The organism is Primorskyibacter sp. S187A (genome assembly GCF_049800955.1).
GTDB lineage: Bacteria > Pseudomonadota > Alphaproteobacteria > Rhodobacterales > Rhodobacteraceae > JAKVBH01.
Window position 1 is genome coordinate 1,044,879 of the sequence record NZ_JBNAGA010000002.1, and the last position, 111,879, is coordinate 1,156,757.

Genomic DNA, 111,879 nt, shown 5'->3' on the forward strand with positions numbered 1-111,879 from the left:
CCCTCCAAATCGCACAAAAGCCCTCGCCCGCGCGGCGCGGAGCGCACGCTGTATTGATGATATGTTGATGCCGGTTTTGTGAGGAGGGGCGCGCTGCGATCACCTGTAGGGTCATCGGGCAATGACACGGGAGAGATCAAGATGAAACGGATGATGGCGGCAGTAGGATTTGCCACGGCGATGGCTTTGGCCAACATGAGCGCAGCAGGCGACAATGGCATGATCACCAAACCAAGCGCGCTTGGTGTGACCGAGACGGTGGATGCGATGGAAGCGGCGATGCGGGAGGCGGGCCTCAAGATTTTTGCGCGCGTCGATCACGGGGCGGGGGCCGTCTCCATTGGGGAGGATATCGGCGCGTCGCAACTCCTGATCTTTGGCAATCCAAAGGTGGGCACGCCTGCGCTCAAGGACGATCCGATGGCCGGGCTCTTCCTGCCGCTCAAGGTTCTGGTGTTTGAGGATGGCATGGGCAAGACGACGATTGCCTATGAGGATCCGACAGCGATGCTGGGCAAGCTGGGCGGCGTCTCGGAGGATGCGGCTTATCTCAAGGTGATGACCGGGGCCTTGGGCAAGTTCACCGATATGGCGATGAACTGACCGGCGGGTCAGACCATGCCCGTCGCGTCCGACCTCCGGGCCGGTCGCGACAGCAGGCGGGTTCAGCTGGCCAGCGCTTTGAGCGCGGCGCGCAGGTCGATGGCCCCGTCATAGAGCGCGCGGCCCGAGATCGCGCCGTTAAGCTCCGCGCCGCAATCGCGCAGGGCGATCAGATCTTCCAGCGAGGAGACGCCGCCTGAGGCGATGACCGGGATCGAGACCGCGCGGGCCAGATCGGCCGTCGCTTCGATATTGGGTCCCTGCATGGCGCCATCGCGGTTGATGTCGGTGTAGATGATCGCGGCCACGCCGGCATCTTCAAAAGACTTGGCCAGATCGGTCACCATAACATCGGTTTCTTCCGCCCAGCCCTTCGTCGCCACCCGGCCATTGCGCGCATCGATCCCCACGGCCACCTGACCGGGGAAGGCGCGGGCGGCCTCGCGCACGAGGGTGGGGTTTTCGACCGCGACAGTGCCCAGAATGACCCGGGCCAGGCCCTTGGACAGCCAGCTCTCGATCGTGGCCATATCGCGGATGCCGCCACCCAGCTGCGCGGGCACGGCGGTCGCCGCGAGGATGGCCTCGACCGCGCCTGCGTTGACCGGTGCGCCTTCAAATGCGCCATTGAGATCGACCAGATGCAACCAAGCACACCCGGCCTCGACAAAATCGCGGGCCTGTGCGGCGGGATCGGTGTTGAAGACCGTCGCTTGCTCCATTTCGCCGCGCACGAGGCGCACGGCATTGCCGTCTTTGAGATCAATGGCGGGGTAGAGGATCATCGTCTTCTTCCATGATATGCGCTTTGCCGGGGCTTTGGCATGATACGCAGGTGATGGCAACGGACCTCACGTCATGCTTGATTGGATGTGACCCTTTGGCTCAGGATTGGCCTACTCAGGGAGGATGAGAGATGAAAACAATCGTTTTGGCAGCGGCCTTGGTCTTTGGCGCAGGCGCTGTGGCGGCGGATCCGGTGTTTGGGACGTGGAAGACCCAGCCGGGAGATGATGGGGCTTACGGCCTGGTCACGATCAAGGCCTGCGGGTCGGAGATTTGCGGGACGTTGGGCAAGGGCTTTGACAAATCCGGCAAGGAAGTCAAAAGCCCCAATATCGGCAAGCGCATGATCTGGGCGATGAAGTCCAACGGTGGCGGCAAGTATTCCGGTGGCAAGATCTGGGCGCCGGACCGCGACAAGACCTACAACTCGCGCATGACGCTTTCGGGCAATGCGCTCAAGGTTCAGGGCTGTGTGTTGGGGATTTGCCGCGGGCAGACCTGGACGCGGGTGAGGTGAGCTACTGTCTGTGTGATGGGCAGGCCTGCGCATGACATGATGTGATTGCGCCGCGCTGGCGCGCGTCGCCGGGGTGGGGGGCTTCGCCCCCCGGCGCTTGCGCGCCTCCCCCCAGAGTATTCTTGGCAAGGCGAAGGTGGGGCGTTGGTCCCGGACCGGGCGGGCGTTTTGATCAGGGTGTCCAGGTCAGGAAGTTGCCGATCATCTTGAGACCATCGCGGGCGCTTTTTTCGGGGTGGAATTGCAGGCCAACCATCGTGTCGCGGGCGACGATGGCGGTGATGTCGCCGCCGTAATCCACATGGGCGAGGCGCTCTTCCGGGCGTGTGACCGCCATGTGGTAGGAATGGACGAAATAGGCATGGGCACCGGTTTGCAGCCCATCGAGGATGGGGTGCGGCGTCTCAACGACCAGATCGTTCCAGCCCATATGCGGGACTTTGAGCGCGGGGTTGTCGGGCGTGATTTTGATCACCTCGCCGCCGATCCAGCCAAGTCCGGGCGTGTCTGTGTATTCCCGGCCCCATTCAGCCATCAGCTGCATGCCGACGCAGATGCCAAGGAACGGCCGGGCCTTGACCTCGACCGCTTCGCGGAGCGCCGCATAGAGGCCCGAGCGATCGGCCAGCGCGGCTTTGCAGGCGGGAAAGGCGCCGTCACCGGGCAGGACAAGCCGGTCTGCGCGCGCGACGACATCGGGGTCCGAGGTCACGACAACATCGCCCGCGTCGCGTTCCTGCGCCATGCGCTGGAAGGCTTTCTCAGCAGAGTGCAGATTGCCGCTCTCGTAGTCGATGATGGCCGTCAGCATGGCTCAGAGCATGCCCTTGGTGGAGGGGACCGCATCGCTTTTGCGCGGGTCTGTCTCCAATGCGTCGCGCAGGCTGCGGGCGACGGCCTTGAAGGCGGCCTCGGCAATATGGTGGCTGTTGAGGCCGTGCAGCTGGTCCACATGCAGGGTGATGCCGCCATGGGTCGCGAAGGCCTGAAAGAACTCGCGGACAAGCTCTGTATCAAAGGTCCCGATCTTGGCGGTGGGCATGTCGACATTCCACACAAGGAAGGGCCGCGCGGAGAGATCAAGCGCGGCGCGCACCAGCGCATCATCCATTGGCAGGAGGCAGGAGCCGTAGCGCACGATCCCGCGCTTGTCGCCCATGGCCTGGGTCAGCGCCTGACCCAGCGCGATGCCCACATCCTCGACCGTATGGTGATCGTCGATATGCAAATCGCCGGTGCAGCGCACCTGCATGTCGATCAGCGCATGGCGCGCCAGCTGGTCGAGCATATGGTCGAAGAAGCCGACGCCGGTCTGGTTGTCATACTGGCCCGTGCCATCCAGCGCGATGGTCACGGTGATGTCGGTCTCTGCCGTCTTGCGGCTGATCGTGGCGGAGCGCATGGCCTCGTCCCTTCTGAAAACTCGCCTGCTTATAGGCAAGGCGGGCCATCGGGTGCAATCGCTGCCGCTGTGGTTGGGCCATATCGCGGGTTACCTGTGGCGCGCGCCGCACGGGGGGGCTCTGTTTGACGGGCCTAGCGCTGGATCGGGCCGCGCTGCGCGCGGGTCTGTGGCAGGGCGCTGAAGAAGTTGCAGCCCAGCGTCTGGCGCAGGGCGGTGATCAACTCATCGAGCGATTCCGCTGAGACATACACGCCTTCCGTCGCATCCGCGAGGCAGCGCGCCACGGTGGGGACCCGGTCGATCTCGGGCGCAGCATCGCCGCCTTCCCAGTTGAAGAAATCCGCGCGCACCCTGAAGCCGATCACATGGACCGTGATCCCCGTTCCGGCCAGCTGTGCGGCCAGCTGACAGGGCGCGCCGCCGCAGGTCTCTTTGCCGTCGGTGATCAACACCACGGTTCCCGGCACCTGACCTCCGCCAAGCACTTCGGAGGCATCGCGAACGGCATCTGTCAGCGCCGTGTTGCCTGAGGGTTCGATGGTGTCCACAACCTGCAGGATCGGCCCGGCGGCATCCGCTTGCGGCGGCATGCGGAGTTTGACGTTTTCGCAATAGGAATTCTCGCCCGGGCCATAGGTCACCAGGCCCAACCGGCGCAGGGGTGCCACGTCCGGCAGGACGGTATGCATGGCAACACGGGCCTCGATAATGCGCGGCTCGTCAAGGCCATTGTAACCCATCTCCGCCATGGAGCCCGAGGCGTCAAACACGATCATGGCATCTTCCGTACAGCTGGCACCGGCCTGGCTGGCCAGGCTGAGACAGAGAAGAGAGGGGATCATACGCATGGGGCCACTATGCCTGATTCTGCCACAGCGCCCTATCACGAATTGAACAGAGCCTGCGGCGCTGGGCCATGCCCCTTGCCCTATGAGGCGCAGCTGTGCACAAAGCCCGGGCTGTGCAGCGGCACGCGGTGACATCCAACCAGCCGCAAAAAGGGGAGCGGGCCATGCCAAAATTCTCAGCCAACCTTGGGTTCCTGTGGACCGATCGGCCCTTGAGCGAGGCGATCCACGCGGCCCATGCCGCAGGCTTTGAGGCCGTGGAATGCCACTGGCCTTATGATCAGCCCGCCGCAGATGTGGCCCGCGCGCTGCAAGACACAGGGCTGCCAATGCTCGGGCTCAATACACGGCGCGGCGATGTGGCCGGGGGGGAGAATGGTCTGTCGGCCTTGCCCGGTCGTGAGGCAGAGGCGCGCGCGGCCATTGACGAAGCGCTGGACTATGCGGCCGTCGTGGGGGCAGGGGCCGTGCATGTCATGGCGGGGTTTGCCTCTGGCCCGGCGGCCCATGCGGCCTTCGTGCAAAACCTGCGCTATGCCTGCGAACAGGCCGCGCAAACGGGCCGTATGATCCTTATTGAGCCGCTCAACCGCCATGACGCGCCGGGCTATTTCCTGCAGACAACAGATCAGGCTCGCGCCCTCATCGCGGAGGTCGGCGCGGACAATCTCAGGCTGATGTTTGATTGCTACCATGTGGGCCGGATGGAGGGAGACCTGATCTCCCGCCTGCACGATCTGCGCGAGATCATCGGCCATATCCAGTTTGCCTCTGTCCCGGACCGCGGCGCGCCGGATCATGGCGAGATCAACTACCCGTGGCTCTTTTCCCAGATCGACGCCATGGGCTGGGCGCAGCCGCTGGGCGCGGAATACAAGCCCGGGCGCGCCACGGAGGACACACTGGATTGGCTGGCGGCGTATCGGTGAGCGCAGGATACGCACGCTACGGGATTTACTTTGTCCCTCAGGACACCGCGCTGGCGGCCTTTGGTGCGCGCTGGTTGGGGTGGGACATCACGTCCGGTGCGCCCGCGCGCCAGTATGACCTGCCTGAGCTTGCACAGATCACGACGCGCCCTCGCACATACGGCTTTCACGCCACGCTCAAAGCGCCTTTCCGTTTGGTGCCCGGCGCCGATGAAGCCGCGCTGCGCGATACGTTGGAGCATGTGGCCCGGCGCCATGGCCGCATCGTCACAGACGGTCTGGAACTCACGACACTTGGCCGGTTTCTGGCGCTGACCCTGCGGGGCGATGTCAGCGCGGTACAGGCGTTGGCGGCGGATTGCGTCCGCGCCTTTGATCCCTTTCGCGCGCCGCTCACGGAGGCAGAGCTGGACCGGCGACGGGGCAAGGGGCTGCCCCCGTATAAAGCGGCGATGCTGGAGCAATGGGGCTACCCCCATGTCATGGAGGCCTTCCGGTTTCACATGACGCTCACGGACCGTCTGCCCAAAGCGCAGTTGCCGCATTGGCGCGCGGTTTTGGAAAACCACCTGCCTCAGATCGGCACGGGCCTGACGATCGATGCGATTACCCTCGTGGGGGAGCGCGCCGATGGGCGCTTTGAAACTGTGCATCGCGCGCCGCTGGTTGGTTTAGAGCCCTGATAATCCGTAAGAATTATTTGACACTTTGGGCGCCGTGGTAGTTTATCGGGGTGTCTTGGGGGCTATGGCCAACGTGTTGAGCAATTCGAAAGTCTCACCAGATCCTTGCGCGGCGTGGTTTCGGCGCGGCGACATGCAGCACATGTGCGCCGCCTGCGCGCTTGTCTGCGGTACCTGCCACTTTTGCTCAGACGGCGCCGTCATGCGCCCCCAACTGCCTCAGTCCCACCTTTCAAGGAGATCTCTCGCATGACCAAATCCTTTTCCCTGTTGGCCCTTGGCGCGGCGCTTGTCGCAAGCTCTGCCAGCGCGCAGGAGACACTCACGATCTCCGTCTATTCCTTCGCGCAGGACGCCTACAAGGAGGCGCTTTATGACCCGTTCGAGGAGATTTGCGGCTGTGAGCTGGTCATCGAGACGGGCAATTCCGTCGAGCGCATGGCCAAAATCGAGGCCAATGCGGCAGATCCTGTGATCGATATGGCGGTGATCTCCTCCCATGATGCGCTGAGCCTTGCGCAGAAGGGGCTGTTGCAGCCGCTCGATACCTCCAAACTCTCCAGTTTTGACCGGCTCTACCCCGCCGCGCAGGACCCGATTGGGGGCAATATGGCCGTGGGCTACACGTTCTACGCAAGCTCCATCGTCTATCGCGAGGATCTGGTGAGCATCGAGAGTTGGGCGGATTTGCTGGGCGAGGGGCTCGCGGGCAATGTGGCCCTGCCCAATATCACGGGCACGCAAGGCCCGCTCACGCTGATGATGCTCAACAAGGCCGCGGGCGGCGATGGCGCGGATTTCTCCGGCACGATTTCGGAGATTGGCGCGAGCGCCGATGACATCGTGACCTTCTATTCCCGCTCCTCGGAACTGGCGCAGTTGATGAACCAGGAGGAGGTGATTGCCGCGCCTGTGGGCCGTTTTGCCTGGTCGCGCTTCAAGAGCTCGCCTTTGCCCTTTGCCTGGGCGGACCCCAAGGAGGGGCAAGCGGGCGGCATGAACGTGATGATCATGACCGCCAACAACGGCAATGAGGAGCTGGCCTACAAGCTGATGGATTACTGGCTCTCGACGGAAGTCCAGACCCGCGTGGCCGAAGCGCTGATCGACAGCCCCGCCAACATGGATGTCGTCGTCTCCGACGAGGTGGCCGACAACCTGACCTATGGCGCCGATCTCATCAATTCGCTCAACATCCTGCCGCCTGCGCAGATCATCGAGAACCGGGACGCTTGGGTCGATCAGTGGAACAACGAGGTGATCCGCTAAACGCGTCCGAGGCCCGCGCGCGCCGTGGGCCTCCCGCATTTTGCGGAGTAAATCCCTTATGTTCCTCAATCGCAAAGAAGGTCTGGCGCTGGCCCTGCCTGCCGCGTTGTTCACGACGCTGGTGTTCCTGATGCCCGTGGGCATCCTGCTCTCCGTGGCCTTCCAGACCGAGGGCGGGGCGTGGAGCCTGCAGGGCTATGTGGATTTCTTCTCCCAGCCGCTGAACCAGACGGTCTTTTTGCGCACGCTCAAACTCGGCGTGCTGGTGGCCGGGGCCTCGGCGGTGATCGGCTATGTGGCGGCGTTCTGCATTGTGAACCTGGAGCCCACGGCGCGGGGGCGGATCTTTGGCCTCGTGGTCCTGCCGCTGATGATCTCGCCCGTGGCGCGGACCTATGCCTGGATCGTGATCCTGGGCCGGACCGGCATCGTGAACGACACGATTGTGGGCCTTGGCCTGTCGGACACGCCCATCCGCCTGCTCTTTACCGAGACGGCGGTCTTTATCGGGCTGTTGCAGCTCTTCCTGCCGCTGATGATCATCTCGCTGGTCTCGGCCATGGAGAACATCCCGCGCGATGTGATCCCGGCGGCCCGCGTGCTGGGGGCCAGCTGGCTGCAGGTCTTCTTCCGGGTGATCCTGCCTTTGACCAAGGAGGGGCTGGTGATCGGCGGCACGCTCGTCTTCACCGGCGCGCTCACGGCCTACATCACGCCCGCGATCCTGGGCGGCTCAAAGGTCCTGATGCTGGAGACGTTGCTCTATCAAAAGGTCAATGTCTCCAATGATTTCGTCTCCGCCAGCGTGATTGCCATGATCCTCATCGTGATGTGTTTCTCGGCCAATCTCGTGCTCAAGCGCATTGCGTCGGTGAAGGGGTAGGGCGATGTCGAAACTCTCCATCTGGCTCATCCTCGGCGCGACGCTGACCTTCCTGATCGGGCCCTTCCTGATCGTGATCTTTGCAGGTCTATCGGCAGGCGAGGCGCTGGCCTTCCCGCCGCAGGGGCTCTCGCTCAAATGGTACGCCAAGGTCTTCACCGTCGAGAGCTTCCGGGCGAGCTTCGCGCTGTCGATGTTCCTCGCAATCTTCGGCACGCTGGCCGCGCTGGTCATCGGCATCCCCGCGGCTTACGCGCTCAACCGCTATGATTTGCCGGGTGCGGAAACTATCCGCACCATCGTCGCCGCGCCGATCATCGTGCCGGGCATCATCGTGGGCCTTGCGCTTCTGCGCTACTTCGTGGTGCCGCTCGACGTGACGATCACCATGGCGCTCTTCGTGACCCATACCGCGCTGGTGCTGCCCTACGCCGTGCGCGTGGTCTCCTCCAGCCTCAACAACCTGCGCAGCGATATGGAGGAGGCAGCAGTCATCCTTGGCTGCACGCGTTTTCAGGCCTTTACCAAGGTCGTCCTGCCCAACATCCGCGGCGGCATCCTCGCGGCCTTCATTCTGGGCTTCGTGACCTCGTTCAACGAGGTGCCTGCATCGCTTTTCCTCTCCGGCCCGGGCGTGCGCACGCTGCCCATTGATATGCTGAGCTACATGGAGATCACCTTTGATCCTTCCGTGGCGGCGCTGTCGGCGCTCTTGGCCTTCATGTCTGTCGCCATTGTGTTCCTCGCCGAACGGCTCCTTGGATTTTCCCGTTATGTCTGATGCTTTTGTGTCTCTCACCGATCTGACGCTCAGCTATGGGCAAACCGTGGCGGTGCCGCGCCTCAACCTCGATATTCGCGAGGGCGAGTTGATCGCGCTGCTGGGCCCCTCGGGTTGCGGCAAGACGACGACGATGCGCGCCATCGCAGGACTTCTCGCGCCCACAGCGGGGCGCATTGAGATTGACGGGGCCGACATGACCCGGGTGCCCGCGAACAAGCGCGGCATCGGGCTGGTCTTTCAATCCTATGCGCTCTTTCCCCATCTCAGCGCGTTTGAGAACGTGGCCTTTGGTCTGCGGCTGCGCAAGCTGCCTGATGCGCAGGTGCGCGCCAAGACGGAGGCCGGGATGGCGACCGTGGGCCTCACTGGCTTTGAGAGCCGCAAGCCCGCCGAGATGTCAGGCGGGCAGCAGCAGCGGCTGGCGCTGGCGCGCAGCCTCGTGATGGAGCCCAAGGTGCTCCTGCTCGATGAGCCTCTCTCCAATCTCGACGCGCGTCTGCGCCTTGAGATGCGCAACGAGTTGCAGCGAGTGCAGAAGGAGACGGGGATCACCATGGTCTTCGTGACCCATGATCAATCCGAAGCGCTGGCGCTGGCGGATCGGATCGTACTGATGAAAGACGGTGAGATCGAACAGCTGGGCACGGCCTCCGAGCTCTATGCCGAACCGGCCACGGCCTTTGCCGCCGAGTTCATGGGGTTTGAGAATATCTTTCGGCTGGAGGCGGGGGCGCTTGTCTCCGAGACGGGCCGATTGCCTGTGGCCTATCGCACTGATGCGCCCATTCTGGCGTGGCGTCCGGGCGCAGTGACCGTGGGGCAGGGGCCCTATGAGGGGCGCGTTCTGGCCAGCAGCTTTGCCGGTGCGCATCGCGAATATGTGCTGGAGACCGCGCTGGGCCCGCTCAAGGCGGAGGCGCCCATCGCGGTGCCCGAAGTGCCTCTGGGTGCGACGATGGGCTTCGACCTGCCGCTGGAGACGGCGCGGGAGTTGGGCCAATGAGCGGAATTTGGGTGGATACGGATTTCGGATTTGATGACCTGTGGGCCCTGCTGCTGCTGCGGCATCTGGGCTGCGCGGTCGACGGAGTCTCGCTGGTGGCGGGCAATGCGCCGCTTGATCAGGTCGTGGCCAATGCGCTGGGCGCGCGCGTGGCCTACGGGCTCGAGCAGCCGATGTGGCGCGGTGAGGCGCAGCCGCTGGTGCGCCATCCTGAAACGGCGGAACGTATTCTCAGCGTCAAGGGCATGCGCACCCGCGGGCTGTCGCTGCCCATCGTGGCAGAGGATACATTGCCCGTGCAGGCCATTGCCGCTTTGGCGCAATGGCTGGAGCAGCCGGGTCCGCGCGAGGTTCTTGCCATTGGCCCGCTGACGAATATCGCAAGGCTCATCGAACGCCACCGCGATGCGGCGTGTAGGATCACGCGGCTGGTCTGGATGGGCGGGAGCGCGGGGCCCGGCAATCACACGCCCATGGCCGAGTTCAATGCCGTCGCGGATGCCGAGGCGCTGGAGACGGTCCTGTCCATGGACCTGCCGCTTGATATCGTTGATCTGACCTTTTGCAGGCAGGTGGTCTACACTGGCGCGGACATGCCCGCGACGGATCCTCTGACGCAGGATTTGCTGGGCGGGTATCTCGATATCGCGCTGGAGCGGGGCCGGACAGGTATGGCGATCTACGATCCCCTGGCCGCGCTGGCGATTGCCGCGCCGGACCGGATTTCATTTGCGCCCTGTCATGTGAGCGTCTCCACGCGCGCCGATGAGACCTACGGCGCGACCCGGATTGATCCGGGGCCGGAAGGGGCCGGAGCACGCACGCGATTGGCCACCGCGCCCACAGCGGATCTGGCCCGGATCTGTCTGCAAGCGCTGGAGGGAGAGGTTTTGATGGCTCATGGAGTGTGATCTCAACGCAGCGGCGCTACGCGCGCGGGCTGTGCAGGCCGCACAGGGGCATGCGCCCTTCGATCTGTTGATCACGAACGCGCGCCTGTTGGACATGGTTACGGGGCGTGAGCGCGCGGCGGAGATTGGCTGTGTGGGCGGGTTGATTGCCAGCGTGCAACCGCCCGGTCGCGCGCAGGCAGCGCAGGTGACCATGGATGCGGCGCACCGCTGGGCCGTGCCGGGGTTGATCGATACGCATATGCATGTCGAAAGCTCCATGGTGACGCCTGCGACCTATGCGGACGCTGTTGTGCCGCGCGGGGTCACAACGGTGGTCTGGGACCCCCATGAATTCGCCAATGTCTGCGGTGTGGCGGGGGTGGATTTTGCGACGGATGCCGGGCGCGGTCTGCCGCTGCGTTGCCTGACGCTCGCGCCGACCTGCGTGCCCTCGGCTCCGGGATATGAGGCCAGCGGCGGGGATTTTGGCCCGGAGGTTCTGGCCGAGTTGTTGGCGCGGGACGATATCTATGGCGCTGCAGAGCTCATGACGATGCAGCCCCTGTTGCAGGGAGATGCCCGGGTAACAGGCATTGTGAACGCCGGTCTGACCCGCGGCAAACGTGTCTGCGGCCATGCGCGCGGGCTTCAGGGCGGCGCGCTGGCGGCTTATGCGGCGGCGGGGGTTGAGACGGATCACGAACTGACCTCGGCCGAGGATCTCATGGCGCGGCTGGAGGCGGGGATGACGGTCGAGCTGCGCGGCTCCCATGGCCATCTGTTGCCTGACTTTGCGCAGGCGCTGCTGGCGCTAGGGCATTTGCCGCAAACCGTGACCTTTTGCACCGACGATGTCTTTCCCGACGATCTGCACAGCTACGGCGGCCTCGATCACATGCTGCGCCGGATGATCGGCCACGGCCTGCCGCCAGCATGGGCCTACCGCGCGGCAACGCTGAATGCGGCGACGCGGATCGGGCGGCCTGATCTGGGACTTATCGCACCGGGCAAACGCGCCGATATCGTGCTGCTCGATGATCTGGAGGGCGTGCGCGCGGCCCGTGTCTTCGCCGACGGGCAGGAGGTGGCCCTGGACGGACGGCTCACCGTTTCCGCCCCCGAGGTGGCGCCCCCCGCCGCGCTGACTGGGTCCATGCAGATCAACGCGGTGGCGCCGCAGGATTTCGAGGTCGCCGCAGAGGGGCCACAGGCGGAGATCGCGACGCTCTGCAAACCCCGCTTTCCCGTCTGGGGGCGCAGAATTGTCGGCGTGCAGGACGGGCGTCTGGTCTTGCCCGAGGACATGATCCGCATGGCGATCCTGAACCGCTACGCCGCCGGCGCGCCGATGCGCGTGGCTTTTCTGGAAAACTGGGGCACCTGGCGCGGCGCATTTGCCACGACCGTCTCGCACGACAGCCATAACCTCACGCTCTTTGGCCGTGAGCCGCAGGACATGGCGCTGGCCGCCAATACGCTGCGCGAGAGCGGCGGGGGTCTCTGCGTGGTGGCCGATGGCGCGGTACAGGCGCATCTGCCCTTGCCGCTCGGTGGTCTGGTCAGCGCGAGACCGCTGGAGGACGTGGCATCCGCGCTCAGCCATCTGCGCGAGACGCTCGATGATTTGGTGGACTGGGAGCCGCCCTACCTCGTCTTCAAGGCGCTCTTTGGTGCCTCGCTCGTCTGCAATGCCGGGCCACGGCTCAGCGATGTGGGTCTTGTGGATGTGTTTGAACAGCGCATCCTGACCTCTCCCGTCCTCTAGTCTTGCGCGCCCAATCGATCCTTTGGTTGGTTGCATTGCGCGCGCCTTTCAGGCTTTTGTCTGCCCGCGTTGAAATGGCGCAGGCAGGCGCTACTGTCTGCATCAATTAAGGTAGGAGGATAACGTGGCTGATACGCTAAAAGGGTTTCTCGCGAGCCATCCCGATGCGGCGCTTGCAATTGGCGCACCGGACCGGGAGTGGTTGACTTACGCAGATCTGCGGGCCCTGGCGGGCAGCGTTTCAAGCGCTCTTCATGCCGCTGGTGTCGGGCGGTCTGATCGTGTGGCCATCGTCCTGCCCAATGGGCCGGAAATGGCCGCGGCCTTCGTGACAATTGCGCAAACCGCCACAACCGCGCCGCTCAACCCGGCCTACCGGGAAGATGAGTTTGCTTTCTATATCGAAGACCTCAAGGCCAAGGCCGTGGTCCTTATGGAGGGCGACGAAGGCCCGGCGTACGCGGCTGCGAAAAAGCTTGGTGTGAAGGTCCTGCGGGTCAGCGTGGAAGAGGGCGCGCCTGCGGGCCAGTTCAGCCTGACCGGCGCGCCGGGCGTTGCGGCGGATACCTCCGCACCCGAGGCAGGCGATGTCGCCCTGATCCTGCACACATCGGGCACCACCTCGCGGCCCAAGATCGTGCCGCTCCTGCAATCCAATGTGGCGGCATCGGCCCATAACATCGCGACATCGCTGGCGCTGACGGCGGAGGATCGCTGCATGAATGTCATGCCGCTCTTCCATATCCATGGCTTGTTGGCGGCCGTCTCCTCGACCCTGTCCACCGGTGGTCAGGTCTGGTGCGCGCCGGGCTTTGATGCGCTGCGCTTCTTTGGTTGGCTGCGCGATAGCGATCCCACGTGGTACACCGCCGTGCCTACGATGCATCAGGCGATCCTGTCGCGCGCCGGGCGCAATGCGGATGTGATCGAGAACGCGCGCCTGCGCTTCCTGCGATCGTCCTCTGCCTCCCTGCCGGGCCCTGTCATGGAGAAGCTCTACGAGACCTTCGGCGCGCCCGTGGTCGAGGGTTATGGCATGACCGAGGCCGCGCACCAGATGTGCTCCAACCCGCTGCGTGCGGGCTCGCAGAAACCCGGCGCTGTCGGCGTGCCTGCGGGGCCGGAAGTGCGCATCGCGCATGAGGAGGATGCCGTGCTCATCGACAGCGCGTCGATTGGCGAGGTGGTCATCTCCGGGCCCAATGTCACGCCCGGCTATGAGGGCAATCCGGAGGCCAATGAGAAAAACTTCTTTGAGGCCGATGGCAAGCGCTGGTTCCGTACCGGCGATCAGGGCACGTTCGACGCCGATGGCTACCTGACGCTGACCGGGCGGCTCAAGGAGATCATCAATCGGGGCGGCGAGAAGGTCAGCCCGCTGGAGGTTGATGGTGTGCTGTCTGCCCATCCCGCGATTGCGCAGATCGTGACCTTCGCGTTGCCGCATCCAAAGCTCGGCGAAGAGGTCGCGGCGGCGGTTGTCCTGCGCGAAGGCGAGGAAATCACCGACCGGGACGTGCGCGATTTCGCCTCCGAGCGGCTCGCGGATTTCAAGGTCCCGCGCAAGGTCATCATCCTGGATGAAATCCCCAAGGGGGCCACGGGCAAGTTGCAACGCATTGGTCTGGCTGAGAAGCTGGGTCTGGTGGAAGCCGCGTCATGAAGATCTGCATTTTTGGCGCCGGTGCCATCGGCGGATATATGGGCGCGAAGCTTGCGGAAGTGGGCGCGGATGTGAGCCTCGTGGCGCGCGGGCCGCATCTGGCCGCGATGCAGGCCAATGGGCTCACGCTCATCGAGGAAAGCGGAACGAAGACCCACAAGGTCACGGTCTCTGACAATCCCGAAGACATCGGGCCGCAGGACTATGTCATCGTGACGCTGAAAGCGCACTCCGTCCCGCCTGTGGTGGGAAAGATGGCGCCGCTCATCGGGCCGGAAACGACGATTGTCTCGGGCGTGAACGGTGTGCCGTGGTGGTATTTCCACAAGATCGGCGGCGATCTGGAAGGCACGCGGCTGGAAAGCGTCGATCCCGGCAATGCGCAATGGGAGGGCTTTGGCCCCGACAACGTGTTGGGCTGCGTGGTCTATCCGGCGGCGGAGGTCAGCGAGCCGGGGGTGATCCGCCACATCGAGGGCACGCGGTTTTCTCTGGGTGAGCCGGACGGGTCAAAATCGGAGCGGGCCATGGCGCTGTCCAAGGCGCTGGCGGCGGCGGGGCTCAAGGCGCCGGTGCGCCCCAAGATCCGCGATGAGATCTGGGTCAAGCTCTGGGGGAACCTCTCGTTCAACCCGATCTCGGCGCTCACCCATGCGACGCTCGATGTGCTCTGCACCGAGCCTGGCACGCGGGAGGTGGCGCGCAACATGATGCTGGAGGCGCAGGCCATTGCAGAGGCGCTGGGCGTCAAGTTCCCTATCGACGTGGATCGTCGCATTCAGGGCGGCGCGGATGTTGGCGCGCACAGGACGTCCATGCTGCAAGACCTCGACGCGGGCCGCCCAATGGAGATCGACGCGCTCGTTGGCTCCGTGCAGGAGTTGGGCCGGGTGACAGGCACGCCCACGCCCACGATCGACACGGTGCTGGCGCTGATCCAGCTGCGCGGCAAGGTTGCGGGGCTCTACGGCTGACGCCACCCTGCTTCAAACCCAAAACAGCCCGCGCACCTGCCGGGCTGTTTTCTTTTGGCATGGAGAGCATCCTCTGCTTTGAGCCGAAGCCTTGCCAGATGCCGCGCCGTGCGCGCAGAGCTGTGATGGGCAAAAAGCCGGCGTTGATCTGCGCAAGGACAGCCCAAAGGGGATGTTCAGCGCACAGTCTGGTTGCTGCGCCCTTGTGAGGCCTGCGCCCGACCACCCGTCCGATCCCGGGCACGCAAGGACGTTGCCGCATCGGGATCACACAGGCGCACCCGGCCTCATGCGTCAGCATCCAAAGCAAAGTCAGGTGCAGCTGAGGCCCGTATCGCCTCGGAAAACCGCCGCGACAGCACGCCATCGCGATAGCCTTTCCTTTTGAGCAATCCGATAGGGCGGGCGATTGCGGGCGCGGCCACGGGTTTGACCAGAAAAGGCGCGCGCTCCTGTGCAATGATGGCGGATTTTGGCAGTGGCGCGATGCCCAAACCGGCGCAGACACAGTCGAGAGCCGTGGTTGTTCTGCCAACTTCAATGGTCCAGACCAGTGGCACTCCGGTCCGCGCCAAGGCGTCGTCGATCAACATGCGGTTTCCAGTCCCGCGCCGTGGCAAGATCAGGTTTTCCTCCGACACATCCGCCCAGCTCACATTTGGTCTGGAGGCCAGCCGGTGCTCCGGCAACAGGGCAATGACCAGGGGATCATCGAATATGAACTCAAAGGTGGTTGTCGGTTCGAACGCGGGTACCGGACAGATGCCGATATCAGCTTCGCCTTCGGCCACTGCTTCGGCCACTTCGTTGGCGCCAATGTCCAGAACCCGGTAGCGCGCCGACGGAAACTCCTGCTGCAGGCATTTCAGAGCCGGTGCGAGCAGCCCTGCAATGACGGTCGGAACGGTCGCGATTGTCAGGGATTGAGACAGCTGATGCGCATAGGCTGAGCTTTCGTCCCGCAAGGCGCGGGCGGTTTCCCGCGTTTCGCCCAGGATATGCTCGGCGCGCACTTTCAATCGTTTTGCGGCGAGTGTGGGCCTGACATCGCGCGTCGTCCTGTTGAAAAGCGGAGTGTCCAGCGCGACTTCAAGCTTCCGGATGCGCCGGGTGACCGATGATTGCGACAATCCGAGATGCGCTGAGGCAAGATGAAACGAGCCTGTTTCAAGGACCGCGAGAAAGGCCTCCAGATCCGTGAAATCAAAATTAATCCGCATATTGCATCAATGGGGAGAAAAGCTGCATTAGTCAAATAAATAGGCGGATGGTAGAGCTTCGGGGGAAGCAGGGGATATCATGGCGCATACACCAGACATCGTGATTATCGGCGGCGGCAACGCAGCTCTTTGCGCAGCGATCACAGCGGCAGAAGCTGGTGCCAGCGTACTCATTCTGGAGGCGGCGCCCAAAGCCTACCGGGGCGGAAACTCCCGCCACACCCGCAATTTTCGCTGCATGCACAGCGGGCCGCTGGGGCCTTTGGTGGAGAGCTACAGCGAAGAAGAATACTTTGACGATCTGCTGAAGGTGACGAAAGGCAAGACCGACGAGCATCTGGCCCGCCTGGCCATCCGGACCTCCGAGGAATGCCTCCCCTGGATGCAGGACCACGGCGTCCGGTTTCAGCCGTCGCTGTCGGGCACGCTCTCTCTGGCGCGGACAAACGCCTTCTTTCTTGGGGGCGGCAAAGGGCTGGTGAACGCCTATTACCGCACGGCGGAAGCGCTGGGTGTGCAGGTCGCGTATGATGCCGAAGTCACCCATCTGGAGATGGAGGACGATCGGGTCATCTGGGTCGATTACACGCAAAACGGCGCCTCGGTCAGGCTCACGCCCAAATCCGTGGTGGTCGCCTCCGGCGGGTTTCAGGCCGATACCGATTGGCTGGCCCGCGCGTGGGGCCCTGCCGCGAGGAACTTTCTGATCCGCGGCACGCCCTACAACCGCGGCGTTGTTCTGGCGGATCTGCTGGAGCAAAAGGTCGAACAGGTCGGCGATCCGACGCAATGTCATGCCGTGGCGATCGACGGGCGGGCTCCGAAATTCGACGGCGGCATTGTGACCCGTCTGGACTGCGTGCCGTTTTCCATTGTCGTGAACAAAGACGCGGAGCGGTTCTACGACGAGGGCGAGGACATCTGGCCGAAACGCTATGCCATCTGGGGGCGGCTGGTCGCCGGGCAGCCGGATCAGGTGGCTTATGCCATCATCGATGCCAAATCGATTGATCTGTTCATGCCCTCCGTGTTTCCACCGCTGAAAGCAGACACCATTGAGGACCTTGCGGCTCAAATGGAGCTGCCTGCCGATGCGCTGCGGGCGACTGTCGATCATTTTAACGCGGCGTGCGGCGATACCTCCGGGTTCAAGCCGACGGAGTTGGACAATGTCGCGACCTCCGGCATCACGCCCGCGAAGACCAACTGGGCCCGGCCGGTCAACGCGCCGCCCTTTTATGGCTATGCGCTCAGAACTGGCGTGACCTTCACCTATCTGGGCCTGAAGGTGGACGAGAACGCGCAATGCTCGGTGGGCAACCGACCCGTGCGCAACCTGTGGGCTGCGGGCGAAACCATGGCGGGATCGATCCTGGGTCAGGGATATCTTGCGGGATTCGGCATGACCATCGGCACTGTTTTTGGACGCATCGCAGGGCGGGAGGCCGCAAAACATGCAAATTGATCTTTTTGCCGAGGCGCGCCGCCAGGCCGAAATCTGCAATGCGTGCCGGTATTGCGAGGGCTATTGCTCGGTCTTTCCCGCGCTGCACCGCGAACGCGCCTTTGCGGATGGCGATATCACGCAGCTTGCCAATCTGTGTCACAATTGCCGGGGCTGCTATTATGCCTGCCAATATACCGCGCCCCATGAATTCGATCTGAACCTGCCGAAGGCCTTGGCCGAAGTGCGGCAGGAGAGCTGGAAATCCCATGCGTGGCCCGCGGGATTTGCAGCCCTGTTCGATCGTTCGGGCGTCGCGATTGGGCTGGGCGTGTCCGTGGCCATTGCCTTGCTCTTTGCGCTCGCGCAGGGGCTGCGTCCGGCGGGAGGGGAGGGCTTTTATGCCTATATGTCCCACTCCCTGATGGTGGCGATTTTTGCGCCTGCCTTTCTTCTCCCGCTTCTCGCGATTGCGATGTCGCTTGGCTCATATTGGAAGAGCGTTGGCGGCGGGCGCTTCCATCTGGCCGATCTGATCGCGGCCGCGAAATCTGCGGGGCGGATGAAGAACCTCGAAGGCGGCCATGGGGAGGGGTGCAACTTCGAGGATGAAGACCGGTTCAGCCACGCGCGGCGATACTTCCACCAGGCGACGCTCTACGGCTTCTTGCTGTGCTTTGCCTCGACCTCCAGCGGCACCATTCTGCACTATGGGTTTGGCTTGCACGCGCCTTACGGGCTTTTCAGCCTGCCGAAACTGTTCGGAGTGCCCGGTGGCATCCTTCTGTGTATCGGGACCGCCGGTCTGGCCTATCTCAAAACCAAGGCTGACCGGAACCTTGGGGCGCCCAGGGTTTGGGGCGGCGAAATGGCCTTTGTGCTCTTGCTCTTCGCTGTCAGCGCGACAGGACTGCTCCTCTACGCGGCAACGGGCACAGGCCTGGTGGCCTGGTTGCTGCCGATCCATCTTGGCACGGTGCTGACGTTTTTCGTGCTGACGCCCTATTCGAAAATGGCGCATGGGTTTTACCGCATGGCGGCGCTGACACGTGAAGCTGAAAAGCAACGGACACAATAAGCGCGGATGCAATGAAGGAGACGGCGATCCCCCAGCGGCTTGAAAATCTGCCACGGGGCGGCGCGCTCAGAGCGGCCATCAACACCGGCAATCGCGCTCTCGTGCAGCAAGGCGAGAGCGGCTTGCACGGGATCAGCCCTGCCTTGGCGCGCCGTCTGGCCACTGAGCTTGGCGTGCAGCTTGAGCCGGTTGTTTATGATGGTGCAGGACAGGTGTTCGAGGATGCAGATCGCGACCGCTGGGATGTGGCGTTTTTGGCGGTAGACCCGAAGCGCGCAGAAAAGGTGGCCTTCACGCGGCCCTACATCACAATCGAGGCGACCTTCGCCGTGCGCGCGGGCTCAGCGATAGAAGACGTCCACCAGGTGGACCGCGACGGCCTGCGGCTTTTGACCTCCAAAGACTCGGCCTATGATCTGCATCTGAGCAAGATGCTCCAGCATGCCAAACACGACAGGTCGGGCACCCCGTCCGAAAGCTTTGAGCGTTTTCGAAGTGGGGGGTGGGACGCGGTTGCCGGGGTGCGCGCTTCGCTCGAACAGGCCTTTGGTGCCGACCCGGATTTTCGCATTCTGCCCGGCGTGTTGACCAAGGTGGAACAAGCGATGGTTTTGCCCGGCCATGATCACCCTTTGATCGATGTGCTCGATGCCTTCGTCGGGCGGTGCATCGCGGATGGATTTGTGGCCTCGGTCCCGAGTGGAGCGCATGTGTCCTAAGTCGCCACCTCCGGATTGATGACATGGATTGGCGCGCCATCGGCAAAGGCATTCACCTGATCGAAGATGTCGGAGAATTGCAGGTCGAATTCGTCCTCGGTCACATAGCCAATATGCGGCGTCGCCAGCACGTTGGGATGCGTCAGCAGCAAGTGATTTCTATCGGTCAGCGGCTCGCTGTCAAACACGTCCACCGCTGCGTGGATGCGCCCTTGGGCAATCTCGGCCTCCAGCGCCCCGGCGGCGACCAGACCTGAGCGCGAGGTGTTCACGAAAAGCGCGCGCGGTTGCATCGCGCCCAGATCGTCTGCGGTGATGATCCCGCGTGTTTCGGGCTTGAGCCGCACGTGCAGGCTGACAATGTCAGAACTCGCAAAGAACGCTTCGCGTGACGTGGCCACGGTTTCCCCGTCTCGCGCGGCGCGGGCGCGCCCGGCCTCAGACGACCACCATTGCACCTTCATCCCTATGGCCTTGGCATAGCCCGCCACGGCGCCCGCGATGCGGCCATAGCCATAAAGACCCAGCGTGCGCCCCCGCAAGGTCCGGCCCACGCCGCTTTGCCAGGTGCCCGCTTTGAGCGAGGCGGTTTGTTGCGGAATTTGCCGGTAGCTGGCCAGCATGAGGGCCAGCGTATGTTCTGCGGCTGCATAGGAGGGTGTGCCGCCATGCATGTTCGAGCACAGCATCACACCATGCGCCGTGCAGGCCTCCACATCGATATGCGGATAGACGCTGCGCTGCGAGATCAGCTTCAGTTTGGGCAAGCGCGATACCAGATCGGCCCCGATTTTGGTGCGTTCCCGAAAGAGGACAAGCGCTTCGGCGTCTTGGACCCGCTCCGCAAGCAATAATGGATCGGGCTGGTGGTCGGTCCAGACGGTTACGTCATGGCCCCCGAGTTTTGCATAGCATGGAAGACCGCGCAGCGTGTCGAACCAGTCGTCGAGAATATGTACTTTCATCGCCGTTCACTCCCCGCAAACCTTGTTGGCATCCGCGTCGCCGCGTCGAAGCGCGATGGCGCCTTGTGCCGCCCGGAGGCCCGGCCTCCCGCAGCGTGACGGATCCGGCCCGCCGTCATGTCCCATCCCAGACGTCACTGGGAACAAAGACCTGTCCAGCGGCCAGTTTGCGGGCTGTGCGGACCAGTCCGGCGGAATTCAGAACAAACCCATCGGACGTGTTGTCAAAATCGACCAACACGTCAATCGACCCTGAGGCATGTTCCAGAACGATCTTTGCAGGCGTCTCATTGGGCACATGTGCGAGGCCCTTCGCAACGGTCCCCGGTGTCAAGACGCAGGATGCCAGACACTGCGCCCCTGTGACGGCCATGCTCGGGTGACATTTCCACGGCATGAAATAGCGGGTTGTAATTGTCCCACCTTCGCGAGCCGGGGCGAGCAGGCCGAATTTCGGTGTCACGGAGGCCGAGACATCGCCCATCCCCATCAGCGCACCGGCCTTGCGGCGCAGAGGCTCCATCCGGTCATAAAAGGCTGTATTGGCGTCCAGCTCCGCCGCCGTTTCATACCCCGTGAGCCCGAAGCTCTCCGCACGCGCGATCACAATGGGCATGGCCACATCCATGCAGGTCACCTCGATGCCGTCAATCGTGTCCACGTGGTTCCCGGTTGGCAGAAAGGCCCCTGTGACGCCTCCGACGGTGTCTTTGAATTGCAGGGCCACGGGGGCGGCGGTGCCGGGCACGCCGTCAATCCGCGCTTCGCCGTCGTAGCTGACAGCTCCGTCCGGCGTCTGAACAACCGCCGTCACACGCGCGCCGGTGTTCACCGCCAGGATGTTTACGGTCGTTTCAGGCCCGGTGGGTTCAACCAGACCCATTTCGATTGCCGCGGGCCCGACGCCGGAGAGGATATTGCCGCAGGTGGGTTTGAAATCCACAAGTTCGTCTTCGACGCTGACCTGGGCAAAGAAGTAGTCAATATCGGCCCAAGGATCGGCGGAGGGCGCGAGCATGGCGACCTTGGTTGTCACAGCCGCGCCGCCGCCAATCCCGTCGATATTCAAGGGATGCCCCGCGCCCACCATGGCAATCAAAACGCGCGCGAGCGTCTCGCGGTCTTCGGGCAGATCAGCGCGTTTCATGTAGGGGCCGCGCGACGTGCCGCCGCGCATGAAGAGAAAGGGAATGGCCGTCTGCGTCATGCCGCGTTCCTTTTGAGGGCGGACACAAGGTGATCCGCGAAGGCTTGCGTGCCCAAGGCACCGCCGAGATCGGCCGTGCGCGTCGCAGGGTCAGCGAGCAGATGCGCCACGGCGGTCTCGATACGCCCGGCGGCGCCATCTTCGCAGAAGTGGCGCAAGAGCATGGCGAGCGACAATATCAGGGACACGGGGTTGGCACGGTCCTGTCCGGCAATATCGGGCGCTGACCCATGCTGAGCCTGTCCGGCGGCGTGGTTCGGGCCTGCGTTCAACGAGCCGGCAAGCCCCAGGCCGCCAGCCAGCTCCGAGGCCAGATCGGACAGGATGTCGCCAAACATGTTGGTGGTCACGAGAACATCAAACCGCTCCGGGCTGCGCACGAGATGCGCTGCGGCGGCGTCCACAAGAACCTCTTCATAGGCAATGCCGGGATAGCTCGCAGCCACGCTCCGCACCACATCGAGAAACAAACCGTCAGAGAGCCGCATGACATTGGCTTTGTGAATCGCCGCCACCTTTTTGGCGGGGCGCTCCGCGGCAATGGCAAAGGCCCGTTCGGCGATCCGCTGTGAGGCGTCATGGGTGATGCGCCGCATGGCAAGTGCCACGCCGGGCACCGGCATGAATTCTCCCGGTCCCTGATGCATGTTGCGATCGGCATAAAACCCTTCGTGGTTCTCGCGCACCACGATCAGATCCACAGGTTTGGCAATCGGATGCGGCAGCCCGGCCCAGGATTTTGCCGGTCGGATATTGGCATAAAGATCAAGCGCTTTGCGCAGCGCGCCGGAGGGGTTCACGCCACCGGCGCTGACGGGGGGATACTCATTGTGGGAGACCGGTCCCAGCAAAACGGCATCTGATGCCTTCGCCCGCGCGATCACATCCTCCGGCAAGGTCGTGCCATCGCGCTGCAAGGCCGCAAAGCCGATATCTGCCTGCGAGATCTCTACCGCGCGGTGCAGATCGGGCCGCACAGCCTCAAGGACCTTGAGCGTCGCGCGCATGATCTCCGGGCCGATCCCGTCGCCTTCCAGACACAAGAGCTTGAGTGAGGGCATCGGCATTATCCCAGCGGCCAGGGCAAGTCAGCGTAGTCTTGCAAGAGACCGGGCGGAAAGTCGCGGTTGAGCAGCCACGCCATGAAGCACATGAACGCCAGCCCTGCCGCCATATATGCGCCTGCAAGCGCGATCGAGAGACCGGCGCGGATCTTCATGAAACTGAACAGGAAAATGGCCAGGGCGAGTACGAAACCCAGCACCGAGGTCAGCACCAGCAGCCCTGCAAACCATGCAAGCGTGGGCCACAGGCCATAAGTGGCCTCGGCATCGTCTCCCTCCCGCTCGCGATCTGCAAACATCGTGTCCGTCTCCGGCTTGAGCATCGCGCGCACGATGAGTGCGAGGCACCCGACAAGGCAGACAGCGCCGACAAACATCGGGAAGACGCGGTCCCGGCTGTAGGACGGGATAGACGCCGCATCATAGAAGGCGTAGGCGATATAGCCCGTCACGGCGAGCAGGAAGATGAACGGCGCCCGTTTGCTCCCCGACTGCACATCGCCCTCCGCCATGATGTTCTTGGCCTGACGCAGGCCAATGACGACGGAGAGGATGGTGATGATCAACAACACGATGACGATGGGCGAGAAGATGTATTCAAGCCCTTCTTCAAAGCCCTTGCGGAACCGTGATGAGGCAATCTGAACGGCCTGGTTGGCGTAGTTCTCCGCCGGTGTCGACAGCACGAACCCGATCAGGAAGGCCGGACGCGACCAATCAAAGCGGCGCATCAGGATGCCCAGCAAACCAATGGCAAAGAGCGCGACCAGGTCCATCAGGTTCTGGCCCGACTGGAATGCCGCAAAGCTGATGATCATGAACAGGAAGGGCGCGAGCAGAACAAAGCGGATGGTGGTCAGCTTGGCGATGCCGCCGGATGCGGCGATGCAGATGACTGTCCCCACGACATTGGCCAGGGCCAGCAACCACACGATGGAATAGGTGATGTCGAGGTTGTTTTGCAGCATCGCCGGGCCGACCTCGATCTGCCCCGATCCCAGCAGGGCAATCGCGCCGATAAAGATCGCCATGGAGCCCGAGCCGGGAATGCCAAAGAGCAATGTCGGGACAAGCCCGCCGCCCTCCTTGGCATTGTTCGAGCTTTCCGGACCGATCACGCCACGCACTTCGCCTTTGCCGAAGTTGGACTTGTCCTTGGTGGTCTGCACCGCATGGCCATAGGCAATCCAATCCACCACAGAGCCGCCCAGACCGGGGATCACGCCGACGACGACACCGATGATTGAGCAGCGCACCGACAGCCAGATATTGGCGAACCAGTCCCGGACGCCTTCGAGCCACCCGCCGCCCAGTTGCGGCTCGGAGGAAATGGCGCGGTCGCGGCGCAGAAGCGAGATGATCTCGGGAATGGCGAAAATGCCCAAACCGACAATGACAAGCTTCAGCCCGTCCGTCAGGTAGGGAAAGTCGTAGGACGACATGCGCAGATCGCCCGACGAGGCGCCTTCGCCGATGGTGCCGACCAACATGCCGAGCCCCGCAGCGACGATCCCTTTGATCGCAACACGGCCTGCGAGGATGCCGACCATCGACAACCCGAAGATCGTGATCATCAGCAGCTCAGGCGTGCGGAATTCCAGCACGATCGGTCGCGCGATCAGGATGAAACCTGTCAGAAACGTAGCACCCACCAAGCCGCCAAAGAGCGACGAGGCAAAGGCCGCCGACAATGCGCGCGCCGCCTTGCCCTTTTTGGCCATGGGGAACCCGTCAAGCACTGTGGCCTGACTGGCCGAGGAACCCGGTATCCCCATAAGCACGGAGGCAAAGGTGTCAGACGTGGGCACCACGGCGACCATGCCAACCATCAGGGCAAGCCCCAGGATCGGGTCCATTCCAAACATGAACGGCAATAGCAGCGACAGGCCCGCAATGCCGCCCAGACCGGGAAAGACACCAATGCACAGCCCCATGACCACACCGAGCACCAGATAGCCCAACACAATGGGCTGCAAGATCAGTGCCCAGGCGTCTGATAAAGCCGGCAGAGCCTCCATGATAACGTCCATGGCTCCAATTCTCCCCTTGCTTGTAAAAACGCCCCGCGAGGGCGGGGCGCTCAAAAAACAAGGATCAGTTCAGCGAGACGCCGTATTTTTCCTGCAGCCAGTTGACGATGAACGCCTTGGCTTCAGGGGAGACAGAGGTTGCGCTGGCCTTGGCTGTTTCCGCCGCGGCCCCTGTCATCTGGGGATACTTGCCTAGGCGCTTGCTGGAAATCTCGGCGAAATCCGCACGCGCTTTGACGGCTTCAAAAGCGGCGGTGTAGGTCGCCATCGCGTCCGCCGAGGCGCCTGCGGGCAGGAACACCATCTTTTGGGCCGGGAAGCCTGCGATGAAGAAGGCTTTCCATGCATCCCACTTCTCGCCGGATGTCTCGCAGGCGGGCGTTGCGTCACAGACTTCCTTGAAGGTCGGGATGTCCGGGAAGGTCGGATCGCGCACAATGTTGCCCGCATCATCCAGTGCGCCCCATGTCATCATTGGCACAGCCGTGCCCGCTTCCACCAGCGGCGTGACGCCGGAGAGGTAGGACGAGGAGGTCTGATAGTCGATATTGGCTTCGCCGCGCTCAAACATCAGCCGGCCGTCGCCGCGGCCCTTGATGCCCATGACACTCTCGACATTCAGGCCCAGCATTTCCCATGCCAGCGTTGGCACGAGGTCAAGCCGCGTGGCGCCCTGGTTGCCGTAGATGAAATCCTCGCCTTGAAGGCCCGTGGCGTCCATCCCGTCCATTTTGGCCGCAAGCTCTGGCGGCAGATACGCGACACCGCCGGTACCGGACGCGAGGACGACATTCCAGTCGGCATAATCATATTTGACGCGCGGATCGCCCAGCAGGAAGGGGAATTGCGTCGAGCCCGAAGAGCCGAAGATCAGCGTGCCGTCGTCGTATTGCTGTTCCTGAAAGAAGTTGGCCCCTTTGGTCGAGCCAGCGCCGGGCATGAATTTGACAACAACCGTCGGCTGACCGGGCAGGGCCTCGGACAGAAGCGGCGCATAGAAATTCGCCCATTTCGCTGATCCGCCGGTTTCGGAGAATGGAATGATCCACTCAACGGTTTTGCCTTCAAGATCGATGCCATGGCCGCCAGCAACCGCGCCGGTTGCAAAGCTTGCCGCTGCTGCTGCCACGAGACTGCAGGCCACGCGGCGCGTGGTTTTTGTGATGGACATATGTTCCTCCCAATTTGCGCATTTGCTCAACGCGACTTTTCGAATCATCCCGGGGTGTCCGCCCCTGTTGATGGCGTTACAGTGACCTGCGAACCTTGCGTGAAACTTTCGACACGGGAGCAATTGCGATGCGCATCACTCTGGTTGAAGACAATACCAGCCTTGCCAAGGGCATAACCTACAGCCTTGAGGATGCCGGTCATGCCGTGGATCATCTCGACAATGGCGATCACGCACAGGAATTCCTGAAAGATGACCGCTCCGACCTCATTATTCTCGACATCAACCTGCCCGGGCTTGATGGGCTTTCGCTTCTCAAAGAGCTGCGCGAGCGGGGCGATGTGCGGCCTGTGATCCTGCTGACGGCACGGGCAGACACCAAAGACCGCGTCGTGGGGCTGGATGCGGGCGCGGACGATTATCTCATCAAACCTTTTGAAATGGCCGAGCTGGAAGCGCGCGTGCGTGCCCTGTTGCGGCGCAGACCCTCGCCACAGCAACAGGTCCTGACGGTCGGCCCGCTGCAATTTGACGTGTCATCGCGCCAGTTTCTGAACGCGGGACAGGAGATTGCCATTCCGCGCCGCGAACTGTCCGTCTTCGAATGCCTCGCGATGGCCAATGGCCGGTTGGTCTCGAAATCGGCCCTGATTGAGCATTGTTACGGGACAGGTGCGGATGTGGAAGACAGCGTTGTCGAAGTGCATGTGTCCAGGTTGCGGGGCAGGCTCAAACCCTTCGGCGTCCAGATCAAGTCTCAACGCGGCTTGGGATATCAACTGCGTGTGGACGACGTCGCATGATCTTTCCCTCTTTGCGCTCCAGATTGATTGCGATCATCCTGACGCCGCTTTTGATCATCGCGGCGGGCGTCGCCATCTGGCAATACTCGGCAGAGACCGCGCGCGCCAAGGACATGTTTGACCGGGGATTGCTATCCGCCGCACTGGCGATCTCACGAGATGTTGCGATATCTGACGGCGACGCGCTCAGCCCGAACACACGAAGTTTGATCAACAACACATCGGGCGGAGAGGTTTTCTATCACGTCTACGCCCCTGATGGTGTGTTTGTGACGGGATATTCAACACCGCCCGTGTCTTCCCTGGTAAGCGCGGCCAATCTCGCCGAACCCGTCTTTTATGATGCGAGATATCAGGGAGAGGACGTGCGCGTTCTCAGGTTTCAATATATCACGACTGTGGGCGACGTGTCGGGTGTCTTCAATGTGACGGTCTGGCAAGATGCGGATCTCAGGCAGGCTTTCGTGAACGAGTTGGTCATCCGCTCGATCACGGGCATCGCATTGCTGGTGGCGTCTGTGGGCCTCATCGTGTGGTTCGGTGTGGGCTTTGGCCTTCGCCCCTTGCTTGATCTGGAGAGCGCGATTGCAAAACGCTCCGCCACCGAGCTGGAGCCAATCCGCCGTCAGGTGCCCGTGGAAGCCCGTGGCATCGTCACCACGGTGAACACGCTGCTGGATCGCGTTTCACGGCGCATCAGTTCCAAGGATGAATTCATCTCGAACGCCGCGCATCAGCTGAGAAATCCCGTGGCCGGCGTCCTGGCCCTTGCAGAAGCCGTCGAGAACGCGCCCAATCCCGAAGCCGCCAGAACGCGCAGCGCAGAACTGGTAAAAGCGGCCCAGCAAACCAGCCGTTTGACTAATCAGCTCCTGTCGTTCGAGCGCGCGGCTGGCAGCGATTTTTCGGCCAGTTCCGAAGTGCTTTCCCTGAAAGCTCTGATCCATGACGTATCTGACAGCTTCCGACCGGACGCCGCGAAAAAGGGCGTTGTGCTTTCCTTGAGTTTCACCGAGCAGGATCCGCAGATCGTCGGTGACCGGGTCATGATTCAGGAAGCGCTCCTCAACGTACTCAACAACGCGATTGTCCATGGCGGACCGTCTGTAGACACTGTCCTGATCCGTCTGTCGCAGACCACGTCAGATGCGGTGGTTCAGATCAATGACAACGGCATCGGCATTCCTGCCGATCAAAGACAGGTGGCCATCAGCCGGTTTGGGCAGGCAGGCGCTGGCCCTGGCAGTGGATTGGGACTGGCGATTGCTCAACGGGTCATGTCTCAGCATGACGGACACTTGCACTTGCTGGACGACCCCGATGGCGCAGCCGTTCAAATGGTCTTTCCGCGTGTCGCCGCGTAGAACGCGCGTGGTCCATACATTTGGCCGTGGAAACAAATCCTAGCCGACATTTCCGATCTCAACTTGGCTTCGTTGGAAAGTTGCGGGCATATCGGCTTTCGTTGCGCCAAAGGCAGCGAGCAACACGTGTGAGAATGGCCCAGCTACTCAAAGTCGAGTGATTTTGGTGGCGGGATGTAAGCCTCCGGCCCCAACCGGACATTGACCAACTGGTTGCATGGGTCCGGTTGCAACCCGCTGAGCGAGTGAACGCGCCCGACGGTCGGATCTCTGCGCTGCCAGAGCCCGCCCCAAGAAACACCGCGTTTCCTGGGCGCCTTCACGACGTCCAGTGGCCCATAAGTCGGCGGAGAATAACCGTTTTCGTCCTGCCCCATGTTCTGTTTCATCGGCGGTCCAGTCCGTTGACGATCCATCAAGCAGTGTCGTCAAGGAAAGCCTCGGCAAAGGGATGATGCGCGCTGTTGCGCTTGTCCTTTGCGGCGTTGCTGCAAGAGACAATCATTGACGTCGGGTCCGGGTTCGGAAGAGCGGGTGAGGGCCAAGAAAGTGAGCCGCCAGCAAGGCGAAGACGTGCTCTTTCATGCCGACGGTATCGTTGCGTCGATCCAGAATGCCATGGCGCCCTGATTGCGTGCTTTGGGCGCTTCTCGGTCATTCCCCGCGTTGGAGCCTCATGGCAGGTCGGGCCGGGCCAGGACGGCCCGGCCGCCAGCGGTCAGGCGTCGGTTACATCTGCGATCCATGTGCCGGCGGCAACGGCGCGCGGCAGCCCCAGGGTGCCGATGGCCAGCAGAGCGACCTGATGCAGGTCCGCCTCGCTGATGCCCTGCTCCAGCCCGCGGCGGGTATGCGAATGCACCGCCCCTTCGGATCCGGCCCCGATGGCAAGCGCCAGCTTGACGAGCCGCCGCTCCCGCTCGGTCAGATCACCGGCATGTGCTGTGGCCTCTCCGAGGGCGGCATACGCCTCCCAGACTGTCGGGTGTTTTTCGGACAGCGCTCCGGCGGCCCCTGGTAAATCGCTAGACATGGTCTTCCTTTCGCTCAGCTTTGCGGACGCTCTGCGATGGCGTCCTCGAATTTTGCCTTGGCCCGCTTGGGCATCCTCACGTCGAGGAAATCCTCGGCAATCTCACCATCGCCGACATGGATCACCATGACCATCCCCATCCCGAGATGAGGTTTGCAGATCACGCCGATGGTGCCCTCGGCTGTCAGTTCGATCTCGATCTCCTGGTTCACCTTGCCCTTGAACGCCTTCTGGCCCTCGGGGACCATGCCCTTCATGGTCTCCGCGTTGTGGCCGCGGTCCACGGCCAGAAACTTCACGGTGTCACCGGGCTGGGCGGCAATGAAGCGCGGCTCGAACACCATGGCGCCGGCCTCACCTTTGTTCAGCATGCGCACCTCGTGGGTTTCGGCGAAGGCCAGCGAGGAGGTCAGGGCCAGTGCGAGTGCGGCCAGTGTGGGTGTCAGATTCATGTCGTTCATCCTTTTTTCTGTAGGTCTTATCCGCCCAGAGCCGACATATGCCGCTCCAGGTTGGGTGTTGAAATCGTGGCCGGATCGAAGCTGTGTCGTTCCGGCTTGTGCCAAAGCGCCTCGCGGATCGCCGCAATCACGGCGGCGTCAGAGCGTTGAGCCGCGTCGCGCAGATCAACCGACCCTTCCTCGCCGAGGCAGGTGAACAAACGTCCCGTACAACTCAGCCGGACGCGGTTGCACGCGGCACAGAAATTGCAGGACATGGGCGAGATGAACCCAAGCGTGCCGCCGGTCTCAGCGACCCGAAAGACCTGCGCGGGCCCTCCACTGGCGTTGCGGGCAGGTGTCATCGTCCACCGTTGGCTGAGGTCCTTGCGCAGGCTGGCGTTGGACAAGCAGGTTTGCCCCCGGTCGCAGCCAGTCTGCCCAAGCGGCATTTCCTCGATGATCGCAAGATCCATCCCGCGCCCGTGGGCGAAGCGGATCAGGTCATCGACCTCCGCCTCGAAGGCGCCCCGGCTGGCCACCGCATTCAGCCGGATATGCAGACCAGCGGCGCGCGCGGCGTCGATGCCGTCCAGCACACGCTGGATCGTGCCAATCCGCGTCAGCGCGCGGTAGCGGTCCGCATCAAGCGTATCGAGCGAGACATTGACCCTCCGCACGCCGCAGCGCACCAGATCCTCGGCATAGCGGGCGAGACGCGTGCCATTGGTTGTCAGCGTGATCTCATCGAGATTGCCGGACGCGCGCCAGGCAGCCAGCCCCTCGAAGAGCTCCATCACATCAGAACGCACCAGCGGCTCGCCCCCGGTGATGCGGATCTTGCGGGTGCCATGGGCCACGAAGACGCGCGCCAGCCTCAGCATCTCCCCCACGCTCAAAACCTCGCGGCGCGGCAGGAAAGTCATTTTTTCGGCCATGCAATAGGTGCAGCGCAGATCGCAACGATCCGTCACAGACAGGCGCAGATAGCGCACTGCGCGGCCAAAGCTGTCCACAAAGGGCGCAGAATTGGAGGCATCAAACGGCATGGCGCAATTCCTCGGTCGGGCAGACCCAGTCCAGCACTGCCGCGCGCTCCATCGGCAGATCGCAGGCAAGGCCCGCACCAAAATCCGCCCAGGCCTCCGCATAGGTTGGCCGCACGGCCGTGAGAACCGGCACGCCCAATGTCATGGCCTTGCCAATCAGATCCCGAAAGCCACGTCCCTCGCTTTCGCCCCGGCCAAAGCGGTTGAGGATAAGCAGATCGGCGCCTGCCTCCAGCTCCTGTTCCAGATACGACGCGCATTCTGCCAGCGCGCCGGGATGCAGTCGGCACCCACGCGAGCCGTTGCCCAGTGGTTGCGAGATGCGGAACGTCCGGTTCGAGCCGAGCGTCGTCAGGTCCATATCGGCGCAGTGGCACTCACCGCCCTCCGCGCCGCGGGTCTGAAGCGCGCCGCGCACGCGCATATCGCATTCCGACAAGCTCCGCGCGATGTCGGCAAGAAAGCCGTCGATGTCACCACTCTCAAAACGGATCGCAGCCAAGGGAAGGAAGGTCATTGTGCGCCTCCATCATAACAGAACGGGCGCCAGAGAAGCCGGTCGCCGGAGGTGATTTCAGATGTGGTTGCCGGAACAATTGCCAGCCCGTCCGCCCCGCTGAGCGGCAAAAGCGTCGCCGAGACGCTGCGGCCCAGCCGTTCGAGGATGGGTGTTCCGTGGCCGTCAAAGCCGCGCCGCCGCACGGGGAAAACCTCCGCGCGCCCTGCCTTGCGTGTCCAGTCAAACCCGGCAATCGCCGGCACGGGTGCAAAGGGGCGGGGGGTCTGACCGGACAGACGCTGGATTTGCGGCAGGACAAACAGGTGAAAGCCCACATGCACCGCAAAGGGGTTGCCCGGCAGGCCGGTCACGATTGACGGGCCAAGTTTGCCGAACATGGCGGGCTTGCCGGGTTTGATCGCCACGCGCCATCCCTCGATCTGACCGCCAGCGGCTTCGAACGCGGCGCGGATGTGATCCTTGCCGCCCATGGAGACGGCCCCGGAGGTCACGATCAGGTCATAGCGCCCGGCAACCTGCGCCAGCGCGCTTGCCGTCGCGTCCAGATCATCGGGCAGGATGCCCAGATCATCCACCTCCGCGCCCGCCTCGGCGGCCAGCGCCAGAAGCATCGGACGGTTGGCATCCGCGATCTGCCCCGGCCCCAAAGGACCGCTGCGCAGTTCATCCCCAGTGGAGAAGACCGCAACACGCGGGCGGCGCGTCACCGTGATCTGATCGACCCCATTGGCCGCTAGAAGACCGATGTGATGCGGTGCAATGCGCTGGCCTGCGGGCAGCAATGGGGCGCCCAAGGCCTGATCACTGCCTGCAAGACGCAGGTTTGCGCCGGGACCTGGCTTTCGCTCAACGTGAACCTTGTGGCCCTTGTCGATGCAATCCTCGATCATCACGACACTATCCGCGCCCTCGGGCATCATCGCGCCGGTAAAGATGCGCAGAGCGGCGCCATCCGGCAAAGGCCCGGGCACGTCACCGGCCGCAACAGTCCCGGCGATGGGCAGACAACACCGCCCTTCGAGATCAGCGGCGCGCAGCGCAAAGCCATCCATCGCGGCATTGTCGAAACGGGGCAGCGCGCAGGGGGCCGAAACATGTGCAGCGCTTGTGCGACCGCGTGTTTTGCCAAGCGGCAGGGTCTCGGTTTCTGCAAGGGGCGCGACCAGAGCCAGCGCCCGGTTCACCGCATCCTCAACGCGCATCAACGAGGCCGTATTTTGCAAACGGTCACAGCCGCAGCCCGATTCGATACGCTCCATATGCATTGCTGCCTCCTTGAGAAATGATGAGAAGAAAGATGAAAATCTCGCCTGTGTACGGAGGCCGGATGAACCGGCCTCCCACTGAGTTGGTGATCCGAGCTTAATTCGCCGCGTCGGAGGCATTCTCCATCAGGTATTCCATGACCAGCGTGGCTTCGGCCTCATCGAGACCCGCGCGGGGGAACATGGACGGCGTGATGCCTTTCCACTGCTGCTGCGAGAAGTGGGAGGGTTCGCGCGGGCCGTGACAGACGGTGCACCGCTCGTAGAAGATTTTCTCGCCCGGTCCCATATTCGCCATCAGCTTGTCGGTGATGTCGTAGATCCGATCGAGGCCGAGCTTGTCCTCGTCCAGGGCCGCGAGTTCGTAATCCTCGATGATCGCGGGTTTCTCATAGGCCATGTTCGGGCCCTCGGGGTCTTCACACTTGCGCATGTAGCACAGGGTTGTGTTGGCAGTGGTCGCCTGGGATAGACCCGAGGAGCGCTGTGTCGAGGTCAGGAAGTTCACCAGACCCGAGTTGCACCGCCCCTTGCTGTCAAGCTGTGGCCATGCGCCCTCATAGATCGAGATGACACCGGGCATGATCTCATCGCTGACAACGGCGCCTGCAATCACAGTCCCGCGGTCATTATACAGCTCGACCAGATCACCATCGGCAATCCCGCGATCCGCGGCATCCTGATTGTTGATCCGCACGGGCTCGCGGCCCTGCACCTTGTAAAGGTCGCGCAGGCTTTCGGATTGGTCCATCTGGCTGTGCAGACGGTGCCAGGGGTGCGGGCTGACCACGTGCAGCTGACCTTCCTTGGCCACACCGAGATATTCGTGCTTTTCAAGCCAGATCGGCATGGCGGGCATGTCGTCGATCTCGTATTTCTTGAAGTCTTCGCAATACATCTCGATCTTGCCCGAGGTTGTGTGCAGCGGATTGCCTTCGGGGTCTTCATAGAACGCGCCGTGGCGGGTCCATTTGCGCGCCTCCTCTGGCACGCCCATGAAGGCATAGCCCTTTTCCCAGAACTCCTCGAACGGGGTGTGTTCTGCCGCGCTGGATTTCGCGTAAGCTTGCTGGATGTGGTACATCTTGTCTTCACCATCGGTGAACTGCGCCCACAGACCCAGCTTGTCGGCCAGACCCTCGAAGATCTCGTAGTCCGGCAGGCTCTCGCCCACGGGTTCGATGACCTTTTTCATCGCGTAGACCTTGTCGTTCGAATAGGTCCCGCCGGAGGTGATGTCGTCCTGTTCCAGGCTTGAGGCGGCAGGGAACACAATATCGGCCCAGCGGACAGCAGCGGTCCACCACACATCGACCGAGATGATGGTCTCGACCTTCTCAAGCGCGCGGATCAGCCGGTTGGTATCCTGCTGGTGGCTCATGAAGTTGTTGCCCGCGTTGAAGACAACCTTGATGTCCGGGTAGGTGTGGGTGTTGCCGTTGTAGAAGACCTCCTTGCCGGGGTTTTCCAGCGCCTCGGTGATCCGGCTCGCAGGGACAACGCCCTTGACCCAGTTGCGACCCTGGCTCATGCCCGATGGCGTTGATTTGCCCGATTGGGGCATGCCGCCGTTGCCGTAGTGCCAGCTGAAGCCCACGCCGCAACCCGGCTTGCCGATCTTACCGGTCAGGGCTGCGAAGTTCACGATCGCCCAGTGGGTCAACTCGCCATGCTGCGCCCGTTGCAGCGCCCAGGCGCCGGCGATGTTGGTGTTGGAGGTCGCAAACAACTCGGCCAGTTCGCGGATCTTGTCGGCGTCAATGCCTGTGATGCCAGCGGCCCATTCCGGGGTCTTGGCCTCGCCGTCATCCTCGCCCTTCACATAGGCGATCCATTTGTCGGCGCCGACAGTGTAGCGGTCCATATAGGCCCGGTCTTCGAGACCCTTATCGAGCACGTGATGCGCCATGCCGAGGAACAGCGCCACATCGGTGTTGGGCACGATCTGCACCCAATCGGCATCGAGATATTCGTCAGACGCGGTGCGCTGCGGGTTGATGGAGATGAATTTAACGCCTGCATCGCGGATGTCTTTCCAATGCGCATACATCCCATGATCGGCCACACGATATTCGATGCGGTTGTTCTTGATCGGGTCACAGCCCACAAGGACGAACACTTCGCCCTCATCGCGAATAGTCTCCCACGCCGATTGCGCGGAATAGACCTCCATGTCCCCGATGATGTGGGGCAGAGAGATCTGCGAGGCACCGGCAGACCAGTCGCCTTGCGTGTTGGTGCAGCCGCCCATGAGGTTCAGCAAGCGGCCTTGCAACACGTTCGGACGGAAGCTGCCCGCGTTGGACCAGCCGCCATAAGACGAGCTGAAGATTGCCTCGTTGCCGTGATTGGTCGCGGTATCCAGCAGCGCCTTGGCCGCAAGACCCCAGGCAGTATCCCAATCGACGCGGACATATTCTTCCTTGCCGCGCAGCTCGGGCTTGATGTCGCCGCTCTCCCATCCCTCAAGATAGGATTTCCGTACCATCGGATAGTTGATCCGGCTCTTGTCATAGGTGCGGTCCTTGATGCCGTAGGCCAGCATCTCGGTCGGCTGGGCGTCAATCTCCGTCATGGACGAGATGTTGATCAGCTTGCCTTCGCGCACCACGGCCTCGAAGGGGCCAAAGTGGGTGGCGTGGAAAATGCGGTTGGCGTGGGAGTTGGGGTCAATCGATGCAAGTGCGGTCGATCCCATCAGATTGGCGACACCAAAAGCGGCGGCGCCACCTTGCAAAAACGCGCGACGGGTCGGTTGGGAAAAGGACATGCTGGCCTCCTGTGGCTGACGATCTGACGCCACATTAGAAGCTGTGTGCACCGGGCTCGTTGACCCGCAGCAAATGCAATTGTGCGAAGATGTAAAGAAGTGTAAAAAATCGCATGTCCCAGCATATTCTCATCATCGAGGACGACCGCACGACGCGCATGCGGCTTGCCGCCTATCTCCGCGAACAGGGATACCGGGTCTCGGAAGCGGAAGATGCGGAGGAAATGGAGCAAATCCTCACCGAAGACCCGGCCGAGCTTCTGCTTGTCGATATCAATCTGGACGGCAAGGACGGGCTGACCATCACGCGCGAACAGCGCGCGCGCTCCCGCGTGGGCATCATCCTGTTGACCGCGCGGGACGATCAGGTTGACAAGATCGTGGGTCTTGAGATGGGGGCTGATGACTATATCACCAAACCCTTTGACAAGCGCGAGCTATCGGCGCGGGTCAAGAACCTGCTGGCGCGGATTGCCGATATTGGACAGGCTCCGCAAGGTGCGCCCCCCGTTGAAGAATTCGGACCCTGGGCCTTTGATCGCATCCGCCGCAGGCTGGTCTCGGTCGCCCGGACCGAGGTGCTTACCAAACAGGAGTTCGACGTGATGGCCGCCCTGGCGGACCACCCCGGCCAGACGCTGAGCCGCGCCAAGCTGGCTGAATTGATGGGGCGGCGCGCGATGCGGTCAAACGACCGGATGATCGACGTGATTGTCGGGCGGTTGCGCAAGAAAATCGAGGCAGATCCGTCCAAGCCGGACTGGATCCTGACCGAACATGGCAAAGGGTATCACTTTGTCGATCCCGCCTCGATCTGAAGGCCGACCGTTTTGGCGGCTTCGGCCAGCTGATCGCTTGCCGCTCTTGCCGTCGTCCTGACGTCCTCCAAGGCGGCCTTTGCGGCATCGTCCTGCGCATGCTCAAAGCGTTTGAGCGCGTCACAGAGCGCTCCCAGCTGAAAGTTTGACGCAGCACCCTTGAGCTTGTGCGCAAGCTTCCCGCGTTCTGATGGGGCGGCATCTTCCATCTGCCGCACACTGCGCGGCAGATCCTCGAGAAATTCGGAAATGATCTGCGCCGTGATATCCGGCCCGAGATCCGTCATATCCGCGCGCACCGTCTGCAGGACCGGACTTTCTTTCACGGTCGGCGTCGATGCGGGGCTTTCAGCGCCCAAAATCTCGCTGAGCGCCCGGGGAGAAACAGGTTTCGTCAGCACGCGTGCCACACCAAGACGGGCGCGATCCCCGGGCGTGTCCGCGATCAGATGCGCGGTCAGCGCGACGACCTGGGCAGATGTATCAAACGCTGCGATCTGCGCGGCCACCTCCTGGCCGGGCATATCGGGCAGATCAAGATCCAACAACACGAGGTCAAAGACCGTGTCCCGCATCAGATCGAGCCCGTCCTGCCCTGTCTCCGCTTCGCGCACCAGACAGCCCAGACGTTCCAGATACCCCCGGGCGACCATGCGATTGACGGCGTGATCGTCGATCACCAGCACCGATTTCGACATGGCGGCATGGGTGTCGGCCCTGTCCTCTTGCGCAGCAAGGTCCGGATCGCCGGGCAGAAGCGGGACGGTCAAGGTAAACCGGCTGCCAATGCCGGGCTCACTTTCGACACTCAAGGCCCCGCCAAGCGCCTGGGTCAGGCTGCGGGAGATGGCCAGCCCCAGCCCCAGCCCCTCGATGCCGGCACGTTTTGCAGCATCCGCACGGGTATAGGCGTCAAACGCGTGGTCTATGGCCTCGCGCGTCATGCCAACGCCGGTATCCGCGACACTGAAGCTCACAACGGGTTGGCCCGTCTGGGCATCCCTTGCATGATCCACAATCAAGGCAACCCGCCCGCGATCCGTGTATTTCACTGCGTTCGATACAAGATTGGTCACAATCTGGCGGATCTTCACCACATCGCCAAAGAGCGCAGGCGGCGCGGTTGAGGCAAGGTCGATATCCGTCTTCAACGCCTTTGGCGCGGCAAGCGATTGCATTTGGTGGCCCAACTGCCCCACAAGATCGCGCAACATGAAATGAACGGGATTGCTGCGGTCCTCGGTGGCCTCAGTGCTGGCGAAGGCCAGAATGTCGTTGGTGATCTCGCGCAGATCCTGGGCCGACTGCAAGGCGGTGCGCAGGCGGGCCTTGCCGCCCGGGTCACCCATATCGGCCTCCAGCAGGTCGAGCATACCGATGATTCCGTTGAGCGGTGTTCGGATTTCGTGGCTCATGCGGGCGAGAAACTCGGTCTTGCTGCGGTTTGCGGCCTCGGCCTCGGCGCGCGCGGCATCGGAGGCCTGCATCCCGGCCACGGCATCTCCCGTGCGGGCGATGACGGCCTCTTCGAGGCTGTTGCGCAACCGGTCCGCATCCTGCGCCCGCCTGCGCAGGATGTTGAGGGCCTTCTCCATGCGTCCGATCTCGTCCTGCCCGCTGATGGGGATGCGCTGCGCATAGTCGCCGCCTGCAACCGACACGATCCGCTGCGAGATATTGGCCAGCCGCGCAATCAGCTGACGGCGGGCGTAAAGCCACATCATCGTGCCCGCTAGGACCGAGGCCGCGACCATGGCCAGAAGCCCCGCCAGAATGACCGAGGCGCGGCGCTCGGCCACCGCGATCGTTTCCAACCCCTGCGACTGGAGTGCATCCCGCGCAGCGCGGGCGCGGGTCGCAAGCGTCTCCAGCGTCTCTTGCAAAAATGCCGCGTCCCGCGCAAGGGTCTGCTCCAGCGCGATACGGTCGCTTTGCAAGTCCAACAGTCCCCCGTCTGCAAGGACAAGGCGATCGAGCGCATCCAAAAGCAGACGCGCCTCGCGGGTGGCGCCTTGCGAGGGAAAATAGATCAACCGGCGCAACATGATATCGAGGCTGGCAGATACCTCTGCCCGCGTGGCCTCAACTGTGGCTGGGGTCTCAAGAGCATTGGCCTGCTGTATCTGGCGCCGGGTGGCATCCAGCGTTCGGGTCAGCTCCGTCAAGCGCTCGAAGGCAAAGAACGACCGATCTGCCAGCGTATCCAACGCCGGGCGCGGGTCGTCCTGCGGGCGGGCATAGAGACTTGCAATGCCCGCGGTGATCCTCAGCCGGGCAAGGTCCGTCTCTGCTTCGAGAACCGATGCAAGCCGCGCGCCCGCCTGATCAATCGCCATGGATGCGTCAGCGCTGCGATCAAGCAGGGTAAGGCGGTCGCGCGCATTCAGAGTGATCCTGTCAACGATGCGGGCCGCATCCGATGCGTCTTCGCCCCCTTGCGCGGAACCTGTCGTCCCCTCAATGTCGCGCGTCGCACGCTCAATGGTCAGAACCGTGTCGCGGAGCGCGGCGGACGCCTCATCAAGGCTCCTGATCGTCGTCGCCTCGCCCAGCGTTGTTTGCAGCGTTGTGACCACATTGACGGACGCATCGATCCGGCTCGCCAATTGGGTCGCGGGAAAGTTCGCGCGCACGAGCGCATTATATGTATGGGCCATATTGCGATTGACGCCAATCGCAACGACGCCCACCATCACGGCCAATGCCGCCATGGCACTCAAAATCTGGATCAACCGTCTGTCAAAACTCATGCGTCGCATTTCCCAACCCTACGGAGCCATGATCCGCTGCACAATCTTGACCATCGGCATTGTCATCGCTCTGGTCGCGGCGGGGCTGGTCGGTGCTGCGCGGGCGCAGGAGGCGCGCCGGCTTTGCGTCCTCGTTCCCCATTTCAAGGACGATTACTGGCTCAGTGTCGGCTACGGGCTGGAACGCGAGGCGGCGCGCCGAAATGTGCAGCTCCGTTTCTTCGAGGCAGGGGGATACCGCGCTCTCGCCGCGCAACTCAAACAGCTTGAGGTTTGTGCCCAAGCGGATGTCGATGGGATCCTGATCGGTGCCGTGAGCTCGGATCATCCGGACATGACCGCCGCCGTTGCGCGGGCGGCGCGGCAGGTACCTGTCATCGCCCTTGTCAATGAGCTCCATGCCGAGCAGCTTGCCGGACGCATCGGTGTGGATTGGCGCGACATGGGGCACGAGATTGGCGCTTTCCTGTCGCGCCAGCACCCCGAGGGGGCCGCACCAAAGACAGCCATATTCCTGAACGGACCACGCGAGGCCGGATGGACAGGCCCGTTGGAGAGTGGGCTACGCGCCGGACTTGAAAACAGCTCGGTTGACATCGTTGATGTCTTGCGGGCTGATACGGGCGTTCGCGCGCAACTTGATCTCGTCGAAGCTGCAATGGCCCGTCATGCAGATGTGGATTACGTGATTGGCAACGCACCTGCGATAGAGGCCGCGCTCGGCGTGCTTGCGACGCAGGATGCGCGCGCGCAGCCGCTCCTCGTGTCCACCTACATGACCCCTTCCGTCCTGCGCGGATTGATCAACGGTCAGGTCAGGGCTGCGCCATTTGACGACCCGGTGCAGCAGGGTGTCATGGCAATCAGACACGCCGTCTCCGGAGGGGACGCCGACACGCCAGACGGCCTGATCGGGCCCGCATTGCAATTGCTGACCGCCGGAGGCGACAGTCTCCAGAGCATCACCTTTCCGCCTGCGACGTACTTTCCCTTGATTGAATAAATGCTAAGACAGCGCGGCCTCGCTGGCTTGATTTTGCTCAAATCGCCCTCGCGGGAAGCAGACCCGCCCAGACAAGCGCCGCCCACACAAGCGAGATAGGCAAAATCATGGACCGCACCGCACCAACAGCTGCGACCCACGACGCCGGTTCACGCGCTGCCTGCACGGCAAGTGCAGGCGACGCTTGAGGCCGCCATCGCAGCCCCGGTCCCGCTAGCCTGCAGGCCTGCCGCTGTTGTTGCTGGGCGTGGGCGCATTGGGCGCCACGCGGATCAAACGCCGCGCTGCGTGAGTGCACCTGTCTTGAAAATGCAAAAGCCCGGTAGGTCACCCTGCCGGGATTTTTGTTTCTGTGGGTCTTTGAGATGAGACTGCTTTGAGCCCGAAGTGACCGATGCTGCATTTCATTCCAAGAGCCGCGACGGGCCATATACCGGACATTGGCCCATTGAGAGCAGAGCCCAGACTCAGTAATTGCCGTTCGTTTTGAATTGCAATTACCCAAGGGCGGATTTCTGACGCACCGATGCAGGGATCAAAAACTCAGTGTTACCTGAAATTTCGCACCGCGCGGGACACTGCGGCGTGCAGCGCAATGGCCATTGCAGCGAGCGTAATCAGGCTGGCGAACATCAAATCGGTCTTTGCGCGCCCGTTTGCCAAGAGCATCAGATAGCCCAAGCCCCGCGAAGAACCGACCCATTCGCCAATAACAGCCCCGATCGGCGCATAGACTGCGGCAAGTTTGATGCCCGTGCCCAGTGTCGGCAAAGCATATGGCACGCGGATCAACCAAAGCGTGCGTGTCTTGCTCGCCCCCATTGTCTGCGCCAGATCCAGCATGCCCGAAGGCACCCGCGAGAGCCCGTCATAGAATGCACTGACGACCGGAAAATAGATGATCAGCACCGCCATGACGACCTTGGAGGCAAGCCCGTAGCCGAACCAGAGCGTCAGCACAGGGGCAAGCGCAAAGACAGGAATCGCCTGGGTAAATACCAGCATGGGCATCGTCAGGCGTTGCAACCCGTCGAACCGCGCCAGTGCAATGGCGGTTGACGCCCCTGATATGACCCCAACCGAGAGCCCCAGCAACACCGCGGTGAGTGTCGCGGCCGCATGCTCCATAAGCAAGGCGCGGTTTTCCCATCCGGTTTCGGCCACCAAAAACGGAGGAGGCAGGATGAATCGTGGTGCATCGGTGATCCAGATAAGCGACTGCCAGAGCGCAAGACCGCCACAAATCGCAGCAACAGCATAAGCGAGCCGGATCATGGCCTTGACCTCAGAAAATCAAGGAGGGCTGCCTGTGATGCCACCACATCTGCGGCCGCAAGGTCCCGCAATGGTGCCATGTCGGGCAATGGCCAGTCTTGCGTTCCCTTATTGGTGATCACAATGATCCGATGCCCCAACCGAATGGCCTCCGACGGATCATGGGTGACAAGCAGCACCGTTTTGCCGCGCAGCATTTCAGCCGCCAATTCCTGCATTTCCGCGCGCGTGCCTGCATCAAGGGCGGAGAAAGGCTCATCCAGAAACACGAACGGACGGCCCTCCATCAAGGTGCGCGCCAAGGCTACACGCTGCCGCATACCGCCCGAAAGGGCAGCAGGCCGTTTGCCAAGATGATCGCCCAATCCGATTTTACCGAGCAGGTCACGGGCGCGGTCTGCATCGGGTCGCTCCCCGCGCAGACGCGCCCCGAGAAGCGTATTGTCCAACACGCTCAGCCAAGGCATCAGCAGATCCGATTGGGCCATGAAGGCCGCACGCCCCTGAATGTCCCGCCCGTCGTTTGTGCGGATCGTGCCCTGGAACTCCCCTTCGCACGTCAGCCCCGCAATCAGGCGCAGCAAGGTCGTCTTGCCGACGCCCGACCGGCCGAGCAGACAGGTCCATTGCCCGGCGTCGATCCTCAGATCGATCTCGCCAAACAAGGGAGCACCTTCCAAACGATGGTGCCCCACGACGCTGATCCCCGGCGCGGTCACGCAGCCCCGCGCAGGCCCATGCCCCAAAAGGCAGCCTCAAGTTGCGTGGCGGTCGTGAACCGTTTCTGAAGCCCCGGCCAACGGGGCGAGGTTTCCGGCGACGGACCCAGACGGCGCAGGACAGCTGCGTCAATCATCTGACCCAATCGGGTCATCGCGTCCTGATAGTCCGCCCCATCGTAGGTGTCGATCCATGCCCGATAAGGCGTATCAGGTGCCGCGTCTTTTCCCAAACGCGTGCCAATCTCGGCATAGCCAAAGCAGCAGGGCGCGAGCGCGGCCATCAGATCGAGAAAGTCGCCCTGAAGCCCCGCATCCATCACATATCGCGTATAGGCGAGATTCTCGAATTCCTCCGCCGCGTTGAACAGTGTTTGCTCGTCGATCCCCTCGCCCGCACAGGTCTGCACATGCAGGGCCATCTCGTGATTGACGAACCCGTTGACCGACGCGGCGCAGGCTTTCATCTCATCCAGCGTTTCCGCCTTCACGACGCCCATGGACCATGCACGCGAAAAGTGGGTCAGGAACACATAGTCCTGAATGAGGTAATGCAGGAAGGATGCGCGCGGCAACGTGCCATCGCGCAGGCCTTCGACAAAGGCATGGTGGGTGTAGGTGTGCCAGTCGTCCTCGCATCCCGCGCGCCAGAGCGCAAAGCTGCGGCCATAGTCCCGCGCGCTCATTGGGCGCTCACGTCGATTGCGATTTCAGAAACCGGGTGGATCGCCGGGATCAGGCCAGCCTCCTGCAAAAAGGCCTCAAACGCAGCGTAGCGGCCCGTGTCGAGCGCGGCAGGGCGCAAGGCAAAGCGCGGCAGCGTGTCAGACCAGGCGCGGCGGTTGAGTTCATCGCGCAACTCGGGCGCGGTGCTTGCGAAGATCTCCCAGCTCTCTTCGGGGTGGTTGATGATGTATTGCGTGGCGCGTTCGGTCGCGGCCAGAAAGCGGCGCACCATATCGGCATCCATCGTATCGAGGTTGGCCACGTAAATCAGCTCATCATAGGTGGGCAGGCCTTCCTCCTCGACGTAGAAACAGCGGCCTGCAACGCCTTCGATATCCATCTGGTTCAACTCGAAATTGCGAAACGCGCCGATTACCGCATCGACCTGACCGGACATGATGGCAGGCGAGAGCGAGAAATTGACGTTGACGAGCTCTACCTGATCCAGCGTCACGCCATGCGTGCCCAGAACGGCGCTCAGAACCGCATCCTCGACCCCACCGACAGAGAAACCGATCTTGCGTCCTGCCAGATCAGCTGGCGTTTCTATGGGGCCGTCCTCCAACACCAAAAGGCAGTTGAGCGGCGTGGCGACCAGCGTACCAATGCGGCGAAGCGGCAGGCCTTCATGGCGTTGCAGGTGCAGTTGCGGTTGATACGAGATTGCCATTTCTGCCTGGCCTGCGGCGACAAGCCGGGGCGGGGCCGACGGATCAGCGGGGGCGATGATCTCGACCTCAAGGTTTTCATTGGCGAAATAGCCTTTCTCCTGTGCGATGATGACCGGGCCGTGATCGGGGTTTACGAACCAGTCCAGCAGCAGCGTCATTTGATCCTGCGCCAGAAGCGGTCCGGCCCAAAGGGACAGGGCAAGGGCAGAGAGGGTCTTTTTCATCGGGACAGTCCTTTAAGGTTTGCAAAGTGATGGGTGGGGCCGTGGCCCGACCCGACAGACAAGTCATCCGCATGGGCGATGGCATCGCTGACATAGGCCTTGGCGGCAGCGACTGCCTTGGGCAAAGATTGCTTGCGAGCAATCTGCGCGGCCAGCGCGGCCGACAGGGTGCAACCGGTGCCATGTGTGTTCCGCGTCGCCGTGCGCGCGCCCTCAAACCACGTTACATTGTCCGAGGTGACCAGACAGTCAGGGCTGTCTGCTCCGTCAAGGTGGCCACCTTTCATCACGATGGCGCTCGGCCCGAGGGCGATCAACGCACGGGCCTGCTGCGCCATCTCTTCGCGGGTTTGCGCAATCGGCCTGTCCAGAAGGTGCGCGGCCTCCGGCAGGTTGGGCGTCAACACAAAGGCCAAGGGCAGAAGTCGCGTCCGCAACGTGCCCACCGCGTCCGGTTGCAACAGAGGTGCGCCGCCTTTGGCAATCATAACCGGGTCCAGCACGATCGGTGCATCGCAACCTTGCAGCGCCTCGGCCACGGCGGCAGCGATCTCGGCGTTGGCGATCATGCCGATCTTCACGGCATCAACGCGGATATCTTCGAAAATGGCCTTGATTTGCGCTTGCACGAACTCCGGCGGGACAAGATGAATGCCGCTTACGCCTTGGGTATTCTGCGCGGTCAGCGCGGTGATGGCTGCCATGGCATAGGCCCCGTTTGCCGACATCGCCTTGAGGTCGGCCTGGATACCAGCCCCTCCCGATGGATCGGAGCCTGCGATACTGAGAACATTGGGAATCATTTGAACCGCTCCTCTTTTGCAAATGCTTGCGCCGCCGCGGTCACATCGGGCTGCCCGCAAATCGCGGAGACAACCGCAAGCCCATCCGCCCCGCTTTGCCGCACCGGCCTTGCGTGTTCCGCCTTGAGCCCGCCAATGGCGACAGTGGGCAGCGGCGTCAGCGCCACAAGCGATGCCAACCCGTCGAACCCAATGGGCGCTTCGTGGTCTGTCTTGGTGGCTGTGCCGAAGACAGGGCCGAGGCCGAGGTAATCCACCAAGGACGGATCGGCGGCCCTGACCGTGTCAGGCGTCTCGCAAGACAAGCCCAGCACCTTGCCCGGCCCAAGCTGCGCGCGCGCTTGCGCAGGTGTCATATCTCCCTGACCGATATGCGCGCCGTCCACGTCAGCAGCGACAGCAGCCTCCACATCGTCATTGATCACAAGCGGGACGCCACTGTCTGACAGCATGTCCTTCAATCCGCGCGCCAGTTCGACACGCTCCCGCGTTGTCGCCGTCTTGTCGCGCAGCTGAACAAAGCTGACACCCCCCGCCACGGCGCGGCGCACGGTCTCCACCACACCGAGCGGCGCGCAAAGCTGCGGATCGGTCACAAGATACAACCCAAGACTGTCGCGCAGCCCCGTCATCCCAGCACCGTTTGGGCCAGATCATCCGGCCCGACCGATGCCAGCGCATCAAGGAAGTGGACCTGAAAGCTGCCCGGCCCCGTGGCCTGCGAGGCGGCAACATTGCCGGCGGCCTTGAAATGCGCCAACGCACCGAGCGCGGCGTCAAACGCGGGCCCCGCGGCTGCATAAGCGCCCATGAGTGCTGTCTGAGAACACCCCAGTGCCGTGATTTGCGGCATGAGCGCCGAGCCGCCAGTGACTTCGGCGCTTTGCGTGCCGTCCGTGACGAAATCCACAGGGCCAGTGACAGCAACGGTTGCGCCATAATCCCGCGCCAAGGCCTCAGCCGCGCCTTTGGCCGCATCGACACTGTCACCGCTATCCGCGCCTTTGCCGCTGCCTGCCTCACCGGCAAGTGCCAGGATCTCTGACGCATTGCCGCGCAGGATCGTCGGGCGCTGCACAAGCAAGTCCTGTGCTACGCCTTTGCGATAGGCGCTTACGAAGTGCGCGACCGGGTCCAGCACCCAAGGCACATCGCTGGCGTTGGCCGTCTTGGCCGCAGCCATCATGGAGGCCGCCCAAGCGCCGTCCAATGTGCCGATATTGATTGTCAGTGCCCCGCAAATCGGCGTGAAATCCTCGATTTCTTCGACAGCATGCAGCATCGCAGGCGAGGCACCGGCCGCAAGAACGACATTCGCGGCTATATTCATGGCGACATAGTTTGTGATGCACTGCACAAGTGGGTTTTGCGCACGCAGTGGGGTCAGAATGTCATTGAACGACATATACGTCTCTTTCTCATCTTGGCGAAGAAAAAGAGCACCTGTCAGCTTGGTCAAAAGCGACTGTGACCTCCCTCCGCCAGCATTATCTGGTTCAGGTTCAAAGGGTACGTCTCAGCTTTTCAGCGCCCCTGGCGAATGAGACGCTAGGTCAAGTTGCGAGGATGGTCAAGCGTCCCCAATACCTGTGCGCGGACCGGCCAAGTCAAGTCTCGCTGGGTTCCGATGTGACCAAAGGGGGCCTTAGGTTGAGGAGATCTAATGACGGCTTCGTCCCGCATAGCTGACGGTGTTCTTCTTTTAGGCACCTCGCCGCAACGCTTTCTCTCTCGTGCGCATTTGCTTACGGCACCGCGCAAGGCGCTAGACGGATGGCCGCCCGCTTCAGGCCGCCGCCTTCCTGTTTGTGGCCCAGCGGCGGATCACTTTGACGGCGGGCAGGAAGATCAGGATGAGGGCGATGATCGTGATCGGACCCGCGATGGGGCGGGTGAAGAAGATCGAAGGATCACCCGAGGACAAGAGCAGCGACTGGCGCAGCGTGGGCTCCGCGATGGGGCCCAGAACGATGGCCAGCACGGCGGGGGCCAGCGGGTAGTCGAACTTGCGCAGGAAGAATGCGCCCAGGCCAAAGACCACCATCAGCCAGATGTCGAACATGTCCCGCGTCGCCGCATAGCCGCCCGCAATCGAGAGCACGAAGATCATCGGCGCGAGGATCGTGAACGGCATCCGCAGCATCCAGATGAAGAGCGGGATGAACGCCAGGTTGATCAGCAGCGCGGCCAGATTGGAGATGTAGAACGAGCCGATCAGGCCCCAGACAAATTCCTGCTCATCCACGAAGAGGCGCGGGCCGGGGACGAGGCCCCAGATCACCATACCGCCCAGCAGGATCGCTGTCGTGGGCGAGCCGGGAATGCCCAGTGTCAGCATCGGCAGCATTGAGCCTGTCGAGGCCGAATTGTTGGCCGCTTCCGGCGCCGCAACCCCGTCAGGAGAGCCTTTGCCGAATTCCTCGGGCTTGCGGGAGATCATCTTCGTGACACCGTAGGACATGAGCGAGCCGGGCGTCGCGCCCGCCGCAGGCAGGACGCCCACGAAAAAGCCCAGAAACGAGCCGATCATCGTCCCGCGCCAGCCGCGCTTCGTGGCTTCCTTGGTGTCTGCCGCCATGCCTTTCACGGTCATCTTGGGCGTGGTCGTCTCCACCTCGCCGCGGCTTTGCTCAATGGTCCAGATCATCTCGCCGATGCCGTAGACGCCAATGGCCAGAACCAGAAAGCCGATGCCCTGCAGGAAGCCGTTGTAATCAAAAAGCACAAGCCGGGGCGCGCCGGAGATCTGGTCAAAGCCAATGGCGCCCAGCACGAGGCCGAAGCAGATCGAAAAGATCGTCTTGGGGATATCGTCGCCGCCCAGACCCACGAACGTGGCAAAGGCCAACAGCATCAGCGCAAAGACCTCGGGCGGACCAAAAGACAGGGCAACGGAGGCCAGCACGGGGGCGAAGAGCGTGAAGAGAATGTTGGCCACGGTCCCGCCGATGAAAGAGGCCAGTGCAGCTGTGACGAGGGCGAGGCTCGCGCGGCCCTGCCGGGCCAGTGGCCTGCCATCAAAGGTGGTGGCCACCGCAGTTGACGCGCCGGGGATCCCCAGCGTCACAGAGGAGACCGCACCGCCATACATCGCGCCATAGTAAATCGCGGCCAGAAAGATGATCGCTGATCCCGGAGGGACAAGGAAGGTCACGGGCAGAAGGATGGCCACGCCGTTGACAGAGCCCAGCCCGGGCATCGCACCGATAAAGAGCCCGACCGTGACCCCGATCAGGATCATCATGAGGTTGAGCGGTTGGAGAGACAGGAGCATGCCGTCAGCCAGCAGGGCGAGAACTTCCATAGTCAGAGGCTTTCTTCAAAGTGGCCTGCCTTGGCGAGAGGGGCCTTAGGGGATCGGAGCGGGTCGTGTCAGTAGATGATGTCGTAGAGGATATCGAACACCGGATCGGTAAACGGCAGGCCCGAGGGCATCGTGATCTGCATCGCGCCTTCGAAGAAGAAAAACAGCGCGACAGGTGTGATCAGCGCGACCGCGAGTGTGAAGACCAACCCGTGCCGTCCGAGAAACCACATGTAGTAGAACAGGAAGACTGCAATCGCCCCGTACATGGAGATGATATTGACGAGGGCCACAAATCCGATGATGCCGCCGCCCACGAAGATGAGCGTCCGCCAGCCGTAGCTGTCGAGGACCGGTTCATCGGATTGGGAGGCGGGGGTCAGGCCACGGTACCAGTTGACCGCGGTCCAGCCGCAGCAGCCCAACATGATGGTCGCGAGCCAGAAGGGCCATGCACCGCCGCCGGGCCCCTGATCTGCAATATATCCGATGGGCAGCTCGGTGCTTTTCCACATCAGGTAAAGTGACAGGAGGGCCAGAATCCCCGCGGTCATAAGTTCACCAACGCGCATCTGGCCCTCCCTTTTGTCATTGCCCCCTTGCGGAGGTCTTCGCTAACTCGCAGTTAACCTTAGGTCAGCTCTGCTTTTCGCCAAGGGCGGCGAGCAGCTTCTTGTGATTTTCCACCTGAAGCGACCAGTAATCGCGCTGCTCATCGGCGTTCATCCACAGCGGCGAGAGGCTCTCGGATGCCAGGTAGCCCTGCCATTCTTCGCTCTCGTAAATCGTTGTGAAGACTTGCTGATAATAGGCTGCGGCTTCATCGGACATGCCCGGTGCGCCGACGACGGCACGCTGGTTGTAGTAGGAGAAGTCATGACCCTTTTCCTTGATCGTCGGCACGTCCGGATAGGCGGGCATACGCTCGTCGGAGAAGGCCAGAAGGGGCACGAAGTCACCGGCTTCATAGAAACCTTTGGCCTCGGCGGGGTTGTTCACGGTTGCCATGATCTGCTGGCCAGCGAGGTCCTTGGCCACGGCGCCGCCGCCATCGTAGGGGATATATTTCACGTCGAGACCGTAGGCTTCGGACATGTAGGCGATGACGATGCTGTCTTCCTGACCGGCACCTGTGCCGCCCATGACGTACTCGCCGCCCATGCTTTTAACCTTCTCGACATACTGCTCAAAGGTCGTGATGCCGCTGTCCTTGTGGACCCAGAGCACAAACGGGTCGACGCCCATCATCGCCACGGGCGTGAATGTCTGGATGTCGATCCCGAGGTTCGCCTGACGCAGCGGCGTCGTGAAGAAGGAGTTCAGCGTCACGAGGATCGTGTGATCGGGGTCAGACGCGTTGGAGACGTGGATCAGCGCTTCTGCGCCGGAGCCACCGCCCTTGTTGTTGGGCACGAGGGGACGGTTCGTGAGGTCTTTCGTTTCTGCGACGGACTGGATGAAACGTGCGATCTGGTCTGCGCCGCCACCGGGGCCTGCCATGATGACGAAATCAATCGGCTTGCGGGGCTTCCAGCCATCGGCCAGAGCGGCCACAGGGGCTGTTGTCAGCAGCGTTGCACCCATCATGCTGAGCAATGCGCGTTTAGTCACTTTCATCGAAAAGTCCTCCCATATGGTTTTCGGCAGCCACGGGTTTCGCGAAAACGCAAACCGTTCCTGCATCTCCGAAAGTAATTATCTTGCGGAAAATCTAATTCAAGCAAAACTTTATTGCTGGAGGAAAGAATACCTTAGTGTACCAAAACGACGGGTATTTTTGCTTTATCAACAACGACTTGAGTATTTCCACCAAAGAGCGTCTCGCGCTCATGGTTGTGCCCATAGGCGCCCATGACGAGCAAATTGGCGCCCACTTCGGTTGTTTTCGCCAGGAGCTCCGCCCCGGGGTTGCGGGTATCAAAACGGTTAATCTCGGCGGTGATTCCGCGCATCTGATAATACCCCACAAGCTCCTCGGCCGTCGCCCCGTGGGGTTCTCCCTTGCCGCCGGTGAGGATCGTGACTTTGCGTGCGGCAAGCGCGAGATCCAGCGTCGTGGCCACGGCGCGGGAGGCCTCCAGTGAGCCATTCCACGCTATGGCGATATGCGCGCCCAGATCGGGCACCACATGCACATCATGGGGGCACATCAGGACGGGTCGGCCGGTCTCGTAGAGCGCCGATTGCAGGGCGTTGGTGCCGATATTGAGATCTCGCCGGGGCTGGTTCACCACAACCAGATCGGCCAGCCGTCCGTTATGTTTGATCACATCGATCATCTGTCCGTATTCCTCGACAAAGGCGATGGAGGCCGTGCCCGCGACGGGCGTGTCCGTCTCGGGCATATCCACGGAGAGTGCGAATTGATGCAGCTTCTCGCGCACATCCTGTTCTTCCTGATCGGCCAGTGTCTCGGCCTGGGCCATCATCGTCTTGCGGGCAAAGCCGGGCAGGGCGCGGCTGTAGGGACGCAAATCCTTCGAGCTTTTGCGGCAATGGGCGACGACGAGATGCGCCCCGTGCTGGCGCGCCAGAGAAGTTGCATGTTCCAGAACGGTATCGATCATGACATCGCCGCGCACGGGCACAATGATTTTTCTGAGCATGAGATGGTCCTCCTCCGTGTTGGTCTGGCTCATCGGCGGCGGCGGGTGTGCGACGCTGTCCGAGTGACCTTTCGATTTACATGCGCGCGCGAACCACGCGGCACAGTTCGCAGAGATATAGCGCGAAATACCCAAGGTCGCGAAACTTTGCAAAACCCTGTGTGCTGCTGAGTGAATTGGCGCGGGTCTCAAAGGGGGCTTGCGACAGGCGCACACTAGCGCCCGTCATGGGCCGATCGACAGGGCTCAAACCGCCCCGTGCGGGGGCGTTTGGACGTCTGACTGAGGGATTTTGCACGACGATTTGGCGGCTTCAGCGTAAAATCGACGCGCTTTCAGGGCTGTGCCGAAACAGTGTCTCGTTTCACTGGGAAAACAGTTCGGTGGCACTGCCCAAGAACGCCATCGCAACCGGGGTCGGCAAGACAAGCGCGCCCAAGAGCATTGGGTCGGGTCGTCCCTGGGGGAGCGCCACAGCATGACGCGGGCGCGTACGGCGTTCGGCGGCACAGCTTTTGAGACGACCTACAAGGCGCTACAAATCGCGCTCCTGTCTGCGGCAGGCGTGCGTCATCGCTCGCGCCCATGATCGGCCACGATGCGCTGTGCGATGGGCGCCGCGAGCGGCAGTGTTGCGGCATGATAGTGCGACTGCGCAAACGGACCCGAAGGGGGCAGAGCGCGCGCAGCCCGTATGCCTCGGCCAGCGCGTCGAGATCCTTGCGGAACGCGGGCGTAAGCGCCAGACCATCCGCACGGCGGGACGTTGCAGCGGCGGTCTTGCCATCGCCGGGCAAACGCACCGGGTCGTGGCCGGGCAGGGGGTCGGAGGCGCGCATCTCTGCGAAGACACGAGCGGCCTCCCGGGCGAATGTGTCTCCCATGCCAAAGCCCGCGGGGTCGAGCGCCATCACAACTTGGCCTGTATTGGTCTTGGAGGTGGTGTCTGATGTGAAATCCACCACGTCAGAGCCAAAAGCTGCCCCGTTCAAGACGCCAGCCATCATCCCAACGGCCACGGAAAGGCCAAAGCCCTTCGGCCCGCCAATGGGCAGAAGAAAGTTCTCGGCTTTGCGCGCGGGATCCGTGAGCGGTTGCCCATCCAGCCTTCAGGCATGGGCGCGCCCTGCTGAAGAAGCGTTTTGATCTTGCCCATGGCGGCCACGGTGGTTGCCATGTCGAAGACAACGGGATCAGGGCCATCTGCGGGCGCGCAGAAAGCAACCGGGTTGGTGCCCAGCGGGAGATCAGACCCGCCAAAAGGAGGCACATGGTTTGCGCTGCCCACGGCGACTGCCATGCCAACCATGCCAGCCTCTGCCTGGGGGCGCACATAAAGCGCGAGGGGGCCTGCGTGATTGCCTCGCCTGATGCCAACCCAGCCGATCCCGGCTGTGCGCGCTGTCTCGATGGCGATGTCGCGTGCCTTGGCCATGGCCAGATGGCCCAGCCCGTTGTCGCCGTCAATGAGCGCCGTGGCAATGGTCTGGTGGGCGACACGGACATTGGGCATGGGGTTGCATCCGCCCCTGCCAGCCGCGCCATGTACTGGCGCAGGCGAAAGACACCGTGGGTGCCGCAGCCATAGATATCAGCCTCAACCATATGGCTTGAGACGCGGGTGGCATCAGCATCGGGAACGCCCATCTTGCCCAGCGCCTGCGCCACAAAGCGGCGCAGGTCATCCACAGCTGTCGTGCCGTCAGCCATCGTAGGAGCCAACGCGTTCCTTGTGCCAGAACACGACCTTTCGTCGGGTCCAGGTCACTATCATTTAGAGCGCGAGGCTCACGCAGAAGACGTTCTTGAGAGGTTTGGGGATGGGGCGAGAAATGGTGCGTCAGAGGGCAGCTGCGCATCGGCGTGATGCCCCGCCTGCATGCTGCCTGCGCGCAGCGCGTGACCACCGGCCCCGGTGACGTTCTGCGCCGCTTTGGCGATATCGAGAAACGCACCGTTCTCCATACCGGCCGCGCAGATCGCTTTGCCGTTGCTGGACACTGTCAACAATCGCATGATCCGTTCCTTCCGTCGCCGGACGGCCGTTGCCTACGCCGTCCAAACCCAACGTCTCTTCACACAAGCATGCGTCTGGCTTATGTTCGCAATCATTCAACCAATCTGGAAATTGGGTGGAACCATGGCTGACGCGACCGACATCGTGCAACGTTTGCGAGACTTCATCGAAGGCTCCGGCTTGCGCTACAACGCGCGCATACCGCCAGAGCGCGAATTGTGTGAAACGCTGGGCGCGAAGCGGTATCACCTGCGCAAGGCACTGGCCGAGCTTGAGGCGCAGGGGTTGATCTGGCGGCATGTCGGACGGGGGACGTTCGTGGGCAGCCGGCCGGTGCTCAACCTTCAGGATGTGACCTTTCTGGGCGACCTTGTCACGCCCGAGCAACTGGTGGCCGTCCGCTTTGCCATTGAGCCTGAATTGTGCCGATTGGCCGCGTCCAGTGCGACGCAATCCGACAGGGACCAAATGGCGCTTTGTGCTGAGAAATGCCGATCTTCCGAGGATTGGCGCACCTATGAGGCCTGGGACAACAACCTGCATCACGCCATTGCCCGCGCCACGCGAAATCACTTGTTCCTCTATTTCTTCGAGACGTTGAACTCCGTGCGCCGGTCCATCGTCTGGGGCCGCCCGCGCGAGACCCGCGGGCCTGATCCGGGCTATGTCTCCTTTGCGCAGCACGATGACATTCTGGCCGCGATTTTTGCAGGCGACGGGGCGCAGGCCGCCCGCGCCATGTCGGTGCATCTGCAATCGGTCTATGCGCGAATGATGGAGCGTCCATCCGTGGATTGGGCCTGACCCGGGTTCTTGCGGCGATATCAACCATTTTGAGAATTGGTTGGTTTGTTTGGTAAATGCGCTGGGCTACCACGGCGCTCGAGAACGTGACATACGCGGAGGGCACAATGGCCAATTACGTGATTGAACCACCGGAAATCGTGAGCTTGCCGATCCAGGGCTCGGATGCCGCCTTTCCGGTGCGCAGGGTCTATTGCATTGGCCGGAACTACGCGGCTCATGCGATTGAGATGGGCCATGATCCCGACCGGGAGCCGCCGTTTTTCTTTCAGAAAAACCCCAACAACCTCGATACCTCGGGCGATTTTCCCTATCCGCCGCACAGCTCGGACGTGCATCACGAAGCGGAGATGTTTGTGGCGCTGAAAACAGGCGGAACAAACATCGCCGTCGAAGACGCGCTGGATCACGTCTATGGCTATGGGCTTTCCCTCGACATGACCCGCCGGGATTTGCAGGGCGAAATGAAGAAAATGGGTCGTCCGTGGGAAATCGGTAAAGCCTTTGAACGCTCCGCGCCCTGCGGGCCGATCCACCCCGTTTCTGCCGTGGGCCACCCGTCTGAGGGCCACCTGAAGCTCACGGTGAACGGGGAGACGCGTCAGGAAGGCGATCTCAATCAGATGATCTGGAAGGTGCCGGAGATGATTTCCTATCTCAGCGCGTATTTCGAACTGGCGCCCGGAGATGTGATCCAATCGGGCACGCCTGCGGGCGTGGGGCCGGTTGTTAAGGGCGACGTCATGGTCATGTCGGTTGATGGTTTGGGCAGTCTGACGGTCAACGTGACCTGAGCGTCTTGGTCCTTGCGCGCCGCACCGCGCGCCGCCTTTTCCCGTATGAACTGCCTAAAATTCTTGTCGGCGCTGTCTGTGCCGATATCTCTTGGAGCAGGGCTTTCAAAGGGGGGAGACGCCATGGCCGACGCAAGCCGAACAGATCTAGAGGACCATTCCAATGCGCCGGGGGGCGCATTGACGGGGGCCAGCGCCGCGCTGCGCGGGCTCAAAGTGCTCGATCTCACGCGTGTGCGCTCCGGCCCCACCTGCGTCCGCCAGCTGGCCGATTGGGGGGCCGATGTCATCAAGGTGGAAACACCGCTTGATACCGAAGAGCTGGGCGGGCCTCGGGCCGGGTCTGATTTCCAGAACCTGCATCGCAACAAGCGCTCGCTGACACTCGACCTGAAAAAGCCGCAAGCCAAAGAGGCCTTCCTCAAGCTGGCCCGGACGGCCGATGTCATTGTCGAGAATTTCAGACCTGCCGTGAAAACACGGCTCGGGATCGACTACGAGACGCTCTCGCAAAGCAATCCGGGGCTGATCTACGCCTCGATCTCGGGTTTTGGACAGGATGGCCCCATGGCCGACCGTCCGGGTTTTGATCAGATCGCGCAGGGCATGGGCGGGCTGATGTCGATCACTGGTGAGCCGGGCGCGGGGCCCATGCGCGTGGGCATTCCCATCGCCGATCTCTGCGCGGGGCTCTTTGCGGCGCAAGGCATTCTGATTGCGCTCTTTGAGCGGCAAAGCTCCGGCAAGGGCCAGTGGGTCCAGACATCGCTGTTGCAGGCGCAGGTCTTCATGCTCGATTTTCAGGCCGCGCGCGTCTTGATGGATGGCCATGTGCCGGGGCAGGCGGGCAACAATCACCCGACTTGCATCCCGACCGGCGTTTTCCAGACAGCGGACGGGCATATGAACATCGCCGTGACGGGCAATGCCATCTGGGACAAGTTCTGCGATGCAATGGACAGACCTGACTGGCGCGAAGATGCGCGCTACGCCACGCAGGAGAGCCGTTTGGAGCACCGCGACGCGCTCAACGCTGAAATCGAAGCGCTGACGCGTGGCGCGCCGACGGGGACCTGGATCGCACGGTTGACGGAAGCAGGGGTGCCCGCCGGGGAAATCAATGACATCGCCCAGGTCTTCGAGACCCCGCAGGTCCGCCATCTGGACCTCGCGCAGCCGGTGCAGAGCCATGAGCGCGGCGCGACGGAAATGGTGGGCCAGCCGATCCTGATGAGCCGCACACCCAGCACGATTGCCGCGCCGCCGCCGCTGGCAGGCGAGCATTCGGCGCAAATTCTGGCGGAGCTTGGCTATTCCGAGACAGAGATCGCCGCGATGAAAGAGGCGGGCGCCACCTGACCCTGGCCTTTGGCTATGGTCTGAGAAGCGGTTGCATTCCGCGCAGGCCATGCCGGACATGGCTGGCCTTGCGGGTGCAGCTCGGTTTATGCCTGTGAGGACCAACCTCTGTCCGCCCACCGCGCGCGCGCCCATTTCTGGAGATGACAGCCATGTCCCATTTCGAACCCTCTCTCATGCAGGCCGTGCGGGATCGGTTTGCCCATGTTGACAGCTGTCCCTTTGAAGGGCCGCGGGTGTTTTTCGAGAATGCCGGCGGGGCGCTGACGCTCAACAAGGTGGTGGAGACATCTGCCAGATTTGCCGCGATCCCCGACAATCAGGGGCGCGACAATCCCGCCGCCCATGCGCTTGTGGCGCTGATCGACAAGGCCAAGGCGGATATGCGCGTGCTCTTCAATGCGCCCGAGGGTCAGTTCTTTGTGGGTGAAAGCGGCACGGAGTTGCTCTTTCGCCTGATCCGGACGGCCATCGTGGGCACTGCGGGGGGCCATGTTCTGGGCTCGACCGTTGAGCATCCCGCCACGCGCAGCGCCTGCGCGAAATGGGCCCAGACCATGGGCAAGGCACATGTGTTGATCGCGCATGACGATGCCACAGGCGCTGTCGAGGCTCAGGCCTATGCCGCACAGGTGACGCCTGAGACACGGGTGGCCACGATCCTGCATACCTCTCCTGTGACAGGCATGGGCATGGATGTGGCAGCGATCAGCCGGGCGATCCGGGCGGTTGCGCCGGAGAGCTTCATCATCGTTGACGGCATCCAGCACGCCGCACATGGCCGGCTCGATATCGCGAGCTATGACATCGATGGCTATGTCGTCTCACCCTACAAATGCTTCTCCCGCCATGGCTATGGCGTGGCCTGGGCGTCGGACAGGCTCCATGCCCTGCCGCATGAGCACCTGTTGGGCGCGCCCGGTAACCCCTGGGAATTCGGCACTCGGGATACCGGCGCCTACGTGACCTTTTCCGATGTGGTTGATTACTTTGACTGGCTGGGCGGCGAGGTCTCCGGGGAGACGGACCGCCGCGCGCGGATCGTAGCGGCCGGAGAGGCCATCCACGCCCATGAAGCGGCGCTGAGTGAGGCGATGATCCACGGCACGGGCAATCTTAAGGGCTTGGCCGATATGCCGGAAATCACGCTGATCGGCGGGGTGGACAACCCGCGCCGTGAAGGGCTCGTCTCGATTGCAGTTCAGGGCATGGATGCGCCAGACGTGGTCACGGCGCTGCGCGCGCGCGGCATTCGCACGCATACGCGCAAGGCCGATCACTACTCAGGCAATATTCTGGACCCGCTGGGCCTGCCCTCGGTGGTGCGGGTCTCCATGTGTCACTACAATTCGCAAGCGGAGGTGGCGCAATTTTTGCAGGCCATCCGTGAGATCGTGGACGGCTTGGCCTAGACCAATGATCCCGCGCACCTTAGCGCGCGCTTTGCCTCAGTGCACATGCGCCGCCCAGAAATGCCCGGCATTGGCAGCCAGTTTGTCGTGCAGTTCCGTGGCATCCATGGGCGCGCCGAAGAGAAACCCCTGCAGGTAATCACATCCCATGTCGGCCGCCGCGCGGGCCTGAGCCTCGGTCTTGATGCCTTCTGCGACGATGCGCAGCCCGAGGCTCTTGCCGATGCCAACCATGGAGGCGGCCAGCTTGCGGGAGGTTTCGCTTTCGAGGATGGGATCGATGAACTGCCGGTCAATCTTGAGCACGGAAGGCTGGATTTGCAGCAGGCCCTGCACCGAGGCGTGGCCCGTGCCGAAATCATCCACGGCGATGGTCACACCCAGCTCGTTCAGCTCACTGACGGCCCAACGCACCACATCGCTCATGCGCTCCAGAGAGACCGTTTCCAGTATTTCGACGATCAGCCGCTTTGGATCGATGCCCGAGCTTTTGATGTCATGAATGAACGTGGGATCGGCGAGACGGGCCGTGGACACATTGATCCCGATCCGGGGCAGATCCACGCCTGAGGCATCAAAGACATCCAGTGTATCGCGCAGATGCCCAAAGACGATCTCGTCAATGGTTTTGACAAAGCCGAGATTGGCGGCTGTGGCCAGAAACGTGTCAGGCGCCAGAAGCCCCAGCTCCGGATGCGGCCAGCGCACAAGCACTTCGGCGCTGTACATCTTGCCGGTTTCCACGTCGATCAAAGGCTGGAAGTAGGGCACGAAGGCGCGCGTCTCGCAGGCGTTGCGCAGATCACCGGCCAGGCGCCTCGTCGCGAGGGATGCGGCGTGCATGTCCTCGGTGAAATAGGACCAGCGCTTCTTGCCCTGCGACTTGGCGTGATAAAGCGCAGAATCCGCATCCGCGACGACGCGTTCGGGATGTTCTGTGCTGCGTGTGGCCATGGCGACGCCTACGCTTGTCGAGCACATGACGTTGCGATCTCCCAGAAGGTAGGGGCCCTGGGTCTTGCGGACGATGTCATCGGCGAGTTTGCTCACATCCAGCGCGCTTTCGCTGAGCCGTTTGAAAATGACGAATTCATCACCGCCCAACCGCGCCACAAAATCCTCCGGCTCCGCCAGATCGCGCAGGGCTTGGGCGAATTGCGTCAGCAGCTGATCACCCGCCTGATGGCCCAGCGTGTCATTGATGAGTTTGAAATCATCCAGATCAATGTAGAAAACAGCAAATTCCTTGCCGTTCTGGCGCAGCCGCGCTGTCCAGCTTTGCAATTCCACCTCGAAATGGCGGCGGTTGGAGATCCCTGTCAGGTAGTCCTCCTGGGATTCCCGCGACACGACACGCGCCAGATCGCGCAACCGTTTGTTTTCCTTCTCCAGATGCCGGATCTTCTGGGCAAAAACGTCCCACCGGCTGTGGTCCTGGCCATCGCTCGCGTCCGGTCTGGCGGTGGGATCCTTTGGCGCCTTTTGCTGCACGTCCGTCACTTCGATGAGCGAGCACAGCCACCAACGGTCGCCCGTCTCGGTATCGGTCAGCGGCGTCCACGTGATCTGCTGCCACATCAGATCGCCGTTCTTGCGGTTGTTCAGAACGGTGACCGAGAAATGTTCCCAGTTCATGAGCTTTTCGATCATGATCAGATGCTGGCCCTGCGCCATCTGCTCTCCGATGAGGAGCGAGCCGCGCTCTCCGATTATGTCGCTGGCGTCATACCCTGTGACCTTGGTGAAAGCGGCGTTGCACCATTGAAAAATGAAGATCGCGCCATCGTCAGGGTCCGCGCGCCCCAGCGCGAGCCCTTCGATGCTCTTGTCTTTGATCTGCTCAATGATATTGGCCGGTACCATAATGCCTCCGCAGAACCATACAACGGCCTCTGCCACAACACTTTTTTTGAGACAATCTGATGCGGTTTAGCGGCGTTTGCAGGGCGTCATTTCCGCGGGTCGAACGGCAGGATATCGCAATTGTCCGGCTGGATTCCCGTCAGGGCGCGGATGAAATTGCCGTGGGTGACAATCGCGGTGGACCGTGTGCCGCTTTCCTGCAGGAACTGCGCATAGGCGTCGGCGCGCGCTTGCAGGATAGCGTCTGATTCAACCGATATCCCCCGGTGGTCCTTCTCTTCATCATGCCACCAGCAGGTCTCCAGATGATCAAAATCGTGATGGGGATACTCCCGCGCCAGCTCTTGTGGCGTGCGCCCGACATCACAGCTGTTGGTCAGCTGTTCGCGGACACGTGCATCGATGCGCACAGGCAGGCGTTGGCCGAAAATCAGATGAGCGGTTTGCAGCGTCCGGGTCAATGGTGAGACGATAACCTGTTCGATATCAAGCGCTTGGACAGCCTCGCGCGCCCTGAGCGCCTGCGTCTCGCCAAGGTCCGTGATGGGGGCGTCAAAGATCATGGGGTCGGGCTTGGTGCGGTCATAGACGGCGTTGAAGGCCGATTGCGCATGGCGGATCAGGTAAATGGTCACGGGGGCATCAACTCATCTGTTGTGATGGCGCCACCATCGCAAACCTCAGCGCAGCGTCAAGGTGGTGCGGGTCAGCATGCCTTCCGCGGTCGAATACGAGCGGGAGAAGGTCGCCAGTTCCGCAGCAGACAGGGAGCTCTCGATGGCCAGCGCAGTCCGGGCGGGCATCGTGGTGTATTCGGCAAAGCCGCCATCGCGCTCTGAGCCGAACGACCCGGTCTTGTCGAGGTTAGTTGGATCCTTTGCATCACGGAGCCAGCAATCGGAGATGATCCGCTGCCCCACGCGCGCCGCGTCTACGCCTGCGCCCAAGGAGAATGTGTCTCATGGAGGTCATCGGCAGGGTCCGGTCGGACCTTTCGCCTATCCCACCATTGGCTTTGTCGACATGGTCACATGAAATCGTGCTTTGTTCAGTCTCGACGTCCCACGACCCGGAGACGCGCTTTGACATTGATCCCGAGGTCTTCAAGTTTGAGCCCAACGGCGTGCTTGCGCGGACGTGGCAATTCGGATGGCGCCTGTCCGATGTCTCTGCGCGCATCAACTGGTGGCCGGGCGCGGGTCGTATTATGACATTGGGTAAGACGCTGAAAAGAGCGGCCGTGCGGTGCAGGACAGGGAGACACATGTGCAAGAGGACATCCAACGCATAGCATCGGTGCAACGCCGAGTGTCATCCCGGGGCGGCTGGCCGGAACCGCTGTCCGTTGATCCTCAGCGGGGCGTGACTTCGCAACATCCTGTCTTGCATTGGCAGCGCAGGATGCGGGAGGCGATCTATGGCGGGCTTTGATGGGCGCTGTGCCTGTGGCGCCTTGCGCTATCGCACCAAGGGCTCGCCCTTCTGGTCCATGCATTGCCATTGCGAGAGCTGCCGCCGCGCGACGGGATCGCCCGTGACCAGCTTTTTCGGCATGGGCCGCGGGCAGGTCACATGGGAGGGCACACGCAGCTTCTTCAACTCCTCGCCAGGTGTGACGCGCGGGTTTTGCGCCCAGTGCGGCACGCCCATGCTTTATATGAGCACCCGGTGGCCCGGGGAGGTGCATCTCTATGCCGCCACTCTCGATGATCCCGCGCGCTTTCAGCCGACCGCGCATGTGCATTGGGCGGAACGGCTGGACTGGCTGACTGTGCAGGATGACCTGCCCAAACACGCGGGCGCGGCCCCATAATCAGCCCCGTGATCATCCCTGTGATCTACCCGATAAAGAACCCTGCGATCAAAGGCTGCGCCCGCACGGCCCCATGCGTTACAGATTTCAAAGACAGACAACCAAAAAGGACAGAGCCATGAGCACATTTGACGAGGATCTCTTCCTCAAGGGGTTGGAGCAGCGAAAGGCCACGCTCGGCGCGGCCTATGTCGAGAAGAACCTTGCCGCCGCCGATGAATTCACGCGACCCTTTCAGGAAGCCATGACAGCGTGGTGCTGGGGCTTTGGCTGGGGCGACGATGTGATCGATCCCAAGACGCGCTCCATGATGAACCTCTCCATGATTGGTGCGCTGGGCAAGATGCATGAGTGGGAAATCCACTGCCGGGGCGCGATCAATAACGGGGTCTCGCCCGAGGAGATCCGGGCGATCATCCATGTGGTGGGCATTTATTGCGGTGTGCCGCAAGCGCTGGAATGTTTCCGGGTGGCGCGCAAGGTGCTGGAAGAGGGCTGAGCCGCGCCCCTCGGTCTCTGGGACTCTGGGCTTGTGGCCCCGCGCCTGCGCGCCCAAGATATGCAACACCACCCACGGGAGCCGAAAGCATGGAAATGAATTTCACCATCGGGGACGAGCGTCTTGCGCTCACGCTGGACCGTCTTGTCGTGGCAGGCTGGACCGGGCGCAACATGGAGGCCGTGCAACATCACATCGATGAGCTGGCCGCCATTGGCATTGCGCCGCCCAGTGCCGTGCCGCTTTATTATCGTGTCTCCAATGGCCTCATGACGCAGGCGTCGGGCATCGACGTGTTGGGGCCGGGCACGTCGGGCGAGGTGGAGCCCCTGCTTTTGCGCGCGGGCGGGGTGACCTATCTCGGGCTGGCCTCTGACCATACGGACCGCGATCTGGAGCGCCATTCCGTGGCGGCCTCCAAACAGGCCTGCGCCAAGCCTGTGGCCGCCGAGCTCTGGGCGTTTGAGGAGGTTGAGGGCCATCTCGAGGACATCATCCTGCGCTGTTTCATCGAGGAAGACGGGCGCGAGGTGCTCTATCAGGAGGGCACAATCGCGGGCATCCGGCCGTTTGCCGAGCTCTGCGCCGGGGCGGGGTTTGAGGACAGGACAGCCATGCTCTGCGGGACCTTTGCGGCCCTTGGCGGGGTGCGCCCGGCCAGCCGCTACCGGATGGAGATGGTCGATCCGGTGACGGGCAAGACAATCACGCTGAGCTATGAGGTAACCACGTTGCCCATCATCGCGTGAGCCGCGCTCACTCGTAGAGGCATCCGTGGATCAGGTTCTCGCGCATGAGCCGCTGCTCCAGTGAGCCGCGTGCGACGGCAATTTGCGCAAGATACGCGGCGCTTTGCGCGTGATGCGCCCGCGCGGCGGTGATGGCCTCTGCGCTGGTCACAGCGGCGAAGCGCAGGCTCTGGCCCGCGCGGTGCTGCGCCAGCCGGTCGGTGTCGCACGACAGGATTGTGGCGATCTTGGGGTAGCCGCCCGTCGTTTGGTGATCGGCCAGAAGCACAGTCGGCACACCATCACCCGAGACCTGCACCGAGCCCCGCACAATGGGCTCGGACGGGATCGACAACGCGCCGTCGAGCGCCAGCGTGGGCCCTGTGAGGCGCATGCCCATCCGGTCATAGGCATCGCTGACCTTGTAGGTGCTGGTGGTGAAGCTGGCCACGGCATCATCGGCGAAGTGCTGATCCTGCGGGCCTGCAACCACGCGAATGGGCCCGGACGAGAGATGCTCTGGCTGCGCGATGTCGCCCAGCCTGTCGTCCCTGACATCGGCCTGCGACAGGGTGATCCGCGTGCCGCTCTGCACAGCGCCGCCGCCAAAGCCCGAGGTCGAATGGGTGGCCCTTGCGCCCAACCAGGGCGCCACATCGATCTGACCGGCGAAGGCCAGATAGGCCCAGCTCCCGGCCTTGCCCGCTGTGATTGAGAGGCGTTCGCCCTTCTGGATCGTCAGCACGCTCCAGGAGCGCAGCTTCCGGGTGCCTAGCTGGACCACGAAATCACCGCCCGTGATCGCCAGCGTTACGGGCCCTTCGGTGCATTGCACCACAAGCCCGCCCAGCGAAATCTCAATGGCGGTCTGCCCGGGGGGGTTGCCCAGAGCCGCATGGGCGGCCTCAAAGGACAGGCGGTCCATCGGGCCGGAAGCGGCCACACCGTAGCGCATATTCCCCGGTCGGCCTGCATCCTGAAAGGTCACGAGCGGCCCGGCGAACGAGACGGTGAAGGCGGCGTCAGACATCCCGGGCCTCCTTGCTCAAGGCCTCAAAACGCGCCTGATCGATCCGCTCAAAGACCACCCGGTCACCCACATCGAAAAGGAAAGGACGGTCGGGATCGCCGGTGAGCACCGAGGTGGGCGAACGCCCGATAATGGACCAGCCCGTGGGCATCACAAGCGTGGTTACAAGGCATTGCGGCCCCGCGATAATGACGGACCCGGCGGCCACATCGCGCAACGGTTGCAATTTGCGCGGCACCTGGATCGCCTTTGGGACGCCTGAGAGATAGGCATAGCCCGGCGCGAAGCCATACATCAGAACCTGAAAATTACCCGTCAGATGCGCGTTGATCACGGCCTCTTCCGTCAGCCCCGTGGCCTGCGCGACAGCACCCAGATCAGGGGCAAACGGGGCCTCGTAGCAGACATGCACCTTGCGCTCGATACCGCTCGCGCTTTGCGCCTCCAGGCCCTTCAGGCAATCGCGCACCCCGGCCTCAAGCGCGGTGTGGTCGGTGGCCATCGGATCAAAGGAAATCAACAGATTAACAAGCGCGGGCACCGTCTCGATCACACCGGGCAGGGCGGCGTCCGCCAGTCGCCCGTCCAGTGCCAGCACATGCGCATGGGCCGCCTCGGAGATCTCGTCCGCGAAAGTGACCAAAAGGGCATGATCCGCGATGGCCTTGAACTGCGCGTCCATTTCGCGTCTCAGCCCTCGTCGAACCGGGCAATGCGAACGCCCTGCGCGCTCAGCCGGGCGTGGATCTCGCGCGCCATGGCCACCGCGCCGGGGCTGTCGCCATGCACGCAGATCGATTGCGCCGCAAGCGGGATTGGATCGCCGTCGATTACCGGCATCAGCCCGCTTTCAAGAAAGGCCAGCAAGCGCTTGGCGGCCTCGCCCGCATCATGGATCATCGCGCCCTCCTGTCCGCGCGGAACAAGCTGGCCGGAGGAGAGATAGCCGCGATCGGCGAAGATCTCGGAATAAACGGGCGCGCCTGCCTCGCGCGCGGCCTGTTCGCTCTGGGTGCCGGAGATGGCGAGGATGGCGAGCGTGGGGTCGATCTTCTGCACGGCGGCGATGATGGCATCGGCCACATCTCGGTCCCGCGCCGCGAGATTGCCCAAGGCGCCATGGGGTTTGACGTAGGTCACAGGGATGCCCACCTGCGCGGCAATCCCTTGAAGCGCGCCGATCTGGGCGGCACACATGCGCCCGATCTCCCCGGGCGACATGGGGATTACCCGGCGGCCAAAGCCCTCGCGATCATTGTAGCCGGGATGCGCGCCCACATTCACGCCGCGGGCCTTCGCGAGGCTCAAAGTCTCAAACATCGTCTCGGGATCGCTCGCATGGCCGCCACAGGCCACATTGGCGGAGGTCACGATGGAGAGCATCTCCGCATCGTCGCCCATGGACCATGGCCCAAAGCCTTCGCCCAGATCGGAATTGAGATCGATACGCATGGCCGTCCCCCTATTGCAGCGCGTTGGGCAGGAAGAGCGCGATGCTCGGGAAGGCGATCAGCAGGAACGCCATGGCCAGCATCGTCAGGCAATAGGGCAGCGCCCCCAGCATGACTTCGTTCAGGCTGCCCGATTTGCGCGCGCCCTGCACCACATAGAGGTTGAGGCCAACAGGCGGGGTGATCAAGGCCATTTCGATGAGCACGATCATCAAAATGCCGAACCAGATCACGTCATAGCCTTGCGCCACCACAAGCGGCACGATGATCGGGATCGTGACGACCATGAGCGAGAGCGTTTCAATGAAAAAGCCCAGCACGATGTAGAGCACGACCACGACGAGGATCGTCTTGAGCGGCGTGAGGCCCAGCCCGGTCATGAATTCCGTGAGCTCGCGGCCAAGGCCTGCCGAGGCCAGCGTGAAGTTGAGGAACGACGCGCCGATCACGATCAGCATGATCATTGAGGTGATCTTGACCGTGCCCGTGAGGCTCTGGACCAGCATCGACCACGAGACCCCGCCAAAGACCAGAGCAATGACCAGCGCACCCGCGACGCCCACGGCGGCCGCCTCCGTGGGCGTGGCCCAGCCGCGATAGATCGAGCCCACGATCAGGCCAAAGAGGATCAGGATCGGGATCAGGTCAATCAGCGCGCGCAGCATCTGCGGGAAGGGGAAGGTCCGCCGCTGCCCGCCAAGGTCCGGCTTGATCAGGCAGATGAGCGCCGTGATGACCATGAACGCCAGCGCCAGAGCGATGCCGGGAACAAGCCCCGCCAGAAAGAGCTGCGGGATCGAGGATTGTGTGAGGAAACCGTAGACAATGAGGTTGATCGAGGGCGGGATCATGATGCCCAGCGTGCCGCCCGCCGCGATGGCCCCTGAAAAGAGCTTGGGGTCATAGCCCAGCTTTTCGGCCTGTGGCATGGCGACAGTGGCCACGGTCGCAGCCGTCGCCACGGATGAGCCGGAGGTGGCCGAAAACATCGTGGCCGTCGCCACATTGGCATGCACGAGGCCTCCCGGAAGCCAGGAGACCCAACGATCCAGCGCCGCATAGGTCCGCGCGGCCACACCGCTGCGCACGAGGATCTCGCCCAGGAGAACGAAGAAGGGGATCGCGATCAGCGTCGCCGAATTGGAGGAGGACCAGACCATGTTGCCAAGCCCGCGCGTGAGCGGGAAGCTGGAGAAAAAGGTATCGACGCCAAATCCCAGCAGGAAGAGCACAATCCCCACCGGGATCGAGAGCGACAGCAGGCCCAAAAGCCCGACAGAGACATAGCCGATCATTGCAGGCTCTCCTGTTCGGCAAAAGCGCCTACGATGGCCTCGGTCTCCGCATGGCGGCGCTTGAGCAGGAGGCTCAACGCGGCCAGCGTCGTCAGGCTCGACATAACGGCAAACCAGACCCAGCCCGCAAACCACGGCAGCTGCACCAGCGCCAGCGGCGTCTCCAGCGGCGTATTGGCGCGCGAGCCATTGGTGAGCGAGCGCTCGACCACGGGCCAGGCCTTGATCGCGATGGTGATGATCACGCCCGACATCACGATCATTGAGAAGACATCAAAGAGCGCGCGGCCAAAGCTCTGAAACCGGGTGCGCACCAGATCGATGCGCACATGGCCCAGCTCCAGCAGCGTGTAGGACATGCCCCAGGAGGTCGCGAGCGCCATGGCGTAGCCCGCGATCTCCTCGGTGCCGCCCAGCGACGTCCCGGTCTGGCGCAAGATGATATCGGTCAGAACGAAGCCCGCGCAGAGCAGCAGGCCAAAGCCCACGATCAGCGCGACGCCCCTGTTGAGCGCCCGGAGGCTGTCGATCATCTTGCGTTCCATGACGGGCGCTCCATTGCCTGCAGGCGTTTACTTGATGCTCACGCCGACAACTTTGCCGACACTGTCATTCCAGCGCGCCGCCCAATCGCCGCCCGCGCGCTCGGCCCATTCGGGCAGCACTTCGCCGGTCAGGATATCGCGGGCGCGGTCAAAGTCCGCATCGCTCACTTCAACAAGCGTCATGTCGCGCGCCTCGCCTGCGGGGCAGTCGCCATTGCCCGTGAGGCAGGCGATGTCATTGACCAGTGCGTTCTGTGCGCTGGCCCATGCGGGGTCTTCGAAACCGCTGGCGATCTCGCTTTGGATCAGCGTCTGCTTGTCCGCGCCGAGGCTGTTCCACTTGTCGAGGTTCATCGCGGTGACGACGGAATCCCAGCCGCCCAGCGGGATCGGCAGCAGATGGGTCGAGACTTCCCACCAGCCCGCGCTGTAGCCCGAGCCTGCGCCTGTCACGGCGCAATCCACAACGCCGTTTTGCAGGGCTCCGGGCACTTCGGAGAAGGAGACGTTCACGCCCTCCGCGCCAAGCGCTTCGAGCAGTTTCGCCGTCATCCGGCCTGAGGCCCGCACCTTGAGGCCTTCCAGATCGCCCAGATTGGCAATCTCATGGTTGCAGAAAACGACCTGCGGCGGATAGGGCGCGATGGCCAGAACGTGGGAGTTGAAGCGGTCGCGGTAGATGTCTGCGACCATCGGGCGGGCCGCATCGACCATGGCGCGGGCCTCATCTGCACTCAGCGCCAGAAGCGGCACGTCGAGCCCTTCGAGCTCCGGCGCATCGGCCACGGCGTAATCGGCCACCGTCATGGCCACGTCATAGACGCCCTGACCCAGCAGCGGGTAAATGTCGCCCAGCCCGAGGCTCATCTGGTTGTGCGTCGTGAGCTCGACCGTCAGATCACCGCCCGAGGCCTCCGGCAGAGCCGTGCCCCAGAAGGGCGCTTCATATTGCTTGTGCAGCGGCAGGCTGGACCAGCTGCCCACGACCGAGAGGGTCTCTGCAAACGCGGGCGCGGCCAGTGCGGTGCTTGCGGCGAGAATGGCAAGTGTCTGTTTCATTTGGGTAAACTCCTTGTTGGCTCGTTTTATGAATGGGTCAGGATCGGGGTTTCGGCATCTTCGGCCACATCCGCGATCAGCATGTGACCGGGCGAATGGGTGATGCAGAGCGGCAGCTTTGCGGCAAGCAATACGTTCTGGGGTGTCACCCCGCAGGCCCAGAAGACCGGAACCTCGCCGGGATGGATATCAACGGCGTCGCCCCAGTCAGGTTGTGAGAGATCGGCTATGCCAATGGCCGCGGGATCTCCCACCGCAATGGGCGCGCCATGGGCCTGGGGAAACCGGCGGCTGATCTCGCGCGCCGCCTCGACCTGGCCCTCGGGAATGGGCCGCATCGTGACAACCATCTGCCCGCCAAAGCGCCCGGCGGGCACAAGATCGATAGTGGAGCGATACATCGGCACATTCCGCCCGGTCTCCACATGGCGCACCGGAATGCCCGCCCGCTGCAAGGCGTTCTCAAAGGTAAATGAGCACCCCAGTGCCACGGTCACGAGATCATCGCGCCACACATCGGAAATGTCGGTCAGTTCCTCGCTCAGCGCCCCATCCCGGAAGACGCGGTATTTTGGAACATCGGTGCGGATATCGATATCGTAGCCCAGCGTCGGCAAGCTTGGATCGCCGCTATCGCTGACCCCCACGATGGGGCAGGGCTTGGGGTTGCGCTGGCAAAAGCGCAGGAAATCCAGCGCATGGGCCTCAGGCAAAATGGCGAGATTGCATTGCAACTTGCCCGCGGCCAGACCCGCCGTATGCCCCGCGTATTGCGCGCCGCGCACGGCCGCGCGGACCTCGGAGGCCGAGGCAGACACCAGATCGGAATGTAGACGTGCTGACATCGTGGCATGGCCCCCCAAACCTTCGCCCTCAAGACCTTTGAGAGGGAGCATCACATGGGAAAAGCACATCAATCAAATTATCAATTTGTATCAAGAGTGATAGATAAATTTGATGTCACCGATTGTGCTGCGCGTCCCAGGCCTCGGCCACGTCGCGGGCCATCGCCGCACTGTTTTCTACGAGAAAGCTCCGCGGCTCCGACAGGTACGAGGCCGTGAAGGCCAGGGGCTGTGGCTGAAATCCGGGTTCAAATTCAACGATTTGTCCGGCATCCAGATAGGCCTGCGCCAAGGCACGCGGATAAGCGCCCACGGCGATTCCCGCCGCAATCATCTTGAGGCTCGCGGAGAGCGACGCAGAGGCATAGACCCGCAATTTTGGCCCCACGCGGCGCGACAGCGCCGACATCAACTCGCGGTAGGGGCGGGTCTGGCTCGAATAGGAGATCACCGGGATCTCGGCCAGGTCTGTCTGCGGATTGGCGCTCGCGCGATACCAATGCAGATCAAAGGACGGCAGCTCGACGTTTTCCACAGTGAACTCCGAAACCGGCCCCATCAGGAGCGCCAGATCGAGCTTCCGCTCGAGGAGCGCGGCGCGCAGGTTGAGCGAGATATCCACAGTCAAATCCACATTCACACGCGGGTAGTGCTCATTGAAAGCCTTGAGAAAATCCGGCAACCAGGCTTGCGCGATGGTCTCGGACGCGCCCACGCGAAAGAGCCCTTCGGCCTCGGAAGGATTGGCCACACGGGCTTTGATCTCTTCTTCCACAAAGAGCATCTGCTCGGCATATGAGAGAAGCAACGTGCCCTGTTTGGTCAACACAAGCGCGCCGGGGCCGCGCTCGAAAAGCGGCACACGCAGCTCGTCTTCAAGATTGGCAATGCGTGTCGAGACGGCGGGCTGCGAGAGGTTGAGCCGCTCCGCCGCGCGGCGAAACCCGCCGAGCCGGGCCACCCAGAGGAAGGTCTTGAGTTGGTCAAAGGTCATGGGTGATCCATAAAAGCGATCAGCTTTCAGGGAAACCTATAACCTCAAGCTTGAGAGCATGGGGTCAAAAATTCACCCGATCCGCCCCCTTGAGCGCCAGCCGCGCGCGGGCCTCTGCGGGCGTGGCCACATCGAGGCCCAGGTTTTCGATGATCGTCCTGATTTTCGCCACCTGTTGGGCGTTGGACGTGGCCAGCTCGCCCTTGCCGATGAACAGGCTGTCCTCCAACCCGACGCGCAAATTGCCGCCGCGCATGGCGGCCTGTGTTGCAAAACGCATCTGATGGCGGCCCGCCGCCAGAACGGACCATTCGTAATTCTCCGGGCCAAAAAGCTTGTCGGCTGTATTGTGCAGATGGGTCAGGTGATCGGCATCGGCGCCCATGCCGCCCAGAATGCCAAAGACCATCTGGATGAAGAACGGCGGCTTGATGATCCCCTGATCGACAAACCATTTCACGTTATACAGATGGCCCAGATCGTAACATTCGAACTCGAATTGCGTGCCATGCTCACCGCCCAGCTTTTCAATGGCGTAGCGGATCGTCTTGAACGTATTGGGGAAAATGAAATCCTCGGTCATCTCCAGGAACTCACGCTCCCAGTCAAATTCAAACTCGGTGTAGCGCTGGAGCATCGGGAAAATGCCGAAATTCATCGACCCCATGTTGAGCGAGGCCATCTCGGGGCTCGTTGACGTGGCGGCGCGCAACCGGTCATCCATGCTCATGCCAAGCCCGGCGCCCGTCGAGATGTTGATGACGGCATCGCTCGCCTGTTTGATCACAGGCAGGAATTGCTGAAAGAGCTCTGGCCGCGGATCGGGCTTGCCGGTCTCGGGGTGGCGGGCATGCAGGTGAATGATCGAGGCGCCAGCGTCTGCCGCTTCAATGCTGGCGGTGGCAATTTCGGCCGGCGTCACGGGCAGGTGGGGCGACATGCTGGGCGTGTGGATGCCGCCGGTGGGCGCGCAGGTGATGATCACGGATTTCGGCATGGGCATTCCTTGTGCAGATGGGCTTGATCCCGCGCGGGCGGGCGCAAGAAAGTGCCACGTGTGACAACACAAGCGTGGTATCCCGGACCGGTCTGGTCAATACTTGGTTAACCCCGAATGGAGACCCAGCATGACCAAGAGACCCCTTTTTGCCGCCGCAGCCACTGCCGCAACCCTCGCCGCCGCAGGCGCGGCACAGGCCGAGTGTGGCGCTGTATCGATCAGCGAGATGGACTGGGCGTCCTCTGCCGTGGTGACCCATGTGGCGGATTTCATCCTGACCAACGGCTATGGCTGTGAGGTCAGCCGCGTGCCCACGACGACCGTCCCGGCCATGACATCGCTGGCCGAGACAGGCGCGCCCGACGTCGTGACGGAATTGTGGACGATCTACACGCCGATTTACTTTGAGCTGCGCGATGCAGGCAAAGTCGTCGAGTTGGCCAAAGTGCTCTCTGACGGTGGCGTTGAAGCGTGGTGGATCCCGCAGTACCTGGCGGAGAAACATCCCGAGTTGACAACGCTTGAGGGCGTTTTGGCGAACCCTGAGCTTGTGGGCGGCCGGTTTCACGACTGTCCGGTGGGCTGGGGCTGTGATGTCACCAACCTCAGCAATTTGACGGCGGCAGATGCCTTGGGCTCGGGGCTTGAGCGTTTCCAGCACGGCTCGGGCGAGACGCTGGCGACGTCAATTGCTTCGGCTTTTGAGGCTCAGGAGCCGTGGTTCGGCTATTACTGGGCGCCGACCTCCGTGTTGGGCCGCTACCCGATGGTCGAGGTCAAGACGGCGGGGTATGACGAGGCGCTGCACACCTGCAATTCGACGCCGGGTTGCGAGGAGATTGGCCTGTCCGCCTATCCGCCCGCCGATGTCGTGACAACCGCGAGCGCGGCCTTTGTCGAGCGGGAGCCGGAGGTGGCCGAGTTCTTCCGTCAGATGAGCTACACCAATGCGCAGATGAACGAGGTTCTGGCCTGGCAGGACGACAATGGCGCGTCTTACGAGGAGGCGGCGGTCTATTTCCTGACGTCTTACAAGGATGTTTGGTCAAACTGGCTCAACGATGCCGCGCGCGAAAACCTCTCGGCGCTGTTGAAGTAAATCCCCGCGCCCAATTGGACAAAAAAGCCGGCCTCACGGGGCCGGCTTTGGTTTTTGTTGCAGGCGGATTGAGCCTTAGCTCACTGTCTCCGGCAGCACCCAATCGGCGCGCGGGAAGTGGCAGGTGTAGCCATTGGGGAAGCGCTCGAGGTAGTCCTGATGCTCGGGCTCGGCCTCCCAGAAATCGCCCACGGGCTCCACTTCTGTGACCACCTTGCCCGGCCAGAGGCCCGAGGCATTCACATCGGCAATCGTGCGCAGGGCCTCGGCCTTCTGGTCCTCATCCACGTAGTAGATCGCGGAGCGATAGGACATGCCCACATCATTGCCCTGCCGGTTCAGCGTTGTCGGATCGTGGATCTGGAAGAAGACCTCCAGCAGCCGCCGGTACGTGATCACTGCCGGATCGTAGATGATCTCGATCCCCTCCGCATGGGTGCCATGGTTGCGATAGGTCGCATTGGGCACATCGCCCCCGGTATAGCCCACACGGGTGGAGATGACGCCCGGAAGCTTGCGGATCAGATCCTGCATCCCCCAGAAACATCCCCCCGCCAGAACAGCGCGTGCATCGCTCATGTCACATCCTCCACTTGATCGAGATACGCCCCATAGCCTTCCGCCTCCATATCATCGCGGTGCACAAAGCGCAGCGAGGCGGAGTTGATGCAATAGCGCAGGCCGCCGCGATCCGTCGGCCCATCAGGGAAGACATGGCCCAGATGGCTGTCGCCATGTTTGGAGCGCACTTCGGTGCGGATCATTCCGTGGCTCAGGTCGCGGTGCTCGGTCACATTGTCGATGGGCTTGGTAAAGCTGGGCCACCCGCAGCCGCTCTCGTATTTGTCGGCGCTCGCAAACAGCGGCTCACCGGAGACGATATCGACGTAGATCCCCGGCTCCTTGTTGCCGAGATACTTGCCCGTCCCGGGCCGCTCCGTCCCGCTCTCCTGCGTCACGTGATACTCGACAGGGTCCAGCGTCGCGATCACATCGGGGTTCTTTTCATATTGGGTCATGGGAGCCCTCCGTCTTGGTTCTCAGAGTAAATGGGCCGCGCGCGCCAAAATCAAAGCGTTGTTTCACACTGGTGTCACTGTCGTGATCCATCTTTCATGCCCCTTTTGCAGGCCACAGCGCGCTCATATATTCATGTGAGCGGCCGATGCCACGCCCTGCGGGCCGTCTGATAAGGGGAATCGCTCTGCTCTGGTTCGTAATCTTGCTGTGTCTGGCAGCCGCTCTGGCGCTCTTGTGGATCACGCAACTACCCAATCTGCGCTGGATCATGGCCGCACATCTTATCGTGGCCGGGCTCACCTTGCCCGTGGAACTTTATGGCCAGAATGTGCTTGATGCAGCAGGCTGTACTGGCAATGCCCTGAAGGGCCTCTCTTGCCCGGAATGGTCTTGGCTCATTCGCGTGGCCGTGTTCCAGCAATTCGCGAGCCTGTTGGTCTTCGCCTATTTCACGGCGGTGTTCCCGCTTGTCTGGGCCGTCTGTGCTGTGATCGAATGCGTGGCGCGCGTCTGGCGCAGGCGTGCTTCGTGAGCCGTTGAAATAAATCTGCGCCCTTCCCAAGGATCGCCGCGCCGCATACGTCTAAAGGAATGATGCGGGACAAGGTTTCAGAAGATGCGCTGGCGCAGGCCGCTGCGGGAGGCGACGCGGCGGCCTTTGGCGCGCTCGCGGCCCGCTGCTATGACCGGACCTTCGCGTTGGCCTTCCGCCTGACGGGCAGCCGCGCGGAGGCCGAAGACCTCGCGCAGGACATCTTCGAGAGCCTGCCCGGCAAATTGCCCCGCTATGACGCGCGCGCGCGGTTCTCCACCTGGCTCTACCGGGTCACGGTCAATGCCGCCCAGGATCGCCGCCGCCGCGCGCAGAGCTATGCGCGGGCATCAGAAGGCTGGGGAGACGTCGAACTGTCCCGGCGCGCGGAGGCAGAGGAAAGCGCCGCCGCGCTGGATTGGCTAACCCGCGCCATGGCCGCGCTCCCGGATGATCTGCGCGAGACGGCGGTGCTGGTGCTGGAGCCGCTGACACAAGGAGAGGTGGCCGAGATCCTGGGCGTCTCCGAGGGGACGGTCGCGTGGCGCATGTCAGAAGTGAAAAAACGTCTGCGGGCGTTGAAGGAGGCTGAGCAATGAGTGACGACCTTGATGATCTCGCCAAAGCGCTGCGCGCCGCCACGCCCGCGCCCGATGCCGCGCGCAAGGCTGATGTTCTGGCCCGCGCGCAGGAAAATTTTGAAAAATCTCCAGTCGCCGCCCAAGGATCGGCGGATGGCCCGCGTCTAACCTCTGATCGCCCCAAAACGGGGCTTCTCAGAGGAGTGTTTTCCATGTTGTCCACCTTGTCCCCCAAAGCCGCGTCCCACAAAGCCGCACTGGCCGGGTCCACTGCCGTCGCGCTGATCGCTGCCGTGCTCTTCGTGCCCGTGCTGGATCTGGGTGCCTTGCGCCCCGGCGGCGGCCCGCTGCCGCAAGCGCCTGTTGCTGCCAAGAGCGAGGCTGTGGCCGTCGAGACGCAGGGTACGCCGGTGATGGCGGAACCGATCATCGCGGAAGACATGGCCGTGGCACCCGCAATCGCGTCTGACAGCCTGAGCGCCGCGCCCATGGCCGCCCAAAGCCGCGCGCGGACCGGGTTGGCGCAACATGGCGGCGGCTACCTCGCGGAGCGTCCCGTCCCCCTGCCTATGCCGATGCTGGAGGCGCCGGTTCCGCAAGCCGACACAGAGGCCTTCCCGGAGGCCGACACTAACCCGGTCAAGGTCACCGCGGAAGACCCCGTCTCGACCTTCTCCATCGACGTGGACACCGCGAGCTATGCCGTGATCCGCAATATGCTCAGCCGGGGTCAACTGCCCCAGCCCGACACCGTGCGGATCGAGGAGATGGTCAATTACTTCTCCTACGATTACCCCGCCCCCATGGGCGAGAACATGTTCACCGTCTCTCTGGGCGCGATGCAGACGCCGTGGAACGCGGGAACACAGCTCGTGCGCATCGGCCTGCAAGGCACCTTGCCTGCTATCGAACAACGCCCGCCGCTCAATCTGGTCTTCCTGATCGACACCTCTGGGTCCATGAACCAACCCAATAAACTGCCGCTCCTGAAGCAATCGCTCTCGCTCATGCTCTCGGAATTGCGCCCGCAGGATGAGGTCGCCATCGTGACCTATGCGGGTTCTGCGGGAGAAGTGCTGGCCCCCACACCCGCCGCTGAGCGCGACACGATCCTCGCCGCGCTGGACCGGCTGGAGGCGGGCGGCAGCACCGCCGGGCAGGCGGGTCTGCAACAGGCCTATGCCACTGCCGCCGCCATGGCCGCAGAGGGCGAGGTCTCCCGCGTGCTGCTGGCCACCGACGGGGATTTCAATGTGGGTCTGTCAGACCCCGAGGCGCTGGAGGATTTCATCGCCGACAAACGCGACAGCGGCACTTATCTCTCTGTGCTGGGCTTCGGGCGCGGCAATCTCGATGACGCGACGATGCAGGCGCTGGCCCAGACCGGCAACGGCACCGCGGCCTATATCGACACGCTGAGCGAGGCGCAAAAGGTGCTCGTCGATCAGCTTACTGGCGCGCTCTTCCCGATTGCCGATGACGTGAAAATTCAGGTGGAGTGGAACCCCGGCACCGTCGCGGAATATCGTCTGATTGGCTACGAGACCCGCGCCCTGCGCCGCGAGGATTTCAACAATGACGCCGTGGATGCGGGCGAGATTGGAGCGGGCCATCAGGTGACCGCGCTCTACGAGATCACGCCGGTCGGGTCCGAGGCGCGTCTGACCGATCCGTTGCGCTACGCGGCCCCTGCGGTCGAGAGCGGGAGCGATGAGCTGGGCTTCTTCCGTCTGCGCTACAAAGCGCCGGGAGCGCAGGACAGCACCTTGATCGAACAGCCGATCGGTGCGGAGCTGAGCGCCGATGACGACCTGCGCTTCGCCGCCGCCATCGCGGGCTTCGGCCAGCTGTTGCGCGATGCACCCTATCTCGGCGTTTGGGGTTGGGATCAGGCGATTGATCTCGGCACATCCGCGCGCGGCGAGGACCGCTTCGGCTACCGCGCCGAGGCGCTGCGGCTGATGCGTCTGGGTGAGACGTTGGACAGGTAACGCGCTGATTTGAGGGTGTTGCGCACCCACCGCGCGCGCCGCGGTGCAGCGCAACACCCATCTTGTACGATTTGGGGGGTGTTTCGTACAAAAGCCCCCCTCATTCTGTCGAGGTCAGCACCGCTTCCACCCGTCTGTTCTGCGCGCGGCCCTCTTCGGTGAGGTTCGTGGCGCGGGGCGAGAGATAGCCCATCCCACCCGCTTCCATCTGCGCTCTGGGGATGTCGTAGCTCTCGGCGAGGCGGGTCTGCACCGCTTCCGCCCGGCGCCGCGACAACCCGATATTGCCCTCCAGCGAGCCCACGGAATCCGTATGCCCCACCAGCGCAATCCGCCGTCCCGGGTTGGCCCTGAGATAGGTCGCGAGCGCATCGAGGCTGGCATAGGGCCCATCGCTGAGCGTTGCGGAGCCGGTCTCGAAATTGAGATCTTCGAGAGTGATATGCCCATTTCTTTCAATGGTTTGAGCGAGATCGCCCGTCACGACCGGTGCCGTGGTGACAGGGCCTGTGTTCTGCACGGGAGCTGCCGCAGCGCTGCCCACGCGGATGATCTGAATGAAGCGCGCCGTGCCGTTGCCTGACACGAGGATCGCAACCGCCGCGGTGTCCTTGCGGGCGGACAGAAAGCGGAAGTCAGCCAGATTGACGAACATATCCGGCGGGGGCAGCACATCGGTGGCGAAGCGGAAATCAAACCCGCCGCAGGTGACGTCTGCGCAATCGAGCTTCGTCTCATACCCCGCCGCCAGAAGCGCATCGCGCAAAGGCGTCGTGATCTGCAGATTGGTCACGCTCTGACTGTCCAGCCGCCACGCTTCCCGCCGCACAGACCCTTCCAGACGTTCCGTGGGCAGGTCCGTGCCGTTGAACGGGGCCACGGGCAGGGCGTAAGAGGCGGGAGATTGCTCTTCTTCCAGCATCAAACGCGCGCCCTGAGGCAGCGCCAGATCCAGCGCGGCAACAGGCGTAGCTGTCAGACAGCTCAGTAAAATCAGAAGCTTAGCGCGCTTGTCCATGGTATTCAGCGTTGGGGCGCATATCCGTTGCGCTGGCCACCCGGTTGGACATGTTGAAAAAGCCCGTGACGTTGGCGATGTCCCAGATGTCCGCATCCTTGAAGCCGACATCACGCAGGCGTTTCCGGTCGGCCTCCGTGACCTCGCACGATATTTTCGTGACCTTCTCGGCAAAGCCCAGCATGGCGTGCTGGCGGGCTGTCAGATCGGCGGTGCGCCAGTTCATGACCATCCGTTCGCCCAGAACCGGATCACCCGAGAGCGCCCGCACCGCCGCGCCATGGGCGACCTGACAGTAAAAGCAGCGGTTGATGGACGACACGACCACGGCGATCATTTCGCGCTCCAGCTTTGACAGCCCGCTCTGGCCCAACATCAACGTGTTGTAGAGCGCCGTGAACCCGTTGAGCTGCTCGATATTCCAGGCATAGGCGCGCAGCACGTTGGGGATCATGCCCAGCTTCTCGGCGCAGATGTCGAAGTATTTCTGCGTCTCTGGCGGGAGCGGGTCCAACTCAGGCAGGTTGAGCGCGGTTGGCATATCGGTCATGGGTGGTCCTCCTGCAAGACACGGTAGTGATACCCCGGCTGCGCCAGAAAGCCCATCGCTTGATAAAGCGCATTTGCGGGTGCGTTGGCGTCTGTGACCAAGAGGCAAAGCGTTCGGGCGCCTTGGGTTGCGGCCCATTGCGCGGCGGCGACAACCATCCAGCGGCCTAGCCCGCGTCTGCGAAACCGCGCGCGCACTTCGAGCGCGTGCAGCATGGCAACATCGCCGTGCAGGGCGACAAACGCCGCGCCCGCAGGCGTATCATCGCGCCGCCCGAGAATGCCGGTCTTTGCGCCCTTGGCCCTGTGCATGATGGCGACGCGGGCCGGGCCAATGCCGCCTTCGGCCCAGATGTCTTCCATGATTGCAAGAGGTTCCCAGACTGCAAAGGCCGTCACGCGCGGGACCTGTTGACCGGCGAAGCCCTCGACGGGCAAGTGATACACGCGGGTTGGATCGACCACCTGGTAGCCCCGCGCGGCCAGCGCTGCGTCAAATTCCTGTTGATCGGGCGCGAGGGAAAACATCGGCGTTTGCCCCATCTCCCGCATCTTCGCTTCGGCCTTTGCCAGCTCGGCGTCCGTGGGCAGGCGGGTGTCTGTCAGCGACGCGGCAGAGACACGTTTGCCACCCCCCGCGCCATCGCGCAGCACGAAGGGGCCGTCCGAAAAACGGCGCCGCGCGGGCCATGTGGGCTCGATCGCGTCCAGCAGGGTCATGCCGGGAACAGCGATCTGAGTTCGGCCATCGCCGCGTCCACCTGAGCGCCATCATGGCCACGAATAACGATTTGCGCGCCGAAAACGCCGTCCTTCTGAAAGGGGTAGGAGCCGATGGACAGGGCGGGATTGCGCTCCGCCAATTGACCCAAAGGGCCTGCAATATCGCCCTCCCCGCGCATGATGCGCAGGCTTTGCGACAGAAGCGGCGCGCCGCCTGTCAGCGTTGGCAGGACAGACGCGACCATGGCTTGAAACACGCTCGGGACGCCTGCCATCACATGGACGTTGCCCAGCGTGAAGCCCGGTGCAACGGAGACGGGATTGTCGACCAAGGTTGCGCCGTCGGGGATTCGCGCCATGCGCAGCCGCGCTTCGTTCAGCTCGGACCCGGTCCGGGCGTAGTGCGCCGCCAGCAGCGCGCGGGCATCCTCCCGCACATCAATCGACACACCGAAGGCATCCGCGATGCAATCGGCTGTGATGTCGTCATGGGTCGGGCCGATGCCGCCTGAGGTGAATACATGGGCATAGCTTGTCCGCAGCGCATCCAGAGCGGCGATGATCGCATCGCGATTGTCCGACACGATCCGAACCTCGCTGAGGTTGATGCCATGTTTCGTCAGTTCGCCCGCGAGAAAATGCATATTGGCATCGCGAGTGCGGCCCGAGAGGATTTCATCCCCGATGACAAGCATGGCGGCGGTTGGGTTGGACATAGGGGCGGCTCCTTGGCATTTGGGCAGCAGGCGTTGTCGCGCCGCTCTGCGCACGGTATAGGCCCCGCCATGCGCTTTCAAACCCCTCTTGTGCCTGCGCGTCTCATCCGGCGCTACAAACGGTTCCTGTCCGATGCGGTTCTGGAACAGGACGGTCGTGAGATCACGGCCCATGCGCCCAATCCCGGCGCCATGATGGGTTTGGCGGAGCCGGGTATGCGTATCTGGCTTGAGCCGAATGACGACCCTCGCAAAAAGTTGAAGTTTGGGTGGCGGCTCGTTGAGCTGGAGGGCGGCCATATGGCGGGCATCGATACCGGCGTGCCCAATCGCGTCGTCGGTGAGGCGCTGCGTGCAGGCCAGATCGCGCCGCTGGCGTCGTATGGCAACGTGCGTGCGGAGGTCAAATACGGCGCTGAGCGCAGCCGGATCGACTTTTTGCTGACCGGTGAGGGCCAGCCTGACGCCTATGTCGAGGTCAAGAATGTTCATCTGCGGCGGGATGGGGATTGGGCGGAATTTCCCGATTGTGTGACCGAGCGCGGGGCCAAGCATTTGCGGGAATTATCCGCCATGGTCGCCCAGGGGCACCGGGCTGTTTTGGTCTATCTTGTGCAGCGCACCGATTGCGCGCGCATGCGTATCGCGGCTGATTTGGATCCCGGCTATGACGCGGCCGTGCGCGCAGCGCTCGAGGCCGGGGTTGAGATGTTGTGTTACGACACACATATCACCACCGAGGCTGTGACACTGCGCGACGCTTTGCCCTTTGTTTCGGCCTAGTTAGCTCAGGTAGTAGCCAGTTGCATGGGGTGGTCATGAGAGGCCTTTTCCCTTATTTGTTGCGGAAGACAGGATTGGAGTTTCCGGTGGACACCCGTGGACGCGTCACAAGAGATGGCATTCGCATTTATGAGCCCGGCGATTTCGCGGGCATGCATGCCGCTGGCAAGCTTGCAGCGACCATTCTCGATGATGTCGCAGAGCATGTGTTTGTCGGCCAGACGACGGCGGCGATTGACGATTTCATTCGCTTCAGCGTCGAGGAGGCGGGCGCCACTTCGGCCACGATTGGCTACAAAGGTTATCAGCATGCGTCGTGTATTTCGGTCAATCACGTCGTTTGCCACGGGATCCCGGGCGAGAAGAAGCTCAAGGACGGCGACATTCTCAACATTGATGTCACGGTTATCGTGGATGGCTGGTTCGGAGACACGAGCCGGATGTATGTGGCGGGAAAGCTGAGCCGCAAGTCCGAGCGCCTGGTGCAGGTGACCCATGATGCGCTGATGCGCGGGATTGAAGCGGTTCGACCCGGCAACACGTTTGGCGATATTGGCCATGCGATCCAGTCTTTTGTCGAGGCGCAGCGCATGTCTGTGGTCCGCGATTTCTGTGGTCATGGGCTGGGGCAGGTCTTTCATGCGCCGCCGAACGTTCTGCACTATGGCCGTGCGGGCACGGGGCCGGTGCTGGAAGAAGGGATGTTCTTCACCATCGAGCCGATGGTCAATCTCGGGCGACCGGAGACCAAGGTTCTGTCTGACGAGTGGACGGCTGTGACGCGGGACAAGAGCCTGTCTGCGCAGTTTGAGCATTCCGTCGGTGTGACGGCTGAAGGCGTCGAGATTTTCACGCTATCCCCGGCAGGCAGATTTCATCCGACCTACGGTTAAGTCCGGGCGGCTGCCCGCGGGATTTTGCGTATTTTGGGCCAGAAGAAGCCCGGGGGTGTTTTTCTTGCGGCGTTCGCGCGCTAGGGAGACCGAGACGTAATCGAGGGCAGATTTATGAGCGTAGCGAAACCTGTCGTGTTGTGCATTCTGGATGGCTGGGGCCTGCGGGATGAGCGCGACGCCAATGCGCCCGTTTTGGCGCAGACACCGCATTTCGATGACCTGATGGCCACGTGCCCCAATGCAACTTTGGTCACCTTCGGGCCTGATGTCGGCTTGCCTACAGGGCAGATGGGCAATTCGGAAGTCGGTCATACCAACATCGGTGCGGGTCGCGTGGTTGCCATGGATCTCGGTCAGATCGATCTGGCGATTGAAGATGGCAGCTTTGCGCAGAACACGGCTTTATTGGCGTTCATTGACACGCTCAAATCCACTGGCGGCACTGCACAGCTCATGGGTTTGTCCTCGCCCGGAGGTGTGCATGCGCATCAGGATCACATTGCGGAGGCGGCGCGGGTGATTGCCGGGGCAGGTGTGCCGGTGCAGATCCATGCCATCACGGATGGGCGTGATGTGGCTCCGCAATCAGCTGAGGCGCAATTGGCAGAGCTCGATGCCGCCTTGCCTGTGGGCGCGCATATCGGAACGGTGATCGGGCGATATTTCGCGATGGACCGTGACAATCGTTGGGAGCGGGTTCAAAAGGCTTTTGAACTTTTTGTGAGTGGGCAGGGGAGCACGGCGGCGGATGCCGTGAGTGCTGTGCGCGCCGCCTATGCCTCCGGGCAGAATGATGAGTTCATCGAGCCGGTGGTTCTGGACGCCTACACGGCACCCTCATCGGGCGATGGCGTTTTGTTTCTCAACTTTCGGGCAGACCGGGCGCGCGAAATTCTCTCGGCCCTCGCGGATCCTGCGTTTGAGGCCTTTGACGCCTCGGCCCGGCCGGACTGGGGGCAGGCCACGGGGATGGTGTCTTACTCGGATGCGCATGACCAGTTCATGCAAACGCTCTTTCCCAAGCGCGAACTGGTGAACACGTTGGGCGAATGGGTGGCGAAGCAGGGCAAAACGCAGTTTCGCCTCGCGGAAACGGAGAAGTACCCCCATGTGACCTTTTTCCTGAACGGGGGCGAAGAAACGCCTTCGGAGGGAGAGGATCGCTTCATGCCGAAGAGCCCCAAAGTTGCGACGTATGATCTGCAGCCCGAGATGAGTGCGCCCGAGGTCACCGAGCGCTTTGTTGCGGCCATCCGCGAAGGCTATGATCTGATCGTGGTGAACTACGCGAACCCCGACATGGTCGGCCACACGGGCGATTTGCAAGCGGCGATGGCCGCGTGTGAAGCGGTCGACGCCGGACTGGGCGCGGCTTTGGCGGCTCTGAAGGACGTCGGTGGCGCGATGATCGTCACAGCAGATCACGGCAATTGCGAAACGATGGTTGATCCCGAAACCGGCGGGCCACATACGGCGCATACGCTCAATCTCGTTCCCGTGATCCTGTTTGGCGGGCCAGAGGGCGCGGGGTTGCGCGAAGGTCGCCTCGCTGATCTCGCGCCAACCGTGCTCGAATTGATGGGATTGCCTCAGCCGGACGAAATGACCGGCGAGAGCCTGTTGACATGACACGCCTGTTCGCAGCGGTTTGGGCCATCTGCCTGGCTGGAACAGCGCTGGCAGAAACACCCGCGCAGACCGCAGAGCGCGCACTTTCGCTTCTGAACGAGGCGTCGCGCCAGCTTGAGGAGGCGGGATCTGGCCGCGAGCGGGTGCGCGCGTTGACCGCGACCGTGCAGGGGTATGAAAAGGGGCTTTCCGCGTTGCGTGAGGGCTTGCGGGCGGCGGCTCAGAGAGAGGCGCAGCTATCAGTGGATTTGACAGCACAGGAGGCGGAGATTGGCCAGCTTCTGGGCGCACTCCAAGTGATCAGCCGGGTGCCTGAACCTTTGGGTCTGGTGCATCCGGCGGGCCCATCCGGCACGGCGCGGGCCGGCATGTTGCTCGCGGATGTGACGCCGGGGTTGCAAGCGGAAGTGGAACAATTGCGCGCGCAGGTCCAGGAGATGCAGGATTTGCGCGTGTTGCAGGAGCAGGCGGCCACACGTCTGGCCGATGGCCTTGCCGGGGCTCAGACCGCCCGGACCGCTCTGAGCCAGGCCATGGCGGATCGGACGGATTTGCCCAAACGCTTTACCGAAGATCCCATTCAGACAGCTGTCATGATTGCGTCAACCGAGACGCTGGAGGGCTTTGCCTCCGCCCTGACCCTGATCGAGGACGATCCGGCGGCACCCCAACCCGCACCGATTGCGGCCCTCAAGGGCACGCTGCCCTTGCCTGTGGCGGGTCAGGTCCTGCGGCGTGCAGGGCAGGCAGATTCGGCGGGAGTTGTGCGCCCGGGTTTGCTTGTGGCCACAGGATCGGAGGCCCTCGTTACGACACCCGTGCCTGCGACGATCCGCTACCGGGGGCCTTTGTTGAACTTCGGCCTCGTCTCCATCCTTGAGCCTGAGGGCGGTATGCTCTTTGTTTTCGCGGGGATGGCGCAGGTTTTTGGCGAGGCGGGGCAGGTGATCCCGGCGGGTGATCCGGTGGGCCTGATGGGTGGCACCTCACAATCAAGCGAAGGGGGTGGAAACACACGCCCGGAAACGCTCTATATAGAGGTAAGGGAAAACAATCGGACTGTTGATCCGGAAACCTGGTTCCGAACCGGAAGGGAATAAGCTGAGATGAAGAAATTTGTCATGGCCGCGCTCGGCGGCACACTGGCCGGAGTGCTGGCGACGACACAACTGGCCGCGCCGCTTCTGGCGCAAGAGAGCGCGCGAGGAACGAATGTCTATGAGCAGCTGGATCTCTTCGGAGATATCTTCGAACGTATTCGTGGCCAATATGTGGAAGAAGTTGACGAGAGTGAGCTGATCGAAGCTGCAATCAACGGCATGCTGACATCGCTTGATCCGCATTCGGGGTATCTCTCGCCCAATGACGCGGCGGACATGCGCGTACAGACGCGCGGCGAATTCGGTGGCCTTGGTATCGAGGTGACGCAGGAAGAAGGTTTCGTGAAGGTGGTCTCGCCCATTGACGGGACACCCGCTGATGCGGCGGGGATCGAGGCGGGCGATTTCATTACTCATGTCGATGGTGAGAGCGTCCTCGGGCTTAATCTTGACGAAGCGGTTGAGATGATGCGCGGGCCCGTGGGGTCGGAGATCATCATCACGGTTGTGCGCGAAGGGGAGGGGGAGCCGTTTGACGTCTCCATCATCCGCGATACGATCAAGCTCACGGCGGTACGGTCGCGTTTGCAAGGCGAAACCGTTGTCTTGCGGGTGACGACGTTTAATGATCAGACGACGCCGAACCTCGAAGAAGGGTTCCGCAAGCAAGTCGAAGATGCCGGCGGGATCGAGAACATCAATGGGATCGTCCTTGATCTGCGCAACAACCCGGGCGGTCTTTTGACCCAGGCGATCCGCGTATCGGATGCGTTCCTTGAAAAGGGTGAGATCGTGTCGACACGCGGGCGCAACCCGGAAGATGGCGACCGGTTCAATGCAACGCCGGGTGATCTGGCGGAAGGCAAGCCGATTGTTGTTCTGATCAATGGCGGCTCGGCTTCGGCCTCCGAGATTGTGGCAGGCGCGCTGCAGGATCATCGCCGGGCCATCGTCGTGGGGACAAAGAGCTTCGGCAAAGGCTCGGTCCAGACTGTCATGCCGCTGCGGGGCAATGGCGCAATGCGTCTGACAACCGCGCGGTACTACACGCCATCGGGGCGTTCGATCCAGGCCTTGGGCGTGTCGCCGGACATTGTCGTCGAACAACCGCGCCGCGCGCCGGAAACCGAGGAAGAGGACGAAACGAACCAACGCTCGCGCTCCGAGGCGGATCTGCGCGGCTCGCTCAACAATGACAGCCTGAGTGAGGATGAGATAGAACAGATCGAAGCGGATCGTGAAAAGGCCGAGGCTGCTGCTGCTCTGCGCGAAGAGGATTATCAATTGGCCTATGCCATTGATATCCTCAAGGGTCTGACAGCGCTCGGCCCGAATGACTAGTGCCTTCTGGCGCAGCCTTAGGTAAACCCGATCCGGCAGCCTGGGGGCTGCCGGCTATGGACTTCTCCCCGCTCGAAGGCGGGCAACGGCATCAAGTCCTGCGCGGAACCGGTGACGGCTCTGCCTACGTATTCAAGACAACAAACCGCTCCGAAGCGCAATTGGCGTGGCTCGCAACACTGGAGCCGCGTTTGAAATCTGTCGGTCTCGCGCGGGCTTTGCCGATCCCGACGCTAGAGGGGGCTTGCAGTTTTGCGGGCTGGACGGTTGAGCGCTATATCCCCGGTCGCGTCCTCACGCCGGCAGACAGGGTGCGCTTGCGGCAGACCTTGCGGCGGATGCAGCGGGTCTGTTTTGGTTTGCCGCAGCGCCCGGGCTTTCTTAAGGCGCGCGACTTCCTTGTGCAGTCAAAGGGGGGCGACATTGATTTGAGCCGCATGCCGGAAGATGTCGTGAAGCGGTGTCGCAAAGCGCTGAGCCTTGTGCCCAGCGTGCCAGTGACCCTGTGTCATGGCGATCTACATCCGGGCAATATCGCAGTGACGCCTTGGGGGCAGTTCGTCTTTTATGACTGGGACGAGGCGCGCATCGACAATCCACTCTTTGATATGGTCGCCGTTGGCGCGCTTGATCATCCGACACCGCGCCGCGCCGCGCTGGCCTATGAGATTGCTGCCTGCTGGCACATCGAACCGGAACGTGCAAAGTCGCTCCTGCTGCATTTGTGAACAAGCGAAAGGCGTGTGCGATGACACCGGATGAAATTGCCAAACTACCTTACCGGCCTTGTGTGGGGGTCATGCTGGTCAATGCAGCGGGCCATGTCTTCGTGGGGCAGCGGATCGACAACAATACCCAGGCCTGGCAGATGCCGCAGGGCGGTGTCGATCCCGGGGAGGCGCCGCGTGAGGCTGTGCTGCGCGAGCTTTGGGAAGAGACCGGCGTGACGTCGGACAAAGTGACAGTCGAGGCGGAGACCGACGACTGGCTTCCCTATGAGTTGCCCTTTGATCTGGTGCCCAAACTTTGGAAAGGGCGCTACCGCGGGCAAGAGCAGAAATGGTTCCTCCTGCGCTTTCACGGGACCGATGCCGACATCAACATTGTGACGGAGCATCAGGAGTTTTCCCACTGGAGATGGATGGCACCGGATGAACTTCTGGCGGCGATCGTGCCCTTCAAGCGCGATGTCTATTCCGCAGTGCTGGAGGCATTTGGGCCCCGGCTGTGAGGGAGGCTGCCATGCGTCTTGCCATTGTGTCACTGGTCTTGGGGCTCGCAGGCCCGGCCCATGCGCTGAGCTGCCTGCCACCCGATTTTGCGCGCAGCTACGCCGACGTCGCGCAGGCGGAGGCGCGCTTTACCATGGTTGTGGGGGTGTTGGATTTTGATCCGGAACAACTCCCGCGCGTCGATTGGCAGCGGCAGCAGGACACGCCACCGGAAACGCATATTCCGGCGCGCCTGACGGGACGGTCATTCCAGGCGGATGGGTTTACGGGGCGTTTTGCCCTGGATGTGACCTTGAGGGTCCTGTGTTTTGGTCCGTGGTGCGGCGGTGCGACGTCTGGGGCGGAAGTGTTGGCGTTTGTCAATCTGGACGACAAGCCTCCATCGGTTGAGGTGACGCCTTGCGGCGGACATGTCTTTGGCGCGGATCCCGCCACTTTGGCGCGTGCCTTGGCCTGCTATCGGGGCGAGGATTGCGCAGCGGAAGACTTCTAGCGCCTTGCGCGCGGCGTCTGAGCGTTCGCTAGTCAACCGGGAACGATCAGCCGTGTCTGAAGCGTGATACGTTGCACGATCTGGCGCAGATGGTCCGGTCGAAACGCGATGCAGCCCTCCGTCGGATATCCGGGGCGCCGCCACCGATGCAGAAAGATGGCCGATCCACGACCACGCTCGGCCCGCGGCCAGTTCCAATCGGTCAGTAGGACAAGGTCATATAGGGGATCGCCTCGGCGCAGCGCCTCATGGCTATGAGGATAGGGCGCGCGGACCATCAGGTTGTAATCCTCGTGCCCCGGATCATCGGACCATAAATCCCCGGGCCGGATTGGCTGAGCCCAATCACACGGGCGCGCCAGCCGGTCGGGCCGGTAGAGCAGGCCGATGATGCGATGCGTGCCCACGGGCGTCGCGCCGTCGCCTTCGCGCTTGTCCGCGCGGATGCCGCCTTTGCCGATGGTGCAGGGCCAGTATCGCCCCGCAAAGCGCAGGCCGCGTGGGGTCAGAACCATGTCATGGGGTGTCATGGCAAATGCCCGGATTTCGCAATCTTGGTGGCAAGATATGCAGCATTCTCGTCTGTCTCCCCCACCCGCAGGGCAACCCGTTCTGTCACCTCCACGCCTTGCGCGCGCATCATGTCGATCTTGGCGGGATTGTTTGTCAGCAGCCGCACGGCGTTGAAACCCATGGATTTCAGAATGTCGGAGCCGATGCGAAAATCGCGTTCGTCATCTTCAAAGCCGAGGCGGTGATTGGCCTCGACCGTGTCAAAGCCCTGATCCTGAAGGGAATAGGCGCGCATCTTGTTGGCAAGACCGATGCCGCGCCCTTCCTGATTGAGGTAGAGCAAAACACCTGCACCCTCACGGCCCATCTGGGCCAGGGCTGCTTGCAATTGGGGACCGCAATCGCATTTGAGCGACCCAAGGACATCCCCCGTGAAACAGGCCGAATGCAGACGCGCCAGGACCGGCGCGGCGCGATCCGGGCGGCCCACCTCAAAGGCGTAGTGCTCCACACCGCCCGCATTGGGACGAAAGACATGCAAACGCCCATGCGCGCTCGTGCGAACCGGCAGGCGGGCTGACACCAATGGCGCGAAGTGCTGCGCATCTGTGAGCAAAGGACCTGCTGTGTTGGCTTGAAGCTCGGTGAGCTCTGGTGTCACCGCGGGGGCGGGCACCACAAGCACCGAGGGCAGCAATTCGGCGGACTTTGCCAACGCGATGCCCAAACGCGAGAGCGCCGCATCTCCCTCACGCCGCGCAAACAAAGGCCCCTTCATGGGATTGCGCAGATCGCCTTCGGGATCGGCAATGGCATGAACCCAAGCCGCATCACACCCCTCCGGCAGGGGCAAGCGGGCAAGATCGTGGTCATAGGCGCGGGCCTTGAGCGTCTCGGCGCGGCGGGCCGTAATGGCGAGATGGACCGCACCCAGATCGGCAAGCGCGCCAAGACGATCCGGCGTCAACGTCTCGGCCGCGGCAATCAGAACGCGTTCTCCATGGCCCGCCAGCACGACGGGCAGGCCCACACGCAGATCGCTGCGCGCGCGGGCCAGGAGCTCGGAGGGTCGGGGGCGCAAATCCATTTGGAGTGCCATTTCTGATCAATGTTACGTCCGTCTCTACGCGGCTCTACGGGAAATTTGAAACATTTCCTCGCAAAAATCGCGCGTTGGACACGAGGGCGTGAGAGCAATGTTGCAAATCTTGCTGTTGGTGGCCTGCGCACTCACTTTGATCTCAACAGGACACGGAGAGACATTATGGCTCAGCTGAAAAACATTCTACTCGTCGATGACGACGAAGACCTGCGCGAGGCCTTGGCCGAACAATTGATCATGACCGAGGATTTCGAAGTGTTCGAAGGCGCCAATGGCGTTGAAGCCATGGAGCGGGTCAAAGCCTCGCATTTTGATCTCATCGTGCTGGATGTTGGACTGCCGGACACCGACGGGCGCGAGCTGTGCCGCTTGATGCGCAAACAAGGCGTCAAAGCGCCTGTCTTGATGCTCACCGGCCATGATAGCGATGCTGATACGATCCTTGGGCTCGACGCGGGCGCCAATGACTACGTGACCAAGCCCTTCAAATTCCCCGTCCTTCTGGCGCGTATCCGTGCGCAGCTGCGCCAACACGAGCAGAGCGAAGATGCCGTGTTCACGCTTGGGCCATATACTTTCAAACCGGCCATGAAGACGCTGCTCACCGAAGACGAGCGCAAGATCCGTCTGACGGAGAAAGAGACCAATATCCTGAAATACCTCTACCGCGCCACCGAAGGTGTCGTGCCGCGTGATGTGCTCTTGCACGAGGTCTGGGGGTACAACGCTGGCGTGACGACCCATACGCTGGAGACGCATATCTACCGGCTGCGACAAAAGATTGAACCAGAGCCCTCAAATGCGCGTATCTTGGTCACTGAGTCCGGTGGATACCGCCTGAATGCCTAAATTTTGACAAAGGTGCCTGCGACATGTGCTTTTGATTTAGGTCAAGGTTAGACGACTCGGAGCCTGATAGATTTTTGGAATACCGTCGCATATGCGGTCTCTCATATGCACCTCCCTGTTGGACTTGGCCCGGGCTTTGCCCGGGTCTTTTTTTGTCCAATACCGAGATCGGTGGCAGCCTCGGGTTTTTGGGGGCGCTGCCCCCGCGCGCGCTGCGCGCTCCCCCGAGGTATTTTCAGACAAAAGAAGGCGGGTGATCGCTCGCGTCTCAGTCCACGGATTTCAGGGGCAGGACCTTTTGCTCCGGGGCGTCGGGGGCCAATTCTTCAAAGTCGAAATTGTCGAGACGGCGGGCGCGTTTGCCTGCTTTGTCGGCGCTGATCTTGATCTCTTCGATATCTTTGGAGGCTTGAGCGAAGTGCCGGTCCAGATTGCCCACGCGGGTGCCCAGGCGGTCCACGTCTTTGAAGAGGGCTGCGAGTTCCTTACGGATGGCGCCGGCCTGCGCGCGCATGCGGGCATCCTTGAGGATCGCGCGCATGGTATTGAGGGTGGCCATGCAGGTTGTGGGAGAGACGATCCAGACACGGGCGGCGAACCCCTCGCGGACGATTTCCGGGAAATTCGCGTGCAGTTCGGCATAGACGGCCTCGGAAGGCAGGAACATGAGTGCGCCATCGGCGGTCTCGCCCTCAAGGATATAGCGCTCCGCGATATCGCGGATGTGTTTTCGAAGCGACAGGCGCATTTGCTGGGCGGCGCGGGTCATTTGCTCCTGCGTCTCCGCGCGGCGCAGGGCCTCGTAGGCCTCCAGCGGAAATTTCGCATCCACGACAATGGGGCCGGGGGGGTTGGGCAGGTGGATCAGACAATCGGCGCGTTTGCCGTTGGAGAGGGTGGCTTGCAGGGTATAGCTGTCTTTGGGCAGCGCCTTTGAGACAATGTCGGTCAGCTGGATTTCACCAAAGGCGCCACGGGTTTGTTTGTTCGACAGGATGTCCTGCAGGGACAGCACATCTCCTGAGAGCTTCTGGATATTGTCCTGGGCCTTGTCGATGGCGACGAGGCGTTGTTGCAGGTCACCCAGACTTTGCGCGGTCCGGCGGGCTGATCCCGACAGGTTTTCGTTCATCTGTTCCTGCACCTGGGCGAGGCGTTGTTCCATCAATTGGAGCATGGAGGTCTGGGCTTGTGCCTGCGCTTCCGAGACATGGGTCAGGCCGCCGGTCAGCCGTTCCTGCCCTTGTGCGAGGCCCTCGACGCGTTGGCCCAGTGCGCCCAGCTGGTAGGTGAGCGGCTCTGCGAGGCGCGCAGAGCGATTTGCGGCGCGCAGGGCGAGCAGGACCATCAGGGCGATCAGCAAAAGCGCTGAAGCGGCGATCAGGGCCGCGACGTGCAGCGGATCATCAAGATTGAGGGTGAGGGTGCCGATCTGGATCATGTGCGTCCGAAGAGTCTCTCGATGTCGGTCAGTGCGAGCTCCACATAAGTCGGACGGCCGTGGTTGCATTGCCCGGAATGGGGCGTGGCTTCCATCTCGCGCAGCAGCGCGTTCATTTCTTCACCCCGCAAACGGCGGCCCGTTCGCACGGACCCATGGCAGGCGACGCGCGAGAGGATCGCCTCCAGCTTGTCTTGTACCAGCGTCGTGGTGCCTGTGTCGCTGAGTTCATCCAGCACATCGCGCACCAGCGCGCCCGCATCGATCTCACCAAGGAGTGCAGGCGTTTCCCGTATGGCGATGGCGCCGGGGCCGAAAGGCTCAATGCTCAGGCCCATGGATTGCAAGGCATCGGCATGGGCGAGGAGCCGGTCAGCATCGCTTTGGGAGAGCTCGACAATTTCGGGAATGAGCAGTGCTTGAGCGGCGATACCTGTCTCGGCCATCTGCCGTTTGAGCCTCTCATAGACGAGGCGCTCATGGGCGGCATGGGCATCCACGATGACAAGGCCGCGCTCGGTTTGTGCGAGGATATAGTTCTCGTGCAATTGTGCGCGGGCGGCTCCGAGCGGCAGGGCCTCTTCCTCGCGCGTGTTCGTGTCTGTTTCCGCACTGCGGGCGGAATACGCGTGCGACATCTCCGCGAAGCCCTGCGTCTGGGCAGATATCTCGACGGTGCTGGCCGGTTGCGTGTCGTGCTGCGGGGAGATGTGGACCGCGCCCGTCGTGCGGCGGTCCATCTGGTAGAGGCGGGGCTCGCTGTGCTCCGGGCGCATGGCTCCGAGTACGCCTGCGGCCACAGTCGAGGAAGCCCGGTGGCCTGCCTCGGCCAGCGCGTGTTTGAGCGCTGAGACAACAAGGCCACGGGCCAAACCGGGATCACGAAACCGCACTTCGGATTTTGCAGGATGCACATTCACGTCGACGAGATGGGGGTCACATTCGAGAAACAACGCCACGGCAGGATGGCGGTCCCGGCTGAGAAAATCGGAATAGGCGCCGCGCAGCGCTCCAATCAAGAGCTTGTCACGGACAGGCCGCCCGTTGACGAAAAAGTACTGTGCGACAGCAGAGCCACGTGAATAGGTCGGCAAAGCGGCAAAGCCTGTGAGATGAAGGCCCTCGCGCTCCGCATCTATGGGCATGGCGTTTTCGATGAAATCACGGCCCATGATACGACGCAGACGGCCGGAGAGGGCATTGAAGAGATCGCCGCTCTCAGCATCCGCCCGGAATGTCTCGCGGGGCGTATCGGTCACATCGCGCAACACGAAACTGATAAAGGGCTCGGCCATGGCCAGTCGTTTCACGACGTCCGAGATCGCCTGCATTTCCGCGCGGTCGGTGCGCAAGAACTTGAGCCGCGCCGGGGTCGCGAAAAAGAGATCGCGCAGATCAACCGTCGTGCCGGGGCCACGCGCAGCGGGGCGCACAGGCGTCATTTCTCCACCCTCGACGCGGATTTCGTGGGCTTGCGCGCCAGCTGGCCGTGACGTGATTGTCAAACGGCCGACAGCACCCAGCGAGGGCAGCGCTTCGCCGCGAAAGCCGAAGGAATGGATGTTGAGCAGGTCCGTCCCGTCGATCTTGGATGTCGCATGGCGAGACAGCGCCAGCGGCAGCTGATCTGGCGCCATGCCGCAGCCATTGTCCGTGACCCGGATGAGCAGCTTGCCGCCTTGGGCGACGTCGACCTCAATGCGCGAGGCCCCGGCATCAATCGCGTTTTCGACGAGCTCCTTCACTGCGGAGGCAGGCCGCTCCACCACCTCGCCCGCAGCGATGCGGTTCACGGCGGCTTCATCCAATTGACGGATCACCGGGTTGGGCGGCTTCGCGTGGCTTTGGGCCTGTATATTGGGGGCGGCGTGGGTCATGCCGCAAAACCTAGCATTGGATGAGCGATTCTGAAATGGGCCAGCCCGATTTTCGGGCTTGCTTTACGCCGGAAGACCGTTATCCCACGCAAAGATTTCGTTTCCCGGATACCGGGCCGCCGCTCGCGGCCCTGCATCGCCACATCTACGCAGAGGTCTTGATCGCGAAAAGCGGTCCAGAGCTGTGCGCCATGACGAGATTTTGGCGGGTACAAACGCCAACCGAAGTGAAACGGACACCACCATGACCAAGACGACCATCCGCGACATGCAACCGTCGGATATTCCCTACGTACAGGACCTTTTAACGACCATCGCGCTGTTCCCGCCCGAGATGCTACCTGACTTTTTTGCCGCCACATCTGGCCAACCGGGGCAACTCTGGCTGGTTGGAGAAGCAGATGGGCAGATACAGGCCATGTGTTTTGCGCAAGCAGAAGATCTGGCCCAAAACGTCACCAATATGCGCGCTTTGGGCGTGCGCGGGGCGGCGCATCGGCAGGGATGGGCCGCGCGGCTTGTTGCTGCGTTGGAGGCGCGTCTGTCGGAGGAGGGCATGCGCATGATGGTTGTAGAGACGTCAAGCTTGCCGGAATATGCGCCTGCGCGGGCGTTCTATAGTGCGTCGGGATATGCGGAAGTCGCGCGGATTCCGGAGTTCTGGGCGCCGGGGGATGCCAAGGTCGTGTTCACGAAATCGCTGATCGACTGAGTGCACTGCCCAGAAACCGCATGTGTTTGTGCGATCTCAGAGCTTGTCAGGCAGCCCGCGTCCGTTGTTCCACCATCGATGCGGGTTGTCTCTGTTGGGGTCATAGGCCGCGCGGTGGGCCCAATCCTCGCGCAGAAAGATCACAGGTTCCTCATAGTGGTGGACCGCCAGAAGCGCGTCCATCACACGTGAGAGGATGGCCTCGTCGCGCGGAAGGGAAATCTTGAGCTCGACCATCGGATAGGTTTCCGTGGCGCCAGCCTGAAATCCCGGCACATGGGTCGTTGTCGTGGAGCCGGGTTCGGGTTGCGCGGTCTCTTGCCCGGTGGCTGAGATACTCGCGTTGCGCTGATAGCGTCCATAGCTGAGGGGATAGACCTCCATGACCGCATCCAGAAGACGGTCGGTGTCCTCGGGCAGGGTCTGTATCTCCAGCGTCCAAACGGGATCGAAGCGACCGGACGTGGCGTGGTAGGTGTGAAGGTCCATCATATCGCGCTCCTTTGAGAGCTCTATTGTGATTGGACCCAACGCGCGCGCCAAGCGGATTTCAAAAGAAAAGCCCCGGGCGACGGATCGCCCGGGGAGTGTCTCGACCAGCTAAAGGGAGGATTTAGCCTTTTGAGAAGTCAGGGTAGGCTTCCATGCCAAGCTCGGAGGTATCTAGGCCGTTGACCTCATCTTCCTCGCTGACCCGGATGCCGAAGGTTGCTTTCAGAGCAAACCAGACGATGCAGGATGCGACGAAGGTGAAGATGCCGTAGGCGAGAATACCTGTGATCTGTGTGCCGAGCGATGCATCGGAGTTGTAGAAGACCACGGCGACCGTGCCCCAGATCCCTGCAAAGAGGTGGACCGGGATAGCGCCGACAACGTCATCGATCTTGAACTTGTCGAGCATCGGAACTGTCAGAACAACGATCACACCACCCACGGCACCAATCCAGAGCGCACCGAAGAGGGTTGGGGCGAGAGGCTCAGCCGTAATGGAGACCAGACCGGCCAGCGCGCCGTTGAGCACCATAGTCAGGTCAGGCTTTTTGTAGAGCAGTTGTGTCAGGATCAGCGCGGTGACAGCGCCAGCGGCTGCGGCCATGTTTGTGTTGGCGAAGATGCGGCTTACGTCGGAGACATCGCCCACGGTGCCCATGGCCAGCTGCGAGCCGCCGTTGAAGCCAAACCAGCCGAGCCACAGGATGAACGTGCCCAAAGTGGCCAGGGCGAGGTTGGAGCCAGGCATCGGCGTGACGCGGCCGTCTTTGCCGTATTTGCCGATACGCGGGCCCAGGATCAGCGCGCCTGCCAGAGCGGCCCAGCCACCCACGGAGTGCACAACTGTTGAGCCGGCGAAGTCGGAGAAGCCCATTTCGGACAGCCAGCCGCCGCCCCACTGCCAGGAGCCGGAGATCGGATACATGATGCCTGTCAGCACGACGACGAAGCCCAGGAATGGCCACAGCTTGATCCGCTCGGCCAGCGCGCCGGAGACGATGGAGGCTGTTGCCGCCACAAAGACCAGCTGGAAGAAGAAGTCCGACCCGACAGAGGCGTAATCAAGCGCCGCGTCCGCCGCGGTCACGCCCACGGGATCCAGAACGGTTTGACCGCCAATGGCGAAATAGCCGTTGAAGTCGCCGGGATACATCGTGTTGAAGCCGACGAGCCAGTACATGATCGCAGCAATGGAATAGAGGCCGATGTTCTTGGTCATTTGCATCGTGACGTTCTTGGAGCGCACGAGGCCGCCCTCAAGCATCGCAAAGCCTGCAGCCATGAAGAAGACGAGGAAGCCTGCCATGCAGAACAGCAGCGTCGTCATGATGTAGGGGCCGATTTCGTCGAAGCCCGGTACGTCTTGCGCGAGGGCCAGGCTGGGCAGCGCGGTCAGCGCACCAGCAGCAAGGAGTGTTTTGAGTTTCATCGATGTCATCCTTTGAGAGGCAATCGTTGTCTTTACAGGGCGTCTTCGTTGGTCTCGCCGGTGCGCACGCGCACGGCCTGAGCCACATCCAGCACAAAGATCTTGCCGTCGCCGATCTTGCCGGTCTGGGCTGTCTTCGTGATGGTTTCGATCACTTGATCGGCCATGCTCGCAGAGACGACGATTTCCAGCTTTACCTTGGGCACGAAATTCACAGCGTATTCAGCGCCACGGTAGATTTCGGTATGACCCGATTGCGATCCAAAGCCTTTGATTTCCGTTACCATCATGCCGCGCACGCCGATTTCGGTCAGCGCTTCGCGGACCTCTTCAAGCTTGAACGGTTTGATTGTCGCTATGATCAGTTTCACGAACGATCCCCTTTCCGTCTGCGAGGTCAGCCCTCGCGTTTGCATGTGCAGAGGAATGACCCAAGCGGCGGACGGAAACAGGGGAACGCGCCTGAATTGCGGGTGCAGATCCAACAGGATTGCACAATTTTTGCACATATTAATATGATTGCTCAAAAATTAGACGGAAGAAAAAGGCTATGCTTGGGAGACAACGGGTCAACATTGGCGGAGTGGCGCGGTATTCTAGGCAAAAGAACAGTCCGAGCAGGTTGTCGATATGAGTGATTCCAAGCGGCGCGGCACCCGGCTGGTGGCCGACAAGCGGTATGGTGCGCCGAAACCCAAACCCAAGCCGAAGGCGGGCGCGAAAACACGGCGCAAGCCTGCGCGCCGCACGCCTGTCAAAACACGGCGGGGCGGTGTGATCGGGCTTGTCTCGGCGCTTGTCCGTTGGGTCTTGCGATTGGTGATGAAGGTCACCATCACGGTGAGCGCTGTGATCGCCATGTTGCTGGCGGGGGGCGTCTTTTACTACTGGGCCACATTGCCGGATGTCGGTGATCTGCTGGATGGGCGCGCACGGGGCTCTGTCACAATGATGGACCGCGACGGCGCCGTCTTCGCCTGGCGCGGCGATCAATTCGGTGGGGCCATCCACGCCAACACCGTATCACCGCATCTCAAAAACGCTGTGATTGCCACCGAGGACAAGCGTTTCTACCGGCATTTTGGCGTGAGCCCACGCGGGGTGGCCAGCGCGATCCGCATCAATTTGCGCGAAGGGCGTGGGCCGTTGTCTGGCCATGGCGGCTCAACCATCACCCAGCAGACGGCCAAGTTGCTCTGCATGGGGCAGCCCTTCGATCCCAACCTGTGGGAAAGCGAGGCGGCCTATGAACGCGAGTGTCGTGACGGGTCGCTATGGCGTAAAATTCGCGAGGCAACCTATGCGATTGCCATGGAGACGAAATACACAAAAGACGAAGTCCTCACGGTCTATCTCAATCGTGCTTTCCTCGGCGCGGGCGCGCGCGGATTTGAAGCGGCCTCGCAGCGCTATTTCGGGAAATCCGCGGCAGAGGTGAACCCGGCGGAAGCGGCCATGTTGGCGGGGCTGCTGGTGGCCCCGTCGCGCTATGCGCCGACCAACGACATCGATCGCTCACGCCGCCGCGCGGAGACGGTTTTGCGACTGATGGAAGAGCAGGGCTATCTCTCCAATGTGGAACGGCAATTGGCGGTGGCCAATCCGGCGGAATTGTCCCAAGCAGCTGAGCGCCGTGCGGGGGGCTATTTCGCGGATTGGGTAATGTCGGAAGGCCCCGAGTTTTTCACGGGCAATACAACCGAAGATGTGATCATCAAGACAACGCTGGATCAGCGATTGCAAAAAGCTGCGGAAGACGCGCTGACCTATGTGTTTGAGAACAAGGTGCGCGCAGGCTCCAAAGCGCAGGCCGCCGTGATCGTGATGAGCTCGGATGGGGCTGTGCGTGCCATGGTCGGGGGGCGGCAGACAAAAGTGTCGGGCGCGTTCAACCGTGCAACGCAGGCCTTGCGCCAGACGGGCTCCGCCTTCAAGCCCTTTGTCTATGCCACCGCGCTTGAGTTGGGCTATTCGGCAAATGACACGGTCGTCGATGAGCCCATGTGCATGGATATCCCCGGCTCGGGGCAGTGGTGTCCGAAGAACTACACGAATGATTACAAAGGCGCCGTGACGCTGACGGACGCGCTCAAGGACTCGCTCAACATTCCAGCGGTCAAGATTTCCGAAAGTGTGGGCCGTGATCTGGTGCAGCGCGTGGCTCGTGACTTCGGCATCGAAAACAGCCTGGCTGATACGCCCGCCATGGCGCTTGGGGCGTCGGAATCCACCCTGATCGAAATGGTCGGCGCATATGCCGGTATTCTGAATGGTGGCTCGTCAGTGACCCCTTACGGCCTGATTGAACTGCGTCTGCAGGGAGAGGAAACTCCGGTGATGGATACGGTCGGGGGCATGGGCGAGCGCGTCATCAATGAGGGCGCTGCGCGGGAACTGACCTACATGATGTCGCGCGTCGTTAGCGATGGCACGGGCGCGCGGGCGCGGCTAGACGGGCGCGAAGCCGCCGGAAAGACAGGTACGACACAAGCCGCACGAGACGCGTGGTTCATCGGTTTTACGGCAGATTACGTGGCGGGTGTCTGGATGGGCTACGACGACAACACGCCCCTGACCGGTGTTACGGGCGGTGGCTTGCCTGCCGAGATCTGGCGCGAAACCATGGTGCGCGTGCATGAAGGGTTGCCGGCGCGCGCTTTGCCGATGCAACGCCCGGCACCGAAACCCGCGCCGGCCCCGGAACCTCAGCCTGAACAACGCAGGCCTGTGACGCCTGAGGCGGTCGTGGAGTCGGTCCTGGAACAGGTCTTGCGCGATCTCTTCGGACGCGGGAATTAATCCCCGCGTCTTGACTGTGGGCTGTTGTGGTCCTCAGCGCTTGCCGTAGTAAAGGCCTACGACGTGCTCCGCCTCTGCGAAAAACAGCCAGCGCGATGCCATGATGCCCGCGATGTGGCTGGCCACGGCCAGAAGCCCGACCCAGTGGGAAAACGGCAGCAGCAACAGCACGATGGGCACAGCAAATCCAAGCGCGAAGGCAATGATCCGCAGTTTCTGCGCATGTGCCCGGCCGACCACATGAACCATCTCTTTGAGTAGGTAGTTGGTGCCGGTATGGGGCGGCTCAAATGCGCGCACAGCGCCCATATTGCCAAGCCCGGTGGCAGAGGCCAGTGTGCTGCCCGCTTCAGCAAAACGCCCGTCTCCCTTGACCCACCAGATGACCTGAACGACGGCGGCCAAGGCCAACAGGGCCACGGCAATTGTCACCTGTCCGGCCAGCAAAGCGCCGCCGCCCAGTGAGAAGGTGAGGAACAGAGCCGGTGTGACAGACTGGTTCCAACGCGGTACGGACTTGAGCTGACCGTAGATCATGGAGGTTGTGTAGACTGTGACCAATGACAGGGCTGCGCCGAGATAGCCCAGCGGTTGCCAGGAGGCGTCAAAGAAGACCCGCCCCAAGCCATAAAGCCCCATGACCACAAGCGTGGCCACAGCCGCGATCCCTTCCCGCGAGAGCCACGACGAGCGCCATTGCGACAAGGCTTTGATGGCGCGTTCCGGATGTCCGAGGTGCAGCGTCGAGGAAATCAACCCACCCACGGACAGGGCATAGGCGATAGCCCAGAAAACAAAGGCCACACCGCCCGTGGAGCCGGGCATGCCGAGGCCAAGCCAGAAAAGCAGGCCAAAGCCCAGGCCGGAAAGTGTGGTGAACGCGATGATTGAGGGCGCTGGATGCATCAGAGTTTCTCCAGTGTTTTGTCGAGCCAGCCAAGGAAGCCGGGCAGGTCGCGGCCCGGTGCCGTCTCCATCGGTGCTAGGAACGGGGCCAGCACATCGATTTCGTCGAGCTCGTCCTTGGGCCGGGGCGGCAGGTATTTGTTCACGGGCTTGGTGCCTTGTTCCGGCATGAGATCCATGCCGCCGCGCTCTGCCGTCAATTTGCTCACATTGCTCTCGGGATCGTTGAAATCCCCAAAGTGGCGTGCATTTGCAGGGCAGGTGCGCACACAAGCCGGCTCGCGGTCTTCCTCAGGCAGGTTTTCATTGTAGATGCGATCCACACAGAGCGTGCACTTCTTCATGACCTTTTCGACCGGATCCATCTCGCGCGCGCCGTAGGGGCATGCCCAGGCACACAGGCCGCAGCCAATGCAATCGGTCTCATTGACCAGCACGATCCCATCTTCGACACGCTTGTAGCTGGCGCCCGTTGGGCAAACGGTCACGCAAGGGGCATCGTCGCAATGCAGACAGGATTTGGGGAAGTGCACAAGCTTGGCGGTTCCGTTTTCCGGGACGGTTTCATAGCTGTGCACGCGATTGAGAAAGGAGCCGACGGGGTCCGCGCCATAGGCGTTGGTATCGGCCAGAGGCGCGCCGTAATTCTCGGTGTTCCAGCCTTTGCAGGACACTACGCAGGCATGACAGCCGACGCAGGTATCTAGGTCAATCACGAGGCCAAGTTTTCGCTCGGTGGTCTGGGGCAGTGTCGTCATGTGTGGCGTCCTGTCTCTGATTGGGGCGCGCGCGTTTGGGTTTGTGCGCGACGTGTGATAGCCTCTTCGTCATTCAGATACCCATTTGAGGACAAACGACGATGATCTTGAAACGTGCTTTGGCCGCCTGCGTGGCGGTTTTGTTGGCCGGTTCGGCCCATGCCCTGACCCTGTCTCAGGACTTCAACAATGGCAGCCTCAACGGCTTTGGTGTGATCAATCTTGGCGCGGGCAGTATTGCCAATGGCGGGCCGGATGGCGCGGATGACCCTTATATGTCCATCGAAGACACGGGCAGCGGTTTCATGGACGTGACGTTCAATTCCGACTGGCTGGGCGATCTCTCGGCCTTTGATGGCGCCACGTTCTCGGCTGATTTCATCCAGACCGATCAGGCCACGGGCGGCTATCTTGACGGTTTTGGCGAGATCCGCATTACCGGCGGCGGGCGCACCATTGGCGCGGATGTCATTTTGGTGGATCCGACCGATGTCTGGCAATCGGCCTCGGCGGTTCTCACGGCGGAGTTGTTTGGCGTTACGCAGTCGCAATGGGAGGAAACGCTGGCCGATGTCACGGTCTTTGCCATTCGTGCGGAAAGCTGGAGCAATCCGTCCGAGACTGTGGGGTATGACAATTTCAAACTTGTGAGCACTACAGCGCCCGTGCCACTGCCCGCAGGCGGCGTTTTGCTCCTGACGGGGCTTGGCGCACTTGTGTTGCGGCGCAAGATGCGTGGCTGACGGCGCGCAATTGGACAGGGACCCCACCATCAGGCCGCCGCTCCTGTAGTGACCGTCATTGGCCTCATTGTCACCGGTTCTTCTTTTGACGGATCCCATGTGGCCACGAACCAGACAAAAGAGGCCACCATTGCGACGACGAAGGCCGCGATGAGCAGAAGGGTTTTGGTTTGATTGCTCATGATTGCGCCGCGTGCCGCGTCGCTGGGGGCAGGGGGGCTGTCCGCCCCCCTCTTGGCTGCGCCAATTCACCCCCCGAGGATATTTCCAGCAAGAGGAAGGTCATGATCCGACTTTCCACTCTACTGTTTCAGGGCCTTTGCCGACAGGAGATTTCTGCGCAGGGAAGGCGGGCTGGCTTTCCTGGGGGGCTTTTGCCTTCTCGATGCGCACTTTGAGATCAAACCATGCGGCCTGACCTGTGATCGGATCGGAATTGGCCCACCGCAGCCCGTCGCCTTTAGGCGGGAGCAGCTCGTGGATCAGGTTGTTGAGCAGGAAGCCTTTGGTGGCCTCTGGCGCGTCCTCGCTCAGCGCCCAGGCGCCTTTGCGTTTGCCGATGGCGTTCCATGTCCAGACGGTATTGTCGTTGAGGGCGGCCATTTCCATGACGGGCACTGTGATGCTGCCATGGGGTGAGGTGACTGTGGCCCAGTCTTCGTCCTGAAGCCCGTGGTCCTGCATGAGTTTGGTCGGCAGGTAGAGCGGGTTGCGGCCATGGATCTGGCGCAGCCACGCGTTTTGCGTGCCCCAGGAATGATACATCGCCATAGGACGCTGGGTGAGTGCGGTGATGGGGTATTCGTCGCCTTTGTTGGCTTGCGCCGTATCGTACCAGATCGGCAGAGGATCGAGGCGCGATTTGATCTGCTCGCGCAGATGCTCAGGCGGCTGGCGCTCGCCATGGCCCTCGGCGGCCAGCTGGAATTTGCGCATGGGCTCCACATAGAGCTGGAAGAGATAGGGCGCGGGGGCATCATAGAAGCCCATATCCACAGCATATTTCTGGTAGGCCATGTTCCACGGTTTGTAGAACTGCGCGTCCTCCTCGATATGGAAGAGTTTGAAACCGCCGTTCTTGATGTAGCTGTCCAATTGAGCCGCATTGCTTTCGCCGCGCCCGTCGGTCAGGCCATCTTCGCCCATGCGCCATCCGGCCAGCGGACCGATGCCGGGTTTGCGGATGTGGTTCGTGATGTAATCGGCGTAATCGGCGTACTTCTGGGTGCCGTCCTCATTGGTGAAGCCGGGCAAGTTCAATTTCGCGCCCAACTCGCACAGGACCGACTGAAATCCGCGCACATTGCGGTCAGGCTCGATCACGGGCCAGCGGATCGCGTCTGCCGCGCCTTCGGCCTCTGAAATGGGCCTGTCGAGCAGCGAGATGCAATCGTGGCGCTCCAGATAGGTCGTGTCGGGCAGGATGAGATCGGCATAGGCCACCATCTCGGAGCTATAGGCGTCTGAGTAGATGATGCGCGGGATGACGTATGCGCCGCTCTCATCCTTATCCGTGAGCATCTCCATGACGCCCTTGGTATTCATCGACGAGTTCCACGACATGTTGGCCATATACATGAAGAGCGTATCGATCTTGTAGGGATCGCCGGCGTAGGCGTTGGAGATCACCATATGCATGAGGCCATGGGCGGACATGGGGTTCTCCCATGTAAAGGCCTTGTCGATGCGCGCTGGAGAGCCGTCGTCCTTGAGCGCCAGATCGTCGGGGCCCTGCACGAAGCCCAGGTGCGGGCCGTCGAGCGGTTTGCCGGGGGTCACTTTGCAGTGGGGCTTGGGATGCGCCGCCACGGGCTTGGGATAGGGCGGCTTGAAGCGGAAGCCGCCGGGCACTTCGACGGAGCCCAGCAGGATCTGCAGCACATGCAGCGCGCGGCAGGTCTGGAAGCCGTTGGCATGGGCGGAAATCCCGCGCATCGCGTGGAAGGAGACCGGGCGGCCCACCATCTTGTCATGGTGGCGGCCACGGAAATCCGTCCAGGGCACATCCAGCGTGATCTCTTCCTCAAAGGCGACGCGGGCCAGTTCTGCAGCGATCTTGCGGATCTTTTCAGCCTTGATGCCGCAGCGCTCGGCCACAGCTTCAGGGGCGTAGCTTGGTTCGAGGTAGCGTTCGGCCATTTTGTGCATGACTGTCACATGCGTGATCCCGGCATGACGATACGTCCCGCCCAGATCCGGCACGACGCCGTCTGTATCAAAGGCTGTGGGCTTGCCGGTGCGCCGATCAATGACAAGCTCTTTGCCCGACGCGTCGCGCTGGAAGAGGCCATAAGTCTCGGAGGCGGGGTCACAGTCGATCAACACGGGCGCGTTGGTGTAATCCGCGAGATAGCGCAGGTCGATGTTGCCCGCTTTCAGGAGCTCATGCACGAGGGCGAGGATGAAGAGCCCATCGGTCCCGGGCGTGATGCCAATCCAATCATCAGCCACGGCATTATAGCCCGAGCGGATCGGGTTCACACCAATCACGCGTGCGCCGCGCGCCTTCAGTTTGCCGATGCCCATCTTGATGGGGTTGCTGTCGTGATCCTCGGCCACGCCAAAGATCATGAAGAGTTTGGTGCGGTCCCAATCGGGTTGGCCAAATTCCCAGAACGCGCCGCCCATCGTATAGATGCCCGCAGCCGCCATGTTCACCGAGCAGAAGCCACCGTGGGCCGCGTAGTTCGGTGTGCCGAAGTTTTGGGCCCAGAAGCTTGTGAAGCTCTGGGACTGGTCGCGGCCTGTAAAGAAGGCGAGCTTGGAGGGGTCCTCGGCGCGAATGGGCTCCAGCCAATCCGCCGCGATTTGCAGGGCTTCGTCCCAGCTGATCTCTTTAAACTCACCTGATCCGCGCGGACCGACGCGCTTGAGCGGTGCGCGCAGGCGCGAGGGCGCGTTGACCTGCATGATGCCCGCAGAGCCTTTGGCGCAAAGCACGCCACGGTTCACCGGATGATCGCGGTTGCCCTCGATATAGGCAACTTTACCGTCCTTCATATGCACATTGATCCCGCAGCGGCAGGCACACATGTAGCAGGTCGTCTTGCGGATCTCGTCGGAGACTTTCGGCGACGTATCGATCTTGGGCTGGCCCATGATGTCTTCTCCCTGTGGTGCCGGGCGCTTTGGAGGCGCGGGCGGTCTGAGCTGTCGGCTCTTATGTCTGTGCAGCGGCCTGCGCCTGAACGGCGGTCACTGCGATTATGTTCACGATATCTTCTGCCACGCAGCCGCGCGAGAGATCATTCGCCGGATGCGCAAGCCCTTGCAACACCGGGCCGATTGCTTCGCAACCGCCGACGCGTTGGGCAATTTTGTAGCCAATGTTGCCCGCGTCGAGATCCGGGAAGACAAAAACGTTTGCTTGACCGGCGACCTCGGAGCCCGGCGCCTTGCTGGCCCCTACGGAAGGCACGAAGGCAGCATCGAATTGCAATTCGCCGTCGACCTTCAGATCGGGCGCTGCGGCTTGGACGAGGCCAAGCGCCTCCGTCACCTTGTCGGCCCGGGGATGCGATGCACTGCCTTTCGTCGAGAAGGAGAGCAGCGCGACGCGCGGTTCGACGCCCAGAAGTACTTGCGCAGACGCTGCGGCTTGCTGCGCGATGCCGGACAGCTCAGTGGCACTCGGATCAATGACCAGACCGCAATCGCTGAAGATCATGGCGTCGCGACCCGAGGCATGGCCTTCCGGGAGCGCCATGAGGAAAAAGCTCGACACGAGCGGCGCGTCCTTGGCCTTGCCAATGATTTGAAGCGCGGCGCGCACGGTGTCGGATGTTGTGTGGACAGCGCCGCCGACAGTCCCGTCGGCATCGCCCGCGCGTACCATAAGGGCAGCAAAGACAAGCGGGTGTTGGACCTGCGCGGCGGCTTTCTCGGGCGTCATGCCTTTGTGGCTTCGCAGCTCTAAAAGGAGATCGGTGTATCTCTGGAGATCTTGCGATGTCGCGGGATCTGCAATCTCGACGGACCCGCCTTCGCGTTTGAGCGCAGCTTCTACATCAGCGGTGGGCCCAACCAGAACGACGTCTGCGATCCCGGTCTTTTGGGCTGCGCAGGCCGCCGCGACAACGCGTGGATCGCTGCCTTCGCTGAGCACAATGCGCATGCGGTTGGCCGCTGCCCGGGCACGAAGCCTGGGCAGCGGCCTGTCAGCGCCGCTCACACTTGGGGAGGACGCTGACACGTTTTACTCTGCCGCTTTGGCAGGCTGTTGCGGACGCATATCCGCGGGATCGATGCCAGCCACTTCGACGGGCTTCTTCATCGCATCGCGGCGGAAGGGCTCGCCCAGTTCCTGATTGAGGAGAACCTCGATCAGGGTCGTGGTGTTGTTCTGCATCTGGTCCTTGATCGCCTGGTTGAGCACGTCTGTCAGCTCATCCATGCCGCGCGCCTGCACCCCTTTGAGGCCACAGGCATTGGCGATGCCCGCATAGGAGACGCCGTCGTCAAGCTCGGTGCCCACGAAATTGTCTTCAAACCAGAGCGTGGAGTTCCGCTTCTCAGCGCCCCACTGGTAGTTGCGGAAGACGATCATCGTGATCGGAGGCCATTCGTCGCGCCCAATCGCCGTGAGCTCTGTCACGGAGATGCCGAAGGCGCCGTCACCGGCGAAGCCACAGACCGGGACATCGGGACGGCCAATCTTGGCGCCAATGATGGCGGGCAGGCCGTAGCCACAGGGGCCAAAGAGCCCGGGCGCGAGATACTTGCGGCCCTCTTCGAAGGACGGATAAGCATTGCCGATGGCGCAGTTGTTGCCGATGTCGGACGAGATGATCGCCTCACGGGGCAGCGCGGATTGGATCGCGCGCCATGCCATGCGGGGGCTCATCCAGTCGGGCTTGTCGGCGCGGGCGCGCTCGTTCCAGGTGGTGCCGGGATCGTCGTCCTCATGATCCATGGAGCTCAGCTGTTGGGCCCATTTCGACTTAGTCTCGGCAATGCGGGCCTTGCGCTCGGCACGCTGGTGATCACCGGCCGTGTCCGACAGGCCATTCAGGATGCCATGGGCCACTTTGGCTGCGTCACCCACGATACCGACGGAGACTTTCTTGGTCAGGCCGATGCGATCAGGGTTGATATCAACCTGAATGATCTTGGCGTCCGCAGGCCAGTATTCCATGCCGTAGCCGGGCAGGGTCGAGAACGGGTTGAGGCGCGTGCCAAGACAGAGCACGACGTCTGCTGTCTTGATCAGCTCCATACCAGCTTTCGAGCCGTTGTAGCCCAGCGGACCTGCGAAAAGCGGGTGCGAGCCGGGGAAGGCGTCGTTGTGCTGGTAGCCTACGCAAACCGGCGCATCGAGGCGCTCGGCCAGTTGCATGGAGGCGTTGATGCCACCCTCGGAGAGCACGACACCCGCACCGTTGAGGATCACGGGGTTCTTGGCATTTGACAGCATCTCGGCTGCGGCCGCGACGGAATTCGTGCCGCCAGGGGAGGCCTCGAATTCGATGGGATCGGGGATCTCGATGTCGACCACTTGCGTCCAGAAGTCGCGCGGCAGGTTGATCTGAGCCGGACCGCAGAGGCGCTTTGCCTGAGAAATCACGCGTGTCAGAACTTCGGCGACGCGGGACGGATCGCGCACTTCTTCCTGATAGGCGACCATGTCTTCGAACAATTTCATTTGCTCGACTTCCTGGAAGCCACCCTGACCAATTGTCTTGTTGGCGGCTTGCGGCGTCACGAGAAGGAGCGGCGTGTGGTTCCAATAGGCTGTCTTGACTGCGGTCACGAAGTTCGTGATGCCGGGGCCGTTCTGCGCGATCATCATCGACATCTTGCCGGTCGCGCGGGTATAGCCATCGGCCATCATGCCGGACGACCCTTCATGCGCACCGTCCCAGAAGGTGATGCCTGCGCGGGGGAACAGATCGGAAATCGGCATCATGGCAGAGCCAATGATCCCGAAGGCGTGCTCGATACCGTGGCGCTGCAGCGTTTTGACAAACGCCTCTTCGGTCGTCATTTTCATGGCGGATCTCCCTACCTTGTTGTGTCGTCAATTGGATTGCGCGGAACCTAGTCCGATGTGGCGTGGCTCGTTAGGTCCAGTCAACTTCTGGATTTAAGTCCAGACAGGAGGCGGCCCGCCCGTTTGGCATGGAGCACGTCTGCGACGCGTTCGCCCCAGCGATCCCAATTCAATGCGTTTTCATACTCCGCCCGGCTGCTCTCGCGCAGAGCGGCATAGCTGTCTGGCGATGCGAGATAGCGCTGGATGAGCGCGGCAAAGTCTTGCGCGGACGCTCCTGCGGGCAAGGCGTGCCCATTGATGCCGTCGCGTACCGGCACCCCGCCAACACGCAGGCACAACGAGGGTAAACCGTAGGCAGAGGCTTCGCAGAAAGCAAAGCCATAGCTTTCAAAGGAGGGCTGCACAAGGAAATGCGCAGCGCTCATAATGCTTTGAAATTTCTGCAAACCCCCGGGACTGCTCTTGTTGAGCAAGCCATGAAACGTGACGGCTTCGGGAAGCTCGATGCCATCGGGAACCGCGCCGATTATATCGAGCTGCGCATCAATATCGCGGTGTCGCAGCTGTTCCAGCACGGACAAGACGAGCGGCCCGCCTTTGGCATGAAAATCCCGTCCGACCAATAACAATCGCACGGGTTTGCCCTGTGCCAGTCGCGGCGGCAGATCCATGCGCGGGGGCGCGTCAATATTGGCGCCCCATGGAATGACGATACTGGTCTCGTGGGGAAGATCATACAGATCATCAGCACCCGATTTCAGCCAGTCGGTGGGCCACAAAGTCAGGTCAATTGGCTGGAATGTGCGCCGTTCCGCGTTGAGAATCATTGGGTCCAGCAGGCGAGAGGCTTTGATGAAGGATCCAAAGCTCTCTCCGACCTCCGAGCGTTTGTAGGTTGTGGGCGTTGCATCAGCTGTGAACACTGATGTCATGCGGGCCGGCACGCGGACATTCATCATGGATTGAAACGAATAGGCGCAAAACACGACGTCGAACGGCTCTGCCATAAGCTGGCGATGGACATGCCGCGCAATCGTCCGCGAAAGCGCCAGATGCAGGCGCCAGCGCAGCCGCAGATTGATCGCTTCAGGGAGCGCATGACACAATTTGCGGAGAGGTTCGGCCATTCCCCATCCCGCGTCGAGGATCGTGACATCGCCCACATGTTTCTGGAGCGCGTTGTAAATGCGGTTGTTGCCGCCGGAATAGGAGTTCGTGTCCAGCGGGGAAAAATCACAGATATAGGCAATGCGCAGCCGGTCGGGCACGATCAGAGATCTCTTGGGGTCAGGTCCAGAAGTGTGCGGAAACTGCCATACCTTGGGCAAAGCGCAAGGAGAAAGCGGCTGTGATGGGCCATTCGGGGCGCTTTCTCGGGCTTAGGCGTGGACAAACCGCTCATTTTTGCCGCATTTGGGGAGCATAAAGAGTTGATTGGTAAATTGGGGTCTGATGCCTAACGCGTTTGCATATCTGATGCTGGCTCTCTGGCCGATCGTGGCGGTGCTACTTTACCGCCGTGTCTCGCCGTCGCTTGCCTTCACATGCACCCTTCTGGGCGGATACCTGATTTTGCCGCCGCTGCCTGCGACATTTGACTTTCCCATCATGCCGCCGCTGCACAAGGAAAATATCCCGGCCTTGGCGGCTTTCGTCATCGTTTTGGCGACCGGTCAGCTCAAGGGCAGCCTGTGGCCGGAGAACAGGGTGGGCCGATCGTTGTTGGCCGTGTTTGTGCTGTCGCCTGTGGCCACCGTTCTCTTCAATTCAGAGCCTGTATTCTGGGGCGAGCTTGTCTTGCCCGCACTTGGCCTGAAAGACGCGCTGGCGCTGTCGATCAGCCAGTTCCTGCTTGTGCTGCCGTTTCTCTTGGCGCGGCAATTTCTCAATACCGCGGGATCGCAACGCCAATTGATCTTCGCTTTTTTGATCGGCGGATTGGTCTATTCCATCCCCGTGCTGGCCGAAGTGCGCCTGTCCCCACAACTCAACGTCTGGACCTATGGGTTCTTCTCGGGAACATTCCATCAGACGGTCCGGTTCGGCGGGTGGCGCCCCACAGTGTTCCTCTACCATGGTCTTTGGGTTGCGTTCTTCATGATGATGGCGCTCGTGGCCGCGGCCGCGGTGTTCAAGTTCGAGAAGAGCAAGAGATGGATGTGGATCGGTGCGACGCTCTATCTGGGGGTCATCCTGGTCGCGTGTAAATCGCTCGGATCCCTGATCTTTGCCGTTTTTCTGTTGCCCGTGGTGCTGCTCTTGGGCGTGCAAAACCAGATACGCGTGGCCGCACTTTTGGCTCTCCTTGCGTTCTTTTATCCGATCTTCAAAGGCACGGAAGTCCTGCCAAGTCAGGTCATCCTGACGCAAGCCGAACGCATCGACGAGGAACGCGCCGGATCGCTGCGGTTTCGCTTCTACAATGAAGATATCCTCCTCGACCGCGCCTATGAAAAGCCTGTGTTCGGTTGGGGATCATGGGGACGCAACCATATCTGGAACCCCTATTCTGGTGCACTTGAAACCACAACGGATGGCCGTTGGATCATCACACTGGGCGTCTATGGCTGGGTCGGGTTTCTGGCGGAATTCGGGCTGATCTGCCTGCCGATTTTCCTGCTTTGGCGGGTCATGCGACGGCAAAAGCAGGAAGACATATCGCCCTACATCGGACCGCTGTCGCTGCTGCTCGGGATCAATGCGGTGGACATGATCCCTAATGCCACGATCACCCCTCTGACCTGGATTCTGTCGGGTGCGCTTCTGGGATATGCCGAGGCGCTCAACAAGGTCTCAACCCGTGTGGCGCGGAAAGAAGTGGCGCGTTGGAAGCCGATAATGCAGTGAGACAGGGTCTGGTATGATGCGCTCACCTTCTGACACGCCGCGTGTTTTGGCGATTGCCGAGGCGGCAAACCCCGATTGGGTCTCTGTCCCGCTGGTGGGGTGGTCGCTGGCCCACGCGTTGCGGGCGCGTGCGGAGGTGCATCTGGTTACGCAAAGTCGTAACCGCGAGGCGATCCTGAAGGCAGGGTATGTTGAGGGCCAAGATGTCACGTTCATTGACAGTGAGGCCTTCGCGAGACCGCTTTGGAAGCTGGGCGAGTGGCTCCGCATGGGGCAGGGCAAAGGCTGGACAATGGTGCAGGCGCTCAATGCGATTGCCTATCCGCACTTCGAACGTCTGGTCTGGCAGCAGTTCGGCGAGCGTATTGCGGCGGGCGAGTGGGACATCGTGCATCGCATCACGCCCCTCTCCCCAACCATCGCGAGCCCGATTGCCGCGCGCATTGCCAAAACCGGCACGCCTTTTTTGCTGGGCCCCCTCAACGGGGGCGTGCCGTGGCCAGATGAGTTTGACAGCGAACGGCGGGCGGAGCGGGAGTATCTGAGCTATGTCCGAAACGCCTATAAAGCGCTGCCCGGTCGCAAGGCGACCTTGAAACATGCCTCTGCTGTTTTGTGCGGATCCCGACATACGGCCTCCGAGATGCCCGAGAGTTGCGCGCACAAGGTCGTCTATCTGCCTGAAAACGGAATCGATCCCGCGCGCTTCAACGCAACGGTGAAGCCCCGGTCGGGGTTGCTGCGCGCAGCTTTTGTTGGGCGTCTGGTGCCCTACAAGGGCGCGGACATGTTGCTCGCCGCTGCAGAGCCCCTGATTGAACGCGGGGCTATTCAGATTGACATTATTGGCGATGGTCCGATGCGCCATGCGCTGGAGGAGCAGGCCGGTGGCTCCGAATGCGTGACCTTTCATGGATGGTTGGAGCACCGGGAGGTACAGAATGTCTTGCGCGACGCCCATATTCTAGCCTTCCCCTCAATCCGTGAGTTTGGCGGCGGGGTCGTTCTGGAGGCCATGGCATTGGGTGTGCCCGCTATGGTGGTGGATTATGCGGGGCCAGGCGAGCTTGTGACGCCGGAGACAGGCATTAAGGTGCCGCTGTCGTCGCGTGCGGGCATCATCAAGGGTTTTCGGACCGAACTGCGCCGCCTTGCGGAAGACCCATCCCAATTGGCGCCAATGGCCATGGCCGCGCAGGCGCGGGTCCAGCAGGACTTCACGTGGGCGCGCAAGGCCGAACAGGTTGCACAGGTCTATGATGCGATCCTTACGGGCCGCGCGTTGCCGTCAGTCTTCTGAGTCTGGAGGCGCAAGCGGCGTTTTGCCAATCACTTTCGCGGGTATGCCCGCTACGGTCATCCCCGGGGCAATGTCCTGAGTGACGACAGCATTGGCACCGATGCGGACGTCATCGCCCACGGTCAGAGGGCCCAGGATTTTTGCGCCAGCGCCAACATCCACATGCCCGCCCAAAACCACGGGCCCGGCCAAAGTGACCTGATGAAACAGCAGGCAATTGACCCCGATCCTCGCGTCCGGATGCACAATAATGCCGGTTGGATGCGGCATCTGAAGCCCCCCGCCGATCTGGCAATGCAAGTGCAGCTCGGATTGGGTGATGGTGGACCAGAAGCGATGGTTGAGCGCCCAGTATTTGGCGCGGAGCGTCGCGCCGCTGACGCGGGCGGCCTGATATCTGCGAATGGCGCGCAGCAGTTTTGGGCCCGGGTCCCAGAAGCGTGTGATCTTTTCCCGCGACCAGTCGGGCTCAGTGGTTGAAATGCCATAATGGTTTGTCATGCAGGTCTTGTGCCGCAAATCGCGCGCTCCCGAAAGGTCACACTTGGGCGATTGCGTGTTCGATCCTGCGCTGCCTTGCATTTTTGAGGCCGTACTTCACACTGCCCGCGCGAAGCGGGAGGCGGGCATGGGACAAGACCATCAAACTGTTTTGATCGCCGGCGGCGGGATTGGCGGCTTGGCGCTTGCGTTGACACTGCATCAAATCGGCCTGAGTTGCGTTGTGCTGGAAGGCGCCCGCGCGATGAAGCCACTGGGTGTCGGGATCAACCTGCAACCCAACGCTGTGCGGGAATTGGATGAGCTCGGGCTTGGGCCGGACCGCCTTGCATCCGTTGGCGTGGCCATCCGCGAATGGGCCTTGGTTGGTCTGAATGGCAAGGAGGTCTATGCCGAACCACGCGGGCTGGAGGCGGGCTACCTCTGGCCGCAGATCGCGGTACATCGGGGGCAGTTTCACATGCTGCTCTACCGTGAGGTGCTGGACCGGATGGGCCCCGGCGCAGTGCGGTGTGATGCCAGGGTCATGGGGTATGAGCAAACGCAGGCTGGCGTCGTCGTTCGGGTGCAATCGCACAGCGGGCAGAAAGAAGAGGTCGCGGGCGTTGTGCTGATCGGCGCGGATGGCATTCATTCGAAGGTACGCGCGCAGATGCACCCCAATCAACCGCCGATCCATTGGGGAGGCGCTTTGATGTATCGCGGCACGTTGCGCGCAAAACCCTTGCGCGGCGGCGCGTCCTTTGTTGGCCTTGGCACCCATGCGCAGCGCATGGTCCTCTACCCGATATCTGCGCCGGACGGGCGCGGCATTGCAGAGATCAACTGGATTGCGGAGCGCACGGTTCCGTCTCCGGGGCATTGGCCGGACGAGACCTGGTTTCGCCCGGTTGGGATCGAAGAGGTCATCCCGCATTTCGAAGCGTTTTGCTATGATTGGCTGAACGTGCCGGAGATGTTGCGGCGCGCGGATGTGGCCTATGCCAACCCGATGATTGATCGTGAACCGGTCGAGACATGGGTGCAGGGCCGTGTTGCCCTGCTGGGGGACGCAGCCCATGCGATGTATCCCACAGGGTCAAACGGGGCGAGCCAGGCGATCGTTGATGGCCGTGTTCTGGGCGCGGCGTTTGTCCGCCATGGCGTGAGCCCGGAGGCCTTGCGGGCCTATGATGCGGAGCTTTGTGAGCCCATCTCCCAACTTGTCTTGCGCAACAGGGGCGCTGGGCCGTTTGGTCTGCTCAACCTTTTGGATGAGCGGTGCGGCGGGGTGTTTGACGCGATTGACGACGTTTTACCGGCTGAAGTGCGCGCCGCGCATATGGACGCCTACAAGCGCGCGGCAGGGTTGGAGCGCGAAACGCTCAACACTGCGGTGCGGCGCATTCCAGATGGCGCGCGTGTGACCTGACGCAACAAGGTGAAGGCAGAGCTCAACTGATCGATTGACTGATGCACCTGCGCCATGTGCGGAATGATGTTCGCAAATCAGCCATTTGATTTCATCATACCCGCTTTCGCGGGAAAGCGAACATAATCGCGCATGAAACTCTTTCTTTTTCGCGGTGAATCGGGCAAAAAGCCCGCATCGAGGAGAGTGCCAGCATGCAACATGAGCAAACAGATCTTTTCATTATCGGCGGTGGGATCAACGGCTGTGGTATCGCGCGTGATGCGGCGGGCCGGGGCTTGTCCGTCACCTTGGCGGAAATGAACGATCTGGCATCCGCGACCTCGTCTGCCTCCACAAAGCTCTTTCATGGCGGTTTGCGCTACCTTGAGTATTTCGAGTTTCGCCTCGTGCGAGAGGCCCTGATCGAGCGGGAAGTTCTGCTCCGGGCGATGCCGCACATCTCATGGCCCATGCGGTTCGTTTTGCCCTACCACGCCGACATGCGCTTCGAGAATGATACCCCGACCTCCAAGCTTCTTTCCTATATCATGCCCTGGAAAAAGGGAGAACGCCCCAGATGGCTGATCCGGCTGGGCCTCTTCATGTATGATCATCTGGGAGGTCGAAAGATTTTGCCGGGGACCACGGCCCTGTCGCTCAAGGGCACAAAGGAAGGCGCGCCCCTTGAGGCCCGGTTTGAGACGGCTTTCGAATATTCGGATTGCTGGATCGAGGATTCCCGTCTTGTCGTCCTCAATGCGCGCGATGCGGAAGCGCGCGGCGCGCGTATCATGACGCGCACCAAGGTGTTGAGCGCGGAGCGGCTGGACGGCCATTGGCAAATCACGACACAAGACACGCAGACAGGCGCGACTTCTCAGTATCACGCCAAAATGCTGGTGAACGCAGGCGGGCCTTGGGCAGGCGACATCATCAAGGGTGTCGTGCGTTCCAACGCGACCGACACC

The 111,879-nt window shown here is 62.1% G+C and carries 109 protein-coding genes, 1 pseudogene and 1 riboswitch (1 of these 111 cut by a window edge); of the genes and pseudogenes, 47 read left to right on the forward strand and 63 right to left on the reverse strand.

Features of this window, described 5'->3' with window-relative positions; genetic code table 11:
* The first annotated feature begins 141 nt into the window (after positions 1-141).
* Positions 142-603 carry a DUF302 domain-containing protein gene (locus ACP15S_RS16110; RefSeq protein WP_425040651.1) on the forward strand — a complete coding sequence of 154 codons (462 nt, stop codon included), beginning with the start codon at positions 142-144 and terminating at the stop codon, positions 601-603.
* 62 nt (positions 604-665) lie between these two features.
* Here ACP15S_RS16110 and hisA read toward each other — a convergent pair whose 3' ends face one another.
* Entirely contained in the window at positions 666-1,388 is a 723-nt protein-coding gene (gene hisA / locus ACP15S_RS16115) for a 1-(5-phosphoribosyl)-5-[(5-phosphoribosylamino)methylideneamino]imidazole-4-carboxamide isomerase (protein WP_425040652.1), read from the reverse strand.
* 131 nt (positions 1,389-1,519) lie between these two features.
* Between hisA and ACP15S_RS16120 the strand changes: the two genes are divergently transcribed.
* Positions 1,520-1,906, forward strand: coding sequence for a DUF2147 domain-containing protein (locus ACP15S_RS16120; protein ID WP_425040653.1), 387 nt, complete (start codon positions 1,520-1,522; stop codon positions 1,904-1,906).
* 172 nt (positions 1,907-2,078) lie between these two features.
* Here the strand turns inward: ACP15S_RS16120 and hisH are convergent, their stop codons facing one another.
* The 3 genes from hisH to ACP15S_RS16135 all read right to left on the reverse strand — a co-directional run bounded on the left by hisH (position 2,079) and on the right by ACP15S_RS16135 (position 4,153).
* The gene (gene hisH / locus ACP15S_RS16125) at positions 2,079-2,717 is read right to left on the reverse strand and encodes an imidazole glycerol phosphate synthase subunit HisH (RefSeq protein ID WP_425040654.1); all 639 of its coding nucleotides are present in this window, start codon (positions 2,715-2,717) and stop codon (positions 2,079-2,081) included.
* Positions 2,718-2,720: 3 nt separating this feature from the next.
* Positions 2,721-3,308 carry an imidazoleglycerol-phosphate dehydratase HisB gene (gene hisB / locus ACP15S_RS16130; protein WP_425040655.1) on the reverse strand — a complete coding sequence of 196 codons (588 nt, stop codon included), beginning with the start codon at positions 3,306-3,308 and terminating at the stop codon, positions 2,721-2,723.
* 134 nt (positions 3,309-3,442) lie between these two features.
* On the reverse strand, positions 3,443-4,153 hold the full coding sequence (locus tag ACP15S_RS16135) for a vWA domain-containing protein (protein ID WP_425040656.1): 711 nt from the start codon (positions 4,151-4,153) through the stop codon (positions 3,443-3,445).
* A 170-nt stretch (positions 4,154-4,323) separates the two neighbouring features.
* Between ACP15S_RS16135 and ACP15S_RS16140 the strand changes: the two genes are divergently transcribed.
* The 10 genes from ACP15S_RS16140 to ACP15S_RS16185 all read left to right on the forward strand — a co-directional run bounded on the left by ACP15S_RS16140 (position 4,324) and on the right by ACP15S_RS16185 (position 15,005).
* Entirely contained in the window at positions 4,324-5,088 is a 765-nt protein-coding gene (locus ACP15S_RS16140) for a hydroxypyruvate isomerase family protein (protein WP_425040657.1), read from the forward strand.
* Positions 5,085-5,771: a DUF1045 domain-containing protein gene (locus ACP15S_RS16145; RefSeq protein WP_425040658.1), complete on the forward strand. Its 687-nt coding sequence runs from the start codon at positions 5,085-5,087 to the stop codon at positions 5,769-5,771. The genes ACP15S_RS16140 and ACP15S_RS16145 overlap by 4 nt, the downstream gene beginning before the upstream one ends.
* A gap of 249 nt (positions 5,772-6,020) precedes the next feature.
* Positions 6,021-7,040, forward strand: coding sequence for an extracellular solute-binding protein (locus ACP15S_RS16150; RefSeq protein ID WP_425040659.1), 1,020 nt, complete (start codon positions 6,021-6,023; stop codon positions 7,038-7,040).
* Positions 7,041-7,098: 58 nt separating this feature from the next.
* The gene (locus ACP15S_RS16155) at positions 7,099-7,923 is read left to right on the forward strand and encodes an ABC transporter permease (RefSeq protein WP_425040660.1); all 825 of its coding nucleotides are present in this window, start codon (positions 7,099-7,101) and stop codon (positions 7,921-7,923) included.
* Positions 7,924-7,927: 4 nt separating this feature from the next.
* Positions 7,928-8,704 carry an ABC transporter permease gene (locus ACP15S_RS16160; RefSeq protein WP_425040661.1) on the forward strand — a complete coding sequence of 259 codons (777 nt, stop codon included), beginning with the start codon at positions 7,928-7,930 and terminating at the stop codon, positions 8,702-8,704.
* Positions 8,697-9,710, forward strand: coding sequence for an ABC transporter ATP-binding protein (locus tag ACP15S_RS16165; RefSeq protein ID WP_425040662.1), 1,014 nt, complete (start codon positions 8,697-8,699; stop codon positions 9,708-9,710). Before ACP15S_RS16160 ends, ACP15S_RS16165 begins: the two co-directional genes overlap by 8 nt.
* Positions 9,707-10,621: a nucleoside hydrolase gene (locus ACP15S_RS16170; protein ID WP_425040663.1), complete on the forward strand. Its 915-nt coding sequence runs from the start codon at positions 9,707-9,709 to the stop codon at positions 10,619-10,621. Before ACP15S_RS16165 ends, ACP15S_RS16170 begins: the two co-directional genes overlap by 4 nt.
* A complete protein-coding gene (locus ACP15S_RS16175) occupies positions 10,611-12,368 on the forward strand; it encodes an adenine deaminase (RefSeq protein WP_425040664.1) in 1,758 nt (585 codons plus the stop codon). Before ACP15S_RS16170 ends, ACP15S_RS16175 begins: the two co-directional genes overlap by 11 nt.
* Positions 12,369-12,492: 124 nt before the next feature.
* On the forward strand, positions 12,493-14,031 hold the full coding sequence (locus ACP15S_RS16180) for an acyl--CoA ligase (protein WP_425040665.1): 1,539 nt from the start codon (positions 12,493-12,495) through the stop codon (positions 14,029-14,031).
* Positions 14,028-15,005: a 2-dehydropantoate 2-reductase gene (locus tag ACP15S_RS16185; RefSeq protein ID WP_425040666.1), complete on the forward strand. Its 978-nt coding sequence runs from the start codon at positions 14,028-14,030 to the stop codon at positions 15,003-15,005. Before ACP15S_RS16180 ends, ACP15S_RS16185 begins: the two co-directional genes overlap by 4 nt.
* Positions 15,006-15,292: 287 nt before the next feature.
* Here the strand turns inward: ACP15S_RS16185 and ACP15S_RS16190 are convergent, their stop codons facing one another.
* Complete coding sequence (locus ACP15S_RS16190) at positions 15,293-16,225, reverse strand: LysR family transcriptional regulator (RefSeq protein ID WP_425040667.1); 933 nt, start codon at positions 16,223-16,225, stop codon at positions 15,293-15,295.
* A 79-nt stretch (positions 16,226-16,304) separates the two neighbouring features.
* On the opposite strand from ACP15S_RS16190, the gene tcuA reads away from it, so the two are divergent.
* The 3 genes from tcuA to ACP15S_RS16205 are packed head-to-tail and all read left to right on the forward strand — an operon-like array spanning position 16,305 to position 19,466.
* Positions 16,305-17,690, forward strand: coding sequence for an FAD-dependent tricarballylate dehydrogenase TcuA (tcuA, locus tag ACP15S_RS16195; RefSeq protein ID WP_425040668.1), 1,386 nt, complete (start codon positions 16,305-16,307; stop codon positions 17,688-17,690).
* Entirely contained in the window at positions 17,680-18,747 is a 1,068-nt protein-coding gene (tcuB, locus tag ACP15S_RS16200; RefSeq protein WP_425040669.1) for a tricarballylate utilization 4Fe-4S protein TcuB, read from the forward strand. The genes tcuA and tcuB overlap by 11 nt, the downstream gene beginning before the upstream one ends.
* An 11-nt stretch (positions 18,748-18,758) precedes the next feature.
* Positions 18,759-19,466, forward strand: a complete 708-nt coding sequence (locus ACP15S_RS16205) for a transporter substrate-binding domain-containing protein (protein WP_425040670.1) — start codon at positions 18,759-18,761, stop codon at positions 19,464-19,466.
* Here the strand turns inward: ACP15S_RS16205 and ACP15S_RS16210 are convergent.
* The 5 genes from ACP15S_RS16210 to ACP15S_RS16230 form a co-directional block, all read right to left on the reverse strand.
* On the reverse strand, positions 19,463-20,431 hold the full coding sequence (locus ACP15S_RS16210; protein ID WP_425040671.1) for a D-2-hydroxyacid dehydrogenase family protein: 969 nt from the start codon (positions 20,429-20,431) through the stop codon (positions 19,463-19,465). The two genes, ACP15S_RS16205 and ACP15S_RS16210, sit on opposite strands and share 4 nt — an antisense overlap.
* A gap of 115 nt (positions 20,432-20,546) precedes the next feature.
* Positions 20,547-21,638 (reverse strand): 4-oxalomesaconate tautomerase, encoded by a 1,092-nt coding sequence (locus tag ACP15S_RS16215; protein WP_425040672.1) that lies wholly within the window; start codon positions 21,636-21,638, stop codon positions 20,547-20,549.
* Positions 21,635-22,705 (reverse strand): isocitrate/isopropylmalate dehydrogenase family protein, encoded by a 1,071-nt coding sequence (locus ACP15S_RS16220; RefSeq protein ID WP_425040673.1) that lies wholly within the window; start codon positions 22,703-22,705, stop codon positions 21,635-21,637. Before ACP15S_RS16220 ends, ACP15S_RS16215 begins: the two co-directional genes overlap by 4 nt.
* Positions 22,705-24,732 carry a tripartite tricarboxylate transporter permease gene (locus ACP15S_RS16225; protein ID WP_425040674.1) on the reverse strand — a complete coding sequence of 676 codons (2,028 nt, stop codon included), beginning with the start codon at positions 24,730-24,732 and terminating at the stop codon, positions 22,705-22,707. The genes ACP15S_RS16220 and ACP15S_RS16225 overlap by 1 nt, the downstream gene beginning before the upstream one ends.
* Positions 24,733-24,796: 64 nt before the next feature.
* Entirely contained in the window at positions 24,797-25,903 is a 1,107-nt protein-coding gene (locus ACP15S_RS16230) for a tricarboxylate transporter (RefSeq protein WP_425040675.1), read from the reverse strand.
* A gap of 128 nt (positions 25,904-26,031) precedes the next feature.
* Between ACP15S_RS16230 and ACP15S_RS16235 the strand changes: the two genes are divergently transcribed.
* Together ACP15S_RS16235 and ACP15S_RS16240 are read left to right on the forward strand one after the other, a co-directional pair.
* Complete coding sequence (locus ACP15S_RS16235) at positions 26,032-26,706, forward strand: response regulator transcription factor (protein WP_425040676.1); 675 nt, start codon at positions 26,032-26,034, stop codon at positions 26,704-26,706.
* Positions 26,703-28,070: a sensor histidine kinase N-terminal domain-containing protein gene (locus ACP15S_RS16240; RefSeq protein ID WP_425040677.1), complete on the forward strand. Its 1,368-nt coding sequence runs from the start codon at positions 26,703-26,705 to the stop codon at positions 28,068-28,070. Before ACP15S_RS16235 ends, ACP15S_RS16240 begins: the two co-directional genes overlap by 4 nt.
* A 718-nt stretch (positions 28,071-28,788) precedes the next feature.
* On the opposite strand, the gene ACP15S_RS16245 is transcribed toward ACP15S_RS16240, so the two are convergent.
* The 6 genes from ACP15S_RS16245 to ACP15S_RS16270 form a co-directional block, all read right to left on the reverse strand.
* A complete protein-coding gene (locus ACP15S_RS16245) occupies positions 28,789-29,103 on the reverse strand; it encodes a carboxymuconolactone decarboxylase family protein (protein WP_425040678.1) in 315 nt (104 codons plus the stop codon).
* A 14-nt stretch (positions 29,104-29,117) separates the two neighbouring features.
* Entirely contained in the window at positions 29,118-29,555 is a 438-nt protein-coding gene (locus ACP15S_RS16250) for a pseudoazurin (RefSeq protein WP_425040679.1), read from the reverse strand.
* Between the two features lie 26 nt (positions 29,556-29,581).
* Positions 29,582-30,592 (reverse strand): GTP 3',8-cyclase MoaA, encoded by a 1,011-nt coding sequence (gene moaA / locus ACP15S_RS16255; RefSeq protein ID WP_425040680.1) that lies wholly within the window; start codon positions 30,590-30,592, stop codon positions 29,582-29,584.
* On the reverse strand, positions 30,582-31,109 hold the full coding sequence (locus ACP15S_RS16260; protein ID WP_425040681.1) for a DUF2478 domain-containing protein: 528 nt from the start codon (positions 31,107-31,109) through the stop codon (positions 30,582-30,584). The genes moaA and ACP15S_RS16260 overlap by 11 nt, the downstream gene beginning before the upstream one ends.
* Positions 31,106-32,377 carry a gephyrin-like molybdotransferase Glp gene (gene glp / locus ACP15S_RS16265; protein ID WP_425040682.1) on the reverse strand — a complete coding sequence of 424 codons (1,272 nt, stop codon included), beginning with the start codon at positions 32,375-32,377 and terminating at the stop codon, positions 31,106-31,108. Before glp ends, ACP15S_RS16260 begins: the two co-directional genes overlap by 4 nt.
* 97 nt (positions 32,378-32,474) lie before the next feature.
* Positions 32,475-35,147, reverse strand: a complete 2,673-nt coding sequence (locus tag ACP15S_RS16270) for a molybdopterin-dependent oxidoreductase (RefSeq protein WP_425040683.1) — start codon at positions 35,145-35,147, stop codon at positions 32,475-32,477.
* 113 nt (positions 35,148-35,260) lie between these two features.
* Between ACP15S_RS16270 and ACP15S_RS16275 the strand changes: the two genes are divergently transcribed.
* Positions 35,261-35,965 (forward strand): response regulator, encoded by a 705-nt coding sequence (locus ACP15S_RS16275; RefSeq protein WP_425040684.1) that lies wholly within the window; start codon positions 35,261-35,263, stop codon positions 35,963-35,965.
* Here the strand turns inward: ACP15S_RS16275 and ACP15S_RS16280 are convergent.
* Positions 35,938-38,715, reverse strand: coding sequence for an ATP-binding protein (locus ACP15S_RS16280; protein WP_425040685.1), 2,778 nt, complete (start codon positions 38,713-38,715; stop codon positions 35,938-35,940). The genes ACP15S_RS16275 and ACP15S_RS16280 overlap by 28 nt on opposite strands.
* Here ACP15S_RS16280 and torT point away from each other — a divergent pair.
* A complete protein-coding gene (gene torT, locus ACP15S_RS16285; RefSeq protein ID WP_425040686.1) occupies positions 38,675-39,718 on the forward strand; it encodes a TMAO reductase system periplasmic protein TorT in 1,044 nt (347 codons plus the stop codon). The two genes, ACP15S_RS16280 and torT, sit on opposite strands and share 41 nt — an antisense overlap.
* Before the next feature lie 549 nt (positions 39,719-40,267).
* Here torT and ACP15S_RS16290 read toward each other — a convergent pair.
* From ACP15S_RS16290 to ACP15S_RS16340, 11 genes are all read right to left on the reverse strand, one after another.
* The gene (locus ACP15S_RS16290; protein WP_425040687.1) at positions 40,268-40,993 is read right to left on the reverse strand and encodes an ABC transporter permease; all 726 of its coding nucleotides are present in this window, start codon (positions 40,991-40,993) and stop codon (positions 40,268-40,270) included.
* Positions 40,990-41,688, reverse strand: coding sequence for an ABC transporter ATP-binding protein (locus ACP15S_RS16295; protein ID WP_425040688.1), 699 nt, complete (start codon positions 41,686-41,688; stop codon positions 40,990-40,992). The genes ACP15S_RS16290 and ACP15S_RS16295 overlap by 4 nt, the downstream gene beginning before the upstream one ends.
* 20 nt (positions 41,689-41,708) lie before the next feature.
* Positions 41,709-42,398: a thiaminase II gene (tenA, locus tag ACP15S_RS16300; RefSeq protein ID WP_425040689.1), complete on the reverse strand. Its 690-nt coding sequence runs from the start codon at positions 42,396-42,398 to the stop codon at positions 41,709-41,711.
* A complete protein-coding gene (locus ACP15S_RS16305; RefSeq protein ID WP_425040690.1) occupies positions 42,395-43,333 on the reverse strand; it encodes an ABC transporter substrate-binding protein in 939 nt (312 codons plus the stop codon). The genes tenA and ACP15S_RS16305 overlap by 4 nt, the downstream gene beginning before the upstream one ends.
* Positions 43,330-44,136: a bifunctional hydroxymethylpyrimidine kinase/phosphomethylpyrimidine kinase gene (gene thiD, locus ACP15S_RS16310; protein WP_425040691.1), complete on the reverse strand. Its 807-nt coding sequence runs from the start codon at positions 44,134-44,136 to the stop codon at positions 43,330-43,332. Before thiD ends, ACP15S_RS16305 begins: the two co-directional genes overlap by 4 nt.
* A complete protein-coding gene (thiE, locus tag ACP15S_RS16315) occupies positions 44,133-44,768 on the reverse strand; it encodes a thiamine phosphate synthase (protein WP_425040692.1) in 636 nt (211 codons plus the stop codon). Before thiE ends, thiD begins: the two co-directional genes overlap by 4 nt.
* Positions 44,765-45,541 carry a hydroxyethylthiazole kinase gene (gene thiM / locus ACP15S_RS16320; protein ID WP_425040693.1) on the reverse strand — a complete coding sequence of 259 codons (777 nt, stop codon included), beginning with the start codon at positions 45,539-45,541 and terminating at the stop codon, positions 44,765-44,767. Before thiM ends, thiE begins: the two co-directional genes overlap by 4 nt.
* A gap of 51 nt (positions 45,542-45,592) precedes the next feature.
* Positions 45,593-45,681, reverse strand: a riboswitch (TPP riboswitch).
* 241 nt (positions 45,682-45,922) lie between these two features.
* Positions 45,923-47,440, reverse strand: coding sequence for a tripartite tricarboxylate transporter permease (locus ACP15S_RS16325; RefSeq protein ID WP_425040694.1), 1,518 nt, complete (start codon positions 47,438-47,440; stop codon positions 45,923-45,925).
* Between the two features lie 68 nt (positions 47,441-47,508).
* Positions 47,509-48,012, reverse strand: a complete 504-nt coding sequence (locus ACP15S_RS16330) for a tripartite tricarboxylate transporter TctB family protein (RefSeq protein WP_425040695.1) — start codon at positions 48,010-48,012, stop codon at positions 47,509-47,511.
* 64 nt (positions 48,013-48,076) lie between these two features.
* The gene (locus tag ACP15S_RS16335) at positions 48,077-49,057 is read right to left on the reverse strand and encodes a Bug family tripartite tricarboxylate transporter substrate binding protein (RefSeq protein WP_425040696.1); all 981 of its coding nucleotides are present in this window, start codon (positions 49,055-49,057) and stop codon (positions 48,077-48,079) included.
* Positions 49,058-49,191: 134 nt separating this feature from the next.
* Positions 49,192-50,046: a universal stress protein gene (locus ACP15S_RS16340; RefSeq protein WP_425040697.1), complete on the reverse strand. Its 855-nt coding sequence runs from the start codon at positions 50,044-50,046 to the stop codon at positions 49,192-49,194.
* A gap of 227 nt (positions 50,047-50,273) precedes the next feature.
* Here ACP15S_RS16340 and ACP15S_RS16345 point away from each other — a divergent pair, with 227 nt between their 5' ends.
* A complete protein-coding gene (locus ACP15S_RS16345) occupies positions 50,274-50,528 on the forward strand; it encodes a hypothetical protein (RefSeq protein ID WP_425040934.1) in 255 nt (84 codons plus the stop codon).
* 291 nt (positions 50,529-50,819) lie between these two features.
* Here the strand turns inward: ACP15S_RS16345 and ACP15S_RS16350 are convergent.
* Positions 50,820-51,756 (reverse strand): annotated as a pseudogene (locus ACP15S_RS16350) (Ldh family oxidoreductase); the annotation flags it as partial.
* 78 nt (positions 51,757-51,834) lie between these two features.
* Positions 51,835-52,062, reverse strand: a complete 228-nt coding sequence (locus ACP15S_RS16355; RefSeq protein WP_425040698.1) for a hypothetical protein — start codon at positions 52,060-52,062, stop codon at positions 51,835-51,837.
* A 124-nt stretch (positions 52,063-52,186) separates the two neighbouring features.
* Here ACP15S_RS16355 and ACP15S_RS16360 point away from each other — a divergent pair, with 124 nt between their 5' ends.
* From ACP15S_RS16360 to ACP15S_RS16375, 4 genes are all read left to right on the forward strand, one after another.
* The gene (locus tag ACP15S_RS16360) at positions 52,187-52,867 is read left to right on the forward strand and encodes a FadR/GntR family transcriptional regulator (protein WP_425040699.1); all 681 of its coding nucleotides are present in this window, start codon (positions 52,187-52,189) and stop codon (positions 52,865-52,867) included.
* A 107-nt stretch (positions 52,868-52,974) separates the two neighbouring features.
* Entirely contained in the window at positions 52,975-53,661 is a 687-nt protein-coding gene (locus tag ACP15S_RS16365; RefSeq protein WP_425040923.1) for a fumarylacetoacetate hydrolase family protein, read from the forward strand.
* 123 nt (positions 53,662-53,784) lie between these two features.
* Positions 53,785-55,020: a CaiB/BaiF CoA transferase family protein gene (locus tag ACP15S_RS16370; RefSeq protein WP_425040700.1), complete on the forward strand. Its 1,236-nt coding sequence runs from the start codon at positions 53,785-53,787 to the stop codon at positions 55,018-55,020.
* 152 nt (positions 55,021-55,172) lie between these two features.
* Positions 55,173-56,432: an aminotransferase class V-fold PLP-dependent enzyme gene (locus ACP15S_RS16375; protein WP_425040701.1), complete on the forward strand. Its 1,260-nt coding sequence runs from the start codon at positions 55,173-55,175 to the stop codon at positions 56,430-56,432.
* A gap of 36 nt (positions 56,433-56,468) precedes the next feature.
* Here ACP15S_RS16375 and ACP15S_RS16380 read toward each other — a convergent pair whose 3' ends face one another.
* From ACP15S_RS16380 to ACP15S_RS16390, 3 genes are all read right to left on the reverse strand, one after another.
* Entirely contained in the window at positions 56,469-58,295 is a 1,827-nt protein-coding gene (locus ACP15S_RS16380) for an EAL domain-containing protein (RefSeq protein ID WP_425040702.1), read from the reverse strand.
* 86 nt (positions 58,296-58,381) lie between these two features.
* Entirely contained in the window at positions 58,382-58,930 is a 549-nt protein-coding gene (locus ACP15S_RS16385) for a histidine phosphatase family protein (RefSeq protein ID WP_425040703.1), read from the reverse strand.
* Between the two features lie 45 nt (positions 58,931-58,975).
* On the reverse strand, positions 58,976-59,242 hold the full coding sequence (locus ACP15S_RS16390; protein WP_425040704.1) for a hypothetical protein: 267 nt from the start codon (positions 59,240-59,242) through the stop codon (positions 58,976-58,978).
* 470 nt (positions 59,243-59,712) lie between these two features.
* On the opposite strand from ACP15S_RS16390, the gene ACP15S_RS16395 reads away from it, so the two are divergent.
* From ACP15S_RS16395 to ACP15S_RS16405, 3 genes are all read left to right on the forward strand, one after another.
* The gene (locus ACP15S_RS16395) at positions 59,713-60,108 is read left to right on the forward strand and encodes a GFA family protein (protein ID WP_425040705.1); all 396 of its coding nucleotides are present in this window, start codon (positions 59,713-59,715) and stop codon (positions 60,106-60,108) included.
* Positions 60,109-60,226: 118 nt separating this feature from the next.
* On the forward strand, positions 60,227-60,607 hold the full coding sequence (locus ACP15S_RS16400; RefSeq protein WP_425040706.1) for a carboxymuconolactone decarboxylase family protein: 381 nt from the start codon (positions 60,227-60,229) through the stop codon (positions 60,605-60,607).
* A 95-nt stretch (positions 60,608-60,702) separates the two neighbouring features.
* Positions 60,703-61,356: a DUF2848 domain-containing protein gene (locus tag ACP15S_RS16405; protein ID WP_425040924.1), complete on the forward strand. Its 654-nt coding sequence runs from the start codon at positions 60,703-60,705 to the stop codon at positions 61,354-61,356.
* Positions 61,357-61,363: 7 nt separating this feature from the next.
* On the opposite strand, the gene ACP15S_RS16410 is transcribed toward ACP15S_RS16405, so the two are convergent.
* From ACP15S_RS16410 to ACP15S_RS16450, 9 genes are all read right to left on the reverse strand, one after another.
* Positions 61,364-62,365, reverse strand: a complete 1,002-nt coding sequence (locus ACP15S_RS16410) for a biotin-dependent carboxyltransferase family protein (RefSeq protein ID WP_425040707.1) — start codon at positions 62,363-62,365, stop codon at positions 61,364-61,366.
* Complete coding sequence (locus ACP15S_RS16415; protein WP_425040708.1) at positions 62,358-63,047, reverse strand: 5-oxoprolinase subunit B family protein; 690 nt, start codon at positions 63,045-63,047, stop codon at positions 62,358-62,360. The genes ACP15S_RS16410 and ACP15S_RS16415 overlap by 8 nt, the downstream gene beginning before the upstream one ends.
* An 8-nt stretch (positions 63,048-63,055) precedes the next feature.
* On the reverse strand, positions 63,056-63,817 hold the full coding sequence (locus ACP15S_RS16420; protein WP_425040709.1) for a LamB/YcsF family protein: 762 nt from the start codon (positions 63,815-63,817) through the stop codon (positions 63,056-63,058).
* A 10-nt stretch (positions 63,818-63,827) separates the two neighbouring features.
* Positions 63,828-65,111 (reverse strand): TRAP transporter large permease, encoded by a 1,284-nt coding sequence (locus ACP15S_RS16425; protein ID WP_425040710.1) that lies wholly within the window; start codon positions 65,109-65,111, stop codon positions 63,828-63,830.
* Positions 65,108-65,656 (reverse strand): TRAP transporter small permease subunit, encoded by a 549-nt coding sequence (locus tag ACP15S_RS16430; RefSeq protein ID WP_425040711.1) that lies wholly within the window; start codon positions 65,654-65,656, stop codon positions 65,108-65,110. Before ACP15S_RS16430 ends, ACP15S_RS16425 begins: the two co-directional genes overlap by 4 nt.
* A gap of 27 nt (positions 65,657-65,683) precedes the next feature.
* Positions 65,684-66,715, reverse strand: coding sequence for a TRAP transporter substrate-binding protein (locus ACP15S_RS16435; protein WP_425040712.1), 1,032 nt, complete (start codon positions 66,713-66,715; stop codon positions 65,684-65,686).
* Between the two features lie 26 nt (positions 66,716-66,741).
* The gene (locus ACP15S_RS16440; RefSeq protein ID WP_425040925.1) at positions 66,742-67,560 is read right to left on the reverse strand and encodes a putative hydro-lyase; all 819 of its coding nucleotides are present in this window, start codon (positions 67,558-67,560) and stop codon (positions 66,742-66,744) included.
* Between the two features lie 115 nt (positions 67,561-67,675).
* The gene (locus ACP15S_RS16445) at positions 67,676-68,554 is read right to left on the reverse strand and encodes a LysR family transcriptional regulator (RefSeq protein WP_425040713.1); all 879 of its coding nucleotides are present in this window, start codon (positions 68,552-68,554) and stop codon (positions 67,676-67,678) included.
* Between the two features lie 64 nt (positions 68,555-68,618).
* A complete protein-coding gene (locus ACP15S_RS16450) occupies positions 68,619-69,551 on the reverse strand; it encodes a 3-keto-5-aminohexanoate cleavage protein (protein ID WP_425040714.1) in 933 nt (310 codons plus the stop codon).
* A 130-nt stretch (positions 69,552-69,681) separates the two neighbouring features.
* Here ACP15S_RS16450 and ACP15S_RS16455 point away from each other — a divergent pair, with 130 nt between their 5' ends.
* A complete protein-coding gene (locus ACP15S_RS16455) occupies positions 69,682-70,653 on the forward strand; it encodes an ABC transporter substrate-binding protein (RefSeq protein WP_425040715.1) in 972 nt (323 codons plus the stop codon).
* A 75-nt stretch (positions 70,654-70,728) separates the two neighbouring features.
* Here the strand turns inward: ACP15S_RS16455 and msrA are convergent, their stop codons facing one another.
* Together msrA and msrB are read right to left on the reverse strand one after the other, a co-directional pair.
* Positions 70,729-71,232 carry a peptide-methionine (S)-S-oxide reductase MsrA gene (msrA, locus tag ACP15S_RS16460; RefSeq protein ID WP_425040716.1) on the reverse strand — a complete coding sequence of 168 codons (504 nt, stop codon included), beginning with the start codon at positions 71,230-71,232 and terminating at the stop codon, positions 70,729-70,731.
* Positions 71,229-71,672, reverse strand: a complete 444-nt coding sequence (msrB, locus tag ACP15S_RS16465) for a peptide-methionine (R)-S-oxide reductase MsrB (RefSeq protein WP_425040717.1) — start codon at positions 71,670-71,672, stop codon at positions 71,229-71,231. Before msrB ends, msrA begins: the two co-directional genes overlap by 4 nt.
* A gap of 146 nt (positions 71,673-71,818) precedes the next feature.
* Here msrB and ACP15S_RS16470 point away from each other — a divergent pair, with 146 nt between their 5' ends.
* The 3 genes from ACP15S_RS16470 to ACP15S_RS16480 all read left to right on the forward strand — a co-directional run bounded on the left by ACP15S_RS16470 (position 71,819) and on the right by ACP15S_RS16480 (position 74,777).
* On the forward strand, positions 71,819-72,205 hold the full coding sequence (locus tag ACP15S_RS16470; protein WP_425040718.1) for a hypothetical protein: 387 nt from the start codon (positions 71,819-71,821) through the stop codon (positions 72,203-72,205).
* Between the two features lie 62 nt (positions 72,206-72,267).
* Positions 72,268-72,804, forward strand: a complete 537-nt coding sequence (locus ACP15S_RS16475; RefSeq protein WP_425040926.1) for an RNA polymerase sigma factor — start codon at positions 72,268-72,270, stop codon at positions 72,802-72,804.
* A complete protein-coding gene (locus ACP15S_RS16480; protein ID WP_425040719.1) occupies positions 72,801-74,777 on the forward strand; it encodes a YfbK domain-containing protein in 1,977 nt (658 codons plus the stop codon). The genes ACP15S_RS16475 and ACP15S_RS16480 overlap by 4 nt, the downstream gene beginning before the upstream one ends.
* Positions 74,778-74,877: 100 nt before the next feature.
* On the opposite strand, the gene ACP15S_RS16485 is transcribed toward ACP15S_RS16480, so the two are convergent.
* Genes ACP15S_RS16485 through ACP15S_RS16500 form a run of 4 tightly spaced genes read right to left on the reverse strand, consistent with a single transcriptional unit; the run spans position 74,878 to position 77,783 of the window.
* A complete protein-coding gene (locus ACP15S_RS16485) occupies positions 74,878-75,795 on the reverse strand; it encodes an OmpA family protein (protein WP_425040720.1) in 918 nt (305 codons plus the stop codon).
* Positions 75,779-76,345 (reverse strand): peroxidase-related enzyme, encoded by a 567-nt coding sequence (locus ACP15S_RS16490; protein WP_425040721.1) that lies wholly within the window; start codon positions 76,343-76,345, stop codon positions 75,779-75,781. Before ACP15S_RS16490 ends, ACP15S_RS16485 begins: the two co-directional genes overlap by 17 nt.
* Positions 76,342-77,064 (reverse strand): GNAT family N-acetyltransferase, encoded by a 723-nt coding sequence (locus tag ACP15S_RS16495; RefSeq protein WP_425040722.1) that lies wholly within the window; start codon positions 77,062-77,064, stop codon positions 76,342-76,344. The genes ACP15S_RS16490 and ACP15S_RS16495 overlap by 4 nt, the downstream gene beginning before the upstream one ends.
* Positions 77,061-77,783 carry a competence/damage-inducible protein A gene (locus tag ACP15S_RS16500; RefSeq protein WP_425040723.1) on the reverse strand — a complete coding sequence of 241 codons (723 nt, stop codon included), beginning with the start codon at positions 77,781-77,783 and terminating at the stop codon, positions 77,061-77,063. Before ACP15S_RS16500 ends, ACP15S_RS16495 begins: the two co-directional genes overlap by 4 nt.
* A 69-nt stretch (positions 77,784-77,852) precedes the next feature.
* On the opposite strand from ACP15S_RS16500, the gene sfsA reads away from it, so the two are divergent.
* The 8 genes from sfsA to ACP15S_RS16540 all read left to right on the forward strand — a co-directional run bounded on the left by sfsA (position 77,853) and on the right by ACP15S_RS16540 (position 85,257).
* Positions 77,853-78,566, forward strand: a complete 714-nt coding sequence (sfsA, locus tag ACP15S_RS16505) for a DNA/RNA nuclease SfsA (RefSeq protein ID WP_425040724.1) — start codon at positions 77,853-77,855, stop codon at positions 78,564-78,566.
* Positions 78,567-78,652: 86 nt separating this feature from the next.
* A complete protein-coding gene (map, locus tag ACP15S_RS16510; RefSeq protein ID WP_425040725.1) occupies positions 78,653-79,459 on the forward strand; it encodes a type I methionyl aminopeptidase in 807 nt (268 codons plus the stop codon).
* 114 nt (positions 79,460-79,573) lie between these two features.
* Positions 79,574-81,091: a 2,3-bisphosphoglycerate-independent phosphoglycerate mutase gene (gene gpmI / locus ACP15S_RS16515; protein ID WP_425040726.1), complete on the forward strand. Its 1,518-nt coding sequence runs from the start codon at positions 79,574-79,576 to the stop codon at positions 81,089-81,091.
* A complete protein-coding gene (locus ACP15S_RS16520; RefSeq protein ID WP_425040727.1) occupies positions 81,088-82,191 on the forward strand; it encodes a murein hydrolase activator EnvC family protein in 1,104 nt (367 codons plus the stop codon). The genes gpmI and ACP15S_RS16520 overlap by 4 nt, the downstream gene beginning before the upstream one ends.
* 6 nt (positions 82,192-82,197) lie before the next feature.
* Positions 82,198-83,532, forward strand: a complete 1,335-nt coding sequence (locus ACP15S_RS16525; RefSeq protein ID WP_425040728.1) for a S41 family peptidase — start codon at positions 82,198-82,200, stop codon at positions 83,530-83,532.
* A gap of 56 nt (positions 83,533-83,588) precedes the next feature.
* Positions 83,589-84,260 (forward strand): phosphotransferase, encoded by a 672-nt coding sequence (locus tag ACP15S_RS16530; protein WP_425040729.1) that lies wholly within the window; start codon positions 83,589-83,591, stop codon positions 84,258-84,260.
* 20 nt (positions 84,261-84,280) lie between these two features.
* Positions 84,281-84,763: an RNA pyrophosphohydrolase gene (locus tag ACP15S_RS16535; RefSeq protein WP_425040730.1), complete on the forward strand. Its 483-nt coding sequence runs from the start codon at positions 84,281-84,283 to the stop codon at positions 84,761-84,763.
* Positions 84,764-84,774: 11 nt separating this feature from the next.
* The gene (locus tag ACP15S_RS16540; RefSeq protein ID WP_425040731.1) at positions 84,775-85,257 is read left to right on the forward strand and encodes a hypothetical protein; all 483 of its coding nucleotides are present in this window, start codon (positions 84,775-84,777) and stop codon (positions 85,255-85,257) included.
* Positions 85,258-85,289: 32 nt separating this feature from the next.
* Here ACP15S_RS16540 and ACP15S_RS16545 read toward each other — a convergent pair whose 3' ends face one another.
* A complete protein-coding gene (locus ACP15S_RS16545; protein WP_425040732.1) occupies positions 85,290-85,787 on the reverse strand; it encodes a L,D-transpeptidase family protein in 498 nt (165 codons plus the stop codon).
* Entirely contained in the window at positions 85,784-86,857 is a 1,074-nt protein-coding gene (ribA, locus tag ACP15S_RS16550; protein WP_425040733.1) for a GTP cyclohydrolase II, read from the reverse strand. Before ribA ends, ACP15S_RS16545 begins: the two co-directional genes overlap by 4 nt.
* A 177-nt stretch (positions 86,858-87,034) precedes the next feature.
* Here ribA and ACP15S_RS16555 point away from each other — a divergent pair, with 177 nt between their 5' ends.
* Complete coding sequence (locus tag ACP15S_RS16555) at positions 87,035-87,721, forward strand: response regulator transcription factor (RefSeq protein ID WP_425040734.1); 687 nt, start codon at positions 87,035-87,037, stop codon at positions 87,719-87,721.
* Between the two features lie 268 nt (positions 87,722-87,989).
* Here ACP15S_RS16555 and ACP15S_RS16560 read toward each other — a convergent pair whose 3' ends face one another.
* Together ACP15S_RS16560 and mutL are read right to left on the reverse strand one after the other, a co-directional pair.
* Positions 87,990-89,162, reverse strand: a complete 1,173-nt coding sequence (locus ACP15S_RS16560; RefSeq protein WP_425040735.1) for a DNA recombination protein RmuC — start codon at positions 89,160-89,162, stop codon at positions 87,990-87,992.
* Entirely contained in the window at positions 89,159-91,039 is a 1,881-nt protein-coding gene (gene mutL, locus ACP15S_RS16565) for a DNA mismatch repair endonuclease MutL (protein WP_425040736.1), read from the reverse strand. The genes ACP15S_RS16560 and mutL overlap by 4 nt, the downstream gene beginning before the upstream one ends.
* A 244-nt stretch (positions 91,040-91,283) precedes the next feature.
* On the opposite strand from mutL, the gene ACP15S_RS16570 reads away from it, so the two are divergent.
* Positions 91,284-91,751 carry an N-acetyltransferase family protein gene (locus tag ACP15S_RS16570; RefSeq protein ID WP_425040737.1) on the forward strand — a complete coding sequence of 156 codons (468 nt, stop codon included), beginning with the start codon at positions 91,284-91,286 and terminating at the stop codon, positions 91,749-91,751.
* Positions 91,752-91,787: 36 nt separating this feature from the next.
* Here the strand turns inward: ACP15S_RS16570 and ACP15S_RS16575 are convergent, their stop codons facing one another.
* The 3 genes from ACP15S_RS16575 to ACP15S_RS16585 all read right to left on the reverse strand — a co-directional run bounded on the left by ACP15S_RS16575 (position 91,788) and on the right by ACP15S_RS16585 (position 94,043).
* A complete protein-coding gene (locus ACP15S_RS16575; RefSeq protein WP_425040738.1) occupies positions 91,788-92,243 on the reverse strand; it encodes a hypothetical protein in 456 nt (151 codons plus the stop codon).
* Positions 92,244-92,364: 121 nt separating this feature from the next.
* The gene (locus ACP15S_RS16580) at positions 92,365-93,672 is read right to left on the reverse strand and encodes an ammonium transporter (protein ID WP_425040739.1); all 1,308 of its coding nucleotides are present in this window, start codon (positions 93,670-93,672) and stop codon (positions 92,365-92,367) included.
* 32 nt (positions 93,673-93,704) lie between these two features.
* On the reverse strand, positions 93,705-94,043 hold the full coding sequence (locus tag ACP15S_RS16585) for a P-II family nitrogen regulator (protein ID WP_425040740.1): 339 nt from the start codon (positions 94,041-94,043) through the stop codon (positions 93,705-93,707).
* 259 nt (positions 94,044-94,302) lie between these two features.
* Here ACP15S_RS16585 and ACP15S_RS16590 point away from each other — a divergent pair, with 259 nt between their 5' ends.
* Entirely contained in the window at positions 94,303-96,471 is a 2,169-nt protein-coding gene (locus ACP15S_RS16590) for a transglycosylase domain-containing protein (RefSeq protein WP_425040741.1), read from the forward strand.
* Between the two features lie 33 nt (positions 96,472-96,504).
* Here the strand turns inward: ACP15S_RS16590 and ACP15S_RS16595 are convergent, their stop codons facing one another.
* Both ACP15S_RS16595 and ACP15S_RS16600 read right to left on the reverse strand, forming a co-directional pair.
* Entirely contained in the window at positions 96,505-97,377 is an 873-nt protein-coding gene (locus tag ACP15S_RS16595) for a dimethyl sulfoxide reductase anchor subunit family protein (RefSeq protein ID WP_425040742.1), read from the reverse strand.
* Positions 97,377-98,135, reverse strand: a complete 759-nt coding sequence (locus ACP15S_RS16600; RefSeq protein WP_425040743.1) for a 4Fe-4S dicluster domain-containing protein — start codon at positions 98,133-98,135, stop codon at positions 97,377-97,379. The genes ACP15S_RS16595 and ACP15S_RS16600 overlap by 1 nt, the downstream gene beginning before the upstream one ends.
* A 101-nt stretch (positions 98,136-98,236) precedes the next feature.
* On the opposite strand from ACP15S_RS16600, the gene ACP15S_RS16605 reads away from it, so the two are divergent.
* Positions 98,237-98,878, forward strand: a complete 642-nt coding sequence (locus tag ACP15S_RS16605; RefSeq protein WP_425040744.1) for a VPLPA-CTERM sorting domain-containing protein — start codon at positions 98,237-98,239, stop codon at positions 98,876-98,878.
* Between the two features lie 29 nt (positions 98,879-98,907).
* On the opposite strand, the gene ACP15S_RS16610 is transcribed toward ACP15S_RS16605, so the two are convergent.
* The 5 genes from ACP15S_RS16610 to ACP15S_RS16630 all read right to left on the reverse strand — a co-directional run bounded on the left by ACP15S_RS16610 (position 98,908) and on the right by ACP15S_RS16630 (position 106,138).
* Positions 98,908-99,060 (reverse strand): hypothetical protein, encoded by a 153-nt coding sequence (locus tag ACP15S_RS16610; RefSeq protein ID WP_425040745.1) that lies wholly within the window; start codon positions 99,058-99,060, stop codon positions 98,908-98,910.
* 100 nt (positions 99,061-99,160) lie between these two features.
* On the reverse strand, positions 99,161-101,977 hold the full coding sequence (locus tag ACP15S_RS16615) for a molybdopterin oxidoreductase family protein (RefSeq protein WP_425040746.1): 2,817 nt from the start codon (positions 101,975-101,977) through the stop codon (positions 99,161-99,163).
* Between the two features lie 61 nt (positions 101,978-102,038).
* Positions 102,039-103,049 (reverse strand): phosphate acetyltransferase, encoded by a 1,011-nt coding sequence (gene pta, locus ACP15S_RS16620; protein WP_425040927.1) that lies wholly within the window; start codon positions 103,047-103,049, stop codon positions 102,039-102,041.
* A gap of 24 nt (positions 103,050-103,073) precedes the next feature.
* Positions 103,074-104,867 (reverse strand): sulfoacetaldehyde acetyltransferase, encoded by a 1,794-nt coding sequence (xsc, locus tag ACP15S_RS16625; RefSeq protein WP_425040747.1) that lies wholly within the window; start codon positions 104,865-104,867, stop codon positions 103,074-103,076.
* Between the two features lie 80 nt (positions 104,868-104,947).
* Positions 104,948-106,138: a glycosyltransferase family 4 protein gene (locus tag ACP15S_RS16630; protein ID WP_425040748.1), complete on the reverse strand. Its 1,191-nt coding sequence runs from the start codon at positions 106,136-106,138 to the stop codon at positions 104,948-104,950.
* A 208-nt stretch (positions 106,139-106,346) separates the two neighbouring features.
* On the opposite strand from ACP15S_RS16630, the gene ACP15S_RS16635 reads away from it, so the two are divergent.
* Positions 106,347-107,717: a hypothetical protein gene (locus tag ACP15S_RS16635; protein ID WP_425040749.1), complete on the forward strand. Its 1,371-nt coding sequence runs from the start codon at positions 106,347-106,349 to the stop codon at positions 107,715-107,717.
* A 13-nt stretch (positions 107,718-107,730) separates the two neighbouring features.
* A complete protein-coding gene (locus tag ACP15S_RS16640; protein ID WP_425040750.1) occupies positions 107,731-109,017 on the forward strand; it encodes a glycosyltransferase family 4 protein in 1,287 nt (428 codons plus the stop codon).
* Here ACP15S_RS16640 and ACP15S_RS16645 read toward each other — a convergent pair.
* Positions 109,006-109,518: a serine O-acetyltransferase gene (locus tag ACP15S_RS16645; protein ID WP_425040751.1), complete on the reverse strand. Its 513-nt coding sequence runs from the start codon at positions 109,516-109,518 to the stop codon at positions 109,006-109,008. The genes ACP15S_RS16640 and ACP15S_RS16645 overlap by 12 nt on opposite strands.
* Before the next feature lie 127 nt (positions 109,519-109,645).
* Here ACP15S_RS16645 and ACP15S_RS16650 point away from each other — a divergent pair, with 127 nt between their 5' ends.
* Positions 109,646-110,929 carry a flavin-dependent oxidoreductase gene (locus tag ACP15S_RS16650; RefSeq protein ID WP_425040752.1) on the forward strand — a complete coding sequence of 428 codons (1,284 nt, stop codon included), beginning with the start codon at positions 109,646-109,648 and terminating at the stop codon, positions 110,927-110,929.
* Between the two features lie 194 nt (positions 110,930-111,123).
* Positions 111,124-111,879, forward strand: partial view of a glycerol-3-phosphate dehydrogenase gene (gene glpD, locus ACP15S_RS16655; protein WP_425040753.1) — the beginning only. The gene runs 819 nt beyond the window's last position; only the first 756 of its 1,575 coding nucleotides appear in the window; its start codon is at positions 111,124-111,126; its stop codon lies off the right edge, out of view.

Bases quoted from the DNA above. Each gene is read 5' to 3' on its own strand.
- ACP15S_RS16430 (WP_425040711.1), bottom strand. From the start codon at position 65,656: ATGGAACGCAAGATGATCGACAGCCTCCGGGCGCTCAACAGGGGCGTC.
- ACP15S_RS16275 (WP_425040684.1), top strand. From the start codon at position 35,261: ATGTCCCAGCATATTCTCATCATCGAGGACGACCGCACGACGCGCATG.
- ACP15S_RS16135 (WP_425040656.1), bottom strand. From the start codon at position 4,153: ATGATCCCCTCTCTTCTCTGTCTCAGCCTGGCCAGCCAGGCCGGTGCC.
- ACP15S_RS16605 (WP_425040744.1), top strand. From the start codon at position 98,237: ATGATCTTGAAACGTGCTTTGGCCGCCTGCGTGGCGGTTTTGTTGGCC.
- ACP15S_RS16370 (WP_425040700.1), top strand. From the start codon at position 53,785: ATGGCCGACGCAAGCCGAACAGATCTAGAGGACCATTCCAATGCGCCG.
- ACP15S_RS16455 (WP_425040715.1), top strand. From the start codon at position 69,682: ATGACCAAGAGACCCCTTTTTGCCGCCGCAGCCACTGCCGCAACCCTC.
- ACP15S_RS16120 (WP_425040653.1), top strand. From the start codon at position 1,520: ATGAAAACAATCGTTTTGGCAGCGGCCTTGGTCTTTGGCGCAGGCGCT.
- ACP15S_RS16335 (WP_425040696.1), bottom strand. From the start codon at position 49,057: ATGAAAGTGACTAAACGCGCATTGCTCAGCATGATGGGTGCAACGCTG.
- ACP15S_RS16400 (WP_425040706.1), top strand. From the start codon at position 60,227: ATGAGCACATTTGACGAGGATCTCTTCCTCAAGGGGTTGGAGCAGCGA.
- tcuB (WP_425040669.1), top strand. From the start codon at position 17,680: ATGCAAATTGATCTTTTTGCCGAGGCGCGCCGCCAGGCCGAAATCTGC.
- ACP15S_RS16590 (WP_425040741.1), top strand. From the start codon at position 94,303: ATGAGTGATTCCAAGCGGCGCGGCACCCGGCTGGTGGCCGACAAGCGG.
- ACP15S_RS16570 (WP_425040737.1), top strand. From the start codon at position 91,284: ATGACCAAGACGACCATCCGCGACATGCAACCGTCGGATATTCCCTAC.
- thiE (WP_425040692.1), bottom strand. From the start codon at position 44,768: ATGACGGGGCTGCGCGACAGTCTTGGGTTGTATCTTGTGACCGATCCG.
- ACP15S_RS16185 (WP_425040666.1), top strand. From the start codon at position 14,028: ATGAAGATCTGCATTTTTGGCGCCGGTGCCATCGGCGGATATATGGGC.
- ACP15S_RS16405 (WP_425040924.1), top strand. From the start codon at position 60,703: ATGAATTTCACCATCGGGGACGAGCGTCTTGCGCTCACGCTGGACCGT.
- ACP15S_RS16220 (WP_425040673.1), bottom strand. From the start codon at position 22,705: ATGCCGATGCCCTCACTCAAGCTCTTGTGTCTGGAAGGCGACGGGATC.
- ACP15S_RS16250 (WP_425040679.1), bottom strand. From the start codon at position 29,555: ATGAATCTGACACCCACACTGGCCGCACTCGCACTGGCCCTGACCTCC.
- ACP15S_RS16610 (WP_425040745.1), bottom strand. From the start codon at position 99,060: ATGAGCAATCAAACCAAAACCCTTCTGCTCATCGCGGCCTTCGTCGTC.
- ACP15S_RS16650 (WP_425040752.1), top strand. From the start codon at position 109,646: ATGGGACAAGACCATCAAACTGTTTTGATCGCCGGCGGCGGGATTGGC.
- ACP15S_RS16330 (WP_425040695.1), bottom strand. From the start codon at position 48,012: ATGCGCGTTGGTGAACTTATGACCGCGGGGATTCTGGCCCTCCTGTCA.
- ACP15S_RS16305 (WP_425040690.1), bottom strand. From the start codon at position 43,333: ATGAAAAAGACCCTCTCTGCCCTTGCCCTGTCCCTTTGGGCCGGACCG.
- ACP15S_RS16615 (WP_425040746.1), bottom strand. From the start codon at position 101,977: ATGGGCCAGCCCAAGATCGATACGTCGCCGAAAGTCTCCGACGAGATC.
- gpmI (WP_425040726.1), top strand. From the start codon at position 79,574: ATGAGCGTAGCGAAACCTGTCGTGTTGTGCATTCTGGATGGCTGGGGC.
- ACP15S_RS16165 (WP_425040662.1), top strand. From the start codon at position 8,697: ATGTCTGATGCTTTTGTGTCTCTCACCGATCTGACGCTCAGCTATGGG.
- ACP15S_RS16215 (WP_425040672.1), bottom strand. From the start codon at position 21,638: ATGACGCAGACGGCCATTCCCTTTCTCTTCATGCGCGGCGGCACGTCG.
- ACP15S_RS16260 (WP_425040681.1), bottom strand. From the start codon at position 31,109: ATGACCTTCCTTCCCTTGGCTGCGATCCGTTTTGAGAGTGGTGACATC.
- ACP15S_RS16240 (WP_425040677.1), top strand. From the start codon at position 26,703: ATGATCTTTCCCTCTTTGCGCTCCAGATTGATTGCGATCATCCTGACG.
- msrB (WP_425040717.1), bottom strand. From the start codon at position 71,672: ATGACCCAATATGAAAAGAACCCCGATGTGATCGCGACGCTGGACCCT.
- ACP15S_RS16160 (WP_425040661.1), top strand. From the start codon at position 7,928: ATGTCGAAACTCTCCATCTGGCTCATCCTCGGCGCGACGCTGACCTTC.
- ACP15S_RS16210 (WP_425040671.1), bottom strand. From the start codon at position 20,431: ATGAAAGTACATATTCTCGACGACTGGTTCGACACGCTGCGCGGTCTT.
- ACP15S_RS16170 (WP_425040663.1), top strand. From the start codon at position 9,707: ATGAGCGGAATTTGGGTGGATACGGATTTCGGATTTGATGACCTGTGG.
- ACP15S_RS16420 (WP_425040709.1), bottom strand. From the start codon at position 63,817: ATGCGTATCGATCTCAATTCCGATCTGGGCGAAGGCTTTGGGCCATGG.
- ACP15S_RS16415 (WP_425040708.1), bottom strand. From the start codon at position 63,047: ATGGACGCGCAGTTCAAGGCCATCGCGGATCATGCCCTTTTGGTCACT.
- ACP15S_RS16575 (WP_425040738.1), bottom strand. From the start codon at position 92,243: ATGATGGACCTTCACACCTACCACGCCACGTCCGGTCGCTTCGATCCC.
- ACP15S_RS16175 (WP_425040664.1), top strand. From the start codon at position 10,611: ATGGAGTGTGATCTCAACGCAGCGGCGCTACGCGCGCGGGCTGTGCAG.
- ACP15S_RS16395 (WP_425040705.1), top strand. From the start codon at position 59,713: ATGGCGGGCTTTGATGGGCGCTGTGCCTGTGGCGCCTTGCGCTATCGC.
- ACP15S_RS16525 (WP_425040728.1), top strand. From the start codon at position 82,198: ATGAAGAAATTTGTCATGGCCGCGCTCGGCGGCACACTGGCCGGAGTG.
- ACP15S_RS16225 (WP_425040674.1), bottom strand. From the start codon at position 24,732: ATGGACGTTATCATGGAGGCTCTGCCGGCTTTATCAGACGCCTGGGCA.
- hisB (WP_425040655.1), bottom strand. From the start codon at position 3,308: ATGCGCTCCGCCACGATCAGCCGCAAGACGGCAGAGACCGACATCACC.
- ACP15S_RS16280 (WP_425040685.1), bottom strand. From the start codon at position 38,715: ATGAGTTTTGACAGACGGTTGATCCAGATTTTGAGTGCCATGGCGGCA.
- ACP15S_RS16635 (WP_425040749.1), top strand. From the start codon at position 106,347: ATGCTGGCTCTCTGGCCGATCGTGGCGGTGCTACTTTACCGCCGTGTC.
- ACP15S_RS16480 (WP_425040719.1), top strand. From the start codon at position 72,801: ATGAGTGACGACCTTGATGATCTCGCCAAAGCGCTGCGCGCCGCCACG.
- thiD (WP_425040691.1), bottom strand. From the start codon at position 44,136: ATGATTCCCAATGTTCTCAGTATCGCAGGCTCCGATCCATCGGGAGGG.
- torT (WP_425040686.1), top strand. From the start codon at position 38,675: ATGGCACTCAAAATCTGGATCAACCGTCTGTCAAAACTCATGCGTCGC.
- ACP15S_RS16325 (WP_425040694.1), bottom strand. From the start codon at position 47,440: ATGGAAGTTCTCGCCCTGCTGGCTGACGGCATGCTCCTGTCTCTCCAA.
- ACP15S_RS16360 (WP_425040699.1), top strand. From the start codon at position 52,187: ATGGCTGACGCGACCGACATCGTGCAACGTTTGCGAGACTTCATCGAA.
- ACP15S_RS16340 (WP_425040697.1), bottom strand. From the start codon at position 50,046: ATGCTCAGAAAAATCATTGTGCCCGTGCGCGGCGATGTCATGATCGAT.
- ACP15S_RS16235 (WP_425040676.1), top strand. From the start codon at position 26,032: ATGCGCATCACTCTGGTTGAAGACAATACCAGCCTTGCCAAGGGCATA.
- ACP15S_RS16495 (WP_425040722.1), bottom strand. From the start codon at position 77,064: ATGACCCTGCTGGACGCGATCGAGCCCACATGGCCCGCGCGGCGCCGT.
- ACP15S_RS16520 (WP_425040727.1), top strand. From the start codon at position 81,088: ATGACACGCCTGTTCGCAGCGGTTTGGGCCATCTGCCTGGCTGGAACA.
- hisH (WP_425040654.1), bottom strand. From the start codon at position 2,717: ATGCTGACGGCCATCATCGACTACGAGAGCGGCAATCTGCACTCTGCT.
- ACP15S_RS16535 (WP_425040730.1), top strand. From the start codon at position 84,281: ATGACACCGGATGAAATTGCCAAACTACCTTACCGGCCTTGTGTGGGG.
- ACP15S_RS16500 (WP_425040723.1), bottom strand. From the start codon at position 77,783: ATGTCCAACCCAACCGCCGCCATGCTTGTCATCGGGGATGAAATCCTC.
- ACP15S_RS16600 (WP_425040743.1), bottom strand. From the start codon at position 98,135: ATGACGACACTGCCCCAGACCACCGAGCGAAAACTTGGCCTCGTGATT.
- ACP15S_RS16475 (WP_425040926.1), top strand. From the start codon at position 72,268: ATGCGGGACAAGGTTTCAGAAGATGCGCTGGCGCAGGCCGCTGCGGGA.
- ACP15S_RS16435 (WP_425040712.1), bottom strand. From the start codon at position 66,715: ATGAAACAGACACTTGCCATTCTCGCCGCAAGCACCGCACTGGCCGCG.
- ACP15S_RS16380 (WP_425040702.1), bottom strand. From the start codon at position 58,295: ATGGTACCGGCCAATATCATTGAGCAGATCAAAGACAAGAGCATCGAA.
- ACP15S_RS16450 (WP_425040714.1), bottom strand. From the start codon at position 69,551: ATGCCGAAATCCGTGATCATCACCTGCGCGCCCACCGGCGGCATCCAC.
- ACP15S_RS16540 (WP_425040731.1), top strand. From the start codon at position 84,775: ATGCGTCTTGCCATTGTGTCACTGGTCTTGGGGCTCGCAGGCCCGGCC.
- ACP15S_RS16410 (WP_425040707.1), bottom strand. From the start codon at position 62,365: ATGTCTGACGCCGCCTTCACCGTCTCGTTCGCCGGGCCGCTCGTGACC.
- ACP15S_RS16245 (WP_425040678.1), bottom strand. From the start codon at position 29,103: ATGTCTAGCGATTTACCAGGGGCCGCCGGAGCGCTGTCCGAAAAACAC.
- ACP15S_RS16150 (WP_425040659.1), top strand. From the start codon at position 6,021: ATGACCAAATCCTTTTCCCTGTTGGCCCTTGGCGCGGCGCTTGTCGCA.
- ACP15S_RS16345 (WP_425040934.1), top strand. From the start codon at position 50,274: ATGGGCCGATCGACAGGGCTCAAACCGCCCCGTGCGGGGGCGTTTGGA.
- ACP15S_RS16190 (WP_425040667.1), bottom strand. From the start codon at position 16,225: ATGCGGATTAATTTTGATTTCACGGATCTGGAGGCCTTTCTCGCGGTC.
- sfsA (WP_425040724.1), top strand. From the start codon at position 77,853: ATGCGCTTTCAAACCCCTCTTGTGCCTGCGCGTCTCATCCGGCGCTAC.
- ACP15S_RS16270 (WP_425040683.1), bottom strand. From the start codon at position 35,147: ATGTCCTTTTCCCAACCGACCCGTCGCGCGTTTTTGCAAGGTGGCGCC.
- tcuA (WP_425040668.1), top strand. From the start codon at position 16,305: ATGGCGCATACACCAGACATCGTGATTATCGGCGGCGGCAACGCAGCT.
- ACP15S_RS16205 (WP_425040670.1), top strand. From the start codon at position 18,759: ATGAAGGAGACGGCGATCCCCCAGCGGCTTGAAAATCTGCCACGGGGC.
- ACP15S_RS16365 (WP_425040923.1), top strand. From the start codon at position 52,975: ATGGCCAATTACGTGATTGAACCACCGGAAATCGTGAGCTTGCCGATC.
- ACP15S_RS16595 (WP_425040742.1), bottom strand. From the start codon at position 97,377: ATGCATCCAGCGCCCTCAATCATCGCGTTCACCACACTTTCCGGCCTG.
- ACP15S_RS16110 (WP_425040651.1), top strand. From the start codon at position 142: ATGAAACGGATGATGGCGGCAGTAGGATTTGCCACGGCGATGGCTTTG.
- xsc (WP_425040747.1), bottom strand. From the start codon at position 104,867: ATGAAAATGACGACCGAAGAGGCGTTTGTCAAAACGCTGCAGCGCCAC.
- ACP15S_RS16140 (WP_425040657.1), top strand. From the start codon at position 4,324: ATGCCAAAATTCTCAGCCAACCTTGGGTTCCTGTGGACCGATCGGCCC.
- ACP15S_RS16375 (WP_425040701.1), top strand. From the start codon at position 55,173: ATGTCCCATTTCGAACCCTCTCTCATGCAGGCCGTGCGGGATCGGTTT.
- ACP15S_RS16440 (WP_425040925.1), bottom strand. From the start codon at position 67,560: ATGTCAGCACGTCTACATTCCGATCTGGTGTCTGCCTCGGCCTCCGAG.
- ACP15S_RS16555 (WP_425040734.1), top strand. From the start codon at position 87,035: ATGGCTCAGCTGAAAAACATTCTACTCGTCGATGACGACGAAGACCTG.
- ACP15S_RS16490 (WP_425040721.1), bottom strand. From the start codon at position 76,345: ATGACCGATATGCCAACCGCGCTCAACCTGCCTGAGTTGGACCCGCTC.
- ACP15S_RS16645 (WP_425040751.1), bottom strand. From the start codon at position 109,518: ATGACAAACCATTATGGCATTTCAACCACTGAGCCCGACTGGTCGCGG.
- tenA (WP_425040689.1), bottom strand. From the start codon at position 42,398: ATGAGCGCGCGGGACTATGGCCGCAGCTTTGCGCTCTGGCGCGCGGGA.
- ribA (WP_425040733.1), bottom strand. From the start codon at position 86,857: ATGGATTTGCGCCCCCGACCCTCCGAGCTCCTGGCCCGCGCGCGCAGC.
- hisA (WP_425040652.1), bottom strand. From the start codon at position 1,388: ATGATCCTCTACCCCGCCATTGATCTCAAAGACGGCAATGCCGTGCGC.
- thiM (WP_425040693.1), bottom strand. From the start codon at position 45,541: ATGTCGTTCAATGACATTCTGACCCCACTGCGTGCGCAAAACCCACTT.
- ACP15S_RS16355 (WP_425040698.1), bottom strand. From the start codon at position 52,062: ATGCGATTGTTGACAGTGTCCAGCAACGGCAAAGCGATCTGCGCGGCC.
- ACP15S_RS16485 (WP_425040720.1), bottom strand. From the start codon at position 75,795: ATGGACAAGCGCGCTAAGCTTCTGATTTTACTGAGCTGTCTGACAGCT.
- ACP15S_RS16470 (WP_425040718.1), top strand. From the start codon at position 71,819: ATGCCACGCCCTGCGGGCCGTCTGATAAGGGGAATCGCTCTGCTCTGG.
- ACP15S_RS16230 (WP_425040675.1), bottom strand. From the start codon at position 25,903: ATGTCCATCACAAAAACCACGCGCCGCGTGGCCTGCAGTCTCGTGGCA.
- ACP15S_RS16425 (WP_425040710.1), bottom strand. From the start codon at position 65,111: ATGATCGGCTATGTCTCTGTCGGGCTTTTGGGCCTGCTGTCGCTCTCG.
- ACP15S_RS16445 (WP_425040713.1), bottom strand. From the start codon at position 68,554: ATGACCTTTGACCAACTCAAGACCTTCCTCTGGGTGGCCCGGCTCGGC.
- ACP15S_RS16580 (WP_425040739.1), bottom strand. From the start codon at position 93,672: ATGAAACTCAAAACACTCCTTGCTGCTGGTGCGCTGACCGCGCTGCCC.
- ACP15S_RS16530 (WP_425040729.1), top strand. From the start codon at position 83,589: ATGGACTTCTCCCCGCTCGAAGGCGGGCAACGGCATCAAGTCCTGCGC.
- ACP15S_RS16155 (WP_425040660.1), top strand. From the start codon at position 7,099: ATGTTCCTCAATCGCAAAGAAGGTCTGGCGCTGGCCCTGCCTGCCGCG.
- glp (WP_425040682.1), bottom strand. From the start codon at position 32,377: ATGCATATGGAGCGTATCGAATCGGGCTGCGGCTGTGACCGTTTGCAA.
- ACP15S_RS16290 (WP_425040687.1), bottom strand. From the start codon at position 40,993: ATGATCCGGCTCGCTTATGCTGTTGCTGCGATTTGTGGCGGTCTTGCG.
- moaA (WP_425040680.1), bottom strand. From the start codon at position 30,592: ATGCCGTTTGATGCCTCCAATTCTGCGCCCTTTGTGGACAGCTTTGGC.
- ACP15S_RS16560 (WP_425040735.1), bottom strand. From the start codon at position 89,162: ATGATCCAGATCGGCACCCTCACCCTCAATCTTGATGATCCGCTGCAC.
- msrA (WP_425040716.1), bottom strand. From the start codon at position 71,232: ATGAGCGATGCACGCGCTGTTCTGGCGGGGGGATGTTTCTGGGGGATG.
- mutL (WP_425040736.1), bottom strand. From the start codon at position 91,039: ATGACCCACGCCGCCCCCAATATACAGGCCCAAAGCCACGCGAAGCCG.
- ACP15S_RS16545 (WP_425040732.1), bottom strand. From the start codon at position 85,787: ATGACACCCCATGACATGGTTCTGACCCCACGCGGCCTGCGCTTTGCG.
- ACP15S_RS16640 (WP_425040750.1), top strand. From the start codon at position 107,731: ATGATGCGCTCACCTTCTGACACGCCGCGTGTTTTGGCGATTGCCGAG.